This window comes from Halorubrum sp. Atlit-8R (assembly GCF_003666025.1).
Classification (GTDB): domain Archaea; phylum Halobacteriota; class Halobacteria; order Halobacteriales; family Haloferacaceae; genus Halorubrum; species Halorubrum salinarum.
On record NZ_QPLV01000002.1, the window covers coordinates 1 to 111,039 of the forward strand.

Here is a 111,039-nt window from a genome sequence, read left to right on the forward strand (position 1 = left end):
TTAGAGAAGTAAAACGCAGAACCTCTTCGTTTTCAAATACGTTTAGAAACGCGGAGCCGACAGCGGCAGAATCATGGCTTCGAGCCTTCGCCGTCTGCTGGAACCGATGCTTAAGTTAACACGACCGGTGCGTACATCATCGGCCATTTCACACTAGAGTATGACCCAATCACGAAAGAAGAGTACCACACCCTTCCTCAGGAAGTCAAAGAGCGACTCGGGTATAATGCGCACGTCCGTCGTGAGGAGTTTGATGCGGAGTACCTCGTTCTCGGAAACCGTGACTACTCGCAGCTTTACGATACCCCCATCCCCCTGAGCGGGACCTCCGGCACTGAAGCGAATCAGTTCGTTACAACATACTCCAAAGACTCGGGAGACGGTCCGTGGTACCGTCGCCCGTTACGCTATGACCGTGAAGGTACGAGGTCCCTGCTTCAGGTCCAGCGGTCTACCCAAAGCGAACTCGGTCAGGAACCGAGCGTCGTGAATCGAACAAAAATCGACCCAGATTCGCTCGGGACGAGAGGACAGCTCCAGTTTTTCTTCCATGCTCCTGAGTCCCCACTTCCTGTTCGAGACATAGTGGGGAAATCCAAGACAGAGCCGCATCTTGAAAAGCGAGCAGAAAACTACTGTAACGAGTGCTATCAACGTAATATCTCCGGGTTTCTGAACGACAGCAGCCGTCGGTACCTTTTCCTCTTCACCAAGTGCCGGAACGAGGACTTAGTCGATTCTTATGGGACCCGATACGTTGTCGGTTACATCGAGAAAGAAAATCGGCTTGATATGGGCGACCACGTTGCCGCGCAGGGACCCACAAGAGTTGTGGACTTCGAAGATGCTGTCCCGCTCTCGAAAGTAGTTGACTCGTACCAGTACGTCCGAAGCAAGGTGCTAGACGAATCAACAACATCTGAGCTTGTCAAGCGACTTGCTGCGGGCGATAACGTGTTGGAAGAGTGTCTCAGCGAAGTGGAGCGATTAAAAGAACAGAGCTGGAATTCGAACTCTCCATCCCGCTCTGACGGTTGCTAGGCAAGCCAACAACAGACGGAGTATTTTTTCGGCGCGTCGGTCAAGAGCAAGGCAATAGGCCTATGAATTTTCCAAAACGCAGAGGTCAACTCCCCTCAGTTCAACATGCTAAATGTACGCAGTATACCGTTCTTTACTAGGAGAATTCGCCTTCGTTTCAGTCTACGCCCTGTAATGAACGTCTGGAACTTCACGTTCTTCCGAGAGGTGGGAATATCTAAAATCAACTTGAGTTTATACATACCGGGAGATACAGGAACGTCTATTAGCCAAATAGTTGATAGTAACAAACTGGCATACTAATGACAGCGGAGTTGACCCTGCTGTAATTCTGTCTGAACAAATTCACATAGATTCATTATGGTGTCATTCTATAACAATTTGAGCATAAGTGTCAATCGCACTCCCAAACTAAATGAGCTCAGATACCACTACTGGCCAGCAGCAAGCAGCGCATCAGTCGTATACCCGACGTGAGTTCACAAATAACAGCCTCGCACTAATTCCCATAGCCACTTTACTCCAGACAAAAGGGTCTACTCAGTCTGACCAACAAGTTTTGTGGAGAGAGCGCACGGGTATAATCACAAACCCTGTAGTTCACAAGCAACTGGTTTTTGGCTCTAACAACGGTACTCTGCGGGCTTTGGACATCCAGACGGGAAGTACAGCATGGCAGGCATCGGTAGGTGCTAACCCTTTTCCCAGTAGCGTAGCCGTAATTAATGATATCCTATTTACAGGCGGTTCAAACGGTCAAGTATTTGCATTTAATCCTGAGACGGGAGAGCAACTGTGGAAGCGCACAGTATCTGGCAGCATTCTGGGATTTGATTCCCACGAAGACAATGTCATTATCGCCAGTAGCTCAACGGTCCAGTCGGTGTCTTCCGAATCTGGGCTTGTTAACTGGTCAACCGAGTTGGGGGTATATATACGGGGAAGACAGAGGTATGTTGGTGCAAGACAGGGAGGAAGCCCTCTCACTTACGGGAACGTCGTCTTAATACGCCTAAATAAATCCGTGGCGGCACTCTCTGCTGCGGACGGCCGAGTTGTATGGGAGACTGAGTTGGACACCAGTGGACTAAATGTTGAGCAACCCGGTGGAGGCATGGCAATTGCAGATAACAAAGTATTCGCGGCAAGTAGCGTTCTCACTGCGATAGACATAGAAACAGGAGACGTTGCTTGGAAAGTAGACTCGGACGGTGGTGTTGGTTTCTATGGTAATGCCATGGTGAGCCCAGTCACGAATGGAGAACTAGTGTTTACTGGGACAGACAGTCTGAAAGCAGTTGACGCGCAGGATGGGTCAGTGGTGTGGGTTGGTGGGGGGAACCCATACCCGGGCGACTCAATTGCGTATGACCAATCAGCCGACGCTATATATCTCTCAGCTATGCGCAGAGATAATAACAGTAGGACACTAATTTCTCTTTCTCCCTCATCAGGTACAGAAAATTGGAGTGTACAGCTCGGCACTGCGGGAAGGTTTAGTCGAGACTACTACGAGGACTACGTTTCAAAACCGGTAGCTTCGGATTCAGGGGTCCACGTGGCATGTATGGGTGAGCTTGTTACTGTTCGAACCAGCCGGTTTGAACTTACAACCCCAACGTCTCCGAGCGACCCAGTTTCAGCCGGTGATGCTACCGAAGAGAGCCCTACATCTGAACAATCAACCGTTCAAGCCCCAGAAGAGGACGCAAACGAAATATCCTCAGAAGAAGACTCAAGCGAGTACCGTGGATTAATTTCAAATAATCCTGACACTGATATCGGTAATCAACTTGGGGACATGTACGTACTCACACTGGTGAGTACGGCTCTCTCGATTTTTGTGATGCTCGGTCAAGCGTTCCGACGACGAGGTGAATAAATGAGCGTTAATAAATTCAGTCAAGTCGAAACGAACTCTGGCCCACGACGTGAACTACTGGGCGTTCCGATAATCGGAGTGATACTGGCGGCATTCGCTTGGTGGGTATCACAAGAGTCGGGGGTTCCCACGGTATTGACCGACCTCATATACGGTCTTTCAATATTCGTGTTCATCGGAGGCGTTGTGCTGTATTTCAGAGCTCCATCAAGATTCCATATAAGAGATGAGGAGAGTATTATTGAAGCGTACCACCCTCGCCTTGTCCTCGCCTACGTATTGATGACGGCAAGTATTCCGATGTTGGCGGGCTCTATCTACGTGTTTGAGTACACAACTTACCCATACGTGTTCGTCTTTATTCCATTAGTGGTAGGGCTCTACCTGCTCATTTCAGGTATCCTTCGATACTGGAAAAACACGCTTACAACGTACTACATCACAACTGAACGTATCGTACGAGCGACTCGATTCCTCTCCGTTAATAATGCCCATCTAAATATTGAAAAGATATCTTCATGGAATGACGGCCACGCGTGGTACTCGGGTCTGCTTGGGATTGAACAAGCGTCATTTGCAACCGCCAGCGGGTCTATTCGCTTACGTGACTCACCAAAAGACAAGAACGTCGTTGGAATGTCTAGGACGCTTCAGAATGAGCTTAGTAGTCAGAAGATGCAACAGAAGGCACGTTTGGATGCAGAAGCCCTGCGCGACGCGCTAAATGACATTACACCTAATTCCGAGAGGGGCAGCAGTCCCGGAGACTCACAAGTTCGTGACGACAGGTCTAACGAGGATAGTGATAATTCGAAACTGCGCCAAACGGCTAATGAACGTTCCTTCGACAGCGAAGAAACACCGGAGGATTCCAAACAACCAAACGCAGAGGAAGACGACGTAGGTGACCGTTCTATACCTGAAAGCAGTAAAGAGGTCAAATCAGATGATTTCGGGTCGGAGAGTAATACCGATACAGAGGAGGTCGAAGAGGCGGTCGAATTGCTGGACCGCTACGTATCTGGCTGGTTCCAAGATGATTGCCAGAATGAATACCTACGGACGTTTGTCAATGACCAAGTAGAACTTTTAGAAGACCTCGAAGTGGATGTGATACTCCCAGAGATAGGGACTGAGGCTGACCCCCATTATCATAATACGGTAGCTACCATGTCCAGCTCTCAACCACCGAAGACCATCCTGCTTGTAATGAAGGCAGGACTACGTGGTAATGGTGTCAAGCGAAGAGATGCTCAAGTAGTAACTAGCTCTGGTCCAGAGTAACAGAAGACGCTCTTCGGGATACCTTATTCATTTTTGTTCTAGCTATGAACAGATGAGTCTGTAGCTCCGTTCTCCCCGTCGGTCTCAGATTAGTAAGTATCAGAATCCCCTATTAGCGTAGATAGCGCACAAAATGAGATGGAATGTATGAAACGACCGGACTAGGACTCAAACTTGCCATCCCATTCTAATGAGTGTTCTCTACACACCAGAGTTCGTGCGCATGTTTATTACATAGCATGATGTAGTAACACGGTGTAATTCAACCGCCTCAGAAGGCGTATGAGGGCGTGGCATCGGTACCCGACGAAAACTGTGTGAACAAAATGGGGAATAAACGGGCATGAGTGGAAAAAAATCAACGAAGCGGATGAAGCAGCGGCTTAAACACAAAAAGGGTATTCCGGAGCACAGAGTGGGCTCTTGGACCACCTTCAAGCCATCCCGGCATCGAAAGAATTCGAGACCCGCAAAACAGAAGAAAAAGAAGAAGACTACAGCTAGCGAGTCTCTTCAGAAGATTGGGGAACGTCTTGGAGGAGTTTCAGTAGCTAGTCAGGATGAGTCCGATGGCCCCCGAGACTGTGATACGGATGACCCATCTGAAGCTGCTAGTGAAATTCGTAAACAAGCAGGAAAGTACCAATAGTGCCAGCAAATGTGACTTCGAAGATGCTGTATCCCTCTTAGAGGTAGTTGACTCGTATCAGCACGTCCGAAGCAAAGTGCTAAATGAACCAGCAACAGCTGAGTTTGTCGAGCGACTTGATGCGGGCAATAACGTGTTAGAAGAGTGTCTCAGCGAAGTGGAACGCCCGAAGCGGAGGGCTGGAATTCTAACCTTCCATCTCGCTCTGACGGCTGCTAGCGACGCGCCCAACAGACAGAGAGTAGAAGCATTATTACTCGGGTTTCCAGTCCAATAGTACGGCAATCTTCACTATGATTCTCATCGTAGAATATCCACGCTAAGGTTCGTGTTGAATGGACGGTTGTAATTAGGGTATTGAGGGGGTATCCTCATAGGGGATAGTCGATAATCGAATTCTACGCTGTTTTACCCTGTGTCTCCACGCTGTGTGAACAGCGTCTCACCGATACTACACACTATATTCCGCACAATATCTTTGCAATCGAAGAGAGTCAGACAGTCTATGAAGTCGAACAGGACAAGGACTCCTCACAACCCAGAGGACCTCCAAGCAGCAGACTACGATGATGCCAGCCTGATAATTCTGAAATGCCTCGATAGGCATCCAAAATGCCAAGCAAATTCGGTGGTTATCCGACGTGAAACAGGCTTGCCCAAGCACAAAGTCGAGCAACGAATCAGAGCTGACGGTATTCTTGTACGGGCAGGTCTCGTCGAAAAGATTGGATACGACTCAGACACGAACTACGCTCATCCCCCGAAGGTAATGGCCCTCACTCAGTATGCGCTGGATGCGATTTACTACGGATTCTTCGAGGACGACGTAGACGAGACTGCTCAGGTCGTCCTTGACGAAGAGCAATTCATCACATTCGAGCAGTCGCTTAGTGGACTTGAAGCACGGTTCGACCGTCTACGGAGTGAGATACAAGAGTCCGCACAGTCCACAGAGCAGTGGCGTCATTTCGTCCTGATACAGATTCACTACGAAGTCGCGATGCTTAGAGACGCAATCGCCGAACTCGGGGTTTCAAAAGAGACGATGGAGCAAAAGGCGCACATATACCGTGAGAAGTATCGAGATGGAGTTAATCTCCGACACGACTTCTATTCCGATAGCGGGTCAAGTCGTGACCCGGAGTAGGCGTGAGGATTATCACAGGGTTGCCGATAGCAGCCCGCCATGTCTCACTCTCTTATTCTAGAATCTTGGCGTTATGCGCGAGTGAGATTAACTTGCCACTCGCCGTAGGACTCAATAGCCACGTAAGGAACGTTACTACTGAACGCAACAGAGCCCTCAACAATTTCTCCCTTTATGTCGTTATGGAGGTAATTGGTTTCGAACAATTCACTCTCCCTCTCTCCGTCTTCGTTTACAGTGTTGACCTCAAACCACGTTTCTCCATAGTATTGGTACTCAAGCGATAGAAACCCATCCTCTTCGAACGGCCCAAAGACCTCGAAATCACGGCCAACCATCGAGAGCGGGACTTCCTCTGCTTTGGGGACGCCCTGTGAAATGAGAAGATTCCATTCGCCGTCGGCAGTCACATTAATCATGTATTCATCTTTTTGTGCTTCTTCCCAGACGAATCTGCCATCGAACGGACTGCTATCGTAAAATGCGTTTCTCGGCAATTCATCGCTGTCTCTGGTCTCACTTGACATAAATCGCAGTTTCAGTGGCTCGACACCATTGTGCTTCGCAGATACGAACACCGGGGCGGCATCCAACTTGAACCCATCAGTATATCCATTCCCCTTCCCCCGTGATGACACAACAACTGTCTGCTGGCTACTGCTACCGAAGTGTTCGGTTGCAATCCGACGAAGAGATGGTGGAAGAGTTTGACCCGTGGACTGTGACAAGGAATCTCCATTGAGGAGTTCAATTATCTCGTTTACCTCTTCTATTTCTCCCGCTTCAAGCAGTCTTTCCAATTCTCGTTTTTTGTCGATAGATAGATTGGTATATTGGTCAAGATAGTCAATAAGCTTCTCTCGCCCGTTATCACTTAGCTCAGCAATTTTTCCACTGATACTATCAGTCAGGTCTCCTTCTTCGACACCTTCTCCGTTTGTGTAGATGTGACCAATCGCGCGCAGCGGTTGAATGACCTCCCATGGAACATTATCACCATCTCCGTATCCGAGGTCAGAGAAGAACGACCGGGCACTATTGTGAACCTGATACGTGATAGGTGTATTCAGGCCGGATGGTTTGGCGCGGACATAGTAGCCGGACCCATCCTGATATTGATGAAGGACTGGCATACTTGAGGAGAAGCAACTCACTGCGATAACGATAGCGATTATGTAAGTGATATATTTCCCAAAGTCTAATTTTAGGCCGCTTAGTGCTCAACCAGCACTATTCGAAAATAGATACTATGGATAAAAACGACGACACTTCCAGTCCGTCCCGGTCACGGGGGTTAGGTAAGGCAAGCAGAACAGCGACACCTGACTCGAAGTACACTTCGGTTGCCGATGTTGAGTTAACCACCGACCACCTCACGTTCTTCAAAGAAGCAGGGGCATCAGAAATTTTTCTCAAACTTGTTCAAGTCAACCCCATGGATGCCGGAGTACACAGGAACTCCACACAAGAGGAAGCAAAAAAATATGTATATCTTGGGTATCTGGAAGGGGACCCCGGAGAGTTCAGTCATGAAGGTGGCTTCTTTTTTACTGAAATGTGGGCTGGCAACCTGTACGAGGCCTTCTGTAAAGCGGATATCAACAACTCTATTCTCTTGAAAGAGGTGTTTGGAGAGAATAGTATCAACAACGACCGCGAATCTCCTGACTCTCCGAAGATTTCGGAACTCAGCTCTGACCGATTCTTTTTGTGACCTCTATCAGTAGTATCTAAACAATCACGGCTATGTGGATTATGGAGAATCTTTCGGGACTTTGAGAATCACTTGCTCAGAAACATTAGTTCTGAGTAGGTTACCCAAAAGCAGATATACCTATATACGGATACATCTTACTCAAAGTATGCCTACAACCGCCGTCTATCTCCGCATCTCTACACGTACACAGTCCACCGACCGACAACGAAGTGAAATTGAGGACTTTCTCGATGGTGACGTGTTCGCTGAGGCTGAGGTCTACGTCGACATAGCAAGCGGAGCAGACGACTCACGGCCGGAGTTCGAGCGTCTGAAAGAAGATATCGAGTCAAGTGAGATTGACCACGTAGTGACCTATGAGATGAGCCGTCTCTCTCGACGACTCACTACGACTGCGGACTTCATCGACCTCTGCGTAGAGAACGAGGTTGCGCTGACGACGACAAATGACGGATTCCCTAATCTAAGTGGTGAGGGCAACGTGGGCGACGCCCTCATTGGCAAGCTATTCGGCTGGCTGATGGAGTTCGAGCTTCAGATGATTCGCGAGCGAGTTCAGTCCGGTGTCAATCGTGCTATTGAGGCCGGGAAGTGGGTGGGTCGTCCTCCCTATGGCTTCACGACTGATGACCAAGGGTATCTTGTAATCGAGATGGAGGACTACCTTGCGATGCAAATGGCTGTAGAGACCGCACTACTCAGCCCAGAGCAATCAGTGAACAGCATCGCCCGTACGTATGGGGTACCTCAGTCGAGTCTCGACCGTATCTACAAGGATGAAGAACGTCGCGAACTTTACCTCTCGGGAGAGACCGATGATGAGCGGCTTTCTACCGCCCTCGGCGAACGAACCCCTCCTTCGAGCGAGCTGACCGACCTTGAGGCGCGGCTCGCGGAGCTCGAATCCAAGGTGACTGCTGAGGAGTAACTCGTACCTTGTTGTGCAACTCGTTAGGTTAGCCGTGAGTAGCCGCGGTCTCATTTGGTGAAGATGAGATTCGATATACGTGGCCTCACTCGTAGTTGCTCGTGAGCCGGAACGCTATGCGTGGTGTCTCAAACACTCTCCGGATACAGAAGACGAAGAACAAAATCTGTGGGAACGATTCAAGCAAAGAGAGTTGTTGGAACAGGCAAGGTCGCGGGAAGAGAATAACTAACAACGAAGTTGAACGTTTTTAGAAGATACTGTATGAGGTGAAGTCGACTACTCTCGTTGCCGTGTTTGATTCACAATCTCATGCTTTTCCAACGCCTCGCGGTGTTCAATCTCTCTCTCAACGTTTACAGATAGATGGGCAAGAGGGTCTGCTAGAGGACGAAGGCCCGAATCGAGGTGAGTGTGGTACTCTTTCGATACCGAAGCCAAATCATCTTGTAGTTCAACGATGTGTCGATAAAGGTCGGACACCAGACTGTCGGGGCAATCTGCCAAGTCGTATCTTGCGAGAGCTTTCAAATCGGTTGTCTGTACTGCTTCGTCGTTTCGGGTTTCTGTACTCATATTGTATCACAACTCCTTGTCAGCTGAACCGTCAGTAACTCCGTACGTCGGCTGAAACTGGCAAGCTGGATATCTCAGTGAACTATCCTGATAACAAGTATGTTGGCCACAAATATAAAAATATCTATAATAACAATAAAATTACTGTATTGCTGGACTACTACCCAGAACTATTGACTCAAGCGGCTCTGTTGAAATTTACAGTAAGTGATAGTTTTTGGCCCTGTTGTGGTCGGTACAGGAGACTCATGAATCGCTCAGTATTGGTAGTTCATCAACGATTAACGTGTTCGATGATGGTGGTGCCGACGACATAAAACAGGAATAAGAAAAGAATCATCATAACGAGAATTACGATGGATTCAGGCATATGTCCGTCTCGTATACCTGTGCGGCTAACAGGAATACGATTAGGGCGAGATACAGTTCTGTTCGGTCCATACGTTCGCAAAAGAGGCAGGATTTTCGACCTCGGCTTCTCGGCCGCACTCTTCGCAGTACATCATCAGACACCGGGTAACATTTGGACGCACTCATCACAGAGCCAGAGGGTGCCGTAGTCAGTGACACCCGCTTCTGTGCAATATTGCCACCTGATGTCGTAGAGCGGCTCGTCGTCGGAGACGAACCCACCGCATTCGGCGCATTGGATTTCACGGTCCTCCTCAACGGAAGCGATATCTTCGGCTCGATGTTCACGTAGGAATTCGGAGTCGGGGCGGTAATCCTCTATTTCGGCGTTTGAGAGGGCATCTTGCCAATCGTCTTGGTCCATGCTTGTGGTGTGGTTGGTGGTTTGGGTATCTCCGACCCGTCCGAGGTGAAGGTGGAGTATTATGATACTACTAGTCGTTTAGCGGTGTTCGGCGAAGGTATCCACACGTTCTTTGTCTCGGAGCCAACGCCACTCCTGATGGGCTGCGTTGACTACGTCTTGTAGGTCGTCGTCGAGCCCTCCGGTGACGAGAACGGTGCTACCATGCTGTTGGAGGAGACACTGTCGTTCCATACGGTCGAGAGGGGTTGTGTGAGTGATAACTTCGGAGGTTTATTCTATTACTTGTGGATAGGATATAAGCTTCTCGTGGAGCGAGGCCGAAATTCGAGGAAGTCGCCGAATTCAGACGACGCACAGAAGCGTCGGAGGATTCATCATAGGTGTATCACTCAAGTCACTCTTTACCGGCGTACTCCCAAATGAGACGGCTACCCTGTCTGCTGACGTGGTAGACGTATGGGCCGTGTGGACACCCGTTACATTTCTTTCCGCATGGGACACGCTTCACGACACGAGTGTAACTGCTCCCTGTGGCAATCTCGATTTCTTCTTCATCCTCATCGAACTCAATATCCTCAGGCGGTGCCGTCTGCCAGCGCAACAACTCATCCACGTATGCTTGGATATCGAGGAGCGTGTCACGGTTTTGTTTCTTCAACCCGTCTCCGAGGTACTGTGGGATACTCGCTGGATACGATGGCGAGGACATACAATTTGGTCATCTACATCCGGCTATATCCGTTCTGTCCAGAGGTGTATTCTTACCTAACAGAGCATCCACCCGTTAGGTAAGATTCAATTCAACTCCACAGTCTTGGGGCTATCGCGGCAGCTGTTAGTTGGTAGCTGCGTTATGATGGCCCCCTACTGTCGGTGGCTTACGCTTCATCCGCCACCGATAGGCTCCGTCCGCGAGACGCTCCGTGTCGAGCGGTGCCAGTTCAACGGTGTTCTCCCGCAACGCCCTCGGTACGTCGCCATTTCGATAGCAGCCCGCAAACCGGACGAGTACGTCCACTGTCTCCGTCTCTTGCTCTTCTTCCACTTCGGTCTCATTATCAGGTTGACTGGATTCTCGAAGCTCCTCTGAGCAAGACCATACCTGTCTGCCAGTCACCCAGTACAGAGCCAACTTGGATAGCTCAAGACCGGATTCGCTCACGTTGCTGGATTCAAGTTGGTCCGCTTTGTCAGCAAGTCCGACTAATTGCCCAAGGTACTTTGAGAGATAGCCTCGGACCGTCACCTGTTCATCGGACTCCTCTCTGTCGTCGCCTTCGGAACCAGACCAGTAGACAAACTCCCCTGAACCATCCTCCTGCTGCTCACGCTCGAAAGCCCTGAGATTGACAATCCGTCCTTGACCGAGGTCATCCCACTTCTGACTGAGCTCTTCCTTGTCAATGAGATACGGCATTCCATCCTCTCGACGGTCAACACCGAAGTAAACGACATGGAGGTGTGGCAGTCCCGGTCGTGTTGAGTCGCTTGACCCGCCAGTGAACTCGAAGACCTTGATATACTGTAACCGCTCCCCGGGGCGACTCGTCTCCACCGTCGTTGGATTGTATGCCATCCACGAGTTCAACCGATTGAAATTGTCCATCAGTGCTTCTATCGACTCCCCTAGTGAATCGAACTTTGATGGGTCGGTTGTGAGCGTTACCATGACCGCCGTCTCGTACACCTCTGCCGCGCGAGTGAGTGTTTCATGATACCGGGCGAGGCCCTTTGCTGCCCGTTCACGTGAGTTGAATCGTGTGCGATACGGGACCTTATAGTAGAGTGATTGGTCTTGACCTCCCAGCAGTTCAAACATGATACAGTAGTCTCGGGTCCGCTCCACGTACCGAACCAGCGCATCAGCGAGGAACTCTTGTATGTCTGGGGTCAATCGGTCGACATCGTTCAGGAGGTCTCGACAGAACTCCTTGTCACCGCGAAGACCACTCTCCTCGATGTTTTGACGAACGCCTTGTAGAATCAAGTCCAGCAAATCCCGTGTCGGTTCGACTCCCGTATGTCGATTTTGCTCTTTTTCGCCTCCACCGAATTGGAAGTACCCCCGGTGGTTCGTCAAAAATCGAGTCAGGAACTGATAGTCTGTATTCGCCTCTTTGCCCTCTGTCGACGTGTGGCCGAATGCCCTCCTAAGCAACAAGGGCCGCTGAATCCCCTCTGGGTAGCGGAGGACCTCTTCGACAATCCTGACTCGCTTGGTGTCATGCTCACTCCGGCCGGTGAGCAGACCTCCACGTGTTAATACTGCTTTTTGACGGTCGAGCGGAAGTGCCGAAAACTTGGCTTGTAGGCTCATATACGCCCACCTACAGATTCTCGACAACATTCACTGATTTCCAGATGAGACGTTTCATCAGTCCCGTTTTGTGACATATATGTACTCAGTCTACATCCGGCTCTATACTTAGCGCAAAACCAACCAACTCTCTCAGGACACAAACATCGATACGAGGGGACGAACAGCTACTCAACCGGTCCCGGTGTCACTATGGCCAGAACCGATTTCGACGGTTGTTAACTACTGGAACAGAATCGCCGGTGGTGAAACTGTAGACCGACAACACATCGAACTCCCACGCACGTCTCGTCTGGTCGCTCGTAGGAAATGGAATAGAAATTAACTCGCTGATTGGCTGGACCTCTCCATCAGGCGGGTAGCGGTTCATCACTTGAGAGACGCTGCTGCCTCGAAGCGTGATATCGAGGCCGAGGCTCTGGTAGACTCTGGAGATGTCCTCGACTTGCCCGACTTCGATATACCGTCCAGTCGAAGTAGACACTACATCGGCGACGCGGAACTTAGCTGGGTATCGTTGTTCATACGTGATATCTGTAGCATCTTGTTGCCGAAGATACCATGTCGCGACTGCCTTAAGGTCCGCGTGAAGAACTGAGAGCGTCGTCGACCGGGCGACAGCACGTCGTGCCTGTGCGAATTCCGGGGTTGGGATTTCCCCGAGGTCTATTGGCGTCGATTCGAGGTCCAGATACCCGTTCTCAACGAGATACTGGAGACGCCGGTGCTCGCGTCCTCCCGGCGGTGGGATGCGCAACGCCGCCTCTGCGTCGCTCCCAACCACCCTTGTCATTCCTCTGCGAGCCGGAGCTTCTCCTCAGAGAGATTCATCAGCATCTTCGCCTTTGGCCCTGCACGCCAGATAGCCGAGTGCTCAGAAGTACGCTCAAGCCAACCAAACTCCTCGGCTTGTCTCAGGCACCGTCGGACAGTATGGCGTTCCGACTCTTTGAACGGTAAGTCAACTATTTTAAACTTTGAAGTCATCACAGTCTGTTCCAAGAGTGCGTTCCATGCTTCGTCTCTGAGAGTCATCGACTTCTGTAGGCTGTCACCGTATTTGAACCGTGAACTAAATTCCAACCTCAAATATGGCGAGAATAGACCAAAGCAATCCTATCCTGTCTTTCTATACGATGACAGGATACAAAGAGGAGGTGACAGACGGGTATCTAACTTACAGGCACGTGACTGGGCAATACTACAAATGTGAGTGTGGGGTCAAAACCTCATTACGTGCGATTCAGGAAGGACTCCACCGACGCCGCTGTAAGCAGATGAAATAAAACTACAGCAGACCGCGGGGGTGCCGTCGTCAGTGATACCAGAAAGAGATAAACGGCAGATGGCACATGATGACAGTATGGCTTCTAAAGACGAGAGTCTCCTCCAGTACACCGAAGATGGGGATACTCTCGAACTCGACACGCTGGAATCTCATCTCTGGGAGGCAGCAGACATTCTACGTGGAAGTATTGACGCGGCAGACTACAAGAACTACATCTTCGGGCTGCTCTTCCTGAAGCGAATCAACGACCGGTTCGAAGAAGAGACGTTGGAAATCGCCGAGGAACTCACCGGCGACGACGAGGAACCGGACGAAGACCTTCTCGAACAGATTAGAGGCGACCGAGACCTACATGAGGAGTTCTGGGTCCCGGAGCGCGCTCGGTGGGACCACATCGCCGCCCAGAGCAGCGACATCGGGGCGACTCTGAACAAGGCTCTCGAAGCAGTCGAAGACGAGAACGACGCCATCGCAGACCGTGTCCTCACCTCCGTCGACTTCAACGACAAGGACCGTCTCTCGGACGCGACGCTGGAGGAACTCGTCACGCACTTCTCGAAGCACCGCTACCGGAACGCGGACCTCGAAGACCCCGACATCTTTGGGCGGGCGTATGAGTACCTAATTCGCCAGTTCGCCGACGACGCCGGGAAGAAGGGCGGGGAGTTCTACACACCACGCGAAGTCGTCCAGCTGCTCGTCGAGTGCGTCGACCCCGAGCCCGGTGACCGCGTGTACGACCCTGCCTGTGGGTCCGGAGGGATGCTCATCTACTCCGCGCAGCACGTCGAGGACGAAGGTGGCGACCGAGACGACATCTCGCTCTACGGGCAGGAGAAGAATCTGAACACGTGGGCCATCGGTCAGATGAACGTCCTTCTACACGAGCTACAGGACGCCACCATCGCAAAGGGAGACACAATCACGGAGCTGAAATTTGTCACCGAACACGGTGAGTTGGAAGTCTTCGACAGAGTAGTCGCAAATCCCCCGTGGAATCAGAAGAAATGGAATGCAGAATGGGTGGAAGATAATGAACCCTACAACCGCTTCACATACGGGCTGCCTCCGAAAAACCGGGGAGACTGGACATGGGTCCAACTTATGCTTGCCTCTCTTTCAGAGACGGGCAAAGCCGGCATCGTTATGGATAACGGCTTGCTCTTCCGGTCTCGTTCTGAGAAGAAAATTAGGAGGCCGATTATTGAAGATGACCTGATTGAATCGGTTATAGCACTCCCTGAGAATCTCTTTTATAATACTTCGTCGCCGGGATGTATTGTCATCCTCAACAAGGACAAGCCCGAGGAAAGAGAGGGTAAGATTCAATTCATATACGCAGAGGATGAAGAGCTCAGAGAGTCCGGAGTACACGTCTTTGAAGAGTTGTCGAGCCAGAACCGGCTAACTTCCGAAGGTGTCGATTATATCGCTGAGACCTACCTCACAGGACGGGAGGAGGACCATCACAGCCGTCTCGTTGATATCCAAGAAATCGAGGAAAACGACTGGAATCTGAGTGTACCACGCTACGTGGACACGACAGCACCTGAGGAGTCCATAGACGTGAGCCGGAAATTGGATGAGATTGATAAGCTGAAAACGGAGCGGCAGCGGACGGATGAACAATTGGATGAGTACATGGAGGAGTTAGATTACCGATGAGTGAAGCAGTCGGGCAATCAGAAATTCCGGAGGGCTACGAAGAGGTTGAATTCGGACCGAAGACTATCGTCGTCCCGTCCGACTGGTCGACTGTGCGATTCGGAGAGGTATTCAACCACCGTCGCGAGTCTATCGACACCGATGAAAGAGATACGGTTCGATACGTCGGCCTGAAGCATCTCGATAGTGGAGAACTCGATATTAATGGCTATGATGAGGATGGTGCTGAACGTAGCAGTTCCCGCGCGTTCTGTGAGGGCGATGTGCTTTTCGGAAAACTCCGGCCAAATCTTAATAAAGCAGCCATCGCGCCGTTTGATGGCATTTGCTCCTCAGATATTATTCCCATCTACAGTGAGGACCCGACCCTCCAGCGATATTTGCCGTATCTAATGCATTCGACCCTCATTCGCGACCGTGTCGTATCAACAATGGAGGGAACGAATCTCCCCAGAACGTCGTGGACAGACCTAGGCAAGACTCTCATTCCTCTTCCCCCAGAATCCGAACGCCGCCGCATCGCGGAGATACTCGCTACAGTCAACAACGAGATTCAACAAACAAACCGGAGTTTAGAGGAGGCCCGTTCCTTGGAAAAAGGCTTGACACAGGACCTACTTCAAAATGGAATTGGACACACCTCGTTGACTACCGTGTCTATTGGCCCTCGCGAGTATCAGCTACCAGTCTCTTGGGAGGTAGAGCAGGTCGAAGATATCCTTGACCAAGAAACCGACAAGAAGCCGATTCGTGGGGGACCACCGGGTGGCAGAATCAGTAAAAAGGACAGGGTAGAGGAAGGGCCGAAAGTGTACGTTCAGGAGAATATAATCTATAGAGATTACTCGATGGGGACCGAGTATCTTACCGAAGAGAAGTTTGAAGAATTGAAGAGCGCAGCACTTGAGCCGGGAGATGTTGTTATTACACGTGCGGGTACAGTTGGCCGTACCGACGTGTTCCCCGAAACGGCTCGAAAGGGGATAATGGACTCCAGTCTAATCCGGTTGAAGGTCAATCAGCAGCGGGTCCGCCCTGAGTACCTTGCTGCGTATATCTCTGACTCCCCGATTTCACAGTTCCAAATCGAGTCAATGAGTCATGGGGGGACGCGCACTAATATCAATAACCAGATAATCAAGTCACTCAAAATGCCTCTTCCTCCCCTTGACGAGCAAGACCGAATAATCGAGATTCATAATTTAGCACAAAAGAAGGTCGAGCAAGAACGTGAAACGAAACAACGATTCCGGGAACTCAGACAGGGACTGATGCAGGACCTTCTTACTGGGAAAGTACGCGTCAGTACGGGGAATTAGGATGTCTGATGAGTACGCCGACGCAGAACGCCCTGCTTTACAAAGCCTCCAGACTCTTGGCTGGGATATCCACGACCAGCAGCAACAGGTGTGGAGGGACCCTCGCGAAACGAAATCCTCGGCTGTACTCGAACCTCGACTCCGTAACGCTGTCCGGGACTTGAACCCGTGGCTTTTAGATAACAACCTGAACGCAGTCGTCCGTGAGATTCAGCAGGTTACAGGAACGAGTCCGATAGACGAGAACGAGCAGATACACGAGAAGCTCGTTCGACACACATCAGTCAAGCAGGACCGGGGCCACGGAACGAAGCACCAGACAGTCAAGTACATTGACTTTGAGAACCCTGACAACAACGACTTCTTCGCGCTCAGTCAGTTCGACGTAGAGGGCGACATCGAGACAATCGAGCCCGACATCACGCTCTTCGTCAATGGTATTCCTCTCGGAGTCATCGAGTGTAAGGCTCCGACCATCGCGGAACCGAAGAGTGAGGCACTCGAACAGCTCCAACGGTATCAGAACGAACGCACTGAGACCGGGAGCGAGGGGGCGACCGAGCTCTTCCGGTACAACCAGTTCTCGGTCGGGATGTGGTACGAAGGCGCGGTGATGGGAACGTACAGGACGCCCAAGAGCCAGTACAAGCCGTGGCGCGACACGTACCCGATGGATGACGACGACCTCGCCGACCTCTTCGATATCGACTACGTGTCCCCGCAGCATCGGATGCTCTACGCGCTCTTCGAACCCGAGCGTCTCCTCGACCAACTCCGCCACTTCACGGTGTTCGAGACCAAGCAGAGCGGTACCGTGAAGATGGTTGCTCGGTATCAGCAATACCGTGCGGTCCAGAAAGCCTTAGAGCGAATTAAACATCGAAGCCGTCGGGAAGCACCGGGAGGTGTCGTCTGGCACACGCAGGGGTCCGGCAAGTCACTCACGATGCTCTTCCTTGGGCTGAAACTCCGCCGTGAGAAGCCCGACCCAACGCTACTGCTCGTCACCGACCGGACGGCACTAGACAGCCAGATACATGCCACGTTCCAGCGGTGCGGCTTCCCTAACCCAAAGCGGGCGCAGGACAAGGAGGACCTCCGCGAGAAGCTGAGCAGCCACGCCGGTGAGACCATCACGACCCTTATTCAGAAGTTCCAGTTGGACGACGACGAGGAGGGTGACTTTCCGGTCCTCTCCAGTGATGACGACATCTTCGTGATGGTTGACGAGGCCCACCGGACGCAGTACGCGACGCTGGCGAATAATATGCGGACGGCACTCCCAAACGCCTACTACATCGGGTTCACCGGGACACCTATCGAGAAAGAGGAGCGCGACACCCGCCGGGCGTTCGGAAACTACATCGACACGTACACCATCGACCAGTCGCTCGACGACGACACCACAGTCGAAATCCTCTATCAGGGCCGCCTCGCTGACATCCACCTCGAAGGTGCGAATCTCGACCGCATCTTTGACCGCGTTTTCGCCGACTACTCCGATGAGGAGAAGGCGGAAATCAAGAAGCGGTACGCCCGCGAGCAGGACCTCGCTGAAGCCGAGACACGTGTCGAGGAAGTCGCGCTGGACATCATCGAGCACTACGAGGGCGAAATTGCGGACCAGTTCAAGGGGATGGTCGTCACGACTAGCAAGGAGGCCGCCGTCCGCTACAAGAAGAAGCTCGATGAATTGAACGGCCCCGAGTCGCGGGTAATCATTTCGAAGGGCCACAACGACCCCGAGCACATCAAGCAGTGGACCCCCACCGACAGCGAGATTTCGGAATACAAGGACTCGTTCGTCGACCCAGAAGGCGAGGTCGAACTGCTCGTTGTCTGTGATATGCTCCTAACGGGGTTCGACGCACCGGTGGCGCAGGTGATGTACCTCGATAAGCCGCTGAAAGAGCATACTCTTCTACAAGCTATCGCCCGTGTCAACCGACCGTTCCCCGAGAAGAACCACGGGCTCATCGTCGACTACTATGGAGTCTCAGACGACCTCCGAGAGGCGTTGGCAATGTTCAGCGAAGACGACGTGAAGCAAGCGATGGTCCCGCTGAAGGACAAGGAGCCCGAACTCGAAGCCGCCCATCGGAAGACAAAGTCGTTCTTCGACGACATCGACGATATGGAGGCGTGTCTACAGACGCTCGAAGACGAGGACACGCGTATCGAGTTCAAGAACGCCTACAAGCGTTTCTCCAAGCTGATGGACATCGTGCTGCCTAATCCGATGGCGAATCCGTACAAGGGCGACCTCGACCGCCTGAGCGAGATTTACGCGAGGGCGAAGCAACGCTATCGTGACGACTCGATGAATCTGGAGGGCACCGGTGAGAAGGTGCGCGAACTCATCCAGAAGCACATCCGCTCGAAGGGCATCGACGTACTCAACGACGACCCGGTCTCGATAATGGAGGGCGACGAGTTCGATGCTGAAATTGAAGGCCTAGAGAGCGACGAAGCCCGTGCGAGCGAGATGCAACACGCCATCAAGCACGAGATATCCGTCCGGTACGACGAGGACCCGGTCCAGTACGAGTCGTTACAGGAGCGCGTTGAGGAGCTCATCGAAAAGTACAAACAGAAGCGGCTGAACGACCGCGAAATCATCGAAGAACTCCGTGAGGTGCTCGATGAGATGCGAACGCGTGACCAGCAGGCCAAAGCGAAGGGGTTGGAGGACGCCACCGAACTGTCGTTCTACCACGCTCTCGAAGGGGTCCTTCTTACTGAGGACCACGACACCGACCAGCAGGAACTCGTCGAGTTGACGGGCGATATCATCGCCGAGGTGGAGGAAGTCGCCGATGTCGTCGAGTGGCAGGAGAAGGTCACAGTCCAACAGAAGCTCCGGAAACAGGTGAAGCTGCGACTGATGAAGGCTGACATCCAGATGTCGGGGGAAGAGCGGACTGAGCTCACGAACCGCATCGTCGAACTGGCGCGTGCACACTACCAGCCATGAGAGAGTATCATATCGGGCAGACAGTCGTCCCGTATGAAGTCGAATGGAGCCCAGACCGCTCGACTATCGGCCTCTTGATGGACTCCTCGATGGAGCTCGTAGTCCGTGCGCCCGTGGAGGCTTCCTTGGAAGACGTGGAAGAGGTATTGGAGGAGAAGAAGCAGTGGATACTGGAGACCCTCTACGGTCTCGCCGAACAGGAAGACCCCCCTCTCGACAAGGAGTATCTGAGTGGTGAGAAACTCCTCTACAACGGGCGGCGGTATCGGCTCAGGGTGTACGAAGACGACGTGCGAGAGCCGAAACTTGACTTCGACGGAAACGGGTTTAAGCTCCGGATTCCGAACAATTCGCCCGTCAGTATCAAGCGCAAACGCCAAGCGGTGACTGACTGGTACATACAGAGAGCGGCGGAAAAGCTTCCCACACGTGCCGACCGGTATATCGACAAGTTGGGGCTGACGGACGTAGACATCAAGGTCCAGTCGCTACAGCGACGGTGGGGTGAGTACCGACCGGGCGAGGTAGTGCTTCACTGGCGTCTCATACTGGCTCCTCGAAAAATACAGGACTACGTTGTCGCCCACGAGCTCGCTCATTTTAGACATGACAAGCACTCCGACGCATTCTGGAACACGGTTGGTACACTCGTCCCAGACTATCGAGATAGACGTGAGTGGCTCAGAGTCAAGGGTGGCAGTCTGACTGTATAGGTGAAAGTCTTGAGCCGCAGGTCGACTTACTGGAGCGCGCTGCAGAGCTTTGCGAATGGATTCGTCTTGGTGAAGCTGACGCGCTTCGTATCGATATTTTCGACGGCATCGTTGGTCACGTCATATGAGACCTCGCCCATCGATTTGAGGAGTTGGAGCGTAGAGGCATTTGCGCTCTCAACAGTATACTCTCCCCCCGCCCTGTCTGAGACAATGGTTTCGAGGAATGTCTCTACAAGCTGAGTAGCAAGCTTTTGCCGACGGAACTGTGGGAGGACGAATATCTGGCGGAGGATAGCTGGGTTCGACCCGTCGTCGGGTTGTTCGCCGACGTTCCACGTCAAGTAGCCTGTAACGTCTCCGTTGTACTCCACGAGTAACGCGTTCGTCGAGTTCGGATTGTAGAGTCGAAATGACCTGTCCTCCTCCTTCGCTTCGAGATTCAGTATCTGGACAGCAGCTTGCTCACGAGCTGTCTCGACAGGAGTCACGTTGGCTCCAGTTGGAGAAGACTTCGTACTGCGTACCCATGAGACGGTTAGCAGTTCGCTGTAAGGCTGGAACGCCGCTTGGTTGTAGCTCGCCGCGACCGTTTTGCCACAGTTATCTCCTGAACAGTTTACCACTTCTACATTACCAACACTCCCGGTGGTTTCGTACATTGGCGCAGTCGTGGTGCCACACGCCCCACACGTGAATCCGGGAAGAGTTTCGTCTCTGGTGTCGACTGTTGCCCCAAGCAGTTCCTCACAGCTGACACAGTAGTTGCTTCCACCGACAACGTCAGCAATCTGTGTCTTCACATCGCACTCTGGGCAATTGACGACGGTCTGGGTTGTAGTAGTCTCGACACTGCTGCCCAACCTCGTACATCCACTAGTAATCGCCATGTCGGTTCTGAGACACCACGGTGTGATGAGTGTTAATGACGTGGTGAACGAGACGTGAGTTGGGGCTTCGGGAGTTCTTGCTTGGAGCCGGGAGTAGAATTTCGCTGCGGGGGCCTCTGTGCTCCATAGGACATAGCCACTAGCCTTCGCCAGATGTGGTTAGCACAATCTACAGTAGTTATTGTGGGATATGCCGGTTTGCCAACATAGGTCGTACGAGGTGCGAGCACGCATCTAACGTCTCAGCCTTAGGAGGATGAGACGTTCGCTCAGATGCCTGAATTCGGAGGAGGTCCGGGTGCGAGAATCGAACCCGCGTCTCAGCCTCCACAAGGCTGAAGGATAGTCCACTACCCTAACCCGGACACGCGTCGAAACGTACCCCGCTTCGGTAAATAACGGTTACGACTCCCGGACGGGCGTGGCATCGAGTGGCGCCCCGAGCGGAACGGCCGATCGGGCCGCCACCCGCTCCCGGGCACCGCGTCGCTTTTGAGGCGTGCCGGCGTATCGACCGGTACCCGTGGCCTTCACCGACAAGATCTACGTGAAAAACCACCGGCAGCTCGCCTCCCAGCTGGAGGCGAACATCCCGAAGGGGGCGTTCGCCGGCGCCACCCTCGACCTGCTGTTCACCGGCGACGGGCTCTCGAAGCTCGACGAGACGACCCGCGACCGCGTGCTCGACTTCGCCGAGGACTTCCTCGACTGCGACTGCGATTCGAACCCCTACTGCGGCTGTCCCGAGGAGAAGTTCATGCGCTACGTCCTCGAACTGCGCGCCGAGGGGCTCGGGCCGCAGGCCATCGTCGACGTGATGACCGACGACTACATGGTGTACGCCTACACCGGCGACGTGCTCTCCTTCCTCGACGACTCCGTCCGCAAGCTGGAAGCGATCGAGACGCTCGCGGACGTCGACGGCAACGGCGAGATGTCCGAGCGGGCCCGGGAGGCGAAGCGGGAGCTGTCCGGATAGCGGTCGAGCCGGCGACCGCGGGGATCGCGGTTAGTCGCCGTCGGCGGACGGGATGTCGGACCCGATCTCCTCCGCCGGCGACTCGCCCTCGGTGAGGTTCCCGTCGCGCCACGTGTCGCGTTCGAACCAGAGGTACGCGACGACGCCGCCGACGACGTTCGAGACCGGGAACGCGATCCAGAGGCCCATCGCCCCGAGCGAGCCGGCCGCGACCCACGCGACCGGGAGCCGGACGAAACCGAGCGTGATCAGCGAGATGACGGCCGCGATCATCGTGTGACCGGCGCCGCGGAAGCCCCCGGTGTACGCGCGCATGGCGCCGATGAACCCGAACGAGAGGCCGCTCACGCGGAGGAACGTCGTCGCGTGGTCGACGACCGCCGGGTCCGGGGAGAAGACGCCCGCGATCGGCCGCGCGGCGAGGACGATGACCCCGCCGCCGACCGTGAGCAGCCCGAGCATGGCGCGGGCGCCGAAGTGGTTCGTCTCGGCGGCGCGGTCCAGCTCCCCGGCACCGATGTTCTGCCCCGTCATCGTCTCGATCCCCTGCGAGACGGCGAGCGCCGGCAGGAAGATGACCGAGAAGATCCGCGTCCCGATGCCGTACGCCCCGCTCACCGCGTTCGGGAAGTTGGCGACGACGAGGAGGAGCGCGGTGATCGAGACCGAGCGGGCGGCGCCCTCCGCCGAGGCCGGCAGCCCGATGCCGAGGATCGTCTTCCCGAACTCCGGGTCGGGGAGCATCTCCGAGAGCCGGATCTGAACCCCGCGGTCCCCGCGGAACATGATCCGGAGTCCGACGAGGAGCGCGAGCGCCCGGGACCCGACCGTCGCGATCGCGGCGCCGCCGATGCCCCACCCGGTGAACCCGGTCGCGTCGAGGGCGGCGGCCTCGACGCCGCCGAGGCCGAGCGCGCCGAACAGCGGGTTGGCGTCGAACCCGAAGATGAAGATCGGGTCCAGGAGGATGTTGAGGACGACCGAGCCGGCCATGACGTACATCGGCGTCACGGTGTCGCCGTAGCCGCGCATCAGCGACATGAACACCGCGAAGCCGAACACGGCGAAGAGGCCCACGGCGTACACGCGCATGTACTCGACGACGAGCGGCGCGACGGTCTCGTTCACGCCGAGGAGCGCCGTGATGTCGTCGACGAGGACGTAGCCCAGCACGCCGAAGACGACGGAGATGACGGCGGCGTACGCCATCGTCTGCGAGGCGGCGTAGGCGGCGCGCTCCTCGTTGCCGGCGCCGGTGTGTTGGGCGACGAGGACGCTCCCGGCGACGGAGACGCCGAGCGCCAGCGAGATCATCAGGAAGACGATCGGGAACGCGAACGTGATCGCGGACAGCGCCTCGGTGCTGTAGCGCCCGAGCCAGAAGGTGTCGGCCAGGTTGTACAGCACCTGAAAGAGGTTCTGGACGACGATCGGGAGGGAGAGGAAGAACAGCGGCCACCCGATGTCGCCGGAGGTGAGGTCGAGCTCGTCGGCGCCCTTGAACAGCGAGCCGACGGCGTCGCGGAGGCCCATCAGGCGATCGCCTCCGGGGGAGTCGAGCCGTCGCGTTCGGGGAGGGGACTGTGCGGGGGATCGGGGCTCCGGCGGTCCGTGTCTGCCATTCGGTGTACACCGATACTGACTGACTGGTCAGTCAAAAGGGTTCGGAAGCCGGCGGCCCGCGGCGAGCGCTTCCCGGCGACGAGGAGCGGCCGAACGGTCTAAGTGCGCGCACGCCCGAAATCCGCCAATGAGTCTTCGGCCCGCGTGGCTAACGTTCAGGCGATACGCGGCGACGACGACGGGGATGACGCTCGTCCTCTTCTCGCTCGGCGTCTACACCGCGGCGACCGGTTCCGGGCTCGCGTGTCAGGCCCAGTGGCCGCTGTGCTCCGACCAGCTCATCCCGGCGCTGACCATCAACCCCGACTTCATCGAGTGGTTCCACCGCGCGTGGGCGATGGTGACCGGCTTCCTCATCATCGGGGTCGCCGGGTGGACGTGGCTCGGATCCGGGTTCGACCGGCGCACCAGGCTGGCGGCGACGCTCGCGGTCGTAATCTTACCCCTCCAGATCACCGTCGGCGCGATCACGGTCACCCTCAGCGGGCTCGTCCCCGGCGGGTACACGGTGTCGACGCACGCCGCGCACCTGGTCGTCGCGCTGACCATCTTCACGCTGCTCGGACTGGCGACCATCTGGGGCGGCGGGCGCGGGACCGCGCGGCTCCTCCGAGCGGCGGCCGGGATCGCGGTCGCCGGCGTCGTCGCCAGCGCGGTCTTCTCGCGCGCGGTGCCGTTCCTCACCTACGCGCCGCCCGCGCAGGCGGCGTTCTACATCACGGGCCTCGCCGGCCACCTCGGGCTCGTCGCGACGGTCGCGTACGCCACGGAGGCCGTCCGCGGCGGGTACGACGGGCTCGACGCCGGCACCGCCGGGACCGTCCGCGCGCTCGCCCTCGGCTCGATGGGCGCGCTCGTCGGCACGCTGCTGCTCGGCCGCGACCTGGTCCTGTACACCGCCGTCTGGCAGCAGGTCAACCTCGTCGCGCTCGGCGTCGCGATCGCGCTCGCCGCGGGCGCGGCGTGGACCCTCCGCGGGGCCGACGGGATGCGCGACGGCGCCGCGCCGATCGGCGGCGACTGAGCCGCCCCGGGGTCGAGCGCCCTCGGTCGCTCCGAACCGGCGGCGTCGGACCGGCAGATGCGCGTCTGGGCCGCCCGAGGGAGGAAAGGTTGAAATCGCTCCCCGTACTCGCACAGGTATGACACGCCGCACCCACACCGACGTGAGCCGTCGGACGTACCTGAAGCTGACCGGCGGATCGGCCGCCGTCGGACTGACCGGCGTCGCCGGCTGCCTCGGCGACAGCGGGAGCGCCACGACGATCACCCCCGGGACCGCACCCGGATTCCCGCCGTTCGAGATGCGCCAGGACGGCGAGCTGGTCGGGTACGACATCGACCTGCTCGAGGCGGTCGTCGCCGAGACCGACTACGAGATCGGCGAGTGGGCGACCTTCGAGTTCGAGGGGCTCATCCCGGCGCTCACGCAGAACGAGGAGATCGACGTCATCGCCGCCGCGATGACGATCAACGAGGAGCGCCGGCAGACGATCGCCTTCTCTGACCCCTACTGGGAGTCCGACCAGGCGATCCTCGTGCGCGAGGGCGGCGACTTCCAGCCGTCCGGGTGGAGCGACTTCGAGGGCACCCGGGTCGGCGCGCAGTCCGGCACCACCGGCGCGAACCAGGTGGAGACGAACCTCGTCGACGAGGGGATCATCTCGTCGGACAACTTCTCGACGTACGGCAGCTACGTCCTCGCCGTCGAGGACCTCGCGAACGGCAACATCGACGCGGTCGTCGTCGACAACCCCGTCGCCGAGACCTTCGCCGCGAACCGCGACGTGACGATCGCGTTCGTCGAGGAGACGGGCGAGCAGTTCGGCTTCGGCATCCGGCAGAACGAGTCGGAGCTCCAGTCCGCGCTCAACGACGGCCTCCAGACCGTCCGCGACGACGGCACGTACCAGGAGATCACCAACACCTGGTTCGGGCAGGAGTAGGATGTCGGTCCCGGGGTCGCTCGCGCTCGCCGCGTCCGCCAGCCTCGCCAGCCTCGGGGCCCCGGACCCGACCGCGAGCGGCGCCCTCCTGTCGGCCGTCGAGTCGATCGACTGGTGGCTCGTCGGCGACCCCGCTGACTGGTGGTTCGTCGTCCGGAACGCCGACTACCTCGGCGGCGGGCTCCTGTTGACCGTCGGGCTCACCGTCGCGTCGATCCTGCTCGGCTTCCTCGTCGGCTTCCCGGCCGGCGCGGTGGAGGTGTACGGGGACGGGCTCTCGAAGCGGCTCGTGGAGACGGCCGGCGTCGTCCTCCGCGGGACCCCCATCGTGGTCATCCTCCTCGTCATGTACTTCGTCCTCGGCGTCCCGCAGGTGAACCTCGGCGTCGGGTCGATCTCGCCGGCGATCTCGGCCGGGATCTTGGGGCTCGGGCTGCGGAGCGCGGCGTACCAGTCGCAGATCTTCCGCGCGTCCCTGTCGAGCGTCGACGACGGGCAGCTGGAGGCGGGCCGGGCCGTCGGGCTCTCCCGGTTCGAGGCGATCCGGTACGTCGTCGTCCCGCAGGCGCTCCGCCGGTCGATCCCGGGGTTCCAAAACGAGTTCACCATCGTGTTGAAGGACACGAGCATCGTCTTCGCGATCGGCCTCGCGGAGCTTCTGACCCGCGGCTACGACCTGTTCACGGAGCAGACGACCGCGGTCCTCGAAGTCATCCTGTTCATCAGTGCCATCTACTTCGTCCTCACGTTCACGACGAACCGCGCGCTCGATTACCTCGGCACCCGCTACGCGATCCCGGAGGGGGAGTCGGCGTGACTGACGACGACTTCCTCCGCGTGAGCGAGGTCTCGAAGTGGTACGGCGACGAGCAGGTGCTCGACGAGGTCTCCTTCGAGATGGACCGCGGCGACGTGACCGTCCTGATCGGGCCGTCCGGCTCCGGGAAGTCGACGATGCTCCGCTGCGTCAACCGGCTCGCGGAGGCCCAAGAGGGCTCGATCACGCTCGACGGCGAGGAGGTGCTCTCGCCCGACACCGACGTTGACGAGCTCCGGCGCGAGGTGGGGATGGTGTTCCAGAGCTTCAACCTGTTCGCGCACCTCACCGCGGTCGGCAACGTCGCGCTCGGGCCCCGGCGCGTGCTCGGGCTCTCCGAGGACGCGGCTCGGGACCGCGCGGCGGACCAGCTGGAGCGCGTCGGGCTCGCCGACCAGCTCGACTCGTACCCCGCGGAGCTGTCGGGCGGCCAACAGCAGCGCGTCGGGATCGCCCGCGCGCTGGCGATGGAGCCGAAGCTCATGCTGTTCGACGAGCCGACGAGCGCGCTCGACCCGGAGCTCATCGGCGAGGTGCTGGAGGTGATGCGCGGGCTGGTCGACGACGGGATGACGATGCTCGTCGTCACCCACGAGATGAGCTTCGCGCGGGCGGTCGCCGACGAGGTCGTCTTCCTGGACGACGGCCGGGTCGTCGAGCGCGGACCGCCCGAGCAGCTGTTCGAACGCCCCGAGAAGGACCGGACCGCCCGCTTCCTCGACCGCATCGCGAGCCACGAGTGATGGCGGGGGCGACGCGACCGCGGACGGTCGGCGAGCGCGTGGCCGACGCCGACGAGTCCGCCGGCCGGATACTGCTGGTCGCCGCCGGCGCGCTGTTCTGGGGCTGGCTCGTCGTCAGCTGGGGCAACCGGTGGCTCGGCGGCGTGATCGCCCCGGTCGGCGAGCCGCTCGTCTCGCCGGACGCCGTCGAGGGCGCGCTCGCCGGCGTGCCGGGGCTCGCCGGGCTGGCGGCCGACGCCGCGTTCGTGGTCGAGCTCACGCCGGTCCTCGCGCAGGGGACGTGGCTCACCGTGGTCATCACCGGCGTGAGCCTCGTCTGCGGTTTCTTCATCGCCGTGCCGCTGGCGGTCGCGCGGGTGTACGGTCGGTTCTCCGCGTGGCTCTCCTTGGGCTACACCGAGCTGTTGCGCGGCACGCCGCTCCTCGCGCAGCTGTTCGTGCTCTACTACGGGCTGAACCTGGCGGCGTCGGTCCCGGCGGTGCTGTCCGGCGTCTTCCCGCGCGAGGTGGTCTGGGTGGCGATCCTCGGGTTCACGCTCAACGGGGCGGCCTACCAGGCCGAGTACATCCGCGGCGCGGTCGAGAGCGTCGACGACGGGCAGATCACCGCGGGGCGGGCGATCGGGCTCTCGAAGCTGGAGTCGATATACCACGTGGTCCTCCCGCAGGCGCTCCGCTACGCGATCCCCTCGTGGACGAACGAGTTCGTCTACCTGATCAAGTACTCGTCGCTGGCGGGCTTCATCACGGTCCCGGAGCTGTACTACCTGGCCAACCAGGTCGCGAGCGACACCTTCCGGTACACCACCGTCTTCCTCGTGCTCGGCGCGATGTACCTCGCGCTCGTGTTGACGGCGTCGAAGGTCATGGAGCGCGTCGACGAGCGCGTCGCGATCCCCGGGCTCGGGGCGGACCGCGAGCGGTGACGCTCACCCCTCGAAGTCGGTGACGACCTCGACGCCCCGCACGTCGTAGTCGTCCATGGCGGCGAGCCGGTCCGACACGTCCGACAGCGACAGCTCGCGGGCGACCAGCGCGCCGGGGTCGATCCCGGTCGCCTCGATCAGCGCGAACAGGTCCGGGTAGCTCGTCGGCGGCATCCCGCGCGAGCCGAGGAAGGATACCTCCCAGCGCGTCATCCAGTCGGTCGGCAGCGACACCTCGCCGCGCTCCGCGTCCGTGGTGAGCCCGACCTGGACGTGCGTTCCGCGCGGGCGCAGCGACCGGACCGAGTTGCGGCAGGTCTCCGCGATCCCCAGGGCGTCGAGCGAGACGTCGGCGCCGCCGTCGGTGAGGGCGCGGACCCGCTCGGGGACGGACTCGTCTCCTTGGAGCGACTCCGGGTTCACGGTCTCGGCCGCGCCGAACTCGGCCGCGAGCGCGAGGGCGTCGGGGTCGAGGTCGACCGCGATCACGCGGGCGCCCAGCGCGGCCGCGATCTGGACCGCGGAGAGCCCGACGCCCCCGCAGCCGTGGACCGCGACGGCGTCGCCCCCGCCGACGGTCGTCCGCTCGGCGAGGGCGTGGTACGCGGTCATGTAGCGGCAGCCGAGCGCCGCGGCCGCGGTCGCGTCGAGCCACTCGGGGCGCTCGACGAGGTTGTAGTCGGCCGCCGGGACGGCCACGCGCTCCGCGAACGCGCCCGGCGCGGCGGCCTCGAACCCCAGCGCCCGGCCGTCAGCGCAGACGTTGCCGGCCCCGCGGCGGCAGTGCGGGCAGGTGCCGTCGCCGAGCGAGAAAGGGACGACGACGCGGTCGCCGGGTTCGAACCGGTCGACCTCGCCGCCGACGGCGACCACCTCGCCGGCCGGCTCGTGGCCGAGGACCTGGCCGCGCGGGACGCGGTCGTCCGCCCACTCGCCGTGGCCGGCCCAGGCGTGCCAGTCGCTGCGGCAGACGCCGCAGGCGTCGACGCTGACGACGGCGCCGTCCGGGTCCGGGTCGGGCTCGGGGAGGTCGCGGACCGCGAGCGGCTCGCCGTACTCTCGCAGGATCGCTGCGCGCATACGGCGATCCATCGGGGGCCGCGACAAAGGTCTCTCGGCGTCGCGGGGGCCTTCTTCGTTATTTTCGCACTTTTCAGACTTGATCTCAGCGTATGACAAGTGATAGGCGAGTAAGGTTTATACTGGCCGAGTAGTCTCGTTGACACGTGTCTCCAGCGATGGAACGACGCCCCGGGATCGCTTACCGCCGGCCTGGGGGGGATCCGTCGCGGTTCGTGATCGAGGCGTCCGGGGAGTCCCGGATCGAGGTCCCGGAGCGCGCGGAGGGCGGCTGGCTCGACTGCGTGGTCGACGAGGACCGCGAGCGGCTCCGCGAGGCGCTCGACGCCGCCCCGGTCGACGTGGTGTACCGCGTCGTCTCCGACGGGGAACCGCAGTGGGTCCACGAGCGCGGCCGGGCGACGGACGGCGGCGACGTGGTCGGGTACCTGTTCCCCGCGGACGAGCGCGTCGAGCGCCGGAAGCGGCTGGAACGCCAGCGCGAGCGGCTCGACGAGTTCGCGAGCGTCGTGTCGCACGACCTCCGGAACCCGCTCTCGGTCGCGTTCGGGAACGTCGAACTGGCCGCCGAGCTCGACGGGGACGCGTCGAGCGAGCGGCTGGAGCGCGCCCTCGACGCGCTCGACCGCATGGACGACCTCATCTCGGACCTCCTGACGCTGGCCAAGGAGGGAAAGATGGCCCGGAGCGCCGAGCCGACCGACCTGCGGTCGGTCGTGGACCGCGCGTGGCGGACCGTCGGCGAGCCGGCCGACGCCGCGCTCGTCGTGGACGGACCGCTCCCGACCGTGACGTGCGACTCGGAGCGGCTCCGGCAGTGCCTCGAGAACCTCTTCCGGAACGCGATCGAACACGGCGCCCCCGACGAGGCCGGCGCGGGCGACCCCGCCTCCGCGGACGACGAAGCGGGCTCGGCCGGTCGGGTCGCGCCGGGCACGTTCGCACCGGGTTCGGCGGCGGGCGCCGACCCGAGCGACCCCGACGCCGCCGCGGTCCGGGTCCGCGTCGGGCGGACGGACGAGGGGTTCTACGTCGCGGACGACGGCCCGGGGATCGACCCCGACCAGCGGGACGCCGTCTTCGAGCCGGGCCACACGACCGCCCCCGACGGCACCGGCTTCGGGCTGGCCATCGTCGAGCGGATCGCGGCGGCGCACGACTGGACCGTCTCGGTGACCGAGAGCCGCGAGGGCGGCGCGCGGTTCGAGTTCCGCTGCGCTGACGCGGTCGACTCGCCGACGCCGAGCGGAAGCGACACGGATCCGAACTCGCCCCGGCTCAGCGGCGGCGGGAGTCGGTGAGCGCCCGCCGCCGGCTCACATGAAGTCGGTCAGGCCCGCCTGATCGTCGTCGTCGCTCTCGTTCGAGGAGCCGTCGTCGGCCGGCTCCTCCCCCGAGTCGGCTGTGTCGCTCTCGGGGTCAGTCGATCCGGAACCGTCGCCGTCGCGGTCCGCGGTCTCCGCGGCCGCGTCGCCCTCGTCGCCGCGGCGGGCGCCGTCGAGCGCGAAGGCGCCGTCGGCGTGTTCCTCGATCAGCTCCTCGCGGCGGGCCTGCGCGTCCTCGACGATCGATTCAACCTTGTTCGTCGACTCGCCGGATCCGGTGACGAAGGCGACGCCCGCCTCGTCGAGGTCGTAGGCCGCCGCCATCGCGACGGTCAGCTCGCGGGGCTTACAGTGGTGGGTGACGGCCTCGAGGAACGGCAGCACCTCGCGGCGGGCGGTCGCGACGCTACACCCGCTCGCGGCCGCGATCTTGCCGACGACCTCGTCCGCGGTCGCGTCCGACGACGACCAGAACTGGGGGCGGCCGTAGCGCGTCCACCCGCCCTTCTCGCCGTCGCGGGCGGCCGCGACGCCCGCGGCCGCGTTGTCGGTCGCGTACCGCCAGTAGGAGTAGTTCTGCGTGGCGCGCACGCGACCGAGCCACACGTCCGCGTTCGCGAGGAAGTCGTACGCGCGGACCGCCTCCGCGGGCTCGTACACGTCGAGGACGTTGTTCTCGATCCAGCGCGAGAGGTCGTCCGGCGTCTCGTCGACGGCGTACGCGGACTGGAGCGCCTCCTCCGCGGACTCCTCCTTGAGGACCGCGTCGAGGAACGGGAAGAGGCCCAGCGCCTTGTCCCGGTCGCCGGTGACGACGTCCTCGACCGTGATCGAGTCGCGCCCCTGCGTCGCGGCCTGGAGGTCGTTTATCGCGCCGCGGAGGTCGCCGCGGTTCCCCTCCGCGATCCGCTGGAGGGCGTCGGACTCGAACTCGATCCCCTCCTTGCGGCAGACGTCGCGCAGGACGGGGACGATGGAGCGCGCGGAGACGTCGCGGAACTCGATCTCCTGGGTCGCGTTCCGGAGCCCCCGGGACATGTCGTAGTAGTCGTTGGCGATGAGCACGATGGGCTGGCTCGACTCCTTGACCAGCTTCGTGATCGCCGAGGCGCCGCCGCGGTCGTAGTTGCCGTGGATGTTGTCCGCCTCGTCGAGGACGACGAGCTGGCGCGAGGCGGTGTCGCCGCCGGCCGCGCCGCCCCCGGCCGCGCTCCCGCCGAGGGTGGCGTTGCGCGCGGCCCGCCCGGCGAACCGCTCGATGACGTCCGCGGTGCGCTGGTCGGAGGCGTTCAGCTCCACGGTCTCCCACCCCATGTCGTTCGCGAGCGCGTGGGCCGCGCTCGTCTTCCCGACGCCCGGGCTCCCGTGGAGGACGACCGCCTCGCGGTGGTCGTCCCACGACCGGGCCCACTCCGCGAACGCGTCGCGGGCCTTGTCGTTGCCGCGCACCTCCGAGAGCGTGCTCGGGCGGTACTTCTCCGTCCAGTCGGCCATTACCGGAGCAAGGAGCGAGCCGCGTTTAGTGGTTGCGGAGCGGGCGGGATCGCCAACCTCCAGAGCAAACTGACTCCTGAGTGAGCGGTAATCGGTACGGAGTACTCGAGCAGGCCCGCCTCCCGCTCCGCGGGTCCGCGATCCGGAACGCCGCCGGATACTTTGTCTCGGCACAACCGTCTCGTGTGCGTTCCCGTCGTTCGACGGACCCAGCCCTCGTCACCACTTCCACTTTCACCGCCCGTCCATGGCTCACCCCTTTTACCCAATTCCACGTCGGCCCTACCATGTCCACTCGTTCCCGACGACCGACCGCCGACCTCCCGGAGCTCGCGCCGGGCGTCACGCTCGTCGACGTCGACGACGAACTCGGTGTCACGCCCGTTCAGGCACTCCTGCTCGACCGCGTCCTCGGCGCCGACGGCCCCGCGTTCTGGGTCGACGGCGCGAACAGAGCCAACACGACTCGCCTCCGCGAACTCGCCCCGGCCGACCGCGTCCTCGACCGTATCGAGGTCGCCCGTGGGTTCACAGCTCACCAGCACACCTCGCTGCTCGACCGATTGGCCGGCCGGCTCGCCGCCCGCGAGTCGCCCTCGGTCGTCGCCGCGACCGGCCTCGACGGCATGTACCGCGCCGCCGACGTCGACGCCGACACCGCCGAGCGGCTGTTCATCCGCGCGATCGCGTCGGTCGCCCGCGTCGCTCGCGTCCACGACGTTCCGGTCCTCGTGACGCGGTGCCGCGACGACGCGTTCTCGACGCCGTTACGCCGCGCCGCGGCGACGCATCTCACCTGCCGGAAGACACCGTTCGGCCCGCGCTTCGAGGACGCTGCCGGCGACACGGAGACGCTCGTTTACCACACCGACGACGGCTGGCTCCAGACGACGCTCGCGTACTGGCAGGAGGTCCTCGAACACCGCGCCCGGATGTACGAGGGAGTGACCGTCGACCGCGCCGCGGCCGCGCCGAGCATCCAGTAATGGGCCGGACGAATCCGACGTACCGAGACCAGTTGAGCGCGATCGAAGACGACTGGCGCTCGTTCCGACGCGTCCTCCGCCGGCAGGACAAGCCCCGATTCGACCGGCTGTTCGTGTACGCTCGCGACCACGCCGACGCCGCGGGGAACCTCAACCCCGCCGACCCGCTGGCGCCGATGTGGATGGCGATCGCGCTCGAACAGGAGCGCCGAATCGCCGAACTGGAAGACCAGGTCGAGTCCCTCACCGAGGCGTAGCCCGTGACGCTCACGTTGGAGTACCTCGGTGACGGCCGCGTCGCCCGGTGGACGCTCACCCTGGACGGCGCCGCTCGCGAGGTTCACAAGGACCATCACCCGACGCTCTTCGTCGGGGACGCCGCAGGCGACCTTTACGGTCGATCGGGCGGCCCGGATCCGACTCCGCCGTCCCGCGATGGGCTCTCGGACGCACTCCGGGACCTCTGGGCCTTCCTTGACGGACAAGACGCGGTCGAGCGGCTCAGCGTCGAAGCACACCGGCAGACGTTCCGGACCGACGCCCGGCCGCTGCTCCGCGTCGACGCCGCCTCGATCGAGGCGGTCCGAAGGATCGCGAGCCGCGTCCAGGAGTTCGGCCAGCCCGACACCTACACCTGTTACAACGTCGATTTTACCCGCCAGCTTCGCTTCTGCCTCGAAACAGACACGCCCGCCGCTCCGGACCGCTCGGTGCGCGACCTGCGGACGCTCCACCTCGATTTACCCCGGCACGAGTCGGGCATCGAGTCGCTGCCGCAACTCGCCGTCGACGGTGACCGAGTCGGGTCGTCGCCCGCCGAGACCGTCGCCGGCGTTCAAGCGGCGCTCGACGAACGCGATCCCGATGTCCTGGTCGCGTCGACGGCGGACCTCGTACCGCTGCTGTTCGAGGCGGCCGACGCCTACGGCGTCGATCTCGAACTCGGTCGGCGGGACGGCTACACCAAACTCGCCGGCGAGTCGACGTACACCTCCTACGGCAACGTGGGGCACTCGCCGGCCCGATACGCGGTCCCCGGACGCGCCATCATCGACGAGTCCAACTCGTTCTTCTACCACGAGTCCGGGCTGGAGGGCTGTCTCGACCTCGTCGAGCGCTCCGGGCTCCCGCTACAGGAACTCGGGTGGGCGTCTATCGGGCGGGTGCTGACGGCGATGCAGATCCGCGAAGCGAGGGACCGAGACGTGCTCGTGCCGTGGCGGGCGTGGCGCCCCGAACTGTTCAAGCGGGCGTCGACGCTCGACGACGCCGACCGCGGCGGCACGACGTTCGCCCCCGACGTCGGCGTCCACGAGGACGTTCACGAACTCGACTTCGCATCCCTGTATCCCAACATCATCCGCACCCGGAACATCTCGCCTGAGACCGTCCGGTGCGGGTGTTGTGACACCGATGACGTGCCGGGGCTCGGCTACTCCGTCTGCGATCAAGAGGGCTACCTGGCGGAGGTCCTCGGCCCGCTGATCGACGCCCGGAGCGAGATCAAAGCACAGATCCCCGACGCTACCGACGACGAACGCGAACGCCTCGAAGCCGCCTCCTCTGCGATCAAGTGGATCCTCGTGTCCTGCTTCGGGTATCAGGGCTTCTCGAACGCCAAGTTCGGCCGCATCGAGTGCCACGAGGCGATCAACGCCTACGCTCGCGAGCTCCTCCTCGACGCGAAGAACGCACTGGAGGCAGCCGGCTGGCACGTGGTACACGGCATCGTCGACTCCATCTGGGTGGCTCCCGTCGACGGTCGCGAGCAGCGCTCCCTAGAGGAAGTCGCAGCCGAGATCAGCGAAGAAGCGGGCATCGAGTTGGAGTACGAATGCGCGTTTGAGTGGGTCGCGTTCTGTCCGATGCGAAACTCCGAGTCGGGAGCGCTCACTCGATACTTCGGCAAGCGTCGCGGTGAGGACTACCCTGAGACGGGACTCGGCGACGCGGTCAAGACGCGAGGCATCGAGAGCCGACAGCGCTCGACGCCGGAATGGGTCGAAGAGGTCCAAAGCGAGGCGCTCCGCGTGTTCGACGAGACGCGCTCTCCGGAGGCGGTGTGCGGCGTACTCCGGCGGCACCTCGACGAGCTACGACAGGGGACGGTCGACCCGAACGCGCTCGTCGTCGACAATCGCGTGTCGAAGGACGTCGACGAGTACTCGATGGAGACGCTCACCGTTGCGGCCCTGAAGCGGGCACAAATCAAGGGGGCGGGACTGTCCCCGGGTCAGGCCGTCCGGTACGTGGTCGTTGATGCGGACGCACGAGGCGCGTCGCGGGTCAGATTGGAGTTCGAAGACGTACCACGGTACGACGCCGAGTGGTACGAAGACGCCGCTGTGCGCGCCGTCGAAAGCGTGCTGTCGGCGGTTGGTTGGGACGAAGGAGCGATTCGGCAGTATCTCAGTGAGACGAGAGACGAAACGCTGGCGAGCTTTTGAGAACGGGCATCTGATTCTCCGGTCCCTCTGACCCTAATCAGAACTGATCTTGTGTCGCCTCGGTCAGCAGGGATTTCGACTCCATCCCCCGCAGGGGTGGGGGGCTGGCGCACACGCGGGCGCGAAATCGCGCCGGAGAGACGTTCAGTCCCGATTGGCGTGAAATCGCCATGTGCCGCAGTTCCTCTCGGCACGTGGTGATTTGGCTGCTAATCAGGTATCGATATCTGCTGCTGTACGCGTTATCGCCCCGGCTTCGTGAGATCGCTCGTCAGATGAGGACCGGTGCGACGCCGAGGGCGGCGGTCACGAGAAGGACCGCGACGTATCCGGTAGTGACGAGGTAGACCACGCGTCGCGGATAGTCGACGAGGCCTCGACGGTGTCCAACTGCCGCGAGGTAGCCGGTCAGCGGCAGCAACTGAAGGGCGTGGAGGCCGACGAAGTGCGCTAAGCGGAAGTCGCCGACGAGCTGCCAGCCGACGACTGGGACCGTCGGATCCGTCGTTTCGACGACCCGAGACTGGATCGCGATCATCGCCGCCCCCTCGAACGCGCCGACGACGAACCACCCGATTCCGAGGAGGATGCCCGCGGCGAACGCCGGATGAACGTCGAACTCGTTGCCGCGCGCGCGGACCGCCAGCGCGGCGATCGCGACGGTGACGATGACGATTGTAACGCCCATGACGCCCCCGATCGCCCCGTCGAGGATCGTTGCTCGATTGAAGTGGGAACCGACGCCGCGCGCGGCCTGTCCGCCGATAAGGACGATTTCGATGAGGAGACCGACGCCGACGATCCGGGAGACACGGCGGCGAAAGTCCGGGTCGACCGGGAGGTGAATACCGAGCCAGCCGAGCGTCGCGCACACGAGCGCGATCGAACCGGCGAACTTCGTCGGCTTGAGCCACGCCGGCTCCCCGTTGACGACCGTCGGGTCCAAGACGGTGCCGACGGCGAAGGCACCGAACAGGACGGCGTTGATGGCGGCCACGGCGGACAAAACCGGATCGCGGCGCCACAGCTCTCCGATCGGTCCGGTGATCGTCCGCGCCATGGTCCGCAGCGTCGCCCGTCCGCTCGTGGCCGCAGCGGCCGACTCGGAGTTCATACATTAGTGTTGCCGGGCGATTGATGTGTGAATGACCCCAACATGTTGGTAGCTGTCCGAAGCGGCAGTACCCAGCATGATCGACGCCCGATTCCGCATTCGCCTCCCGCCGGACCTATACATCGCCGACCTGTCGGAGGCGTTCCCCGATGCGACCTTTCGCCTGCTCTCCGGCGTCCGCAGCGGCGCCACCGCGACGGAACTCGGAGAGGTGCTGACTCGGACTCCCGGGTCGATCGCAGCAGCGTTTCGCGAACACGGGGCGGTCGACGCGTACGAGGTGTTGGAACGCACCGACGACCGGCTCCTCGCGACGTACGAGACGACCGACGTCGACCTCTACGCCTTCGTCGAGTCCGGAGGGTTCCCGCCTGAGTTTCCGATCGAAGTTCGGAACGGATTCTATGAGTTCGACATAACCGGTACTCGCGAGGAGTTCGACCAGCTCCGGAACGCGCTGGAATCGAGCGGGACCGAGTACGAACTCCTCTCGAAGGTGGACAAGAAGCGGTCGGACCGACTCCTCACACGACGACAGGAGGAACTCCTCGCCGCCGGCCTCAGAGAGGGCTACTTCGAGGTCCCGAGAGAGTGTACCCTGGCGGACCTCGCCGACGTGGTCGGCGTGGACAAGTCGACCGCGTCGGGCATCGTCCGCCGGGCACAGGCGCGGCTTATTGCGTGGTACCTGACCGACGTGGCCGCCAACAGCTGACGATAGCCCCCCGAAGGACCACTCGATCGAGGTGGTCGTAGACGCCCTCGGTCGTCTGACTGCTCGCGTGTCTGACCCGACTCCGAACATCGTCTCCCGTCTCCTCGACGGACGTAACTGACGGGTGAACCGGGCAGGTCACTGTCACACCAGATCATCGTAGTAGCGGCCAATCTAGCCGGTTTCGGACGGTTCGTGTAAAATTTCTGATGGGACCGCTGAGGACACAAACACGGTTTTTGCTGCGCTTCATCCGAATCGAGAGTTTCGTTTGAGTGTATCATTGTTCGTACAATTTGTCGAGGTTCTCGCGGCGGATCGCCATCCGCTTCAGTTGCTCCGGTTGATCGTAGACGCTGTTCACCAGCTCCACGGAGGTCGCCATCTTCGTCGCAATCTCGTCCGGCGGCCATCCCCGGTCGCGATGCCACGTCACCGAGCCCGTCCGCCACTTGTGCGGTGACCGGACCGACGGGCAACGCGACTTCTGACCCGGCTCTCGGGCCTCGCACTCCTCAGGGTCGCGATCGTGAGGGCACTCCTTCCCGACCTGACACGGCTGCGTAATCTCGTACGACCGAATCCGGATTCCAGAGACGGTGATCCGGCCCGGTGCCTTCTTCGAAGAGAGTAACGGCTTCCGTCCGTGCTCGTCGGTCCCCGCCGCCCGGCGGACCCGGATATACGCGCCGAGCACGTCACCGAGCTCCTCGGAGATGTTCACCGGCCGCGCGCCGCTGTCCTTCTTTTTCAGCGGCGTGCCGGTCTCCGGCCGGTGCCGGAAGTAGATGAACGGGAGCTCGACGCCGGCGAGGATATCTTCCAAGACGGACTCCCCGACATCGAGATCTTCCTGGTACCGCAGCCGGTCGAGGTCGTCCTCTTCGAGGTAGACGTCCTCCAGGTCGAGCGCTCGGAGCGACCCCGCGCGGGCACCGGTCTCCCACAGCAGGAACGCGATGACGTGGTCGCGGCTCGCGTACTCGTAGCGGTCGAGGAACGCGAGGATGTCCTTCGCGCGCTGTGTCGGCAGCTTCTCGCGGTTGATCCGCTCGTCCTTCGATACGTGCGGGATGTCGACCTGACTAGCGACCGTAGGCTTGACCGCGTTCGCCTTGATGCCGAACTCAAGGAACTGTCGGATCGTCCCGAGTTGGTTGTTCAGCGTGTTCTTCTGGATGTCGCCGCTCGACCGGCGCATCGAATCGAACCGGAGTAAGTGGCGGCCGTTCAGGTCGTTCAGGTTCTCGATACCCTCCTCTTCCTCGAGGTACTCGACGAACGGCTTGACTCGGTAGCGATAGCTCTGGACCGTGCTCTCCGCCTTATCCATCTCTTGGCGTTCGAGCCAGATGTCGAGCGCCTCCTGGGGCGCCATCGGGATCAGCTCCTCACCGCCCGCCGGCGCCTCGTACGAGTCGTCTCTCACCGCTCACCTCCGAGCGCGCGGATCGCGTCTTTCAGCATCTCCTCGTCGGCGCCGTTCGCGAGTTCGACAAGCCGCTTCACCAGCAGCTCCCGCTCAGTGGACGTCGGCGGGTCCGGCCACGGCGTGCCCTTGACCTCAGTCCAGAGCAGGTACATCGCCTCCTCGTCGAACTCGACTTCGAGCGGACCGTTCGCCGTGATCAGCGTGAGAACGAAGCCGTCGTCGTCGACCGTCGGCCCGTACGTTACCCCCGTAAGTGGGCGCTTGGCATCGACGACGCGGCGTTCGACGTTACTCCCACTCATCGGTCGCCCTCGTCGATCATGATGTCTGAGAGGTCGCCGGCGTCGGCGCCGTCGCTCTCGGCTTCCATCTCCTCGGTGAACGTCTCTACCTCGTCGCGGAACAGCCGGAAGAACTCCCGCGTCGAGTCCTCCGAGCGCACCTGCGAGTGCTGCTTCGTGATCGCGTTCACCATCGACTCGAAGACCTGCCCCTCGTCCTCGAGGACGTTGATGCCGTCCGAGAGGCGGCGGTAGGCGAGCGCCTTCTGGAACATCTTCGTGTTCACGACCGCCTCGATCTCCTCGTCGCTCAGCTCGTCGAGGTCGATCACGCCGTGACACCTCCCGAAGACTGATGCTGGTGATGGCGCAACTGCGAGCCACCATGACTGACGAAGTCCCCGACACCTGCGCCCGCTGCGGAGACACCATCCAGGGCCGCCCCTCCGTGTTCGACCTCAAGCCCGACTACCGGGAGTACCTCGAAGAGGAGCGGGACCTCGACTGGTTCCCGATGGGTCCGGTCGTCGTCTGCTGTTCCGACTGCTCGCACCGACTCGACCACCTCCACGAGGCGCTCTCGGAACACCGGGCCTACGGGACCGACGAGAAGACCGAGGAGATCGAGTCGATGCTCACCGACGAGCTCGACGGGCTCGACCTCGACGGCGTCGTCGATCACGGGCACTTCCTGTAGTCTACGCATCGCCCACCTCTTCCGGGAGCTTCGCCTCGATGCTGAAAGCGAGGTCACCCGTCGGATGGATGTGTGCCCACGTCGACCGGAGGTCGTGGGCCCGGTAGAGCTCGCTCAGGTCTGTCGTTGACGGCCTGTCACCGCCCATCCGCACGACGATGTGGGTCGTGAACTCGCGGTGATCCGGTTCCAGATTGTACTCCTCAACGTCGGGCACCTCGTCGAGCGCGTCGACGATCGCCTCCAGGTCCCGAACATCGTCGAGCCGCGGCGGCCACGGGTCCACGTCGTCTGTCTGGACAGGTAATTCGGCTTCGCTCACGCCGACTCCCCTCCGTCGTCCCGCGGGATCATCGCCCACTGGGCGCGCTGGTCCATCGACACCGTGACGCCGCCGAGGCGCTCGATGTCTGGGTAGTACTCCGCGACCGCGACCCGCGGCGCCTCGTCCGGCTTCCGGCACCACTCCGGCGTCAGGTTCTCCTCCGCGTTCTGGAGCAGCACCTCCGGGAAGCGGTTGAACAGCCGGCGCTCGATCTCCTCGATGTCGATCTCGTTCGCGACCTCGTCGCCGACCGCGCTCTCGTCGACCCACGCGTGAAGTCCCTGATCGTTCCGGTGGAGCGTGATCGGCACCTCGATGACGGTCGGTTCGTCGCCGTCGGCCTCCGCGATCGCCAGCTGCTCCGCGACGGTGCCGGCGTGCGAGTTCTCCGACATCACGCACCTCCGTCGATCGCTCGCGCGATGTGGTCGCGGCGCTCGTCGAGGACGCGGAACCCCTCCTCGGTGACGCGATAGAAGTTCGACCGATCGTCGATCTTCCCCTTCTCGATCAGCCCCTTCGCGGCGAGCTCGTCGAGGTTCGGGTAGAGGCGCCCGTGGTTCACCGGCTTCTCGATGACGTCTTCGAGGCCGTCCTTGATGGCGAGGCCCTTCACCTCGCCCAGCGAGGACTCCAGCCGCGCGCAGACGGCGAGGAGGTCGATCTGGAACATCGTGAGGTCGGTGTGGCGGATGCGGTGCGTCTCGGGGTCGGTCGTCGGCGTGGTGGAGTCGGAACTCATGAGTCTGAGAACTGCGAGGTGTCTCGGCCGATCGCGTCGAGCAGCTCCCGAAGGGGGACGCCGCTGACGTCGAGGCCGCACGGTGACAGCGTGGCGCGACCGCCGAAGCCCTCGAACGCGTAGCCGTGCGTCGAGAGCGGGCGACCGCACCCCGGACAAGCGTCGCTGTCGCCAGTGAGAACGATACCGCCGTGGTCTGTGCCGGGAGTTTGAAGGTTCCCGGACGGGTTTGCTGACATGGCTTTCGTGCCCTAGACACGGAAGCCCACGCGGACCCGAGCCCCAACTCGGGGTCCGCATTTGTGCTGCGATGGGACCCATCGACGAGCGACGGGTCCGCGAGAGTGCTTCCGTAGTTACACGTTCTGAAGGGGAGGGACTTAACTGTTAGGCTAATAGACCTAATCATTAGGTTATATGGTTCAATCAACGTCCGGAACCTCCCCTAATAAACGGTATGAGACGAGTTATCGGTCGAAATGCGTCCCCGACCGCCGTGGATGACTCTAAGCGATTCCATCGTGCTGGAGTTCCTGTCGAGTCATGATCTGGAACTTCCGCCGAAGGCGCTTCACGCCAATTTAGACCGCCACGGCCACGATATCGGGTACTCGACCGTTCAGCTACGCCTGTCGGAGCTCGAAGAACACGGGTTTGTCTCGAAAGCCGATTCTGGCTACTACCAAGTGACTGAGAAGGGTCAGCGCTGGCTAGACCACGAACTTTCCGAGGACGAGCTCGACCTCGGCGAGTAGTCGCGTTTGGTTTCACACGCGGCCCTCTGTCATCCGGTCGACGACCGCCGCGCCGACGCGCTTGACCCAGTTGGGAATCACGTCGTCGGGGACGCCGTCGCCGTCGTTGAACGCTCGGCTGATCTCCAGCGAACCGTTGGCAATTCGCGCGTCAAGCTCCCAGTTCAGTTCGTTCGCCGCCTCGATCTCGATGCGGAGCGTGGAGTTCGCGTCGACGCTGACGACGACGCTCGCGCTGTAGGGGCCGGTACCGGTCTCGATCCCCTCGGCGACGAGGTCGATGGTGAACTCTTTCGTGCGTGCGCTACTGCCGTGGACGGGTGGCTTCGAGGCCATACCCTGCGGTGGTCAGGTGACGTACTTCAGGGTCGCACAGAGTGTTCCAGATGGTTCCGGATGGGCCAATACCGATGACGTAACGCGATTAGACGAGTTCCGGATGCTGTTCCGGAGCCTGAAAGCGATTGGATTCTAGTCGTACGATCGCTGGACGACGACGTTCCCGTTGTCGTCGCGCACAGTCACGACATCTCCGCCGTTGTTCCACACCGGCGCGTCTTGCCCCCAGTACAACTCGGTATCTGAGTCCGACCCATCACCGGTGTAGATAGTTACAGAGTCACCGGCACCTAGCGTGAATGAGTCGAAAGTGTACACGTGATTCGCGTCGTCCTCAAGGGTATATCCGTCCATATTTACGCTGTTGCTGCCGGTGTTCTCAAGGACAATATACTCATCATCGAGGTTATCAAACTCATCTCCTGCCGCGTCTTCGTGAATTTCTGCGATTTCTATGGAAACCGACCCTGAACTGCTGTCTGAGTCGCTCGAACTGCCAGAGTCAGACTCGCTAGTATCGGTGTAATCCCACACGCCAACATCGTTGCTTCTCGCCTCCATCTCAGCCGCGTCGTACTCCGCCCGCTGCGTGAACTGGCTGTCGTACATCCGCGCGTAGCCGTTCTCAAGAAGCCGCATGTTGAACGATTTCGAGGTACTCTCGGACTGCGACGCGTACACTAACAACCGGTCGAACGAGCCGCGCCGGTCGGACTCCTCGTCGACCTCGATATGGATTTCCTGACCGCCTAAGCGTTCCTCAGCGTACGATGTTGCCTGTCCTCCCCAGTCAGCAAGGTGCTCCCGCCCGTGTTCGTTCTCCGATATACCTGGCCACTCTGCCGGGTCAGTCGAACCAGTAGATGTTTCGGGCGTGTCCACGCCGAGCAGCCGGATCGTGTCAGTGCTCCCATCCGGCATCCGTACGTCCATCGTATCACCGTCTACAACGTCGATCACCGTGACTGTCCATTCAGTCGGCGTCCCAGTATCGCTAGTCCCGTCTGTGTCACTCCCAGTATCTCCTCCAGCAGAACTACCCGTATCGTCTGTCCCACTCGTTCCGTCGGAACCAGTTGAATCGTCAGAACTACTCGACTCGTCGGTTGTTTCCGGTGATTCCGTCGTTTCGGGCGATTCTGTAGATTCAGGAGTGTCAGTGATTTCTGGAGATGGCGAACTGTCGGCAGGAGTGTCTGCCGGGGGGACAATGGCAGCCCCCGCGACGACCGTCATTAAAACGATCACAGCAACAGCAACCCCAGGTACCTTCTCGATATCGAACGGAGATTTCTCCACAAGCGTTGTAGCGACGATGTTACGGGTCGGTAACAGTAGTAACCCGGCTAAGATCCACAAAACACCACCAAGAACACCACGCAGGCCGTCGGCGAACGAGCTGAGTCCAGCAAGTATGAGGATAGCGCCGATCACCCACATGACCCACGCGCTTTTGCTAGCCATTACTCTCAGGAAATAAGTCAGCGGATTTGAATGTTTGTGAAATCACAGGAATGTCATGCTCTCTGTTATAATCTAATCAGCGACCAACGGATTAGACCGCACCAGTTATGGCTGCGTACAGGAGCACAGCGACCGCGACGACGACCACAATCTCTGTCAAGTTCTCCTTAACCAGTATTTTCAGGCCAGCTAGTCGCGGCGTATCGGTATCTCTCCGCTTCCCGCGGCGCCTGACTGCTTTCTCTGCCCCGACCGCAACACCGCCGACAGCTGCTCCGACATAGGAGATAGCGATCAGTTCCCAGAGAATCGAGATGATGGCTGCGCTGCCTGCTATCAAAATGAATCCAAGCGCGAGGATAGTCCCGATCGACGCGACGCCAATAATCGGGATACCGCGGGTGAAAGTATCGAGGAACGAGGAGCCCAGCCAAGCAGCGCCTGCGATCACAGCCCCGATAAGTAGCAACGAGGAGAGTTCTGGTTGAATGTCAGTGAGGACAATCGCCAGCAACGCTATTAGAAAGTACGCTGATCCGGCAGTAAGAGCGTTCGAAGCTGCGGTTTTGATGCTACGAGTGGATTTCTGATAACTCGTGTACGCACCCGCGATGACCGTTGCGAGGATCGGAATTGCTCTTACAAAACTAGGCTCTTCCGTCGCCAAGAGCGGGCTCGAAACACCGACTGAAGACTGGGTGTTGTACGCAGCTGAGAGCGGAATTCCGTGGTTGGTGAGGAAGTACCACAGCGTTGATTTCCACCGTGGAACGTTGTTAATCTCGCCTTCCTCGATGAGAATTATTGAAACTGCCCACCCGGCCGCAAATACAACTCCTGCGGAGAACAGGGCGTAGTACTCCGTTTTCGGTCCAGTGTTTTGTACTCGCATCGTACTGGTTATCGAAAGTAACTCTCCGGCCTGTGAAAAAATCTGTCAATCAACACTTTCCGCACAGGTGTTGAATTCGTTGAAGCGCCCCCTAAGACTGTGCTAAACGAGTGATTCCAGTGGGTTCTGAGAGACTGTAGAGTTTCTTTCCGCCCCGGCTCTCCGTCTCGACGAGGTCGTAGTGCTCCAGCTTCGCCAAGTGTGCGTCACGGAAGTACCGCAGACTAACCGGGTCGTCGTGGCGCTCGGAGTACTGCTCGTGAAGCTCCCGCTGGATCAGCGGTCCATCCTCCTGAAGTACGTCGACGACGACGCGCTGGTGATCGTTGAGCTTCGAGTACGTCTTCCTGGCGATTTCGCGTTCGGCCTCGGACATCGAGTCCTCGACGAGCCGCTTCGGGATGTTCGACAGACCCTCGCTGCTCGCCTTCCGCGCCGCGGCCCGGAGCGTCGTGATCCCCATGCGAGCGTCGCCGTCTGCGAGCCGCGCGATCCTCTGGAACACCTCCTCGCTCGCGGCGTTCGGTCCGAGTCCTTCACGAGCCCGTCGCTCCAGTATCTCCGCGATCGTGTCCTCACCGTACCGATCAAACCGAACCCGGTAGCCGACCGAGACGCGAGAGCGAACGCGCTCGTCGAGGTCGGCGAGCAGATCGACCTCGTCGTTCGCGATGCCGATCCACGAGAGCCCGCGGAACTCGTGGAGGTCGTAGAGCAACTCCGTCTCGCGCAGCTGGTCGACCTCGTCGAGGATGACGACACCGGGCCCGTTGAAGTCCCGGTGGACGCGGTCGAGGAGCGTCGACGTTGAGGCGGAGCGTGGGACTGCGGCACCGACAAGGTCGCGGGAGAGCCGTTCAAGCACCGCGTTTCTGGTGTAGTCTCGCCAGCAGTTCACGTAGGCGTGCGGGACGTCGAGGACCTCGCGGCGGAGCTCGCGAACGGCGGCCCTCGCGACGGTCGTCTTCCCGGCGCCGGAGGGGCCGAAGAGAAAACAATTCTCGGCGCGCTGGCCGTCCTCGATCGGCGCGAGAGCGTCGGTCACCTCGTTCATGTGGCGATTCCGACCGACGATCGGGTCTGGAAGGTGGTCGTCTTCGAAAACTGCTCCGTCGCTTATCACGTCTCACCCGGAGACAGTACCGGGATTTAAGCGAAACCCTCGGTGTTCCGGATGGTTCCGGATGGGTGCGACCAAAGTTGTCGACTGTAATATTTATTTAAATCGCGTACAAGTTTGGCCTATGCCGATTGAAAAAGACTCTGACGAGTGGGCAGAAGGGAATATTCCGGTGCGAAGAGAGCAATTGGTCATCGATTTCTTGAGTAGCCACCCAACTAAGGCCTTCACTCTACGTGAGCTCGCAAACGAACTTGGAATAGCAGACTGGGACGCAGCAGCACGATATGAGCGTGACCGGGAACAAATGGACCCTAAGAAGTTTGAGGACAAATACCCGCGTGATGAGTTCCACCCGACCGAGATAACGGAATCCGATCCGACTCGGGAAATGTACCATTCGCTTCGGAGGTTGGATGAGATGGATCTAGTAAAAATCCGAGAGGTGAGTCCTAAAGCGTTTGATGAGGGCATTTTCATCCCACAATCTCAGAATGATGAGGTTGTTACGGCTGTCGCATATTCCGCGGATCAGGAATAGACCATGACTGACGTCCCGGAACTGGCGGAGAGTCGGCCGACGGACTAAAGTGACGACAGATATTCCTATGCTTAATGACAGTTGGAGTTGCTGCGATAGCGGAATCAGAGAGCGAGACACCTCGGGTCGTTCTAGCCGCGGACCAACTGGTCACGACGAGACAGCAGTCTGCGATTGAACATGAACACCCTCAAACAAAGGTCGAAGAAGTCGCTCAACTTGCGCCAACCGTCAACGCGCTGGGAATCGTCTCTGGTTCGGTGAGTCTTGGCGAGGAGCTGTTAAATTCGATTGATGATGTCCTCTCGAACCACTTTCGTCAGGAGGAACCGAATCCAGTAGGTGCGGAATCGCTTGCGAAGGTAGCCGGCGAAGAGTACAGATACCTCGTTCAGCAGAAGGTCCAAAGCCACGTGCTATCGAAGTACGGTTTTGAGCTAGAGGATCTGAAGAAGCAGCACCAGTTTAAAGACGATTTCTTTGAGGGGATGATGGCGGAAGTGAATCAGGTTCAGCAAACGATCCACAGTAACCTGACTCTCCTACTAGGTGCCGCGGACCGCTCAGGAGCATATGTCTTTGAGGTATCCGGTGGCGACGTGACTGGCCATAACAAGCTGGGGTACGCATCGATTGGAAGCGGACAGCAGCCGGCGGAGTCTCAATTCATACAAAGTGGCATCACGCCGGAGGAAGATCTTCAAGACACACTTATCACGGTCACCGGAGCCATTTTGCGGGCAAAGCAGGCCAGTGGAGTCGGGGGAGATATGGATTTAGGTGTTGTTAGCAGTACTAGCGTTGATATTGCGCCCAACAATTTAATTAGTCAGCTACAAGATATACAGTCGCGGATAGAGCGAGAACAGAGAGAAGTCAAAGAGGAAGTCCTAGAAGAAAACGCGGTGACGTGGAACCCAGGGCAATGAAAAGACCAAACGACGCTGACGGTGGCGTGCTAAACAGCTACGGGAGAACTCAGCAGTGGCAGAAGGAGCCTTCCGACGAAGAGATGGAAGAGCTACTAGAGGAGCTGGTAGGCGACACCGAAATCGAGATCGAGGAGAGAGAGTCCCCGCTTGAAATCGAGGAAGGGAACAGAGAACTGGATCTGGAACCGGACTCGAAACGGGAGTCCGTTCTGGATTCTGCCTGAATTATTTCACAGACCTGTATTCCTTTCAGACGGTGCGGAGTGGCGAGAAACAGATCGTTCCCGACCAACTGGCAAGTAGACCGCTAGTTTTACACGGAGACTGTCCAGGAATCGGTGAAGTGTCGGACGCTCAGACAGGGCGAGAAACAGGTCGTTCTCGCTCAACTGGCGACTAGGTCTCTGTCTTATATACGACCAGATGTGATACTCCCAACTTGAATATCTCTCATTGATAAAATAAGATCATGCTCTGGAATGCGCTGACAATTACAGCAGCGCTGGTTGGTGGTGTTGGTGCGGTAATGTTCGGGCAGATACTTAGCCTGTACCGAAGGGACATGGACACAATTCGGCAGTTACGATCTCACATGATGTACATCCAGGTGATGAAGGATAGTAGCAGACCTGTTCCTGATGAAAAGAACGCATTAGAATCGTCTAGAAATGCTGTTGAGGACATATTCAGAGAGAATGCTTGGATTCTCGAAGAAGGAAATCCGCGGTCGATGAATCTCATCAACGCGATCGAAGCAACTCGAATCGGGTTCAGAGACGGATCTTCGAAAGATGAGTGGGAGGTGCTAGAGGAGGAGTGTAAGGAGATAGATGGTGAAATGGCTCATGTCACTCTACGAGGTGCTATCTACCGATACTTCGGTAGGAAGAGACCATACCCGAATCACGGTTCTGTAGAAGGGAATTAGACTAATGAATTGTGTCTAGGAAGTGATGGAGATCCGGACGGCCAGACATGGCGAGAAGCACATCCTTCTCGCCCAACTGGCGAAGAGGGTCTCAGTTTTAATATAGGTATACATGCGGGCAGTAACATGGCGAACGTAGTCGCCTAAATGAGGGCTTCCAGCCGCCAGTAGGAAAGGCGACACGGAGCGCGAGAGTCTACTTGACTGCGGTCTCATGACGGCGATAGGCACCAGCTTGGCGGCACTTTTATGTAGTACCGCACAAAGATTGCTACTGTACAGTAGCAAACTATGAAGACAAGACTACTTAACCGGGACACGCCGAGAAAACTGGCGAATAGAGTGCGTGATAACCTGGGCAAAAGGGTTAATACCCTGTCAGAGATACGAAGTCGACATGAGTTGCCATTCAACGGTGGCAAAGGTGGTCGTATGATCGACGGGACTGCTCTCGATGGGTTCCCGGAGTACATCGCAAAACAGGAGGCCGTCCTGATCGGGACCGTCGAGAACGGACAACTGGAGAGCGATGCTGCCTACTATGTCCACTCACGCGGTGAAATTGCTCTCGGAGAGTATGATCAGTCCGAGGACCGGTTTATCCCGAAACAGACTGTCGAGTTAGGTTCGAGTGTAATGAGTGACACCGTCCGAGCACTCCTCGAGTCGGGTGTGGAGGTCACCCTGTCTCCAATCGGAGAAGCACTCAGCGATGCCGTTCGACTCTCAGAAGATGATTTGCTTGGGAAAAAACAGGCTCACGTGTATGCGCTGCGTGAGATCCACGGGTACAGCCGTGGTGAAACAGCAACTATCCTCAACGTCAGCCCAAGTACTGTCGATACACAGTTGTACAATGCCCGCGACCGGAAGAACTCCGCCGAGTCGTTCGTTGATACGCTCGATCAGATCGTCTCCGACATGAATTGAACACACCCCACTGTCAATGTACACACTGGACCGCGACCTTGAGGAGCACATCACAGAACTGTCAGACGGGTTTCTCCGGCTTGGCGATCGGGATACCCCGTTCACGCTCCAAGGTGGTGGTGACAAGCGGATCGAAGCAGCACAGTTCCACCAGACGCGAGATGCGGACATCCAAGAACGAGACGAGCTCCGGAATGAGCCCGTAACACGCAACCTAGACAAGTGGAAAGACAATCCGCGGAAATACGACTTCCCACACGTTGACACGATCCGCCACGAGAAACTCAAGCAGCGTGCTACTGAAGCTGAAGAGCTTGTCAAAACCGTTGATCTGATCTCTAAGGTCCGAACTGGGGTCAAGTTCAACACTGACGGGTTGTACGGTCAATACCTCCCAGGGCCGGAAGTTATTGAGATTGGCCAGGACACGTTCGATTTCCTGGGCTATCGAACCGGTCCAGTACTTGCTCATGAGGTTGGGCACGTGCTCTACGACGCTGTTACACCTGACGCGGGTCACGAGGAGAACCCGCCAATATTCGAAACAGATCAACAGCAAGCCGAAGCAAGGCGTATTAGTGAGCGACTTCACGGACCAATTCCAGAATCAGACATCGACGGGATCTCCAGTTCCCGTATGAGCGAATCGGAGTTGTTCGCGGAGGTGTTCACCTCACTTGTTATTGAGGGTGAAGCCGCAGGTAGAGTTGCGCCGAATGCGAGCAAGCGCGTTCGTGACACTCTCGTCGATCACTTTGAGTTGCGCATCCGCTTGCTGTTCGACGGTTAGCAAAGGAAGTAAGCGCTTCCTGTAGCTCGTTACTCTTCTCGCAGCTCAGTCTCAGTCCGATCGTCCGTTTCCTCAACGTCTTCGTCGGGGACTGTCAAGTTAATATCCCCAGACCCATTATGAATGACAGACAAGCCTTCACTCGCACGAATAGACCTGGTTTCTGGTGCGTCGGTGAGTGCGTCATAAATCGCCTGCGCAACCACTTTGCTTGCTACACCGACAACGAATGAAATGACGACTGTCTCGGGCCCGGTCAGGGTGTGGATTTCTCTGTAGTCGATTTTCTCATCAGTTTCGGATGCTACCTGATCAGCGAGAGACTCAATAACCGACTCCGCCTCGTGCTTTGACAAGGAATTCGCTTTGACTTCCCAGATGAGATATTCCTCTTGATCCATTTGGTTGGTTTCTGTTAGCAAGGTTATTATTACTATCGGGGGATTTCTGGATTATACTGGCTTCTGTAGTGATCGATATACTCCATAGGCTCTGTCCGAGAAGTGATGGAGAGCCGGACAGACATGGTGAGAAGCAAATCCTTTTCGCCCGACTGGCGATTAGTCCCTCAGTTTAAATAAAAGACTGAGTCGGTCAAACTCCCAGAGTCTGACAGAAAGAGGGTGCTGAATATAGAGCATCTGTTCAGCAGCCATTTACATCAATCAGTTAACTATTTCACCTCATCGGACGAACTTGTAGGTGATGAACCAAGCCACCTCTCTCCAGTCTCGACTGAGACTCTCTAATCGGTCATTAGCGGGTCTCGGTCTCGCCGCGTCGGGCTTTATTGGTTTCATGGGGATCATCACGGCAGAAGTTCTCTATCCGAACTATACGACTCGACAAGATATCAGCGACCTAGGCTCGACACGCCCACCTAACCCAGTCATACACGAACCCTCGGCGACGATCTTCAATTCCACAATGCTCTTGACAGGGTTGATCGTAATCTTCTCGGCATATCTACTCTACCGCGCGATGGACCGTCGCGGTTTCCCGATTACATTGGCTATCTTCGGAGTGGGTGCCTTCGGTGTCGGGGTCTTTCCGGGAAACGTGGCTCCATGGCATGGCCTATTTGCCCTCCTTACGTTCTTTATGGGCGGTATTACGGTCGTCTTCTCCACGCGGGTCGTTTCCCGGCCGTTCTCGTTCCTCTGTGGGGTCTTCGGTGGAGTCTCGCTTCTTATGCTCATTAGTGTGTTTTTCTTTGGACTGATCGTCGCTGGTCCACATCCGCTCGAATTCCTCGGGGCCGGCGGAATCGAGCGCTGGGTCGTCTATCCTCTTATCCTCTGGCTGCTTGCTTTTGGAGGATATCTATTGGCGGATTCGGACGCGGCGGGGGACTCCGCAGAGTAGGTGAGTTGTAACGGTCCTCCCCATCGGAGTTCGAGTGGGGCGTTCACAGTCATGGAGACAGATACGCACCCTGTATTCAGCAGCACGGCCGCTAAAATCCATCAACAAAGGAGTACTTCGTAGGCGCCTGTCCGGGAAGTGATGGAGAGTCAGATACGAGCGGCTCTTCTGCGAACCGATTAGAACAGGATGATCCCGCCGTCGTGAGCGAACACTAGGGTTCCGAAGAAGATCACAAACAACGCCGCTCAAACAAAACCGGAAGACGTGAGCTCCGCACGACCGCTGCTCACAGAGCTACCCCGCTCATCGAGTCGATGATGTTCTCCTCTGTCGGCGCCGCGAGGTAGGGCTCAATTGCGTCATAGGAACTCCAGCCACCGAGCGCCATCACGGTCCGCGGAGAGACGTGCTCCTCGACGAGCAGGTGGTTCGCCCAACATCGGCGGAGGTCGTGCGTACTCACGCGCTCGTAGTCTGAATCGCCGCTCTCCTCGGCAACACCGACGGCAGCTTTCTCGACCCAATTTTGAACGGTGCGCTTGGTCACATCCACGAGTACCTCGTTCCGCGCGATCTCCTCGGTCTGGACATAGCGGTTGATCGTCGCCTCGACGTCGACGGGGAGCCACGTTTCGCGCTGCTTCCCGTCGACGAACTCGCCGGTCGTGTCTTTCCCGCCGACGACTTCGAGCTCGTAGTGCCGACCGTCGGTCATCCGCGAGATGTGGCGGGGCTCGACGTCGAGGACCTCGCCGACACGGAGTCCGCAGTCGCCCATCAACCGAATCGCGATCTCATGCTGGAAGGACTCGGCGGCTCGGGGTAGTGACTCGTACTCCTCGCGGGACATCCAGACGTTCCAGGAGCCGTCGCGGTTTCGCTCTGTTCTCATTTCGTGCTTCTCCGCATGTCCATGAAATATGAAGGTTGCGACGGACGGAGTTTCGGGAGTGATCGGGGCGGATTCGGCGGCTATTCTTCGCGTTTGTATAGAAACGCGAAAAGCAAACTTTCGAAAAAGAGTGGTGGCTCTGTTTACATCCTCGATCGCGGACACGTTTCTAGGACCGTGCTGAATACAGAGAGAATATCCACCACCCGCGAATGAGTGGCGGCACGAAGGGGTAAGCACAGACAAATAACCGAGAGAGTATAGCAAGTAGGATTGGAATAATAAAAACTATATTTCACAAACCCTGCCGCCAAGTGTGCAGAACTTGCGAGTGATTCTACTGGTGGTGGTTGTGGTGACAGCAATTGTTGGAGCCTCAGGAACTGCCGCTGGAGCACAATCGGTAGGAGCAGAGTTCGAATACTCAGAAGGAGAAAAACTGTCTCCTGATTTTAGCGGTCATGAACCACTACAGACAGCAAGTGGAAACACCTGTGAGTTTCCGCTCAACATCACGGATGCGACAGGGACAGAAATCACGCTGGATGAACAGCCGGATCGGATCACGACAACAAGCCCGTCGGCAGCCCAAACACTCTGGGAGATTGGTGCGCAAGATCGGGTTGTCGGTGTAACCGAATTTGCTGGGTATTTGAATGGAACTGGCAGCAAAGCGAATGTCTCCGCAGAGTTCGGTGTCAGCGTGGAAAAGGTCGTTGCGACTGATCCCGACCTTGTGTTAGCACCTAACGCATCAGCTGGCCAAGTCGCAGATCTTCGTACGCAGAATCTCACAGTCTACCACTTCCCGGCCGCCACCGATATCGATGATATTGCGGCAAAAACAGAACGTACAGGCCGTCTTGTCGGAAACTGTGAGGCAGCAGCGGAGGTGAATAATGAGATGAATCAGACCGTAGAGAATGTTGAAAATCAGACCTCTGACCTTGACCGTCTCGATGCACTGTATCCACTTGGGGGAGGCTATGTCGCTGGTGACAATACCTTCATCAACGAAATTATGCAGATTGGTGGGACCACTAATGTCGCGGCGTCAGAGGCAGATGGATATCCACAGCTCTCGGATGAAGTCATCCTTAAAACAGACCCTGAGATCATACTTGTGACTGATACAGAGGGCGCAATTCTTGATAAAGAACCCTACGCCAGCACAACTGCTGGGGCTGATGATAACTATGTAGTTATGAATAAGAGTTATCTAAACCAGCCCGCGCCCCGGAGCGTGATTGAGTCAACAAAATCTCTCGCGGCTGCTGTTAAGGACCTACAAGCCGACAAAACAGAAGATACGGCCGATAGCAATGGTACATGTGGGTTCCCGCTTACTATAACAGACACGACAGGGACAGAAATCACGCTGGATGAACAGCCGGATCGGATCACGACAACAAACCCGTCGGCAGCCCAAACCCTCTGGGAGATTGGTGCGCAAGATCGGGTTGTCGGTGTAACAGAATTTGCTGGGTATTTGAATGGAACTGGCAGCAAAACGAATGTCTCCGCAGAGTTCGGTGTCAGCGTGGAAAAGGTCGTTGCGACTGATCCCGACCTTGTGTTAGCACCTAACGCATCAGCTGGTCAAGTCGCAGATCTTCGTACACAGAATCTCACAGTCTACCATTTCCCGGCCGCTACCGATATTGATGATATTGCGGCAAAAACAGAACGCACAGGCCGTCTTGTCGGGAACTGTGAGGCAGCAACAAAAATAAACAACGAGATGAATCAGACCGTAGAGAATGTTGAAAATCAGACCTCGGACCTTGACCGTCCCGATGCACTGTATCCACTTGGGGGAGGCTATGTCGCTGGTAACAATACCTTCATCAACGAAATTATGCAGATTGGTGGGACCACTAATGTCGCAGCGTCAGAGGCAGATGGATATCCACAGCTCTCGGATGAGGTAATCCTCCAAACCAACCCTGAATTGATGCTTGTGACAGACTCTGAGGCGTCGATCCTTGAGCGGCAGCCATATGCCAGCACAAGTGCGGGTGAAAACAATAATTACGTAGTGTTGAACAATAATTATCTCAATCAGCCTGCGCCTCGTAGCGTTATCGAATCAACAAAAACGCTCGCAAACGGTGTTGAAGATCTTCAATCAGAGGATGACAGAGACGATACAAGTGGAACAGATGGGTCCGGTGGCTCAAGCAGTAGTGACGAGAATGACAGGAATGATGAAAATGAGCAGGACGAAACGGCAGTAGGTGAAAGCGAAACAGCCGTCGATGAGAATGAAACGGTTGTGAATACGAACGAAACAGCCGTCGATGAGAATGAAACGGTTGTGAATACGAACGAAACAGCCGTAGATACGAACGAAACGGCTGTGAATGAGAACGAAACAACCGTGGAGGAAAATCAGACGGCCACCGACACACCGAGTAAAGAGAATACTACCTCAACAGAGCTCAATAGTACCTCTAACGAAGAGGATGATAGGACTGGGACATCCAATGATGTTGCTAATCAAGAGACCGAGCAAGACGCTGGACTGTCCAATACAACTGATGAGGGGACAGAGTCTGAGGTTCCTGGATTCGGAATTGTCGTAACCGTATTAGTGATTCTTGGCTTCGCCTACCTGTCGCCACGGGAATAGTGCGTTAGTTACCCACGAGTAAATGTGGGGTAGAAAATAATACATTCAGTGTAACATAGGCACTCTGTATTGAGCAACCTATACCTGTCAGTCCCTGAGGATTCCAACAGGGTCGGTGATATCAGTCTGCCTGCGGCGTGCCCCGCCCGACACCGAGGTCGAGAGCTCGCTTCGCGGCAAGCCGCTCGACGACCTCGCACTGCGACAGCTCTGGGAGGTCGCCTCCCTCCTCGGGGATCCGAACCACGTAGGTCCGCCGTCCGAGCCGATCGACATCAAGGTGCTGTTCGTCCGGGAGCTCTCCCTGCTCCAGGAGGTCGTCCTTTTCGAGGTCGTCGCGCGGGAGCGTCACGACACCCGATCCACCGTGGTTCTGTAGCTTCTGCATAGCAGCGCCGTACTGTCTGGGTCTCTTAAAGGTACCTCTGACATGGACGAGAGGTTACTTTGCCCCATTTGAGACGAGGGTTCAACGGAGGGGGACATTACAGCCGGTCTATCGGCCGGAATTGGCCGATAGACAGCGATGGACGACACAACTGAGAGAAGCCGGGGTGGTCGGCGACCGTGAGCGACGGCACTCGCGGGCTGGCGGTTAGCGACCGGTTCGCTGAGTACCTCGAACGGTTCCGGGTACGGTACCCGTTCGATGTTGAATTGGCCGAGAAGTACGGTGTGTCCGCCGGAAATGGACATTTTCGAACTTCAATGACACAGACTCGCAGTAGCGGCGGCTACGGAGGTAGCGCATGAACATCAAGAAGACGGGACTCGCGGCGCTTCTGGCGTTCGCAGTCCTCACGTCGATGGCGGTACCCGCAGTCGCACAGTCGGGTGCGGAGCTCGCGGACAAGGAGGTGACCGTCGACGGTGACACCGAGAGCGTCTACCTCGAAGTCACGAACACCTCGGGAGACAACCTCAACTACACGGTCTATGGCATCTCGGACGGCCTCTCGACGGAGGTAGAGGCTGGGAGCATTTCGTCAGCGGACGAAAACGACACGGCACGGCAGACGTTCGCGGTCGACTCGGAGAAGTACGACTCGTACCGAGTCCTCGTCACCGAGGACGCGAGCGACTCCGACGAGGAGTCCGCGGACAGCATCGAGATCGGCACGACGGTTAACCAGGCGAGCGGGGGCGGCGTCTTCGCGGGCGTCGGTGGCGGCGGACTGTTCACGCCGCGGAACATCCTCATCGGCCTAGTCGTCATCGGTGGCGCCTACGTGGCCGGCTTCCTGGACCCGCTCAAGAACGCGCTGGAGGGATAACATGGCTACCCTCTCGCTTGGAGACGGTGGCGGCGTGGACACGCTGAACGGTATCGCGAACTACCTCTCTAACGGCGGGAAAGCAGCGACCGTCCTGAGTGCGTCAGTGATCGGCCTGATCACGTCGCCGTTCATCGCGATTGTCGACATCATCAACGCGATCACGCAGTTCGCGACGTCGCCGTTCGAAGGCGCCGGCGAGTCGATCTCGTCGCTGTTCGACGGACTCCTCACCGCGCCGGCAGCGCTGATCGAAGCGGGGTCGCGTATCTCGGAGGACGCGATCATAGCAGTGTTCGGCGAGACGATCGCCGGTATCCTCGCGCTACCGCTAACGGTAGGACTCGCTCTCTTGAGCTTGTATTTCCTTGCGACGTTCCTCGACGAAGAAGAGACTGGGAACCTGTTCCCGGGACTCCCGTTCGACGTCCCGGTGATCGGCACCGACGAGGAGGCGACCGACGACCAATGACCAACTCGTCGCCGAGGACTCGGGAGGTGAGCGCCGATGTCTAGCAGCGGCGACAGCGGCCTCCTAGAGTTCATCAACGGCGACACGTCTGGCACAAACCCGATTGTGGACGCCTCGAACCCCGTCAACTGGGGAAAGCTCGGCAAGGCCATCTTCACGTCAGTGATCGCAACCGTCGTTGCGGGGGTAACCGATTTCATTTCGGCGGGAGCGGACGCTTTCGTGTCGATTGTCGGCGGGTTCGCCGGCTTCATCGAGGGGTGGGAAGAGCCCCTCGGAGCAGGCGGCCGGCCGACCGTGGACTCGCCGGGCTTCATCGAGCTCACGATCGGCGCTATCGGGACAGCGTACTCGAACGCATTCACGTTCAGTACGTCGAACTTCGGTATCCTCTCGCTGCCGATCAACGTCGCGATTGTGCTCGGGTCGGTGTACGTCCTGAGCGTCGGCCTCCAAGCAGCTGCTGCCCGGCTCGTTGGAGGTGGGTGACGTGGCTGCGAGTGAGAGTAGCGCCACTGACGGAGGCGGTGGCGGTGACACGAGCATCCCTGGTGTGCTGTATCGGTTCGCGAGTGCTCCGCAGGGGTTCATCCTTGGGGCGTTGCTGGAGCCGCTGATAAGCGGCGTTGACAGCCTCGTCACACAGGTGCTCGACCTCATCGTCCTCGTCTTCCAAGGCGATGGGCCGGGACTCGTCGGTACACTCGGACTCGCCGACATCCCGCTGTTCATCGGTGACACGCTCATCGGCGTCGGCTCGGCGCTCGGTGGCTCCGCGATCGACGGGACCGGCATCCTCGGCATCGTCGACACCATAATCGATGCGCTCGTGTCCTTCGCGACCATCGGCGGGCCGCTCGCGCCGATCATCCTTGCCGGCGAGGTCGTCCTCGTCGTGTACACGGTCGCGTTCATCGGGCAGCGAATCATCCTGGTCATCGCGGACGCGGTGCCGGGACTCGCGGGGATACTCGGAACCTGATAATGGCACCAGACGCACTGAAAAGTCCAGCAGCGGTGGTAACTGGTTTGTTCGGCACTGTCGCGGCGGTATTCAACATCCCGCTCGTCGACCAGCTCGCGCTCTACGCGTGGACGAACATCAACCAGTTGTTCTACATCAGCTCGCTGTTCAGCACGCTCGGCGAATCGAGTCCGCTTCCGGAAGGCTGGGGGACGCAGGCGGTGGTCATCACCGGCGCCATCCTCCTCATCAAGCTGCTCTGGGACGCGAGCAACGACCTCGAAGATTCAATCGACGACTCATGAAACACGAAACCACGATTACAGGCAGTACAGCGCGGTCAACGGAGGCGATGTAGATGCCGGCGATGAGCATGGAAGCCATCCTCGGATGGGTTATCATCGCGGGCTTCGCGTACGTCATCGGCGAGTACACCGATGTGCTGGCGTATCTCGTCATGTACCCGAAGAAGGCGTTCAAGCGCATCTTCGGCGCCGCGAACGCCGAACGCGTGCTCGGCGCTGGCGGCCTCATCGGCGGGATGTACTTCGGCCCCGCGGTGTGGGAGATTGGCGCCGCCGCGGTCGGCGGCCTCGTCGGTGGCAGTGCCGGCGTAATCGCGCTCGAAGGGCTCGGCTTCGAACTCACCGGCGGCGAGCTCGCGGCGGTCGGTGTCGTCGCGATCCTCGCGTGGGTGTTCGCATCGGTCCTCTCGACGGAGGATGATGACTGATGCCGGCGAGCGAGCCTCCAGAAGTCCGAACCGTCTCGGTTACGCGTTCGGCACCGTTCATCGAAGTGGAGAAACGGTACGAGGAGAGGGGAGACCACGCGTTCATGGCGGTCATGATCGGCCTCGTCGTTGTCCTCGGAGTTACCGTGTCGAGCCTACCCGTCGCGTTTGTCGGCGTTCTCGGCTTTGTCGCCGGATACGCCTTCAACAACTGGCTCGTGTTCGAGGAACTCTACAAATCGGAGTCTGACGGTGAGGTGAACGCATGAAGCTTACCACTCGCCGGACGGTCCGACAATGGTTCCTCGACGCCCCGAGCGGGACGGCATACGCGCTCTACGCCGCTGCCGTAGGTGTCACGGCCCTCGGTGTTTTCGCGGACGCTGCGGTCGTGACGCTGGCAGGCTTCGGCGCTGGGATGGCTCTGTTCGTCCTGCGCGACCGCTGCCGATTCGACGCGTGTCCGAGGTGTAACTCCTCGGTGAACGCGATGAAGTCGCGTTTCTGTCCGACGTGCGGCGAGCGTCTCGACGAGATCGAGGCGGCGCCGCCGATCGACGAGCGCGTCGATGAGCGGTTCCGACCGGTCGGTCTCGAAGAGCTAGAGCGCCGAGAGTCGCCTGAACGCGCTCCGGCACCGGTGACGGACGGTGGTGAGAGCGACGAGCACGAGGAGGCCCGATGAAACGCGCGTGGGTCGTCGCGACCGCCGCGTTTCTCGTCGCGAGTGCGCTCGTGCCGGTGGCCGGAGCCGCCGTGGGTACTCAGACGGACGCCTCGGCGGCTGTGGAGGCCCACGGACTCTCTCAAACCGAGGGGAACGTGACGTGGGAATCCCCCGGACCGTTCTCTATCGAGGAGCTCCGGCGAAGCGGAAAGCAGCCGCCGAGCACGTCCGAGGCTGTGACGATCGAATCCGAGCGGAGCCTCGGCACCGGGGGTGCGTTCGTAAAGTACTCTTCTCTGTCGCTCATCAACTCGCAGAAGAAGCCGCTCACGTCGTCGACGCGTGTCGAGACGAACACGCTCACGTTTGAGACGAGCGCGTACGTCGACGCTGTGGGCGAGTACGAGGTTGTCCTCGTCTACTGGACGCCCGAGACGACGACCGGACCCAACGGCCAACAGCGGACGTACGCGGCCGGCCAAGAGGTCCAGCGCGTCGGCATCAACGTCGAGAAGGGCCGGGACGCGTCGCGCATCTCGCTTCAGCCGCACTTCGACGAGACGGTTCAGGTGTCGATGTGGCTAGAGCGCGACGGTCAGATCGTCGACGGCGCCCGCTGGCGGTTCGAGCACCAGAGCAACCCGCTCGCGCAGTCGCCGGCGTTCTCGGTCGACTCTGAAGGTGACCTTTTCCGCTGGGGCGGGATTTACATCCTGCTCCCGGCGCTCGCGTCGCTGTTCGTCTCCCGGAAGATCGCCGACCACGTATTCGACCGGATCGTGATCGGGGCGCAGAAGCCGCTCGGCTTCTGGCTCATCCTCTCCGGGGTGATCTTCATCGGAGCGGCCGGGTTCGCGACCTTCGCGACCGCTGCCGTGCTCGCGAACGCGCCCGCGGTTGTGGGTGTCGTAGTCGGCCTCATCGGGCTTATCCTGATGCTCGGCCTCCGAGACGCCGACGCGGAGAAGGCGGGTTTCTTCCAGCGGCGCCTCAACGACGACGCGGTCACGCCGACCGGCGACGAGGCAGCTTCGAGCCGCCTCGTTCCGAACCGCATCAAGACAGTCGTGAGCCGCGGTGGGACGCTCTACGCGCCCGCAAAGGGGCTCATGGCGATGATCGCCCGGTACTGGGCGGACCCGGCGGCCGTCCCCCGAGAGGACCTGACGACCGTCGACGAGGGCGACGCGGACTCTGACCTCGAACGGATGTACGAGGTCGACCCGACGAGCGATGAGGTCCTCACGCACTCGCCGGCGACACTCTCGTTTTCGCCGTCGATAACCGTCGACGTCGCGGACGAAGAGCTTGAGGAGCCGCCGGAGGGTGACGGAATCGCGGCGCTCCCGGCGGCGATCTCGACGAGCCTCTCGAACTTCTCGAAGAAGCTCAACTGGTCGTTCCTGGGGGTCGCGGTCGGCGGTGGGGCGCTCGCCTACTTCGCCGGCATGGCGGTCTTCGGCGCGCAGCTCGTCGCTGCGACGCTCGCACTGCTCCCGGTCCTCGTTGCCGGCACGGTCGCCGTCGACGGGCAGATGTCGGTCGAGCCGGCGCCGTACCACTACTCGGACGTTCGTGCGACCGTGGCGACTGAGCGGCAGGAGTACGTCGCCCGGCGGACGTTCGAGGACCTCCACAAGCAGATTCAGGACATGGATTGGCAGGCGCTCGACCGCGCTCAGTCCACGGTTCAGACGCTGCGAAAGGAGATGGCCGAGAAGATGGACGACATGTTCGGCACCGACATGGCCGACAACGTCGGCGCCTCTTCCGGCTCGGACTCGGACGACGGCGATGGCGACACACCGGCGCCGTGGGAAATCGACGCGGACACTGATTCGGGGGTGGCGGACGATTAGTTCTGCCACCTCGCCGGACCCGCTCGGGTCGATCATCTCGATGCAACGCGAGGACGACGAGCGGTCCGCGGAGAAGGCCCACGTCCCAGCTCTGCCGACACTCCGCGCTCAACAACGCGACATCCGGTCGCGACTCCGCTCCGGATTCAAGAGTCGGCACGAGCTGCTGGTGTGGTCCCACGTCGCGGCCGCGATTTCCGTTGGCCGCGTGCCGGACAAGTGGTTCAGCCGGCTCGTCAACGACCAGTGGACCGTTGCGGCGTGTCTCGACTCGCACGAGAAGCGAGAGCGGCTCTGTGGCGACACGGCGCCATCACCGTCGGAAGCGCGCACCGAGCGGACGCGCATCATTCAGGACGTGCTCTCTCCGGCGTTCCAGAAGGCTGTCGACGTCATCCGCGCTCAGTCTGGGGACTTCACCGACGAGCAGGACGGCGTTCGACACGTTGACCGCCAACGGTTCATCGCGATGCGCCCGCGACTCCACCAGCGCGTCGTCGACCAACACCGAGCGCTTCGAGAACCGTTCGGAGAGGCGGGAGTCCGGTCTCAGGCGGACGCGGTCGAGTGGGCGGATGAAGTCGCGTACGCGGCCTCGGGACACCTCCCGCGCGACTTCACCGCGAAGGTCTGTAACCCGATGAGCCAGTGGTGGACAGCGCTCGCGAACGAGCAGACGGCGGTCCTCGACTCAATGCTCGCGCAGGACGTTCTGCCCGCCTGGAACAGTGCGCTCCGGACGGCTGCCTCGAACGCCGAGGAGCTAGCGAGCGGAACTGTCGCGTCCTCTTCTGGAGGCAATATATCATGAGTAACTCAGCGGACATCCCAGACGACATCCCGGTAGACTCGGCAGACTCGATGCTTGAGGTCGTACAGGACCCGGAGTACCTGTACGAGTGGCTTACAGGCCTTCAGGCGACAAACATCGAGGCTACTCGGGAGGTTCAAAACGACAAGCGGAGGCACAGCATCGGCGAGAATCTGGTTCGGCACATGGAGATGACGCCGTTCCCAAAGCTCCTCGACCGGCTAGAGCGGACTCCTGACCCAGTCGAAGGAACACCGCCACACAGCACGCTTCGTCATCCGCGAGCGATGCTCGACGCGATCGTCCACACCTCGGACATGGACGGGTTCCGCCTCGACTTCGAGGACTTCAGCGGCCTCTCGGACGCCCGGAAAGGCGTGTTCGAGTACCTGACCGACCCGGACACCACCGTCGACGATAGTGACCTCGAAACGACTGGGGGCTCCGACGCGTTGATCCACGGGCCGATGGGGCGCGGGAAGACCACCAGCGTGTCGACGTTCATCGCTCGCTGGATGGAGGTCAACGGGGAGGCCGTCGTCTGGCGCGGGACGCCGCAGCGGACCGAGTGGCTCCCGCTGGCCCCGTGGGCTGTGGTGTGCCTGCCGGAGGGCATCGAGTACAAAGTCCAACTCGCGCCGCCAGAGGACGACTCTGGCTTCGCCGAGACGGACTTCGAGCCGATCGAGGTCGGCCTCGAAGACATCGTCTGGCGCGTCGAGCGGTACAGCGACCTCGACGACCTGAACAACAACGTCCTCATGTCGGGTGCGTTCCACGTCGTCTATCCCGACCCGAGGTTCCGAGGTGCCGAGGAGATCACCCGGAAGGCGTCCGAGTGTCCGCCGCTGGAGTACACCAGCGTCTGGGAAGCGGAGCGCGCGAAGCACGACCCCGAGCTCGACGACAAGCAGGTGACACCGACGAGTCACTGGTGGTTCAGCTGGCTCGTCCACCACAACGTCAACGAGAAGCGCTCGATGCGGACGACGTGGGTCTGCGACGAGGCGAGCAACCTGTTCAAACACCACGCCTCGAACGACAACGGCGGCCTCTCGACGAAGATCGACGCCGTCAGCCAGCAGTACGTCGACTTCCGCCGGAACGGCCTGTCGTTCGTGCTGCTCACACAGAAGCCGAGAGAGATCTCGTGGATGATCCGAAAGAAAATGCGCTGGGGAGTTACCCTCTCCGGCACCGACAACCCCACCGGTAGTGACGAGATCATCGGTGTTCGGCCGCCGATGAGCAGCGAGATGACGTCGACATGGAAGCTCGGCCGCGGTCTGTTCTGGACCAGCGGTCAGTACACTGAGTTCGGCTGGGACGATCTTCCTCGCCGCTACAAGGTTCCAGGAAAGCTCCGCATCATCTCGCCGGAAGTTCGGAGAGTGAGCGCCAAATGAAACTGGTCTCAACCAATCGCCAAAATCGAGTCGAACCGCGCCGAGCAGACGGTTACGCGCACGCGCGTGCGCCAACCCCCCATATCCCCCCGCGATGGAGGTCGGCATGAATATCGACGATTACCTCGACGACGAGCAGCTGAAAGTTGTCGGGTTGATCGGCGTCGTCATCGTCGCGATGGCCGCCGGTCCGATGCTGCTGATGCCGTCGGACGACACCGAGATCGAGCCGAACAACGGCACGGTCGTCACGCCCGACGGCACGGAGCTCCAGGAGGTCGACGGCGGCGTCGACCGCGGCCCGCTCGGTGGACTGAACGCGATTCCGGCGTCACACCTCCGAGACGACGAGAGTCCGACCGTTCACGCCTCTGCCGGCGCACAGACGATGCGCGTCGAGACGACGACCGTCAACGGCGAGCCCGCGCTCAACCTGACCGACGAGCGGACGCACGACGGCCGCTGGGTCTCGGTCCCAACTGAGTGGTTCAACCGGACTCAGGGCGGTGTTCCGAGCGTCGCGCGTATCGCTCACGAGGAGAACGGGACGTACACCGAGGCCATTCAGGTCCGCGGCGACTCCGCCGCGTTCTACGTCCGCGGGTTCTCGACGAACACGGTCACCTTCGGCGGCGAGCTCGTCATCCGCGACCGGCCGGCCGTCGACGGCACGCGGCACACGTATCAGCTCGACTCGCGTGACTCCGTCGACAACCTCGTGCTCAATGCGACGGGCCTGGAGAACACCGCTTCGGCGTCAACGTCGACAACCGTCTCCGGTTCGGGCTCGATCCCGATCAATGTCGGCGGGACGGCGTCGCCGCGAGACGAGAGCGTGACTCTCACCGGCAAGGAGTCAACCACGGCAGAGTCGGTGAGTAAGACCAGTCAGACGGATGGAAATAGCTTTAGCGTCGACGTGGGGGGCAACGCCCCCGCGAGAGACGCAACGCTCACACTATCGAGTGACGGCGGCTCGTCGACGCAAACGCGGACCGGGACCGCGAGCGCGACAGGGACGACCGAGTCACTCTCAATCGACGGCGATCGCGCTCCAACAGGCGGATCAGTCAGCTTGAGCAACCCTCGGAGCGCGTCGAGCAAATGGGTCAGTCAAAGCAAAAATGGCCTCAAAAGTTCCATGACCGTCACCGTCCCTACCGATAACGTCCAAACGATCTCCTCGTTAGAGGTCAACGCCGCAATGAACGATGCTCCCGTTAACGGCTATCATGATATATCAGTTTGGATAGATGGGACAAAACAAGATACCATCGAATATCAACAAGAAAGCACTTGGAATAAAGTCTTTGACATTAATAACGTCGACGTGTCTGGACGTTCGTCGGTGGACGTGACTTTCAAGACAGATCCAAACCCGCAATACAAACATCGCTGGCTTGGGGACCAGTTCGGCGTCTCGGAGCCTTACGTGAAAATATCAGGTCCGAGCCCGTCGTCGGTGACGGTTGATCATCCCGGCGGGTCGGAGTCCGTCTCGCTCACCGGCTCGACTCCGATCGACGTGAGTCGCGGGTCGCAAAGCGTCGACGTGGCGACCGACGCCGGTCTTGTCGACTATGAGATCAGCTATACTGAGCAATACGGCGCGTCGGACCCATCGGTGACGGTCGACGGCAACACGGTATCCCACAATGGCGTCCTCGACGGCTCGACGAGCGAGACAATCGACCTCTCTCCGGGGTCTCACACAGCCGACATATCGACGACCGGGCCGGTCGACGTGTCGGTGTCATGGACGGCGGTTACTGCGACTCAAGATCCCTCGGTTAGCGTCGGCGGATCGACCGTGTCTCACTCGGGAGTCCTCGGGCCGGGCGAGACGGTCACAGACTCGGTCGACCTCTCGACAGGCTCGCAGTCGGCAGACGTGTCGGTCAACGGTCCCGTCGACGTGTCCGCGTCGTGGACGGAGGTGAGTCAAACAAGAGATTCCGTCGTGGAATTGAACGGCCACACCGCCTCCTACAACGGCACGCTCGCCGAAGGCGAGACCGTCGACCTCGGGGGCAGCGTCTCGTGGCTCGAAGACGGCCAGAACAACGTCACCGTCCACGTCGGCGACGGCTCGTACTCTGGCGACGGCCCCGAGCCGCAGGTCGAACTGGAGTTCCGCCACGACCTCGAATCGCCGCGCACTGTCGACTACGAGAGCGAAGCGCTCTCCGAGCGGTACAACATCTCGAAGACGTACACAACTTCGCGAGCGAACGCCACGCTCACCATCCCGCACGCTCGCACCGTCCTCTCGATGCGAGCGCTCGACTACCGGCTGAACGAAACCGGGAGTTGGTCGAGCGTCCCGCAGTCGGCCGCGAACCTCTCGGGAACCACGCTCGACGTCGACGTGTCTGCGCTCGCTGGCGACCCGGTGCCGGAGGGAACGACCGTCGAGGTCCGTTCCACCGGCTCCCGCGTCGACGCGCACGACTCCGAGATCTCCGTTGTCCGCGCGACGCCGGTCGGCTTCGACATGGACTCCCGCATCCAGCTCGATTCGTGGAACTCCGGGAGCTACCTCGAAGTCGGCGAGACGCCACAGGGCGGGCTCGTCTACTACGCTGAGAACGAGACGTACAGCGCCGAGAGCGACTACGTCGAACTCTACAGCGACGGCGACCAGCGCTTCTACGCGCCGAACGCGAGCAGCGGTTCGAGGGTCACCCTGAACACGCTCTCGGCGCGCGTCTCGCCCGAGCGGAACTCCATGCGCGTCCGCGTCCCGGAGAGCGTCAACGCGACCAACACCGAGTTCGTCGTCGAGCCCGCCAGCGTCGTCGGCGACTCGTGGACCGCGGAGTACGTCGCCGGCACTGACGGCCAGTGGTACGCTATCGTCGACGGCTCCGACAACGAGCTCGGTGCCGCCGAGAAACCGGACGCGATCACTGTCGACCGCGACGACGTCGGCCTCGTCTCGATCGAACCGACCGACCCGCCAAGTCCGGGGACCGACTCCGTCGGCGGCGGTGTCTTCGCCACGTTCACCACCGGCAACCTGCCGAGCCTCTCCGTGCTGTTCGGCAGTGTCGCGATGCTGTTCGTCGCCGGGACCCGACCGGCAGCCTCTCGGGACGCCATCGACGGCTTCGCCTCCGGCGCCGACAGCGCCGTCTCCCGCATCCCGCGAGTCGGTCCCACGCTCGGGAACGGCGTCAAGGCGGCCGTCTCCAGCGTCGGCAGCGGTCTCGTGAGTATCGGCGAGAACAGGCTGCTCACCGGCGCCATCGGCGCCGCCGTCGTCGTTGCGGCCGGGCAGGCCGGGCTCTTCTCGCTCGGCTCCGAGGCCGGCGCCATCCTCGCCGTCGGCGGCATCGCCATCGGCTCGCTGTTCCTCCTCCGAGAGGTCGACGAGTTCACTACTGCGCGGTGGATCGCCATCGTCGCCGTCGCCGGCGTGGTCGCGCTCCAAGGCCTCGGTGAGGGCGACCTTCTCGCCGAGTTCGTCAACTCCGACGCGTTCCTCATCGCCGTCCTCATCGGCGGCTACGCGCTCATTCAGCTCGTCCGCGAGTACCGCGCGAACAACTCACCCGACGACGACCGGCCGCAGGTCGTTATCGGCGGGCGGTTCTCGAACGACGACGAGGGGTCGGACTGATGAGCTGGCTCCTCGACGCGCTTGAAGCGCTGGGCGCCGGCCAGCAGTTGCTGATGGGCGCGATGCTGCTGATGGGCGCGCTCTACATCCTGAAAGTCGTCAAAATCGGGAAGATCATCGGTGACACGGTCTCGTCGGGGGCAGCCTACGGGATCGCGATCCTCGTCGTTGGCGGGGTCGCGATCGCACTCGGTTGGGTCGACCCGAACGTGAGTGCGATGACCTCGCAACTCGGAACGTTCGCTGACACCGTCTGGTCGGCTATCGGCGACTGGGTCATCGAACAGACGCTCGGCCGGCTTGAGACGACCGTGTGATGCTGAAGAAGGCGAAAGCGTACGCGCTGTTAGCCTTCCTCGGCATCCCGCTCGCTCTTCACGTGATGTTCCGAACGTGTGGTCGGACAGCCTACAGCTGTAGGCGGTCACTGCTCGGCCAACTGTTCGTGGCGCAGGGCGGAGCGTTGGCCGAGATAGTTCGCTCGACAGAGTTCCTGCTCACTGGGGCTCTAGCGGTACTATTTGTAATTGCTTTCCTCGGTTCTGCTCGCGACCGACTAACCTCGTAGAAGACTCGCGAGCAGACCTGTTTTCTCGGCGCGTGCTGCGCCGCTGTAAGCGTTCGAAGAGATACGCGCCGGTTGGGTTCCTGAAGCTCCTTCGAAGTGGTTAGGACTAAAATTTTCCGCGCGGGACGAACCCCTGTTTCGAGTGCTTCAGGTGGAACTTCCGAAAGCGGTTGCTGTGTATTTTCCCCCGAAGGGGGTGCCCTTAGGCACACTCCCTAAGGGGTCCGTCCCAGCCCGTGGGATCGAACCCTGATCAGCCGCAGCGCTCGCGACGACGTCGAGGTTGATCGCGACCGCGATTGAGAGCAAAATCGGCTCAGATCCCGCTCAAAACGTAACGATGTCAACAAGAAACAGGGGGCAGAATAGTGTTGCCACTCAACTGTCGGTGGTCAGCGGGGGAGCTTCGACGAGAAGAGAACGTCCCCGTTGCGGTTGATCGGGCGCTGACCCGTTCGGCGTCCCTTCTCCTTCTCCGTCCAGGAGAACTCACCGCTGATGAACTTCCGGTACGCCATCGAGCCCGTATCTTCCGCGGCGTCGACGCCGGCGCGGATGAGCTTCACGAGCTCGACCCGGGAAAGCGGCTGGCCGCCGAGATCGACGACCATCCCGTCGACGGACTCGGTGATCGAGATGCCGTGACGCCGAGCCCAGCGTGCGAGCGCGGAGTCCTGGTCGATCATCTCCGTCTCCGCCGACGCGAGCTGACGCACACCGCCGACGACCCAGTCCGTGACATCTTCAAAAGTGTTCAGCAGGTCCTGGAACTTCTCGCGGATCAGGCTGTCCTCGAACGACATCTTCGCGTTCGCAACCTCGACGAGGTCATCGAACTTCTCGGCGGCACGGTAGACGGTCGACCGAGACGTGTCCGACAGCTCGGCGAGCTCGTCGACGCCGGCTCCGTCGCCGCCGTCGGTCAGCGCAGCCAGCACGGAGCGCTCAGACTCGGTCGCATCGCCGCGAGCGAAGTGCGCGACCGCCTGCTGCTCTTCACCCTCCCGGACGCTGGGCATCTTGTTGTCCACGAGGTCGAGATTCCGCTCTGACTCGGTCGCCTCGAAGTAGTGATCCGCCGTGTAGACGCGGGGGTCGGCACGCGTCGGGAGCCCTGCCCAGACGAGGACGTTCACGAGCGACTCGTCGAGCTCCGTCCGGAGCGCCTCGACGTCGAACGCGCCGTCCTCGCTCCAGGGCACCGAGGCTCGGTCGGAGTAGTCCTTCGACCACTGGATCTCAAGCTTCGGGTCCGAGAGCGGATCGTCATCTGACGATGTCTCCTCAGACCGGGCGAACTCGGGATGGTAGTACTTCACCAGCTTCCCGACGCCGCTCGGCTTCTCCGTGAGCTTCTTCCAGGTCGACTCGTCGAGCGCGACTGCGTTCCGGTGGCCGACGACCTTCTCGTTGTCCCACTTGTACTCGCCCTTCCCGCGGTTGTTCGAACCGAAGAGCGCGAGCTGGTCGAGGACGGCTCCCTGCCCGGCGACGTGTTGCTCGCCGGCGCCGCGGTCCAGGCGGAGGTACATCTCCATCTGGTAGGCGTTCGAGTGTTCGTGAACGCACTCGTCGCGGAAGTAGTGCGTACTGATGTCGAGTTCCTCCGCGAGTCGACGGAGCAACGGGATCACCTCGTCCGGCTCTAAGTTGCTGGAGTTCGCCTGAACGCGTAGGCCGTACGGGAGATATTCCGGCATCGACCCAATCCGTTCGCCGTCAGCCGTTCGCGCGTCCGGCACCGACGGCCGGAACTGGAACGAGGCCTTCCGCTCACCGAGGCCGTCTTGCGCTCGGACGGCGATCTGGTACTCGTTGAACGTCTCGTAGGGGCGCGACGGCGCCGCGATACCGCCGGACCAGTAGTTGGTCTTGTCCGGATTGATCTCCCAGAGCTCGTCGTCGAAGGCGAACGACCCGATGTCGTCGGCGATGCTGGGTTCGTACTGCGAGACAATCGCGTCGTACGGGGACAGCGAGCCGGGGTGACCGTTCTGACTAGTATCGGGCTGCGAGAACAGGAGGTGAGCGCCGAACGCGTGAACACGCGGCTCGACGCACTCAATCGGCCCCTCGACGTCGAACGTCCGGTACTCGGTCGACTCCGGGCTGCTGGGATGGACCTGCCGAGTCCCTTCGCCGGCGGCGTCGCGAAGCTCGCGCGCCTCGTCGGAATCGACGACGCCCTCGATCGAATCCTCTTCGTCACCGGTGACGGGCTCGGCGTCGCCCAGCAGCTCGTCAAGGTCGCCCTGCGGCCCGGGTTCGAGGTAGTCGTCGCTCAAAACTCCACCTCCTTCCGGGGGACGACCACGGCACCGCGCTCGCCGGCGGTGAACACCGCGACGAGCGGAACCCACGACTCGGTGACGTCGAGCGGGGGCTCGCCCGGGTCGCGATCGCTCGGATCGAACACATCGATAGAGGCGTGTTCCGGCGCGATCGCGAGGACGTAGCGACCGTCGCGATACCCACGGACCGGGACCATCTCCGAGCTGACGCGTCCGATGTGGACGCCGGCTATCCGCCGCCGTGGGATTCGTGGCGTGTCGACCGGGTCGTGGACGATCTCCTGCGTGACGGGATTCGCCGCGACCTTCTGGTCATCAACCCACCGGGCGATTGGTCGCCGAAGGACGAGGTGATCGAGTCCCTCTGTTTCTTGAGTGCGATCGTCACTCATCGCGATGATCACCCCCGTAGAGCGCGCGGCGAGCGTCCGGGTCGAGGTCGTGAACGCCCTCGTGTTCGCGGAACCAGTTGAGGAACTCGCCAGCGGACGACCGGCTGATCTCCACCGACTCTCGGGGTTCGAGGTTCCGATCGATGGTTACGAACCGAACTTCACCGTCCTCATCGGGCTCTGCGCTGTCGAACAGGGCCCAACCGTCGACACCGAGTGCGACGCGACGCATCCTCTCGCCGTCGACGGAAATCTCTTCGGGGACCTCCTCAAGCGTGAGGAATCGATCGCCGACGACGGCGTAGACATCGGGATCCTCAAGTTCGTCGAGGCTTCTGATGCGCTCCCAGATCTCTCGGTTGTGATGTCGGTACCGCGCGACGTGATACTCGCAGTACGCGACATCGCCTCCGATCTCAGGCCAGGGGAGACGGTAGCTCTGTTCACGATCGCAGTGACCACACTCACAGAGGCCGTGTTTGTCGACGGGGCCGACCTCAGGAACGAGCGCTCGATGGGCGCCCGAGTACCACGGCTCGCTGCGTGTACGGCTCATCGGCTACCTCCGTCGGCGCGTAAGGCGGCGCCAACACGCTGTCCACGGTTACGGTTCGGGTCCTCGGCGGGATCGACGAGGTCAATGTCGACTCCGGCGGCGCTGCCGCGGCTGATGCGACGGAAGCAGTCACACCCGAGGCACCGGTGCGCGACGTCGTCTTCATCACCGAAGACAGCCCGGAACCTATCAGAGACGTGACCGTCACAATACCGGCACTGCGCGGTTTCGTCGGAACCGCCGGGTTGGCGGTTCATAGCGCACCCCCCGAATCCGGTTTTCGGGTGTTAGACAGTGCTAAGACTGCTGATAATGAGAATAGGTAAAATTTCTGATGGGACCGCTGAGAGTCGAACTCAGGTCATACGGACCCCATCCGCATAGGATACCACTACCCCACGGTCCCTGACTACACGCAGACGAACGGCGGTCCGGTAATTAAGGACTTCGCTTCACTCGTCGGCGGCGTCCCGCGACGCCACGAGGTCGCCGTCGTCCCGGACTGCGAGGCTCCCGATCGGGTCGCCCTCGTAGACGGCCAACCCCTCGCACCGGCCGAGGACGTAGCCGTCGCGGTCGGCGCGGACCGTCGCGCGTGCCGTTCCCGTTGCGCCGACCACGTCGGCGAGCGCGTCGCCCTCGCCGAACGCGTCGCCGGCGTCGACGCGGTGGCGGACGAGTCCGGCCGCGTCCATCGCCGGTCCGCGGAATCGTCGCACGGGGAAATCGACCGGCGCGGGGTCGACGCCGACGCCGGGGTCGCCGACCGACTCGGGCGCGTCGCCGGGGGCCAGCAGCCCCATCTCGACCGCGACGCCGACCACGCCCGCGACGCCCGCGTCGAGGAGCGCGTCGTCGACGACGCTGTGCGCGCCGATTTCGGCCGTGAACGCCGGGATACCGGCCTCGTTGAGCACGGCCCCCGCGGTCGAGCGCTGGAGGTTCTCCTCGACGTACTCGGCCGCGGGGTACTCGCGCACGACCGGGAGGCCGAACGCCTCGACGAGCCGACCGAGTTCGGCGGAGAGCGCGGCCGCCTCCTCCTCGCTCCGCCGGTCGCCGTACAGGACACGGTCGCGGATGACGAAGGGTTCGCTGCCGACGCCGGCGGTGTGGCAGTCGATCAGCGCATCCGCGGCCGCGTTCGTCCCGACGGAGTCAACGGGGTCCGCGGTCGCGTCGCCCGCGAATGCGTCGGTGCCGGCCGGGAATTCGTCGTTGCCGTCGACTGCTCGGCCGGTGATCGCGGCGTACAGCCGGGCGTCGATCCGCTCCTGGAGCTTCGGCGGGCGGGCCGACTCGGCGTCCGCGTCCGGGAAGTGGCGGTTCGGATCCTCGTCGGCGTAGTAGGTCTCTCGCGCGTTCCGTCGCAGTCCGGCCGGCGAGACCACGGGCACCGCGACCACCGCGCCGGCGAGGTCGGCGAGACGGTCGCCGAGGACCGCGACCGCGTCCTGAACGACCGCGACGCCCGTCGCCTCGTCGCCGTGGACGCCGCCGGTGAGCCACAGCGTGGGCCCGTCGGCGGCGCCGTTCGCGACCGCGACCGGGAGCCGTTCCGAGCCGCCGGTCGGCAGGTCCGCGACCGGGAGCCGTCCCCGGTCGAGCGTCCCCGGCGCGGCGCTCGCGCTCCCGAGCGTTATCCGTCCGTCCGCCTCCCCGTCCGCGTCCGGCTCGTCCATACCCGAACCCGGCGTGGCCGACCTATAAAAGAACGCGCTCCAAGTCGACGACCTTCCCGCGGTCCGCGCTCGGGTCGCCGACGACGCGCCCGAGGCAGACCGCGGTGCCGTCCGGGGTGAAACACGCGACGAGCGGCGGATCGCCCCCGTCGGCGTCGATCTCGCGACCGGTGACCGTGTCGGGGACCGCCGCGTCGTCCGCGTCGATCACGCCGGGCGCGTACACCGGCGCGCCGGTCGCGACGCTGCGCGCGGCCGACCGCGCGACCGTCACCGCGGGGAGGTGCGTCAGGGCGTCCTCGGCCGGACGGACCACCTCGCGGAGGAGCGCGTCGTCGCCCTCCTCGGCCCAGGCGAGCGCGTCCACGAGGTCCTGGAGCGGGCGGAGGTCGCGGTCGTCGAACGGGTCGGTGGCGGTGCGGCGGAGGTGGCCCATGTGCGCGCCGACCCCCGTCGCGAGCCCGAGGTCGTGACAGAGCTTCCGGACGTACGTCCCCGACTCACAGCGGATCCGGAGGAGCGCCCGGCGGTCGGCGACCTCCAGCACGTCGAGGTCGTGGACCGTTCGCGTGCGGAGGCGACGGCTCACGGCGCTCTTCCGGGGCGGCTTCTGGTACACTTCACTCTCGAACTCCGCGATCACCTCGCGGAAGTCCGCCGGCGGGGGCCCGTGGAGCTCCAGCACCGCGACGTATTCCTTCGCGCCTTCGAGGAACACCTGCGCCATGCGCGTCGCGTCGCCGGTCAGCGTTGGCAGGCAGCCGGTGACCTTCGGGTCGAGCGTGCCGGAGTGGGCGACGCCGCCGGTGGGGGGACCGGCCGGATCGAGCGCGGCGAGCGTCTCGTCTATCGCGTCGCGCACCCACGCCGACACCTGATGCGATGAGGGGCTGGCGGGCTTGTCGAGGTTGACGACGCCGAACCGCAGCAGTTCCGGCACCGAGCGCTCGCCGGGCGGCGCGCGAAGCGGGTCCTTCCCGTCGGCGGGAGCGTCGGCGTCGGGGTCTGTGGCGTCTGTCATGCGGAGGCGGGGTGGAGACTCAGAAGTCGTACACGACGCCCTCGACGGGCGATTTCCCCTCGTCGTCCTCGGGGTCGTACGCCTCGACGGTCGCGACGAGGACGTCGAGGAACCGTTCGGGGCCCCAGCGGGCGGTGTTGTACGCGGCGTCGTAGATCGAGAGGTCCTCGATGTCGATGTTGTAGTACTCCCGGTACCGCTTGCGCTCGGAGGCCTCGCGGCGCTCCGTCTCCGTCCGCGCGCGGTCGACCGGCTTCGCCTCCCGCTCCGCGATCCGCTCGGCGCGGACCGACAGCGGCGCGTCGAACCAGAACCGGAAGTCGGCGTGGTCGGCCGCGAGCCACCCGGCGAGCCGCGATTCGAGGACCACGTCGTCGCGCTCGACGGCGATCTCGCGGAGCCGGCGGTCGAGGTCGCGATCGATCTGGGGGTCCTCCTCGGCGAACTCGTTGAACTCGACGGGCGTCATGTCGCGTTCGGCCGCCATCTCGCGGAAGATGTCGCCGCCGGAGACGTGTCCGAGGCCGAGCGCGTCCGCCAGTTGGACGGCGTTAGTGCTCTTCCCGCTGCCGGGCGGGCCGGAGACGGTGATCAACATATCACCACTGCGCGGGTGTCGTTCAAAACGGTTGTCGTTCGGCCGCGGCGGGGCCGTCCGTTCGCGGGCAATCCGGCCCCGCTCGGTCAGGGCTCGTCGTCGGCCGTCGCGGCCGTCATCGACCAGACCGCGACGAGGCCGAGGAGGAGCGCGGGGACGAGCGGGAGCGCGAGGTACGTCGCGAAGAAGGGGAGACCGAACCAGCCCGCGGCGTACGGGTAGACGTAGATGATCCCGGGGATGACGAGCGCGCAGGTGAATATCGCCGCCGTCAGCGCCCACCCCTTGCGGCCGAAGCCGTCGGCGGCGGGCTCGTCGGCGGCGGTCGGGCCGCCGGCGCCGTCGTTGTCGGTCGCGTCGGCGCCGTCGTCGGTGCCCGGGACGTGGACGTAGCCGCCGTCGGTGGTGCCGTCGGCGGTCGCGTCCGCGTCGTCGTCGGTCTCAGAGCTCACTGTCCGGCTTTACCACCACTTTGCCAAAGCCCTCACGGTTTTCGATCATCTCGTGTGCGCGCGCGGCCTCGCTCATCGGGAGGACCTCGCGGACGCGTGGCTCGAAGGTGCCGTCCCAGACGAGCTCCAGCACGTCGTCGACCTCGCCGGGGGTCGCCATCGTGGAGCCGATGACGGACAGTTGGTTCCAGAAGATGCGGTTGAGCCCGGCGCCCGGGTTCGGGCCGGTCGTGGCCCCACAGGTGACGAGCCGGCCGCCCTTCGCCATCGACTTCAGCGAGTCGGGGTAGGTGGCCTCGCCGACGTGGTCGACGACCACGTCGACGCCGCGCTTGCCGGTGAGCGCGGCGACCTCCTCGGCGAAGTCGTTCGCCTCGTAGTCGATGACGTGGTCGGCGCCGCACGCCTCGGCGTGCGAGAGCTTCTCCTCGGTGGAGGCGGTCGCGAACACCTCACAGCCCGCGTGGTCGGCGATCTGGACCGCCGCGTGGCCGACGCCGCCGGAGGCGCCCAAGACGAGCACCTTCTCGCCGGCCTCGATGTCGGCGCGCGTCTGGAGCATGCGCCACGCGGTCTGGAAGACGAGCGACGCGGAGCCGGCGACCTCCCAGTCGACGCCGGACGGGACCGGGACGAGGTTCGCGGCTGGCACCGTCGCCTTCTCCGCGTGGACGCCGCGGACGTGCTCGCCGATGATGTGGAAGGAGACGCACAGCGACTCCTCGCCGTTGCGACAGAACTCGCAGTCCCCGCAGGAGACGCCGGCGCTCACGGCGACGCGGTCGCCCGGCTCGAAGCGCGTCACGCCCTCGCCGACGGCCTCGACGACGCCCGCCGCGTCGCTGCCGGGGACGTGCGGCATCTCCAGGTCGATGCCGGGCATCCCGCGTCGCGTCCAGATGTCGAGGTGGTTCAACGCGCCGGCCTTCACGTCGACGAGGACCTCGCCGCGGTCCGGCTCCGGGTCGGGGAACTCGCCGTACTCGATCACGTCGCGGTCGCCGTGGTCGTCGAACTGAACGGCCTTCATGCTCGGACCCTCCCGCGGGACCCACTAAACAGTACGCTTCACGGAAGCGGGCGGTCACCCTCTCGCCGCACCCGGCGAACCCGCGGGACTGCGCGCGCACCGACCGTGCGAGTGGCCCACAGCGACCCGACCGTTTCGTGATGTTTAAGTACCGAAGGCGGGAGCATACGAACGCACGAACTGCAGGGGCGTCGGGCCCCGAGTCCGCAAGGGCGATGATACAACGCGGGTTGCGGTAGCCAAGCCTGGCCCAAGGCGCAGGGTTGCTAACTCTGTGGCGTCACTGCCTCCGGGGTTCGAATCCCCGCCGCAACGCTCGAACGGACGAGTACCGCCGATTCGCGTCGGTAGGGCTCACCACAACCAACACATGAGCACGGAAGAATCACAGGACGACTCGCCGGAGGAGGAGGAAGACCTCCAGTACTTCGTTCGGATCGGGGGCGCGGACCTCGACGGGACGAAGACGGTCGAGCGAAGCCTGTCCGAACTCGACGGCATCGGCACGCGCACGGCGCGGCTGGTCGCCGAGAAGGCCGACGTGGACCGCAACGCCACGTTCGGGCTCCTCGACGAGGAGGACATCGACGCGGTGGTCGACATCGCCGAGAACCTCGAAGACCACGTCCCGTCGTGGATGACGAACCGACAGAACGACTTCTTCACCGGAGAGACGACGCACCTCGTCGGCACCGACGTCAGCGAGAAGCGCCGTCACGACATCAACCGGATGAAGGTCATCGAATCGTACAAGGGCGTGCGCCACAAGCGCGGGCAGAAGGTCCGCGGCCAGCGCACCAAGTCCACGGGTCGCTCGGAGGGGACCATCGGGGTCAACGTCGAGGAGATCCGCGAGGAGATGGCGGACGACGAAGGCGGTGACGACGAATGAGCACCGGAAAGAACACCAAGGGCTACGAGACGCCGAACCACCCGTACCAGGGCGAGCGCATCGCCGAGGAGTCCGACCTCCTCTCGCGGTACGGCCTGAAGAACAAAGAGGAGTTCTGGCGCGCCCAGTCCGAGCTGCGTAACATGCGTCGGGAGGCCCGACGGCTGCTCGGCGAGGCGCAGGGCGACGTCGAGGCCGCCCAGGACGCCGGCGCGGAGTTCGTCACCCGGCTCCGCCGCATCGGTATCCTCGGCGACAACGACGACATCTCGACGGTCCTGTCGCTCGACGTGACCGACCTCCTGGAGCGTCGCCTCCAGACGGTCGTCTACCGACAGGGCTTCGCCTCCTCGACCCAGCAGGCCCGCCAGTTCATCGTCCACGGCCACATCACCGTCAACGGCGCCCGCGTCACGCGCCCGTCGGTGAAGGTGGACGTCGACGACGAAGGCGCCATCGCCTTCGACGAGACGAGCCCGCTCGCGGACGATCTCCACCCCGAGCGCGCGGAGTCACAGGAGTAACCAACCATGAGTGAATCCGAGGACGGAAAGTGGGGCATCGCCCACGTGTACGCGTCGTTCAACAACACGCTCATCACGGTCACCGACGAGACGGGCGCCGAGACGATCGCCAAGTCGTCCGGCGGCACCGTGGTGAAGCAGAACCGCGACGAGGCGTCGCCGTACGCCGCCATGCAGATGGCGGAGGTCGTCGCCGAGCGTGTCAAGGACGCCGGTCTGGAGGGCGTGCACGTTCGCGTGCGCGGCCCCGGCGGCAACCTAAACAAGTCCACCGGTCCCGGTGCGCAGGCGACGATCCGCGCGCTCTCGCGTGCGGGCGTCGAGATCGGTCGCATCGAGGACGTCACGCCGATCCCGCACGACGGGACGAAGGCGCCGAAGAACAAGCGAGTCTGACATGACCGAAGACGAATTCGACGTCCAGTACGTCGAACGGGACGAACGCAGCGCGCGGGTGCTGATCCGCGGGCTCACGCCGGCGTTCGCCAACGGCATCCGCCGCGCGATGATCGCCGACGTCCCGACGTTCTCGATCGACACCGTTCGGTTCGTCGAGAACTCCTCGGTCATGTTCGACGAGATGATCGGCCTGCGTCTGGGGCTCGTGCCCCTGACGACGCCGCTCGACGACTTCGAACTCGGCGACGAGGTCACCCTCGCGCTCGACGTCGAAGGCCCGGCGACGGCGTACTCCGGCGACATCGAGAGCAGCGATCCGCTCGTCGAGGTCGCCGACGAGAACGTCCCGATCATCGAGCTGAAGGAGGGACAGCGGTTGGAGTTCGAGGCCGACGCGGTCCTCGACACCGGCAAGGAGCACGCCAAACACCAGGGCGGCGTCTCCGTCGGCTACCGCCACCTCCAGCGCGTCACGGTCGAGGGCGACCGGGGCGAGTTCGACGACGACGAGCCGAACATCCTCCGCGGCGTCATCGAGACGCCCGAGGGCGACATCGAGCTCACGGACGAGTTCGACAACGACCTCTCGGAACGGTTCCCCGGGAAGGAGGTCGCGGTCGAGGACGTGCCGGGCGCGTTCGTCTTCCACATCGAGACGGACGGCTCGTTCGACGTCGAGGAACTGCTGCTCCGCGCCATCGACTCCATCGAGGAGCGCGCGGACGAACTACAGACGAAAGTCGCAGTCTAAGGAAATGACGGCCCTTCGAACCAACACCCTGACCGTCGCCCCCGCCGACAGCCGCGGCGCCGCTCCGACCGCCGGAGCGCCCGCGGCCGACGCGGCGGACGGCGGGACCGAAAGTGGTTTGAAGGGAGCCGGAATACGGTGGAGTGCACGCAGGGATAGCCAAGTCAGGCCAACGGCGCAGCGTTCAGGGCGCTGTCCTGTAGAGGTCCGCAGGTTCAAATCCTGCTCCCTGCACTCCGTTTTCCACGAACTCTCCGTTCAGGAGGGACAGCTATGAGTAGCAAGACGAACCCGAAACTACAGAACCTCATCGCCGATCTGAAGTCGGTCTCGCGTGACTCCGGTGCCAACGTGTGGCAGGACGTCGCCGACCGACTGGAGAAGCCACGGCGCACGCACGCTGAGGTCAACCTGGGCCGCATCGAGCGGTACGCTCAGGAAGACGAGACGGTCGTCGTCCCCGGCAAGGTGCTGGGCAGCGGTGTGCTCGAAACGAACGTCACCGTCGCCGCCGTCGACTTCTCCGGGACCGCCCGGACGAAGATCGACCAGGCCGGCGAAGCGGTGACGCTGGAACAGTTCATCGAACAGAACCCCGAAGGAAGCGACGTGCGGGTGATCCGATGAGTCTCGCGAAGATCGACGCGGACGTCGTGGTCGACGCCCGCGACTGTATCCTCGGTCGCGTCTCCTCCGAGGTCGCGCAGCGCGCCCTCGCCGGGGAGACCGTCGCCGTCGTCAACGCCGAGCGCGCCGTCATCACCGGCAACGAGGAGGCGACGATGGAGACGTACCACAAGCGCGCGGAGCTCGGCTCGGACAGCGGGCCGTACTACCCCAAGCGCCCGGATCGGATCTTCAAGCGCGCCATCCGCGGCATGCTGCCGTACAAGTCGGAGGACGGCCGCGAGGCGTTCTCGAACGTGCGCGTGTACGTCGGGAACCCCTACGAGCGCGACGAGGACGTCGAGAGCGTCGTCCTCGACGGCACCTCGCTCGACCGCCTCTCGAACATCAAATTCACGACGCTCGGGGACATCTCCGAGTCTCTGGGAGCCAACGTCACATGGTAACGAACACCTCAGGCAAGAAGAAGACGGCCGTCGCCCGCGCCACCGTGCGCGAGGGCGAGGGCCGCGTGCGTATCAACTCCCAGCCAGTCGAGCTGGTCGAACCGGAACAGGCGCGGCTCAAGATGCTGGAGCCGTTCCGCATCGCGGGCGAGGAGCTCCGCGAGGGCGTCGACATCGACATCGACGTCGAGGGCGGCGGCTTCAGCGGGCAGGCGGACGCGGCGCGGACCGCGATCGCCCGCGGCCTCGTCCAGCACCTCGGCGACGCCGAGCTGCGCGACGCGTACATGAACTTCGACCGCACCCTGCTGGTCAACGACGTGCGCCAGTCCGAACCCAAGAAGTGGGGCGGACCCGGCGCGCGCGCTCGCTACCAGAAGTCCTACCGCTGAGGTGATCCAGTCATGATGATCCCGGTCCGGTGTTTCACGTGCGGCAACGTCGTGGGTGAACACTGGGAAGAGTTCAAAGAGCGGGCTCGCGAGGGCGACGAGGACCCCGGCGAGGTGCTCGACGACCTCGGGGTCGACCGGCACTGCTGCCGGCGCATGCTGGTCAGCCACCGCGACCTGGTCGACGTCGTCTCGCCGTACCAGTAACCATGTCAGGACAGCGATACAATCGATACGAGAAGGCACGCATCCTCGGCGCGCGAGCGCTACAGGTGTCCTACGGGGCGCCCGTGCTGATCGACACGGACCAGACGGAGCCCATCCTCGTCGCCGCGGAGGAGTACGACGCGGGCGCGCTCCCGTTCACGGTCCGGAGGGAGAGCTGATGACGCGGATCACCAGCGTCTCGCTCCGCCGCGTCCTCGACTCGCGCGGGAACCCGACGGTCGAGGCCGACGTGCTCACCGAGTCCGGCGGCTTCGGCCGCGGCGCGGCCCCCAGCGGGGCCTCGACGGGCGAGTACGAGGCGATCGAACTGCCCGCGAGCGAGTCCATCGCGAAGGCCCGCGAGCACGCGGTGCCGCGCCTCGAAGGCGTCTTCGCGGGCGACCAGCGCGCGGTCGACAACGCCTTGCGCGCCGCCGACGGGACGGACGACTTCTCCGCCATCGGCGCCAACAGCGCGGTCGCCATCTCGATGGCGGCGGCGAAGGCGGCCGCCGACGTGCTGGGCGCGCCGCTGTACCAGCACCTCGGCGGCGCGTTCCGCGGCGAGAACTTCCCCGTTCCGCTCGGCAACGTCGTCGGCGGCGGGGAACACGCCAAGGAGGCGACCCACATCCAGGAGTTCCTCGCGGCCCCTGTCGGGGCGCCGAGCGTCTCGGAGGCCGTCTTCGCGAACGCCGCGGTCCACGCGGCGGTCGCGGACGTGCTCGACGAGCGCGGCGTGCCCGCGGCGAAGGGCGACGAAGGCGCGTGGGCGCCGCCGATCTCGGACGCCGACGCGTTCGAGGTCGTCGACGAGGCGGTCGACCGGGTCGAGGAGGAGGTCGGCTTCGAGATCCGCTTCGGGCTCGACATGGCCGCCGCGGAGCTGTACGACGACGACCGAGAGGCGTACGTCTACGGCGACGAGACGAAGTCGGCCGACGAGCAGATCGAGTACGTCGCCGGCCTCGTCGACGAGTACGACCTCGCGTACGTCGAGGACCCGCTCGACGAGAACGACTACGAGGCGTTCGCGGAGCTGACCGACCGGGTCGGCGACCGGACGCTGATCTGCGGCGACGACCTGTTCGTCACCAACGTCGAGCGGCTCCAAGACGGGATCGACGCGGGCGCGGCCAACAGCATCCTGATCAAACCGAACCAGATCGGGACGCTGTCGGACGCGTTCGACGCCGTCGAACTCGCCGCCCGCAACGGGTACGAGACGGTCATCTCCCACCGTTCGGGCGAGACCGAGGACGCCACCATCGCACACCTCGCCGTGGCGACCGACGCCGGCTACATCAAGACCGGCACGGTCGGCGGCGAGCGCACCGCCAAGCTGAACGAACTGGTCCGCATCGCGGACGACGCGGTATGACGGGCCCACACCACGCATGAGCGAAGACAACGACGCGGTCGAACTCGACGACGACGCGGAGACCGAGGCGGTCGACGCGGCGGTCGAGGAGGAGGCCGACACGACCGAGGAACCGACCGCCGACGCGGGCGCCGAGGAGGCGTCCGCTGACGCCGAAACTGGGGCGACCGCCGACGCCGAGAGCGAGGCCGCCGAGGAGGACGAAGAGGAGGCCTCCCCGTTCGACGACGACGTCATGCCCGACGACGACGTCGACCTGCTGATCCCCGTCGAGGACTACCTCTCCGCCGGTGTCCACATCGGGACCCAGCAGAAGACGAAGGACATGGAGCGGTTCATCCACCGCGTCCGCGACGACGGGCTGTACGTCCTCGACGTGAGCCTGACCGACGAGCGGATCCGCACGGCCGCGGACTTCCTCGAGAACTACGATCCGGAGCAGATCCTCGTCACGTCCTCGCGGCAGTACGGCCGGTTCCCGGCCGAGAAGTTCGCGGACGCCATCGGCGCCCGCGCCCGCACGGGGCGCTTCATCCCGGGCACGCTGACGAACCCCGACTACGCCGGCTACATCGAGCCGGACGTCGTCGTCGTCACCGACCCGATCGGTGACGCGCAGGCCGTCAAGGAGGCCATCACCGTCGGCATCCCGGTCATCGCGATGTGCGACTCCAACAACCAGCTGTCGAACGTCGACCTCGTCATCCCGACGAACAACAAGGGTCGCCGCGCGCTGTCGGTCGTCTACTGGCTCCTCGCCAACGAGACGCTCGACCGCCGCGGGGCCGACACCGTGTTCGCCCTCGAAGACTTCGAGGACGAACTCTAACGCGGTCGGTTTTCGAGTCCACTTCCGTTTCGTTCCGTCACCGTCCGCCAGCCGCCGGCAAAGCGACCCGACGCACGGCGCGTTCAGGTGATATCAGGGACGGACGCGGGTGGTCGGACTCACCACACCGCAGAGACACCTAACAGTCCGAGCCCACCGGTCAGTAGACCAACCGCGATGAACGCGACGCCGAGTACGCGGACTAATCCCTTGACCACGGCCTGCGCTATCGGGCCGGCGCTCTCGACTTGTTCTTTCGTCTTGTATCCGCGAGAGAACGATCCGTCCGGACGCAACACTGCCACGGATCCGAAATACACCAGAAACGCGCCGAATAGCAAGAGCCCGATCGAGAGCGACAGTTCACCGACGGTCATCGGATAGGAGGACACTTGCGTCCGACAAAGCGTTACGGGGTCGTCAGTTCGGTCCCGTAACGCCTCACGCAGTTGTCGCGGCACCGACCGAACTGCGTGGCGAACATGACGGTTGTATAAATGACACATTTGAAAAATTACTCGTTTTTGACTAATACTTTTTGTTCGGCGGTCCGTTAGGCGATCCACGGGCAGATCTGTATGAAACGACGGCAACTGCTGGGCGCTGTCGGTGTGTCGGTGACGGCGTCCCTCGCCGGCTGTTCCACCGAGTGGATCGACGCGGTAGACGATCAGGGGGGCGCGAGCGGCGACGACTCCGCTTCGGAGACACGTTCACGGCTCTCGACGGGCCTCGCGCGGATCGACATCGACGAGTACGACGCCGAGGTGCTCGTGGTCCGGACGTTCTCGCTGAACGACCTCAGCGGAGTCAAGGAGTCGATGGCGTATCTCAGGCGCCTGGACGCGGCGATCCCGATGTCGCTCGATATCGACCTCGGGTCGCTCGCCGACGCGGTGGTAGTATCGGAGGGGACGTTGGTCGAGCTGACGGCCCCCGGTGACGGCTCGTTCGAATCGGCCGTCTCGGGGCTCGAAGGCAGCAGTGAGCAGATCGGCGCGTTCGACCTCTACTCGGTCGACGACGGCGTCGTTGCGATCGACGGTCGTCGGCTGCTACTGGCTCGGGCGGACGACTCGCTCTCGCTTTCGCCGCGGGAATTGGTGCGCCGCGTGATCGAGGGCGAGTCGACTGAGGGTTCGACCGCGACGACGACCGAACGGGCCGCGGTCGAATCGGTCGTCGACGCCGTAGAGGCCGACGCGCTGCGGTCGGTCGCCGTCCCGTTGAACGGAGACGCGTTCGGGCCCGAAACGCGGTTCGTGCCCGGCGCCCGAGCGGCCGCCTGGGGAGTTGCCGTCGGCGATTCGATCGGTGGGCCGAGCGTCGAAACAAAACTGGCCGTCGGATTCCCGGAGGGGGAAGCGTCGACTCGGCCGGTCGTCGACGCGCTCCCCGAAGAGTGGGGAGAACACTATACCGGCGGAGACGACGGAGTGGCCGGTCCCCGCGTTGTCGGGGCTATCGACGAGTCGGAGTTCGTTCACGTGGACGCGGACACGGCGTCGGTCGAGGGGAACACGGTGACCGTGACCGCATCGGGTGACGGAGAGCCCCACGACGGACGCAACCCGTACCTGCGGCCGCGCGGGGTGGACGACCTGCTGATCGTCGAAGTGACGGCGAGGCAGTACGAATTCCGGTTCAGTTACCCGCAGTACGGTGTGACGGGCCGAGAGGAACTCGTCGTCCCCGTTGATCGGCCGGTGGCGTTCGGCCTCAAAAGCGAAGACGTTCACCACAGACTACACGTCCCGGACTCTGACCCCGAACTCGTGTACGACATCTATCCAGGGATCGAGCGGTTCACCGACGTGGTGACACTGAGTGGTTCCGGCGAGTACGCCGGAGTCTGTCGCGAGTACTGCGGTGCGGGCCACACGAACATGGTTACGAGCGTGCGGGTGACGGGATCGTCTGCGTTCGACGACTGGATCGGTGCGGCGTAACGCCGTCGGGGAAATACGCCGCCGCTACGAGCCTCCTGATCGGAGGCGGTCGTTCTCAATCGGCTTCTTGCTCGAACGCCCCGACTCCGGCGAGAAGACGTGCCGGACGACGACCTCAGACGATGTCCGGCGTGAACGGGTACGAGTAGACCTGGCCGTCGTTCGCTTTCACCGTCGCGACGAGGACCAAGACCAGGTCGACGATTGCGATGATCGGGAACAGCAGGAGCCCGACGAACACGAAGCTCAGCACGGCGGCGAGCATGAGGGCAGCGAAGACGACGATCTGGAAGTTCAGCGAGTTCTTCGCGTTCTGTTTAACGAGTTCGTCGTCGTCGTCCGCGAGGATCAGGAACAGGATCGGCCCGAGGAAGGAGGCGAACAGCGCCGACGCGTGAGAGAGCGCCGCCAGCGTCGTGTCGCCGTCGACGCGACCGTCCGCGGTGTCAGTGGCTGGTGTCGACATAGCGGGAGTTTGGTTTCGTAGCTGAGAGATAAGCTTTGGGAGAGAACAGGCCGCTCGGCGGGACCCCGTCGACCGCCGCCCGCGTCAGTCGGCCGTCGACGCGGCGTCGTCGCCCGTCGCGCCGTCTCCGGCCTCCGCCGGCACGTCGTGGGTCCACCGCGGCTCTATCTCGCGGTTCGCCACCACGATCCGGTCGCCGGCGTCGGTGTCGATCCGCGTCTTCCGGAGTTCGATGGCGGCGACGGTGCCGGTGACGCCCTTCGCCTCGACGCGGTAGCCGACGTTGAAGTCGGGGTCACGCAGGAGGTAGACGCCCGCGACCGTGTCCTCGATCATCTCGGAGAGGGCGTACGAGACCCCCAGGGCGATGAAGCCGACGGCGGTACCCAGACTCGCCGCGATGTCGCCCATGCCGAGCACCTTGAGGAACGTGAGCGCGACGCCGAACCAGAGGAAAATGGAGACGAGCGTGACGATCAGGTCGCCGACCAGTTCGCGGTCGCCGACGTACAGCCGTCCGATCGACCGCCGGACGAGCGCGAGGACGACCCTGACCGTGGCGTACGCCAGCGCGAGGAAGATCAGTCCAGAGAGCAGTCGGGGGACCGCGACGACCAGCCCCTCGACGAAGTTCGCGAGCGAGCGGGCGGCGAGCGACGAGATCCGTGTCATTACCGACCGAACGGAGCGTCGGTCCGAAAAGGTAGGGGACGAAGCGGCCGACCGCGTCAGCTCGCGTCGGTGTCGGAGGTGAAGACGGCGTCGAGGTCGACACTCGGATCCCGCCGGGGCTCGCTCTCGCGTCCCGACCGCTCGTCGGGGGCTCGCTCGCTCGCGCGTCGCATCAGGACCTCGTGGGTGTCCCGAGACGGTTCGTCCGGTCCCGGCCTCGCCTGAACGTAGCTTCCGTCCGGGCGCATCTCCCAGCGGCGGCGGTTGTCGTCGAGCATCGTCGAGAGTACCTCGTCGAGGGTCTGGCGCAGCGACGGGTCCTCGACGGGCGCCACGGCCTCGACGCGCCGGTCCAAGTTCCGCGTCATCCAATCCGCGGAGCCGATGTAGTAGTCCGGGTCGCCGGCGTTGTCGAACCGGAAGACGCGGGAGTGTTCGAGAAACCGACCGACGACGCTGTGGACACGGACCGATCCGGTGACGCTCTCGACTCCCGGTCGGAGCCGACAGATCCCGCGCACGATCAGGTCGATCTCGGCGCCCGCCTCCGCCGCCTCGTACAGCCGCTCGACGACGCCCGGGTCCTCGAGGGCGTTCATCTTCGCGACGATACGCCCGCCGCGTCCAGCGAGCGCGTGGTCGCGCTCCCGGTCGATCAGGTCGTAGAGCCGCTCCCGGAGCGTCTCCGGAGCGACGAGCAGCTTCCGATAGCTCCGGTTTCGTGAGTGGCCGGTGAAGGAGTTGAACAGCCGGACGAGGTCCTGGCCGACGTCGTGGTCGGCGGTGAACAGCCCGAGGTCGACGTACCCCTTCGCGGTCTCCGAGTGGTAGTTGCCCGTCGCGACGTGCGAGTAGAGCCGCACGTCGTCGTCCTCCTCGCGCACCGCGAGCGCGACCTTGCTGTGTGTTTTGAGGTCGACGGTGCCGTACGCGACGTGGATCCCCTCCTCCTCTAAGCGTTTCACCCATCGGAGGTTGTTCTCCTCGTCGAACCGCGCTTTGAGCTCGACCATCACCGCGACCTGCTTCCCGTTCTTCGCGGCGTCGATGAGGCTTGCGAGCACGCGGGAGTCGGGTGCCGTCCGGTAGATCGCCGCCTTGATCGCGAGCGTGTCGGGATCGTGGGCGGCAGCGTCGAGGAACGTCTGAACGGTGTCGGTAAACGAGTGGTACGGGTGGTGGACGAGGGCGTCGCCCGACCGGATCTCCTCGAACAGCTCCTCGGGCTGTTTCGCGTCGAGCCCGACGAACCGCGGGTGCTGTTGCGGCGTCCACGCCGGGCGCTTCAGGTCGGGCGCGTCGAGCTCGTAGAGGCTTCCGAAGTCGGAGAGCGCCAGCGGAGCACGCCGCTCGAACACCTCCCGTTCGTCGACGTCTAAGTGCTCGACGAGGAGGTCACGGACCGCTGGCGAGGTGTCCTCGTCGACCTCGATGCGGACGAGCGTCGCGAAGCGCCGCTGCCGGAGCACGTCCTCGATCCGTTCTATCAGCCCCTCCGCGACGTCCTCGTTGCGCCTGACCTCAGCGTTGCGGGCCACGCGGAACGTCGAGTGGTCGACGATCTCGACGTCCGGGAACACCAGATCGAGGTTGGCGGCGATGACGCGCTCGACGGGCACGACTCGCGTCTCGCCGTCCTCCGGAAGCTGCGGATCGGCGGGGACCAGCCGTGGGAGGTTCTCCGGGACCTTGATCCGCGAGAATCGGACCGTACCGTCGGGCTTGCGGGTCCGAACCGCGAGCGACAGCGAGAGGTTCGAGAGGAACGGGAACGGGTGGGCGGGGTCGAAGGTCAGCGGGGTGAGCGTCGGGAGCACGGAGGACTCGAACCGCTCTCGGAGGTGATCGACCTCTTCGGGCCGGAGGTCGTCGTAATCGAGCACCTCCACGCCGGCCTCTCGGAGGGCGGGCTTCACCGCCTCGTGGTAACAGCGCGACTGCGTCTCGAACAGGTCCGCGGCCATCGAGAGCGCGTCCGACCACTGCTCGCGCGGGGTCGCACCGTCCACGGTCGGCTCCGTCGTCCCGGCGTCGATCTGCTGTTTGAGCCCGCCGATCCGCTTCATGAAGAACTCGTCGAGGTTCCGCGTCAGGATCGAGAGGAACCGGAGCCGTTCAAGCGGTGGCTGCCGGTCGTCCGTCGCCTCGTGGAGCACGCGCCACTGGAAGCCGATCTCGGAAAGCTCGCGGTTGAGGTACCACCGCTCGTCGTCGAACGCCTCGCCCGTCGGCGGCGGGTCGGTCGCGATCGGCGGGGTGCGGGGCGGCGCGGCACGCTGCCACGTCTCCGGCGAGAGGACGACGGCGTCGCCGTCCGCCGCCTCGCCTTCAACCGATTCCTTTGCGGCCTCGTCGTCTCCTCCCTCTCCCTCGGCGTCGTCTCCGCCGGCCCCGCGGTCGGAGTCGGTCATCTCAGCCCAGCTCGGCCACGTCGACGATCTTGGCGTCGCTCCGTTCGACGCCGCCGCGGAGCGCCGGGACCGCGGTGACCGTGCCCTCGCGGAGGTCGTACGCGGTGAGCGAACCGCCGTAGACGCAGCCGGTGTCGAGTCCGACCGCCCACTCGGTGACGACCGGGTCGTCGAGCACTGTGTGGCCGAAGAACACCCGCGGCGGCCCGGCGTACTCCTCGTACCAGTACGGCGGGTCGTAGCTGCCGCCCGGCACCAGCGAACGGGTGTTCTGGAGGTCGTCGATGGTGTGTTCCGCGAGCGGTTTCCGCGGGTCGACCCCGCCGTGGACGATCAGATTCTCGCCGACCGTTATCGCGACCGGCAGCGACTCGATCCACGCGAGGTCGTCGTCGGACAACCGCTCCAAGGACTTTTCGCCCCGAAGCAGCTTCTCCTCGTTGTTACCCCGGACCGTGAACATGTTGTCCGCGCGCCGCACGCGCTCGACGACCGCCGCGCTGTCCGGCCCCTTGCGGACCAAGTCGCCGACGAACACCACGAGGTCGTCGTCGGTGACGCCGAGCGTCGACAGCAGCCGGTCGAGCGGTTCGGGACAGCCGTGTACGTCCCCGACGACGTACGCGTCCTCGTACTCGTCGAGATCGATGTCGAGATGGTGCGGTTCGACGTCCGGGTGAAAGCGACCCATTGCGTCCGGGTAGGGAGATTCGACTAATAAACGCCGCTAAGAGCGGTACATACCGATATATAACTCTCCGGCTCGCTCGTTTCGGTGAGCCGTCACCCGGACGCGACGTGTTGACAGCCCGCCTCCATCCGGACCGTCGGATCGCCGTCCCGGTCGTTCTCGACCCAGAGCTCGACGCCGCTTCGGTTCGGCTCCTCACAGGGGAGTTCCGCCCGCTCGAATCCCGGCCAGTCCCGCTCGAAGCGGGTTCCGTCGATGGTCACGACGACGGTCTCGGGCGCGGACGATCCGGAGAACGTCGCGTCCTCGTCCGCCTCGTTGCCGTCCGAGATCCGGTACGTCTCCTCGAACAGCGTCGCGCCGCTCCCGTCGAGGACCGCGACGGTCACGTCGTGGGTCTCCTCGCGCTCACCGAGGTAGACGCTCACCCAGTGGGCAGAGACGGGGGCGGATCCGGAGCTACCGCACCCGGCGACGGCGGCGACGGCGGTCGACAGTCCAGCGGCGAACGCGCGGCGAGTCGTGGAGGGCATCGGTCTCGACTGGTCCACAAATCCACTTAAACCGGTCGCTCGCGCTCCGTCGCGGCGGCTCGGTCACGAACAGGTCGATCGGTACCCGTTCTCCGGGCCGTCCGAAAACACGAAGGAGTGGCTCAGCGAGTTCCTCGGACAGTCGGCGAACTCGGTCCGTACCACTCGCCCGTCGGGCGCCTCAAACACGTACAGAACGGCCGTTCCGGGCTCCCAAGCGCCGAACGACGCCGTGGCCGTCTCCCCGGCTGGAACGGACAGCCGGCGCACCGTGGCGTTCCGCGCCGCACCGAGCGACAGGTTGTAGTACGGTCCCGCGGCGTCCAGCCGGACGAGTTCGATCGTCTCCCACATCCCGGCGTCGTTCGTCGCGCGGACGGTGAGCTCACCGGCTGCGACCGGGCCGTCGATCAGGTAGGCGGTCATCCGATACGACGTTGACTCGGCGTTCTCGACCGTCACGTCGGCCGAGGAGCCACCGGGCGCGGTACAGCCGGCGGTCGCGATCAAGAGGACACAACAGAGGGCGAGGGTGCGGCGGGGCACGGTTCCTCGGTCTCGTTGCGGAGTTATCAACGCTTTCCCGCCGCCTAGGCGTCTGCTCGCGCCGCGGGGAGCCACGCGGGCGGCGTGACCTCGCTGTCGGCGGAGCGGGGAGCGACCACGTACTCGAACCGCTTGGACTCGCCCGCCCGGTCGTACGCGAGGGCGGCCTCTCGGACGACGCCGTTCCGGTCGACGGTCAGGTAGCCCCGGATGTCGGTCGCGTTTCGGACCGCGACGCCCGTCGGCGCATAGCGGATCAACCGCTCGCCGTCCTCGTCGACGGTCCGAACCGCGCGGAAGTCCGCGACCGTCAGGACCCGGGAGGCGACCGCCCACATCGAGTCGGCCGCGCGGTACCGCGTCTCCGCCAGCGACCCGTTGGACGCCTCGAAGGAGACGTCCCTGTTCCGGGCGCTCCGGCTGTACCGGACGCCCCCGTCGACGTACACCTCGCTGCGCGTGACGTCGACGTACCCGTTGTGAACGTCGAGTCGGAACCGGGTCCGCTCCGAGGTCGCGTCGTACTCGTAGTCGGCGTACGCCCCGGCGCGGAAGCGCTCGACCGCGATTCCCGTCACCGGCTCCGTTCGGAGGAAGGTCACGGACCGCTCGCGCGCCGTCGCGATGTCGATCCCCGTCCGGGAGAACCCCGCCGGAAACGAGACGTCTGCGAGCCGCTCGTCTGCGGTCTCGTTCACCTCGGAGTCGGACGGTCGGGAATCGGTCGGCGCCGACTCCGGCGACGAGGCATCGGGCGGTGCCGGTCCGCCCGGAGCGACCCCGCCGCAGCCGGCGAGCAGGAGGAGAAGGGCGACCGCGGCCGCGGCGCGAGCCCGCTTCGGCGCGTCGATTCCTCGCGGCATCGCGGTGGCCAAACTACTGGCGAGCCCGATCGGCGGGCGCTCCGCCGTCGCCTGACAGCGCAGACCGAGCCTCCGCGACCGTCTCGTCCACCCGCGCCCACGCGACGGGCGGCTCGACCGCCGCGAGCTCCGTGTCGAGCGCGTCGAGCCGCTCGGCGAACCGGTCGTCCCAGTCCGTGCCGTCGGCGAGCGCCTCGGCGCTCGCGGTCACCTCGGCCGCGAGGTCGTCGAGTCGCGCGTCGACGCCGTCGGGGAAGGCGACGCCGTCGCGTTCGGCCCACGCGCGGAGGTCCTCGGCCTCGGCGCGGAGGTCGGCGACGACGAGGTCGAGGACGCGCGCCTGAACGCTCGCGTCGAACCGTCGCTCCGGGTCGGGCGCCTCGGCGGCCCGGAGCCCGTCGACGGTCTCCGCGAGGGACTCGGCGGACTCCTCGGCAGCCTCGATCTCGTCGACGAGCCCGTCGTGGCGGCGGTTCGCCGAAGAGAGCCACGCCTCGAACGCCTCGAGTTCGGTTTCGAGGTCGTGGGCGACCCGGACCACGTCCTGCGCGCCGGTCGTCACCTCGTGGAGGTCGACCGCGGCGCGGTACACGTCCATCGGCGACTCGGGGTCCGCCCTGGCCGCCGCGAGGTCGTCGCCGAGCGCCTCGACCTCCGCCCGGAGGTCGTCGAGCCGCGCCCCGAACGCCCGCCTGCGGACCTCGACGACGTCGAGGTCGGGCGCGTCGGCGGCGGCCGCGGTCGCGTCCTCGTGGGCGCGCGTCGCGAGGTCGACGCGGGTCTCGGCGGTGGCGAGGATCTGCGACACGTCGGTGACGGTCGACTCGAACGCCGCGGCCGTCACGGTCCCGTCGTCGGTGACGGGGTCGAGCGACCGACGGACCGAGTCCCGGTCCTCGCCGGTCCGCTCGGTAACGACTTCGACAAGTCTGTCTACTGAAACGTCTCTCGCCGCGGGGTCGATCATGTGCGTCCGTACTCGACACGCCGGTGTTATACCTTCCGTCAGAACTGAAAATAATCCGATAGAGGCCGTCAGAGCGGTATGTTCTTCTATATAGTCTATGTACGCTGTTATGATCGATACTGGTACTATTGCGTGCTCCCACCGGATACGAGTGCGGACATATCAGAAATATAAACCAGTTTAATACACTACTGCCTGTCTCCACTCGATGTCAGACCGGAACTGGGTTGACGGAGGCGTGTCGCGGCGGAAAGTTCTCATCACGTCCGGGGCGCTCGGGTCCGCCGGATTGGCGGGCTGCGGGGGCAGCAGCGACGGCGGTGACGGCGGTTCGGGCGGTTCGGGCGGTTCCAGCGGCGACGGAAGCGACGGAAGCGACGGAAGCGACGGCGGCTCCGGCGGCGACGACGGCTCCGGTCCCAACACGGCGCTGCTCAACGCCGAGGGGTCCTCGACGGTGTACCCCATCTCGAACACGGGGAGCTCCTACTGGAACTCCAACGCGCCGCCGAGCGACGGCGAGTACTGGGGGTCGAACGACGAGGGGTCGGTCCCGGGCTGGAACCAGCTCTCGGCCGACGGCGCGGACGACATGCTCATCGCCGACTACTTCGCGTCGAAGTTCGGCTTCGAGCCGAGCGAGCAGCGCTCCTCGCCGCCGTTCCCGACGACCGTCGGCCTGAGCCACTCGGGCACCGGCTGCGAGGCCGTCACCGAGGGGCTCGTCGACATCGGTAACTCCTCGGGTCCGATCACGGCCGAGCTCGACTGGAGCGAGGAGCAGGCCCAGAGCACGGTCGTCGACAACGTCGTCGGGCGCGACGGACAGCCGGTCGTTATCAGCTCCGACGTCGCCGACGCCGGCGTCAGTCAGCTGACGGGCGAGGAGATCCGCGCGATCTACCAGGACGAGATCACCAACTGGAGCGAGATCGACGGCGTCGACTACGACCAGGAGATCTACGTCATCGGCCGCGCCGAGGGCTCCGGGACGGACACCTCGTTCCGCCTGAACATGCTCGGTGAGGCCGACGCCTCGATGTCCGGCGTCGACACGCGCTTCGGGCAGAACCAGCAGGTCGCGCAGGCCGTCGCCCAGAACGAGGGCGCCATCGCGTACATGGCGCTCGCGTTCACGGGACCGGAAGTGACGCCCATCGCGATCGAGTTCGACGGCACGCTGTACGAGACCAGCCGGGACGCGGAGAACACGATCTTCGACAGCGAGTACCCGCTCAACCGCGACCTCCACATGTACACGCTCATCGAGGAGGACAACCCCGACGGCGGCGGGTACGACCCGCGCGAGGCGGCGTTCGTCAACATGTTCCTCAACGAGTTCGGGCAGAGCGTCTTCGTCGAGGGGAACAACTACATCCCGCTCCCGACCAGCGACCTCGAAGCGATGAAAGAGAAGGTCTCGGCGGTCGCCACCGAGGACCTCATCTCGCCGTAACGGACCGGAGTCCGGTCCTCGATCGCGCCACGGGTCGCCGGTTCACCGGCTGACCCCGCCGTTACACCCTGAAACACACGTTCACAATGGATTCCACTTCTGCGAGAGACGCCACGCACAGATGACACCGCTAACAGACCCATGTCGTCGGTAGGCCGACTCCGCGGGCGCGCGAGTCGGGCGCTCGGCGAGCAGCTGCGACGGCTCAGCGAGTTCGTCGACGACACCGAACCCCCGGCGCTGGCGATCGTCGCGACGATGACGCTGTCGCTTTTCGCCACGCTCGTCGGGTTCCTCGCCGTCTCCGACCTGACGATCGTGCCCTTCGTCGTCTTCCTCGGCGCCGCGGGGATCGGCTGGTTCCGCTATCAGGAGGAGACGGCGTACACCGTCGCGCTGATGATGACGGCCTCGACGATCCTCGTCCTCGGCCTGATCATCGTGTTCATCTTCCGGGAGTCGATCCCGGTGATCCGGTACGAGAGTGCGACGGTGTTCGGCGTCACCGTCCCCGGGATCCGGATGTTCATCCAGCCGAACTGGGACGCCGTCTCGCCGCCGATCCGGTACTCGATGGTCCCGATGATCCACGGGACGGTGATGGTGACGCTCATCGCGTCGGCCGTCGCCGCGCCGCTCGGGGTCTCGGCGGCGCTGTTCCTCTCCGAGATCGCCCCGCCGACCGTCCGCGAGGTCGTCAAGCCCGGCGTCGAGATCCTCGCCGGGGTCCCCTCGATCGTCTACGGGTTCATCGGGTTCACCGTGCTCGGCCCGTGGGCCTCGGACCAGTTCCAGACCACCGGGCAGGGGTCGTACCTGTTCGTCGGAATCGTCGTCGGCCTGATGGCGCTGCCGACGGTCGTCTCCGTGGCGGAGGACGCGCTGAGCAGCGTCCCCGAGTCGATGAAGAGCGGCTCGCTGGCGATGGGCACGACCGACTGGCAGACGATGACCTCGATCACGCTCCCGGCGGCGTTCTCCGGCGTGTCGGCCGCGGTCCTGCTCGGCGTCGGCCGCGCCATCGGCGAGACGATGGCCGCCACGGTGATGCTCCGCGGCGTGCCGCGGCTCACTGACCCGCTCGTCAACGTCTTCTACGGGCAGGAGACGCTGACCTCGATCATCGCGCGGAACTACGGGGAGGCGGACGGGCTCCAGATGGACGCCCTGTTCGTCGCCGGCGTCATCCTGTTCGTCACCGTCCTCGTCATCTCGATCGGCGCGCAGTACATCGAGTGGCGGATGCACAAGCGGCTCGGGGGTGAGGTCTGATGGCCGGTGCCAACGAGACCGACGCGAAGCTCGTCGAGTCCGAGACCACCGAGACGGACGCGGTCGCCGGGGTGGCGGTCGGCCTCTCGGCGGTCCTGTTCGCCCTCGCGGTCGCGGCGCTGTTCGAGCGCGTCAGCCTCACCGGCTCGCTGTTCGGCGTCCGGACCGTGACGCTGCTCGGCGGCCTCCTGACCGCCCTGGGCGTCGCGGTGGTCGCTTTCGGCGCCGGCTCGCGGCTCGGCTACGTTGAGACCGATCCCGACCCGAGCGCCGGGCTCGTCGCCGGCTTCGGCGCCGCCGTCCCGTGGGTCGCCGTCGGCGGGGGCGTCGCGAGTCAGACGCTCGGCCTCGGCACCGCCGGCGGCGCAGTCGCCGGGATCGCCGCCGGCGGCGTCGCGTTCGCGCTCACCGTCCTCCCGCGGGAGGACCTCGGGTCGACGCTCCCGCTCGGGAGCCTCCTCGCGCTGACCGGGCTCGTGTTCCTGACCGGCGTCATCGGTCCGGAGTGGGTGTGGGAGCTCGCGTGGGAACAGCGCGCCGCGATCACCGCCGAGTTCCTCATCCCCGCCTCGACGCTGTTCGCCGCCCTGTACGGCGGGTGGGCGTCGGCGAAGGCGTACGGCGGCTTCGGCGCTCGCGGGCGACACATGGGCGCGTACGTGCTCGTCTACCTGAACGCGCTCTCCATCGTCGCCTTCCTCTTCATCCTCGTCGCCTTCGTGGTCGTTCAGGGGCTCCCCGGCCTGCTGAACGGCGCCGAGTTCGGCTTCGGGACCGGACCGGAGACGACGATCCTCGGGGCGTCGGTCACCCTCCCGGCGTCGGTCCCGTTCGTGATGAACGGCGTCGCGCTGTTCAACGACTTCCAGGGCGTGTTGCCGGCCATCGTCGGCACGCTGTGGCTCGTCGGCGGGGCCGTCGTGCTCGCCGTCCCGCTCGGCGTCGGCGCGGCCGTCTTCCTCACCGAGTACGCCGACCGCGGCCGGTTCACGCAGGTCGTCGAGATCGCCACCAACGGGCTGTGGAGCACCCCGAGCATCGTCTTCGGCCTGTTCGGGTTCGCGTTCCTCGTCCCGCGGTTCGGCAACGGGAAGTCGCTGCTCTCGGGGATGATCACGCTCGGGTTCATGCTGCTCCCGCTCGTCGTCATCACCTCCCGCGAGGCGATGCTCTCGGTCCCCGACGAGTACCGCGACGCGAGCGCCGCCCTCGGCGTGTCGAAGTGGCAGACGATCCGCAGCGTCGTCCTCCCAGCGGCGCTCCCGGGCGTCGTCACCGGCGTCATCCTCGGCGTCGGCCGCATCGCCGGCGAGACGGCGCCGATCCTGTTGACGATGGCCGGCGGGACGTTCCTCCCGGGCTCGCAGACCGCCGACGTCCTCGGTAGCTTCCAGTTCACGACGGCGCCGCCGTTCGTGGCGAACCCGGCGCTGATGGAGGCCACGTCTGCGCTCCCGTACCAGCTGTACGCCCTCATCGCAGCCGGCGTCGGCGCGAGCAGCAACGTCGGCAACGCGGACGAGTTCCGGTGGGCGACGGCGCTGGTCCTGCTCGTCGTCGTCCTCTCCTTCTACGCGATCGGCATCGCGACGCGCTACTACTTCCGGCGGCGGCTCAAGCACACCTGATCACCGATGAGCGAGAACACGACACCACAGACCCAGACCACGACCGCGGCGGCGGAGAGCGACCAACCACTCACGACGACCGCCGGCGAGACCGCCGAGCAGACGCGGTCGGAGTGGACCGACTACGAGTTCCCGGGCGACGCGAAGATGGCCGTCGAGGACCTCCACGTCCACTACGGCGACGACCACGCGCTGAAGGGCGTCTCGATGGAGATCCCCGAGAAGAGCGTCACCGCGCTGATCGGCCCCTCCGGCTGCGGGAAGTCGACGTTCCTCCGGTGTCTCAACCGGATGAACGACCGCGTCAGCTCCGCCCGGATCGACGGGTCGGTGAAGCTGGACGGACAGGAGATATACCAGGACGGCGTCAACCTCGTCGAGCTCCGGAAGCGGGTCGGGATGGTGTTCCAGTCCCCGAACCCGTTCCCGAAGTCGATCCGCGAGAACATCGCCTACGGGCCGAAGAAGCACGGCGACCTCGACACGGGCCTCCTCGCGCGGCTGCTGAACCGGAGCGACGCCGAGGAGCGCGACGAGCTGGTCGAGCGCTGTCTCCGCGACGCGGCGCTGTGGGACGAGGTGAGCGACCGGCTCGACGACAACGCGCTCGGCCTCTCCGGCGGTCAGCAACAGCGGCTCTGTATCGGCCGGTGCCTCTCCGTCGACCCCGAGGTCATCCTGATGGACGAGCCGGCCTCCGCGCTCGACCCGATCGCCACCGCGAAGATCGAGGACCTGATCGACGACCTCGCGGAGGAGTACACCGTCGTCATCGTCACGCACAACATGCAACAGGCCGCGCGCATCTCCGACCAGACGGCGGTGTTCCTCACGGGCGGCGAACTGGTCGAGTACGGCGACACCGACCAGGTGTTCGAGGACCCCCACAGCGAGCGCGTGGAGGACTACATCACCGGCAAGTTCGGGTGATTCCGTGCCCCGAGAACGGTACCAGGACTCGCTCGACGGTCTCCGATCGGAGGTGCTCGCGATGGGCGAACTCGTGACGGAGCGGCTCGGAGACAGCCTGGAGGCCGTCGAGAACCGGGACGAGTCGCTGGCGCGGGCCGTCGCCGCCGGCGACGACGAGGTCAACGAGACGTACCTCGAGTTGGAGGACCGCTGCGTCGACCTCTTCGCGCTCCAGCAGCCGGTCGCCGGCGACCTCCGGTTCGTCACGGCCTCGTTCAAGATCATCACCGACTTAGAGCGGATCGGCGACCTCGCGGTGAACCTCGCGAACTACTCGCTGGCGGCGCGGGAGACGGTCGCCCCCGAGGTGGCGATCGACGCGATCGGCGCGGCGTCGCTCGACCTCCTCGAACGGAGCCTCGCGGCGTACGAGAGCGGGGACCCCGCGGCGTGCCGGGCCGTAGCCGCCGGCGACGACGAGGTGGACGCGCTCTGCCAGCGGGCGAGCGAGAGCGTCACCCGCGAGCTGATCGCCGAGACCGACGACGGCGGGTGGGCCGCCGAGCGACTGTTGGACGACGTGTCGCGGGTGCTGTTGACCGTGCGAGACCTGGAGCGGGTCGGCGACCACGCGGTGAACATCGCGGCGCGAACCCTGTACATGGTCGAGAGCGAGCCGGAGCTACTCTACTGAGCATGGAAACCCGCAAGATCCAGACCGTCGGAAACGGAACGTACACCGTCTCGCTGCCGAAGGAGTGGGCCGAGTCGCAGGGCGTCACCGCCGGCGACACCGTGAGCCTCCACGACCACATCGACGGCGTGCTGGCGGTCCAGGCGCCGGAGGGCCGCGACGCCGACGCGCCGGCCGCCGGCCGGATCGAGTCGACCGAGCCCGAGGTGATCGCGCGGGCGCTGCGAGCGGCCTACGCCGCCGGCCTCCGGGAGGTCACGGTCGAGCGCGACGGGGCGCTCACCCCGGCGCAGCGGCGGGCCGTCGAGCGGACGGCTCGGGGTCGGATCGGGATGTCCGTGGCCGCGGAGTCAGAGACGGAGACGACGGTGCGGATCATGCTGGACTCGGAGGAGGTCTCCGTGAGCCAGTCGCTCCGCCAGCTGTCGTTCACCGCGCGCTCGATCCACGCGGACGCCGTCGAGGCGCTCGCGGCGGCGCCCGACGAGTCGCCGGTCGGCTCCCGAGACGACCAGGTCGAGCGCCTCGCGGCGATGGTCGAGCGGTCCGTCTCGCGGGGGGCGGCGGACCTGAGCGAGGTCGACGCGCTCGGCGCGACGCGGCCGGAGCTGTTCGAGTCGTGGACCGCGATGCGCGAGCTCCGCCGGTTCGGGGACGCCGCGTCGGAGATCGGCGCCGCCGCCGCCGCGCTCGACGAGCCGCCGGACGGGCCGCCGCTGGAGGCGTTCCGCGAGGTCGGCCGAGCGGTCCGCGAGGTCGTCGTCGACGGGGTGGGCGTGGCCCTCGGCGACGAGCCCGTCGCCGCCGCCCGGGACGCGGTCGTCGCCGCCCGCGAGGCGCGCGAGCGGATCGACTCCTTCGACCGGCAGTTGGACGAGGCGGGGCCGGGCGCCGCGGAGCTGCGCTGGGCCTCGCGCGCGCTCCGGCGGACCGCGGAGCGCGCCGGCGACGTCGCCGAGGTCGGGCTCCGGCGGGCGGTCCGGTGCGGCGAGCCGGTGCGCGACGCGGAGTAGCGGCGCGACCGCGGAACGCGCCGCTCCGGCAAGCGCAACGACTGTAAGCCCGCGGAGCGACCGTCGTCGTATGACCGTTTGCGAGGCGCCGGGGAAGGTGTACCTCTTCGGCGAACACGCCGTCGTCTACGGCGAGCCGGCCGTGCCGGCGGCCATCGAGCGACGCGCCGCGGTGACCGCCGAGCCGCGCGCGGACGACCACGTGCGCGTCGAGGCCGAGGACCTCTCCTTGGACGGGTTCACCGTGGAGTACTCCGGGGGGACGAGCGACCGCCCAGACGTGGACGTGCCGACGCCGCTCGTCGAGGCCGCGATGGGGTACGTCGACGCCGCCGTCGAGCAGGCGCGGGACGCGGCCGACGCCCCCGACGCCGGCTTCGACATCACCGTGGAGAGCGACATCCCGCTGGGCGCGGGGCTGGGGTCGTCCGCGGCGGTGGTCGTGGCCGGCATCGACGCCGCGACGCGCGCGCTCGGCGAGCCGCTCGACCGCCGCGAACTCGCCGAGCGGGCGTACCAGGCCGAGTTCGAGGTCCAGGAGGGGCAGGCCTCCAGGGCGGACACCTTCTGTTCGACGATGGGCGGCGCGGTCCGTGTCGAGGGCGACGACTGCGAGCCGATCGACGCCCCGAACCTCCCGTTCGTCGTCGGCTTCGACGGCGGCGCGGGCGACACGGGCGAGCTGGTCGCCGGCGTCCGCGCGCTCCGCGCGGAACACGAGTTCGCGGCGGACACCGTCGAGTCCGTCGGCGACCTCGTCCGGGAGGGCGAGCGGCTCCTCGCCGACGCCGACCCCGAGAGCGAGCCCGACCCGGAGCTGCTCGCGGCGCTGGGCGAGCTGATGGACTTCAACCACGGGCTGCTCGCGGCGCTGGGGGTCTCCGCACGGTCGCTCGACGCGATGGTGTGGGCCGCGCGGGACGCGGGCGCGCACGGCGCGAAGCTCACCGGCGCGGGCGGCGGCGGCTGTATCGTCGCGCTCGACGAGAGCGACGCGACGGAGACCGCGCTCTCGTTCACCCAGGGCTGCGAGGAGGCGTTCCGCGCCGAGCTGGCGACCGAGGGCGTCCGGGTGGTGGAGCCGTGACGGGCCCCGGTGCGGCGAGAGGCGGCGCGGACGACGCGGACGGCACAGACGACACCGCCGACTCCGAGGCCGGCGCGCCGCCGGTCGTCCTCAAGCTCGGCGGCAGCCTGATCACCGAGAAGGACCGGCCCGAGACCCTCGACGGCGACGCGCTCGACGCCGCCTGCGACGCGGTGGCCGACGCGCTCGCGGCGGGCGACGTCGACCGGCTCGTCGTCGTCCACGGCGGCGGGAGCTTCGGGCACCACCACGCCAGCGAACACGGCGTGTCGACGACGGCCGGCACGCGCGACGCGGACGCGGTGGCGGCGGTCCACGGCGCGATGAAGCGGCTGAACGCGCACGTGTTGGACCGGCTCCGCGAGCGGGGCGTGCCCGCGGTGCCGGTCCACCCGCTGTCGCTCGCGGCGCGGTCCGACGGCGCGGACGGTAACCTCGACCTCCCGCTCGGGTCGACGGCGACGCTCCTCGGCGAGGGGTTCGTCCCGGTCCTCCACGGCGACGGCGTGGCGACGGCGGGCGACGGGGTGACGGTCGTCTCGGGCGACGAGCTGGTCGTCGAGCTCGCCGCGGGGCTCGGCGCGCGCCGGGTCGGCGTCTGCTCGACGGTGCCCGGCGTCCTCGACGGCGACGGCGACGTGATCGACGCGATCGACGAGTTCGAGGCGGTCGCGGACGCGCTCGGCGCGAGCGACGCCACCGACGTGTCGGGCGGGATGGCCGCGAAGGTGCGCGAGCTGCTCGCGCTCGACGCGCCGGCGCACGTGTTCGGCGCGGAGGGGCTGGCGCCGTTCCTGTGCGGCGAGGACGCCGGGACCCGGATCGACTGACCGGTCGACCGCGGTCGCGCCGGGAACGGCGGCGCGCCCGGGTACAGAACCCTTATTCGACCCACGGCCCTCCCCTCGGGCATGAACGAATCGGACGTGCGGGAGCGGCTCGCGGACGTGCGCGACCCGGACCTCGGCGGCGACATCGTCTCGCTCGGGCTGGTGAACGACGTCGCGGTCGCGGACGGGACCGCCCGGATCTCGCTCGCGCTCGGCGCCCCCTTCTCGCCGACCGAGTCGGCCATCGCCGACGACGTGCGCGACGCGCTCGCGGACACCGGCCTCGACGTGGAGCTGTCGGCGTCGATCCCCGACGACCTCTCGGCCGACGAGCAGGTCCTGCCGGGCGTCCAGAACGTGATCGCGGTCGCCTCGGGGAAGGGCGGCGTCGGGAAGTCGACCGTCGCGGTGAACCTCGCGGCCGGGCTCTCGGCGCTCGGCGCCCGCGTCGGCCTGTTCGACGCCGACGTGTACGGGCCGAACGTGCCCCGGATGGTGTCGGCGGAACAGCGGCCGGAGACGGACGGCGAGACGATCGTCCCCCCCGAGCGGTTCGGGGTGAAGCTGATGAGCATGGACTTCCTCACGGGCGAGGACGACCCCGTGATCTGGCGCGGCCCGATGGTCCACAAGATCATCACCCAGCTCGTCGAGGACGTGGAGTGGGGCGACCTCGACTACCTCGTGATGGACCTCCCGCCGGGCACCGGCGACACGCAGCTCACCATCCTCCAGACGCTGCCGCTGACGGGGGCGGTGATCGTCACGACGCCGCAGGACGTGGCCCTCGACGACGCGGTGAAGGGGCTCCGGATGTTCGGCAAACACGACACGAACGTCCTCGGCATCGCGGAGAACATGGCCGGCTTCCGCTGTCCCGACTGCGGCGGCTTCCACGAGATATTCGGCTCCGGGGGCGGGAAGGGGCTCGCGCAGGAGCACGACCTCCCGTTCCTCGGCGGCATCCCGCTCGACCCCGACGTGCGCACCGGCGGCGACGACGGCGAGCCGGTCGTCTTGGAGGACGGCGAGACCGCGGACGCGTTCAAGGTGCTCGTCGAGAACGTCGCGAACAACGCCGGCGTCGTGCGCCGCCGCGGGGTGAGCGAGGACCGATGACCGACGCGGCGGACGACGAGACGACCGACGCGGTGGACGACGAGACGACCGACGCGGCGGACGACGAGACGACCGACGCGGCGGACGGCGACGCGAGCGGCGACGAGCGCGAGGACCCCCTCGCGGCCGCCGGCGTCGACCCGGTCGTGCCGGAGGACGCGGGGGGCGGCGAGTTCGCTGCGGACGAGGAGGTCCGCGAGTTCCTCCGCGAGGTCGCCGAGGACGTGCGCGGGGACAGCTCCGAGAGCAAGCAGCTCTCGGCGATCCTCTACCGCGTGTCGGACCTGTACGACTCGGACGAGGAGACCTCGCCCGAGGAGATCTACCTCAACGTCCGGCACATCATGCGGATCAAGTCGGAAGGCGGGCTGCGTCGCTGAGCCGCCCCGGCCCGCGGTCGGCGGTCGGTGCCCGCTCTCCTCCGCCCGTTAGTCGTCCGAACGGGCCGCCGCGGGGTCGATCGGCCGCTCGTCGAGCGGAGTCGCGTCGTCGGCGACCCCCGCGAGGCCGAGGCGGTCGAGCGTCTCGGGCGTCGGGAGGCCGCGCTCGCCCCAGCCCCGCGCGGCGTAGTAGCGGTCCAGCAGGCGGTCGAAGGCGTCGGCGTCGACCCCGGGCGTCCCGTCCGCGGCGGGCGTGCGGAGCGGCTCGGGGAGCGCGTCGTCCGCGCGGTCGAACCCCTCACGAGCGTTGAACAGCCGCGCGAGCGTCCAGATCCGCTCGCCGGTCCTCGCGAGCGCGTCGACCGGGTCGTCCGCGGCGTCGTCGCCGCGCCCGGCGGTGTCGACAGCGGGGTGGTCGACCGCCGAGAGCCACTCCGCGCCGAGGTCGGCCCCGACCGCCTCGCCGACGAAGTCGTCGACGACGAGGCTCCACAGCGCGGAGCGGGCGTTCTGCTCGCCAACCACGTCCCGCACCTGATCGGCGGGAGAGCGGTCGGGGCGGGCGAGGGGCTCGGTGTCCTGCGGCCGCGCGCGGCGGTGGCACGCGCCGCGGTCGCTCGTCGCGTACGCGAGCGCGACCCCGACGGCGGCGCGGGGGTCGAACCCCGGCAGCGCCATCGACTTCACCGTGGGCACGAGGGCCGCGCCGCCGAACCGGTCGACGGCGGCGTCGATCCCGTCGGCGAGTGCGTCCGGCAGGTCCGGGTCGACGGCGAGTCCGGGCACCGGATCGCGGGCCGCGATCGAGTCCAGCAGCCGCTCCGCGCCGTCGGCGTCGCCGAACGAGACGGGGCAGTCGACGACCCCCGCCTCGCCCGCGCGGACCGCCCACGCGACCGCGTTGCCCGCGCCGATCACGTCGAGGCCGAGCCGGTCGCAGACCCCGCAGAGCTCCACGACGCGGTCGAAGTCGTCGATCCCGAGCCCCGCGCCGAGCGTGATCGGCGCCGCGCCGCGCGGGACCACCTCGCCGTCCGGAGTGTCGATTCGGAAGCCGCCTGAGACGGGCTGATCCTCGCCCTCGCGTCCCGTCGCGCGCTCCAGCGCGGCCTCGACGCCGATGTCGTCGGCGCCGTCGAAGCCGGTCGCCGTCCACCCCTCCGCCGCGAGGATCCCGACCTCGTCGGCGTAGTCGACCGTCTCGACCGTCTCCCCGGCCGCCTGCCACTCGCCGGTCGGATCGCGGCCGTACGCCGCGGCGTCGCGGTCGCGGAGCGCGGCGAGGTCGTCCGGCACCGCGGGCGGCGGGTCGCGGGCGACGACCGCCTTCAGCCGCTTCGATCCCATCACCGCGCCGGCGCCGCCGCGGCCGGCGTGGTGGTCGCCGCCGTCGCTCGCGACCGTCGCGTAGGCCGCCTCGCGCTCCCCCGCCGGGCCGACGCAGGCGACGCCGGCGTCCGGGAACCGCGCGGCCGTCTCGGCGGCGTCGTCGCCCCACGCGTCGCTCGGCTCGATCCGGGCGCGACCCCCCTCGACCTCGATTCGTACCGGGCGGTCCGCGGCCCCCGTCACGAGCAGGCCGAGGCAGTCGCCGAGCGAGCCCGCGAGCCGGTCGGCGAAGTCGCCGCCGGCGTACGAGTCGAGGAAGCCGCCGGTGAGCGGGGACTTCGTCACGGCGGCGTAGCGCGTCTCGCCCGGGAGGTAGCCCGCGAGCGGCCCGACGAGGAGCGCGAGGACGTTCCCCGGGCCGGTCGGGTCGGTCCCCGGCGACAGCTCCTCGTAGAGATAGCGCGCGCCAAGCCCCTTCCCGCCGACGTAGTCGCGCCGCCACCCCTCAGGGACGCGCTCGCGGGCGGTCTCGCCCGCCGAGAGGTCGACCCGGAGGACGCGGGTGCGGCTCCGACTCATTCAGGCGCTCTGCGCGGCGGAGACGTATCAATCTGTTCGCCGTGCGGGCTGAGACCCGCCCGACCGCCTCCCGCTCGACCCACCGTTAGAGTGACCCCGGCGGCGGGCGAACGGCCGGGCATGGACCTGACGACCGCGCTCGACGCCCGCGACGCGACCCTCTGCGTCGTCGGCGCGGGCGGCAAGAAGTCGACGCTGTTCGCGCTCGCCGACCGGCTCGACCGGGCGGTCGTGACCGCGAGCGTCCGGATACCGATCTTCGACGACCGCGTCGCCGCGGTGCGGGTGACCGAGGACCCCGTGGCCGCGCTCGACGAGGTCGGGGAGGACGACTGGCCGCTGGGGCTGGTCCCCGAGCGCGACCGGTCGGACCGATACCTCGGGTACGACACCGCGACCGTCGCGGAGGTCGCAGACGCCGCGCCCGGCGCGACGCTCGTGAAGGCCGACGGGGCGCGCCTCCGCGAGTTCAAGGCCCCCGGCGAGCGCGAGCCGCAGATCCCGTCGAACGCGGACGTCGTCGTCCCGATCGCGAGCGCGCACGTCGTCGGCGAGCCCCTCACCGACGACCTCGTCCACCGGCCGGAGGAGGTCGCCGCGATCACCGGTCGCGAGGTGGGGTCGGAGATCCGCCCCGCCGACGTGGCGACCGTCCTCGCGAGCCCGGCTGGCGGGCTGAAGGGCGTGCCCAGCGGCGCGACCGCGATTCCGGTCGTGAACAAGGTCGACGACGACGCGGACGCCGCCGCGGCGCAGGCGGTCGCCGGAGAGATCCTCCACCGCGCCGACGTGCCGCGCGTCCTCCTCACGCGCCTGATCGCGGACGACCCGGTCGTCGAAGTCGTCGAGTAACGCTACGGACCCCCTCCGGAGACCTCCTCGAACGACCGCCACAGCGCCCGGTACAGCGTCCACGCGTCGACGCCGGTCCGGTTCATCACGGCTCGGCAGGCGTCGTCGAACCGCCGGTAGTCGGCCGCCGCCGGCGAGTCCGGATAGTCGCCGTCGAGCTCGCCGGCCGCGGCCAGCACCGCCCAGGTCCGGCGGTCGATCGCGACGAACCGCGAGGGGGCGAGGAACTGACAGAAGGCGGACGCGACCGCGACGTCGACGCCGTCGAGCGCGGTGAGCGCCGAGAGGGCGGCGTCGATGTCGCGCTCCCCGTCGGCGGGGGCGTCCTTGTCGCGGCACTCGTCGGCGCGAGCGTCCCCATCGGGGTCCTCGTCGGCCGGGGCGTCCCCATCGGGATCCCCGGCGCCGAGCGCGTCGACAGCGGCGTCGAGCGCGTCGATCACGTCGCCGAAGTCGTTGTCGCGGAAGGCGTCCTCGCGCTCCCGCCGCTCCCGGTCCGGGTACTCGCCGAGGTACCGCCGGAAGTACCACCGGACGATCCACTGGGCGTCGCGGCGCCCGTACTCGTCGCCCGCGAACGTCTTCGGGACCGTCTCGACGTGCTGGCGCTCCACGTCGTACAGCGGCTCCGTCTCCGCGTACGCCCGGGCGCGGTCCCGGACGGTCGACTCGCTCAGGTCCATCGCCTCGCGGTACGGCGGTGAGACGGATGAACGTTCGTCTCGGCCGCACGGGCCGGGCCGCGACGCCGGATCGGTCGGTGCGCCCCGAGCGTCCGCGTCGTCCGGACCGGGGGACCACCGATACACTGATGAGACGAACGGCGAATCGTGTGGTATGTGCTCACAGACGGGCGGTGAGACGGATGTCCAGTGAACCGGACGACGCGACGAAGACGATCTGCCCGTACTGCGGCGTGGGGTGTGGGATCCGCGTGCTCGAAGGCGACGAGCCGGGCGAGATGCGCTTCATGCCGTGGGGCGACGCGCCGGTGAACGAGGGGAGCGTCTGTATCAAGGGCGGCGCGGCGACGCAGGTCGTCGACCACGAGGACCGACTGACGGAGCCGCTGATCAAGGAAAACGGCGAGTTCCGCGAGGCGACCTGGGAGGAGGCGCTCGGCCGCGTCGTCGACGAGATGAGGTCGATCCGCGAGGAGCACGGTCCGGACGGGATGGGATTCTTCGGCTCCTCGAAGACGTTCAACGAGGAGAACTACCTCATCCAGAAGCTGGCGCGGCGGTACGGAACGAATCAGGTGGACAACTGCACGCGGATGTGCCACGCCTCCACCGTCTGGGCGCTGCGCACCAGCCTCGGCATGGGCGCGATGACGAACAGCATGGCCGACTTGGAGGACTCGGCGGACGTGCTGTGGATCCAGGGCGCGAACCCCGGCGAGCAGCACCCGATCGCCAACAGCCAGTACTTCCGGCAGGCCGTCCTGGAGGGCGCGACCGTCATCCAGGTCGACCCGCACGCGAACAAGACCACCCGGTCGTTCGAGATCGACGAGACCGACCGGCACATGCACCTCCAGCTGAAGCCCGGCACCGACATCCCGCTCCTGAACGTCGTCCTCAAGACGATCTTAGAGCGCCACGAGGAGGAGCCCGACGCGGGCTGGATCGACGAGGCGTTCGTCGAAGAGCGCACGAAGGGGTTCGACCACCTGAAGGAGACGCTGGCGGACTTCGACGTGGAGGCGGCCGCCGAGGAGTGCGGCGTCCCGCTGGAGGACATCGAGCTCGCCGCCGAGAAGTACGCGATGGCGAACGACGCCGCCATCTTCACCGGGATGGGGATGAGCCAGCACACCTGCGGCGTCGACAACGTCCAGAACGAGATCAACCTCGCGCTCGTGACGGGGAACCTCGGCCGGCCCGGTACCGGCGTCAACCCCCTGCGCGGGCAGAACAACGTCCAGGGCACCTGCGACGTGGGCGCGATGCCGAACGTCCTGCCGGGGTACCAGCTCGTCGACGACGACGAGGCGCGCGAGAGCGTCGAGGAGGTGTGGGGCTTCGAGGTCCCGGAAGAGCCCGAGCTGACGAATGTCGAGATCTCCCACGCGATCGGCGACACCGTCCACGGGCTCTACGTCATGGGCGAGAACCCGATCATGAGCGAGCCCGACGGCAACGAGACGGAGCGCCGGTTCCGCGAGGAGCTCGACTTCATGGTGGTCCAGGACATCTTCATGACCGAGACCGCAGAGCTCGCGGACGTGGTCCTCCCGGCGACGACGTGGGCCGAGCGCGACGGCACCGTCACCAACACCGACCGCCGCGTCCAGCGCATGCGCGGCGTCCACAAGGTCCACGAGAACACGCGCCACGACCTCGACATCCTCTGTGAGGTCGGGACGCGATTGTTCGACGGCGACGAGTTCGACTTCGACGGGCCCGAGGAGGTGTTCGAGGAGCTGCGCGAGGTGTGCCCGATCATGCACGGGATGACCTACGACGCGCTCGGCGAGACCGGGATCCACTGGCCCTGCTACGAGGAGGGCGACGAGGGCGACTCGTTCCTCTACGAGGACTCCTTCGAGACCGACGACGGCCTCGGCCGCATCGAGGGCGTCGTCCACCAGGAGCCGAAGGAGACCCCAGACGAGGAGTACCCGCTCGTGTTGACCACGGCGCGGCTCGAGGAGCACTACAACACCGGGACGATGAGCCGCCGCTCGCCGACGCTCTCGAAGCAGCGCCCGGAGAACTTCGTCGACGTCCATCCGAACGACGCCGAGCGGTACGGGATCGAGGACGGCGACCACGTGACGCTGAAGTCCCGGCGCGGCGAGATCACCGTCCGCGCCGACGTGACCGAGGACATCAAGGAGGGCGTCGTCTGGACCACGCCGCACTTCGCGGCCGCCTCCGCGAACCGACTCACCAACGACGTGCTCGACGAGCGCGCCAAGATTCCGGAGTACAAGGCCGCGGCCGCGGAGATAGAGGTCGGGATCGAGGCCGCGGGCGACGACGCGGCGTCCGCCGACGACTGAGCGACGGCCGCTTTTTATACGGTCTCTTCCAGCACCGCCTCGTCGCCGTGTCGGACGACGACGCGCTCCGGAACGGGTGTCTCGGGGAACGCGACGGCGACCGAGTACGGGTGGGGTTCGGCGACGTCCGAACAGCGGTCGACGTCCGAATCGGGGTCGTCCTCGGCGACGATCCGGAGGCGGAGCGTCCCCTCGTCGAGCGCGGCCTCGAACAGCGTGACGCGGTAGCAGCTCCGGGGGCCGTCGAGGAGCGAGCCCGCCACGACCAGCCGCGGCGGGTCCTCGTTGAGGCGGCGGCGGACCTCGGCGACGTCGTTCCCGCCGCCGGGAGCGTCGATCTCGCCGTCGTGCTCGCGCCGGAACGTCACGTCGGCGCCGTCGATTTCGGTGGGGTCGTCGGTCCACGGCGGGGTCGGACAGCCCGCGACGGAGGCGGTCGAAGCGGCGGCCGCGGACGCGAGGAGGGCTCTGCGGCGCATGCCGAGGGCGACGCGGAGCGGCGTGAAGTGTCTTGTGCGCCGGTCGGGGTGTGGAGCCGCGCGGAGTGCGGCCGGCCGCCACCGCCGCATCCGAAACCACTATCCCCGATCCGGCGAACTTCCCCACATGGACTGGCCACACGACCCCGACGGCGAGCAGGGGAGCGAGGGCATGCGGCAGTACGGCCACGCCGTGCTCGCGAAGAAGATCGACGAGGAGGAGGACTTCCCGCTCACGGCCGCTGAGTACGTCGAGCAGTACGGCGACCACCCGATCCGGATCGACTTCGAGACGGTCGTCTCCGTCGAGGAGATCTTCGAGCACGTCGAGAAGGAGGAGTTCGCGGACTTCGTCGAGTTCCACCAGGAACTCGGCCGGGCGATGCGCGAGAACGGCTACTGGTTCTACGAGGGCGCCGACCAGTTCGTCGACGGCAGCGCTTGAGACGGGTTTTTCGAGTCCGCTGTCGTTCCTTTTGAGTAGTCGCCAGTCGGTCGTTTATAGATAGCTGCTGACGGAGCGACGGGAAACACCTCCAAAGCCCCAGTCGCGAGGGCTTGCGCGGCTCGCTGTCGTTCGAGACGCCGGAGGCGTCTCGTGATGACGAAACGGCGAAGCCGTTTCGAACCACGCGCTTCACTCGGTCGCTGACGCTCCCTCGTTCCAGTGCTTGCGTCGCCGGGCTTCGCCCTCGCGACTGCCCCTTTGAGTCCCGCCCCGCTCCGCACCGCAACCGCAGCCTCACACCTCCCCAGCCTCGCGGTTCGCGCTCTTCGAGCGCTCACCGCGTCCCTCGCGCGTGCTCCTCGCGGCCTTTCGGCCGCTCGTCGGCACGCGCCACCGCAGTTCGGTTGTAAGTGTCGCAGCTGTCGTTCGGATCTCGTCGGACGGAATCGGCGCGGTCGAGTCGATCGCCCGGTCAACCCTCGACTCTTTTAAGAACTCCCGGGGCGAGCGACCCATCATGGACAACGAGCGGATCGCCGTCCTCGCCCACGAGAAGTTCCCCGACCGCGCGAAGACCGCACTCGGCGTGCTGCGCTACGGCGACCAGGAGGTGTGCGCCGTCCTCGACCGCGACCGCGCCGGCGACCGCGTGGCGGACCACGTCGCCGACGTCTCCGACGCGCCGATCGTCTCGTCGTTCGCGGACGCGCACGCCGCGGCCGACGGCGACCTCGACGCCTTATACATCGGCATCGCGCCGATCGGCGGCGGCTTCGACGAGTCGTGGCGCGCGGACGTCGAGGCCGCGATCGAGGCCGGCTGCGACGTGGTGAGCGGCCTCCACTACTTCCTGAACGAGGACGAGGACCTGGCCGCGCTGGCCGCCGAGCAAGGCGTCGACCTGATCGACGTGCGGAAGCCCGACGACGACCTCAGCGTGGCGACCGGGGCGTCCGGCGACGTGGACGCCGACGTGGTGCTCACGGTCGGGACCGACTGCTCGGTCGGGAAGATGACCGCCTCGCTGGAGATCGTCGCCGCCGCCCGCGAGCGCGGCATCGACGCCGCGTTCGTCCCTACCGGACAGACCGGGATCATGATCGCGGGCTGGGGGAACCCGATCGACCGCGTCGTCTCCGACTTCACCGCGGGCGCCGTCGAGGAGATGCTCGTCGAGGTCGGCGACGACCACGACCTGCTCGTCGTCGAGGGACAGGGGAGCATCGTCCACCCCGCCTACTCGGCCGTCACCTGCGGCATCCTCCACGGGTCGATGGCGGACGGCCTCGTCCTCTGTCACGCCGCGGGCCGCGAGGTCGTCCACGGCTACGAGTCGTTCGACCTCCCGCCGCTGGCCGACTACGTCGACCTCTACGAGGACCTCGCGGCGCCGGTCCGCGAGACCGCGGTCGTCGCCGGCGCGCTCAACACGAAGGACGTGAGCGACGACGCGGCCGCCGCCGAGGCCGTGACCGAGTTCGGCGACGCGGTCGGCGTCCCGGCCGCCGACCCCGTCCGCGACGGCGCGGAGCGGATCGTGGACGGAATCGTCGACGCGGGGCTCGGCGGCCGATGAGCCTCGACGCCGAGTTCGAGCGGGTCTCGCTGCCGCTCGACGACCCGTTCACCATCTCGCGGGGGACGCAGACCGAGGCGGAGAACGTGGTCGTTCGGATCACGGACGACGCGGGAATGACCGGGGTCGGCGGGGCTGCGCCGTCGGCCCACTACGGAGAGACGGCCGACACCGTGACCGCGGTGCTGCCGGCGCTCCTCGACGCGGTCGAGCGCGTCGGCGACCCCCACGCGATCCGCGAGATCGAGTCCGAGCTCCGGGAGGTGGTGAACGGCAACCCCGCCGCCCGCTGCGCCGTCTCGATCGCCGTCCACGACCTCGCGGCGAAGCGGCTCGGCGTGCCGCTCTACCGCCTGTGGGGCCTCGACCCGAGCGACGCGCCGAAGACCTCGTTCACGGTCGGGCTCGACGAGACCGACCGCGTGCGCGAGAAGGCGGCCGACGCCGTCGCGGCCGGGTACGACGTGTTGAAGATCAAGCTCGGCACGGACCGCGACCGCGAGCTGATCGACGCGGTCCGCGACGCCGCGCCCGACGCCCGGCTCCGCGTCGACGCCAACGAGGCGTGGACGCCGAAGGAGGCGGTCGCGAAGAGCGCGTGGCTCGCCGACCGCGACGTGGAGTTCGTCGAGCAGCCGGTCCCCGCCGAGAACCCCGAGGGGCTCCGCTACGTCTACGAGCGGTCCGAGCTCCCGATCGCCGCCGACGAGTCCTGCGTCACCGCGGCGGACGTGCCCACGATCGCCGACCGCTGCGACATCGCGAACCTGAAGCTGATGAAGGCCGGCGGCCTCCCGGAGGCGCGGCGATTGATCGCCGCCGCGCGGGCCCACGGCTTAGAGGTGATGTGCGGCTGTATGATCGAGTCGAACGCCTCCATCGCGGCCGCCGCGCAGCTCGCGCCGCTCCTCGATTACGCCGACCTCGACGGCTCGCTGCTGCTCGCCGAGGACCCGTACGCGGGCGTCGACCTGACCGACGGGGAGATCCGACTCGCCGACCAGGACCGCGCGGGGACCGGCGCGCGCCTGGCCTCGGACTGAACGGCTCGGAAACGGGAATCGGGAGGCGGGGACCGCGGGGACCGACCGCGGGCGGGACGGGACCTCAGTTCCGCTGCTCGTCCGCGTCGGACTCCGACTCCTCTAACTCGACGTCGAGCTCCTCGTCGAGGTCGGCGCTCGAATCACCGTCGAGGTCGGCTTCGAGGTCGTCCGCGTCGATCTCCGACTCGATGTCCGCCAGCTCGGCGTCGACGTCCTCGTCGCTGACGGCGGCGTCGCCGTCGTCGGCCGATTCGCCCTTCCCGAGCTCGCCCTTGAGCGTCTCCAGCTCGGCGTCGACCTCGCTGTCCGTCGAGAGGCTCTCCAGCTCGCGGTCGATGCTGTCCTTGTCGGAGAGCGCGTCCTCGAAGGCGCCGGAGTCCTCCAGCTCGTCCATCGCCTCCGCGCGCGCCTCCATCTCCTCGGTGCGCTCCTCGGCGCGCTCGATGGAGCGGCTCACGTCCTCCATCTCGTCGCCGACGCCGGTCATGGCCTCGGAGACGCGGGAGGAGGCCTCGGCCGCCTCGTAGCGCGCCTTCATCGTCTCCTTCTTCGTGCGGAACTCCTCGATGCGGTTCTGGAGCTTGTTCTTCTTCTCGACGAGCTGCTCCTGGGTGTTGTTCAGCTCGGCGATCTGGCCCTCCAGCTCCTCGATCTGGTTCATCTTCGACTTCTTCTTCTCGAGGGCCTTCCGCGCGAGGTCGTCGCGGTCCTGCTGGACCGCCTCGCGGGCCTGGCGGTTGTGCTTCTCGACGTTCTCTTCGAGCTTGCGCTTTTGGATCTCCAGGCGCTTCTTCTGGGTCGTCAGGTCGGCGATCCCCTGTTTTACGTCCTGGAGCTCGTCGCGCATCTGTTCGTACGAGTAGTCGAGCGACTCCGTCGGGTCTTCGGCCCGGTTGAGGAGGGCGTTCACCTTCGAGCGGACGACGTAGGAGGCGCGCGAGAGGATTCCCATATCCCGTCATACG

The 111,039-nt window shown here is 63.8% G+C and carries 118 protein-coding genes, 4 tRNA genes and 1 pseudogene; 74 read left to right on the forward strand and 49 right to left on the reverse strand.

Going from position 1 to position 111,039, the window contains the following annotated elements; genetic code table 11:
• The 5 genes and pseudogenes from DVK05_RS17535 to DVK05_RS16790 all read left to right on the forward strand — a co-directional run.
• Positions 1-119 (forward strand): annotated as a pseudogene (locus DVK05_RS17535) (IS6 family transposase); the annotation flags it as partial.
• Between the two features lie 466 nt (positions 120-585).
• Positions 586-1,041 carry a hypothetical protein gene (locus DVK05_RS17540; RefSeq protein ID WP_233559392.1) on the forward strand — a complete coding sequence of 152 codons (456 nt, stop codon included), beginning with the start codon at positions 586-588 and terminating at the stop codon, positions 1,039-1,041.
• Between the two features lie 415 nt (positions 1,042-1,456).
• Positions 1,457-2,923: a PQQ-binding-like beta-propeller repeat protein gene (locus tag DVK05_RS05755; RefSeq protein ID WP_121562951.1), complete on the forward strand. Its 1,467-nt coding sequence runs from the start codon at positions 1,457-1,459 to the stop codon at positions 2,921-2,923.
• Complete coding sequence (locus DVK05_RS16785; RefSeq protein ID WP_147437715.1) at positions 2,924-4,207, forward strand: hypothetical protein; 1,284 nt, start codon at positions 2,924-2,926, stop codon at positions 4,205-4,207.
• Positions 4,208-5,361: 1,154 nt separating this feature from the next.
• On the forward strand, positions 5,362-6,003 hold the full coding sequence (locus tag DVK05_RS16790; RefSeq protein ID WP_147437718.1) for a hypothetical protein: 642 nt from the start codon (positions 5,362-5,364) through the stop codon (positions 6,001-6,003).
• Between the two features lie 71 nt (positions 6,004-6,074).
• Here the strand turns inward: DVK05_RS16790 and DVK05_RS16795 are convergent, their stop codons facing one another.
• The gene (locus DVK05_RS16795; RefSeq protein ID WP_147437720.1) at positions 6,075-7,136 is read right to left on the reverse strand and encodes a hypothetical protein; all 1,062 of its coding nucleotides are present in this window, start codon (positions 7,134-7,136) and stop codon (positions 6,075-6,077) included.
• A gap of 83 nt (positions 7,137-7,219) precedes the next feature.
• Here DVK05_RS16795 and DVK05_RS16800 point away from each other — a divergent pair, with 83 nt between their 5' ends.
• Positions 7,220-7,717, forward strand: coding sequence for a hypothetical protein (locus DVK05_RS16800; protein ID WP_147437722.1), 498 nt, complete (start codon positions 7,220-7,222; stop codon positions 7,715-7,717).
• A 148-nt stretch (positions 7,718-7,865) separates the two neighbouring features.
• Complete coding sequence (locus DVK05_RS05765) at positions 7,866-8,648, forward strand: recombinase family protein (protein ID WP_121562466.1); 783 nt, start codon at positions 7,866-7,868, stop codon at positions 8,646-8,648.
• A gap of 279 nt (positions 8,649-8,927) precedes the next feature.
• Here the strand turns inward: DVK05_RS05765 and DVK05_RS16805 are convergent, their stop codons facing one another.
• The 6 genes from DVK05_RS16805 to DVK05_RS05785 all read right to left on the reverse strand — a co-directional run bounded on the left by DVK05_RS16805 (position 8,928) and on the right by DVK05_RS05785 (position 13,354).
• A complete protein-coding gene (locus DVK05_RS16805) occupies positions 8,928-9,224 on the reverse strand; it encodes a hypothetical protein (RefSeq protein ID WP_147437724.1) in 297 nt (98 codons plus the stop codon).
• Between the two features lie 505 nt (positions 9,225-9,729).
• On the reverse strand, positions 9,730-9,999 hold the full coding sequence (locus DVK05_RS05770) for a hypothetical protein (protein WP_121562467.1): 270 nt from the start codon (positions 9,997-9,999) through the stop codon (positions 9,730-9,732).
• Positions 10,000-10,396: 397 nt separating this feature from the next.
• On the reverse strand, positions 10,397-10,711 hold the full coding sequence (locus DVK05_RS16810) for a hypothetical protein (RefSeq protein ID WP_147437726.1): 315 nt from the start codon (positions 10,709-10,711) through the stop codon (positions 10,397-10,399).
• Between the two features lie 126 nt (positions 10,712-10,837).
• Complete coding sequence (locus DVK05_RS16815; protein WP_147437728.1) at positions 10,838-12,319, reverse strand: hypothetical protein; 1,482 nt, start codon at positions 12,317-12,319, stop codon at positions 10,838-10,840.
• 190 nt (positions 12,320-12,509) lie between these two features.
• On the reverse strand, positions 12,510-13,103 hold the full coding sequence (locus DVK05_RS16820) for a hypothetical protein (protein ID WP_147437730.1): 594 nt from the start codon (positions 13,101-13,103) through the stop codon (positions 12,510-12,512).
• Positions 13,104-13,108: 5 nt separating this feature from the next.
• Entirely contained in the window at positions 13,109-13,354 is a 246-nt protein-coding gene (locus DVK05_RS05785; protein WP_121562470.1) for a hypothetical protein, read from the reverse strand.
• A gap of 328 nt (positions 13,355-13,682) precedes the next feature.
• On the opposite strand from DVK05_RS05785, the gene DVK05_RS05790 reads away from it, so the two are divergent.
• Genes DVK05_RS05790 through DVK05_RS05805 form a run of 4 tightly spaced genes read left to right on the forward strand, consistent with a single transcriptional unit; the run spans position 13,683 to position 20,278 of the window.
• Positions 13,683-15,272, forward strand: coding sequence for a class I SAM-dependent DNA methyltransferase (locus DVK05_RS05790; RefSeq protein ID WP_121562471.1), 1,590 nt, complete (start codon positions 13,683-13,685; stop codon positions 15,270-15,272).
• Positions 15,269-16,591 carry a restriction endonuclease subunit S gene (locus tag DVK05_RS05795; RefSeq protein WP_121562472.1) on the forward strand — a complete coding sequence of 441 codons (1,323 nt, stop codon included), beginning with the start codon at positions 15,269-15,271 and terminating at the stop codon, positions 16,589-16,591. Before DVK05_RS05790 ends, DVK05_RS05795 begins: the two co-directional genes overlap by 4 nt.
• A gap of 1 nt (position 16,592) precedes the next feature.
• Positions 16,593-19,565 carry a type I restriction endonuclease subunit R gene (locus tag DVK05_RS05800; protein ID WP_121562473.1) on the forward strand — a complete coding sequence of 991 codons (2,973 nt, stop codon included), beginning with the start codon at positions 16,593-16,595 and terminating at the stop codon, positions 19,563-19,565.
• Positions 19,562-20,278, forward strand: coding sequence for a M48 family metallopeptidase (locus tag DVK05_RS05805; RefSeq protein WP_121562474.1), 717 nt, complete (start codon positions 19,562-19,564; stop codon positions 20,276-20,278). The genes DVK05_RS05800 and DVK05_RS05805 overlap by 4 nt, the downstream gene beginning before the upstream one ends.
• 26 nt (positions 20,279-20,304) lie before the next feature.
• Here DVK05_RS05805 and DVK05_RS05810 read toward each other — a convergent pair whose 3' ends face one another.
• Both DVK05_RS05810 and DVK05_RS05815 read right to left on the reverse strand, forming a co-directional pair.
• Complete coding sequence (locus DVK05_RS05810) at positions 20,305-21,168, reverse strand: GNAT family N-acetyltransferase (protein ID WP_121562475.1); 864 nt, start codon at positions 21,166-21,168, stop codon at positions 20,305-20,307.
• Between the two features lie 292 nt (positions 21,169-21,460).
• A tRNA-His gene (locus DVK05_RS05815) sits at positions 21,461-21,533 on the reverse strand.
• A gap of 158 nt (positions 21,534-21,691) precedes the next feature.
• Here DVK05_RS05815 and DVK05_RS05820 point away from each other — a divergent pair.
• A complete protein-coding gene (locus DVK05_RS05820) occupies positions 21,692-22,147 on the forward strand; it encodes a DUF5814 domain-containing protein (protein WP_121562476.1) in 456 nt (151 codons plus the stop codon).
• Between the two features lie 30 nt (positions 22,148-22,177).
• On the opposite strand, the gene DVK05_RS05825 is transcribed toward DVK05_RS05820, so the two are convergent.
• Positions 22,178-23,680: an MATE family efflux transporter gene (locus DVK05_RS05825; RefSeq protein ID WP_121562477.1), complete on the reverse strand. Its 1,503-nt coding sequence runs from the start codon at positions 23,678-23,680 to the stop codon at positions 22,178-22,180.
• Positions 23,681-23,897: 217 nt separating this feature from the next.
• Between DVK05_RS05825 and DVK05_RS05830 the strand changes: the two genes are divergently transcribed.
• The 5 genes from DVK05_RS05830 to DVK05_RS05850 all read left to right on the forward strand — a co-directional run bounded on the left by DVK05_RS05830 (position 23,898) and on the right by DVK05_RS05850 (position 28,202).
• Positions 23,898-24,794, forward strand: a complete 897-nt coding sequence (locus tag DVK05_RS05830) for a COX15/CtaA family protein (RefSeq protein WP_121562478.1) — start codon at positions 23,898-23,900, stop codon at positions 24,792-24,794.
• A gap of 118 nt (positions 24,795-24,912) precedes the next feature.
• Positions 24,913-25,716, forward strand: a complete 804-nt coding sequence (locus tag DVK05_RS05835; protein ID WP_121562479.1) for a basic amino acid ABC transporter substrate-binding protein — start codon at positions 24,913-24,915, stop codon at positions 25,714-25,716.
• A 1-nt stretch (position 25,717) separates the two neighbouring features.
• The gene (locus tag DVK05_RS05840; protein WP_121562480.1) at positions 25,718-26,533 is read left to right on the forward strand and encodes an amino acid ABC transporter permease; all 816 of its coding nucleotides are present in this window, start codon (positions 25,718-25,720) and stop codon (positions 26,531-26,533) included.
• Complete coding sequence (locus DVK05_RS05845) at positions 26,530-27,276, forward strand: amino acid ABC transporter ATP-binding protein (RefSeq protein ID WP_121562481.1); 747 nt, start codon at positions 26,530-26,532, stop codon at positions 27,274-27,276. Before DVK05_RS05840 ends, DVK05_RS05845 begins: the two co-directional genes overlap by 4 nt.
• Positions 27,276-28,202: an amino acid ABC transporter permease gene (locus DVK05_RS05850; RefSeq protein ID WP_121562482.1), complete on the forward strand. Its 927-nt coding sequence runs from the start codon at positions 27,276-27,278 to the stop codon at positions 28,200-28,202. Before DVK05_RS05845 ends, DVK05_RS05850 begins: the two co-directional genes overlap by 1 nt.
• Positions 28,203-28,205: 3 nt before the next feature.
• On the opposite strand, the gene DVK05_RS05855 is transcribed toward DVK05_RS05850, so the two are convergent.
• Positions 28,206-29,282: a zinc-dependent alcohol dehydrogenase family protein gene (locus tag DVK05_RS05855; RefSeq protein ID WP_121562483.1), complete on the reverse strand. Its 1,077-nt coding sequence runs from the start codon at positions 29,280-29,282 to the stop codon at positions 28,206-28,208.
• A 158-nt stretch (positions 29,283-29,440) separates the two neighbouring features.
• Here DVK05_RS05855 and DVK05_RS05860 point away from each other — a divergent pair, with 158 nt between their 5' ends.
• Positions 29,441-30,583 (forward strand): HAMP domain-containing sensor histidine kinase, encoded by a 1,143-nt coding sequence (locus DVK05_RS05860; protein WP_233559393.1) that lies wholly within the window; start codon positions 29,441-29,443, stop codon positions 30,581-30,583.
• A gap of 15 nt (positions 30,584-30,598) precedes the next feature.
• Here DVK05_RS05860 and DVK05_RS05865 read toward each other — a convergent pair whose 3' ends face one another.
• Positions 30,599-32,101 carry a replication factor C large subunit gene (locus DVK05_RS05865; protein WP_121562485.1) on the reverse strand — a complete coding sequence of 501 codons (1,503 nt, stop codon included), beginning with the start codon at positions 32,099-32,101 and terminating at the stop codon, positions 30,599-30,601.
• Between the two features lie 287 nt (positions 32,102-32,388).
• On the opposite strand from DVK05_RS05865, the gene DVK05_RS05870 reads away from it, so the two are divergent.
• The 3 genes from DVK05_RS05870 to DVK05_RS05880 are packed head-to-tail and all read left to right on the forward strand — an operon-like array spanning position 32,389 to position 35,534.
• The gene (locus DVK05_RS05870) at positions 32,389-33,087 is read left to right on the forward strand and encodes a hypothetical protein (protein ID WP_121562486.1); all 699 of its coding nucleotides are present in this window, start codon (positions 32,389-32,391) and stop codon (positions 33,085-33,087) included.
• Complete coding sequence (locus DVK05_RS05875) at positions 33,087-33,344, forward strand: hypothetical protein (protein ID WP_121562487.1); 258 nt, start codon at positions 33,087-33,089, stop codon at positions 33,342-33,344. The genes DVK05_RS05870 and DVK05_RS05875 overlap by 1 nt, the downstream gene beginning before the upstream one ends.
• 3 nt (positions 33,345-33,347) lie before the next feature.
• Positions 33,348-35,534: a type B DNA-directed DNA polymerase gene (locus DVK05_RS05880; protein ID WP_121562488.1), complete on the forward strand. Its 2,187-nt coding sequence runs from the start codon at positions 33,348-33,350 to the stop codon at positions 35,532-35,534.
• A 271-nt stretch (positions 35,535-35,805) separates the two neighbouring features.
• Here DVK05_RS05880 and DVK05_RS05885 read toward each other — a convergent pair whose 3' ends face one another.
• The gene (locus DVK05_RS05885; protein WP_233559394.1) at positions 35,806-36,648 is read right to left on the reverse strand and encodes a hypothetical protein; all 843 of its coding nucleotides are present in this window, start codon (positions 36,646-36,648) and stop codon (positions 35,806-35,808) included.
• A gap of 76 nt (positions 36,649-36,724) precedes the next feature.
• On the opposite strand from DVK05_RS05885, the gene DVK05_RS05890 reads away from it, so the two are divergent.
• Positions 36,725-37,363: a helix-turn-helix domain-containing protein gene (locus DVK05_RS05890; protein ID WP_121562489.1), complete on the forward strand. Its 639-nt coding sequence runs from the start codon at positions 36,725-36,727 to the stop codon at positions 37,361-37,363.
• Between the two features lie 280 nt (positions 37,364-37,643).
• Here DVK05_RS05890 and DVK05_RS05900 read toward each other — a convergent pair whose 3' ends face one another.
• From DVK05_RS05900 to DVK05_RS05910, 3 genes are read right to left on the reverse strand one after another with little or no spacing between them, the layout of a single operon-like run.
• Positions 37,644-38,792, reverse strand: coding sequence for a site-specific integrase (locus DVK05_RS05900; protein ID WP_121562491.1), 1,149 nt, complete (start codon positions 38,790-38,792; stop codon positions 37,644-37,646).
• Positions 38,789-39,097: a hypothetical protein gene (locus DVK05_RS05905; RefSeq protein WP_121562492.1), complete on the reverse strand. Its 309-nt coding sequence runs from the start codon at positions 39,095-39,097 to the stop codon at positions 38,789-38,791. The genes DVK05_RS05900 and DVK05_RS05905 overlap by 4 nt, the downstream gene beginning before the upstream one ends.
• Entirely contained in the window at positions 39,094-39,408 is a 315-nt protein-coding gene (locus tag DVK05_RS05910) for a hypothetical protein (RefSeq protein WP_121562493.1), read from the reverse strand. The genes DVK05_RS05905 and DVK05_RS05910 overlap by 4 nt, the downstream gene beginning before the upstream one ends.
• A 53-nt stretch (positions 39,409-39,461) precedes the next feature.
• Here DVK05_RS05910 and DVK05_RS05915 point away from each other — a divergent pair, with 53 nt between their 5' ends.
• Positions 39,462-39,773: a hypothetical protein gene (locus tag DVK05_RS05915; RefSeq protein WP_121562494.1), complete on the forward strand. Its 312-nt coding sequence runs from the start codon at positions 39,462-39,464 to the stop codon at positions 39,771-39,773.
• Position 39,774: 1 nt separating this feature from the next.
• Here the strand turns inward: DVK05_RS05915 and DVK05_RS05920 are convergent, their stop codons facing one another.
• From DVK05_RS05920 to DVK05_RS05935, 4 genes are read right to left on the reverse strand one after another with little or no spacing between them, the layout of a single operon-like run.
• On the reverse strand, positions 39,775-40,095 hold the full coding sequence (locus DVK05_RS05920; protein ID WP_121562495.1) for a hypothetical protein: 321 nt from the start codon (positions 40,093-40,095) through the stop codon (positions 39,775-39,777).
• Positions 40,092-40,493, reverse strand: coding sequence for a hypothetical protein (locus DVK05_RS05925; RefSeq protein WP_121562496.1), 402 nt, complete (start codon positions 40,491-40,493; stop codon positions 40,092-40,094). Before DVK05_RS05925 ends, DVK05_RS05920 begins: the two co-directional genes overlap by 4 nt.
• Positions 40,493-40,840, reverse strand: coding sequence for a PadR family transcriptional regulator (locus DVK05_RS05930; protein WP_121562497.1), 348 nt, complete (start codon positions 40,838-40,840; stop codon positions 40,493-40,495). The genes DVK05_RS05925 and DVK05_RS05930 overlap by 1 nt, the downstream gene beginning before the upstream one ends.
• Positions 40,837-41,079, reverse strand: a complete 243-nt coding sequence (locus DVK05_RS05935) for a hypothetical protein (protein ID WP_121562498.1) — start codon at positions 41,077-41,079, stop codon at positions 40,837-40,839. Before DVK05_RS05935 ends, DVK05_RS05930 begins: the two co-directional genes overlap by 4 nt.
• 261 nt (positions 41,080-41,340) lie before the next feature.
• Here DVK05_RS05935 and DVK05_RS05940 point away from each other — a divergent pair, with 261 nt between their 5' ends.
• The gene (locus DVK05_RS05940; protein ID WP_121562499.1) at positions 41,341-41,595 is read left to right on the forward strand and encodes a winged-helix domain-containing protein; all 255 of its coding nucleotides are present in this window, start codon (positions 41,341-41,343) and stop codon (positions 41,593-41,595) included.
• Positions 41,596-41,607: 12 nt separating this feature from the next.
• On the opposite strand, the gene DVK05_RS05945 is transcribed toward DVK05_RS05940, so the two are convergent.
• The 4 genes from DVK05_RS05945 to DVK05_RS05960 all read right to left on the reverse strand — a co-directional run bounded on the left by DVK05_RS05945 (position 41,608) and on the right by DVK05_RS05960 (position 45,365).
• Positions 41,608-41,931: a hypothetical protein gene (locus DVK05_RS05945; RefSeq protein ID WP_121562500.1), complete on the reverse strand. Its 324-nt coding sequence runs from the start codon at positions 41,929-41,931 to the stop codon at positions 41,608-41,610.
• Between the two features lie 135 nt (positions 41,932-42,066).
• Positions 42,067-43,398, reverse strand: coding sequence for a lamin tail domain-containing protein (locus DVK05_RS05950; RefSeq protein ID WP_121562501.1), 1,332 nt, complete (start codon positions 43,396-43,398; stop codon positions 42,067-42,069).
• A 91-nt stretch (positions 43,399-43,489) separates the two neighbouring features.
• Positions 43,490-44,290, reverse strand: coding sequence for a hypothetical protein (locus DVK05_RS16825; RefSeq protein WP_147437732.1), 801 nt, complete (start codon positions 44,288-44,290; stop codon positions 43,490-43,492).
• Positions 44,291-44,381: 91 nt separating this feature from the next.
• Complete coding sequence (locus DVK05_RS05960; protein WP_255409703.1) at positions 44,382-45,365, reverse strand: Cdc6/Cdc18 family protein; 984 nt, start codon at positions 45,363-45,365, stop codon at positions 44,382-44,384.
• A gap of 169 nt (positions 45,366-45,534) precedes the next feature.
• On the opposite strand from DVK05_RS05960, the gene DVK05_RS16830 reads away from it, so the two are divergent.
• The 6 genes from DVK05_RS16830 (at position 45,535) to DVK05_RS16845 (ending at position 49,531) form a co-directional block, all read left to right on the forward strand.
• Positions 45,535-45,951, forward strand: coding sequence for a hypothetical protein (locus DVK05_RS16830; protein ID WP_147437733.1), 417 nt, complete (start codon positions 45,535-45,537; stop codon positions 45,949-45,951).
• Between the two features lie 74 nt (positions 45,952-46,025).
• Positions 46,026-46,880: a hypothetical protein gene (locus DVK05_RS16835; RefSeq protein ID WP_147437735.1), complete on the forward strand. Its 855-nt coding sequence runs from the start codon at positions 46,026-46,028 to the stop codon at positions 46,878-46,880.
• Entirely contained in the window at positions 46,877-47,107 is a 231-nt protein-coding gene (locus tag DVK05_RS05965) for a hypothetical protein (RefSeq protein ID WP_147437737.1), read from the forward strand. Before DVK05_RS16835 ends, DVK05_RS05965 begins: the two co-directional genes overlap by 4 nt.
• 245 nt (positions 47,108-47,352) lie before the next feature.
• A complete protein-coding gene (locus tag DVK05_RS16840; RefSeq protein ID WP_121571330.1) occupies positions 47,353-47,811 on the forward strand; it encodes a hypothetical protein in 459 nt (152 codons plus the stop codon).
• A 432-nt stretch (positions 47,812-48,243) separates the two neighbouring features.
• Entirely contained in the window at positions 48,244-48,741 is a 498-nt protein-coding gene (locus DVK05_RS05970; RefSeq protein WP_158598851.1) for a sigma factor-like helix-turn-helix DNA-binding protein, read from the forward strand.
• Between the two features lie 16 nt (positions 48,742-48,757).
• Positions 48,758-49,531, forward strand: a complete 774-nt coding sequence (locus DVK05_RS16845; protein ID WP_147437738.1) for a hypothetical protein — start codon at positions 48,758-48,760, stop codon at positions 49,529-49,531.
• 29 nt (positions 49,532-49,560) lie between these two features.
• Here DVK05_RS16845 and DVK05_RS16850 read toward each other — a convergent pair whose 3' ends face one another.
• Positions 49,561-49,932: a hypothetical protein gene (locus tag DVK05_RS16850; protein WP_147435697.1), complete on the reverse strand. Its 372-nt coding sequence runs from the start codon at positions 49,930-49,932 to the stop codon at positions 49,561-49,563.
• A 304-nt stretch (positions 49,933-50,236) separates the two neighbouring features.
• On the opposite strand from DVK05_RS16850, the gene DVK05_RS05980 reads away from it, so the two are divergent.
• Positions 50,237-50,896: a DUF998 domain-containing protein gene (locus DVK05_RS05980; RefSeq protein ID WP_121562507.1), complete on the forward strand. Its 660-nt coding sequence runs from the start codon at positions 50,237-50,239 to the stop codon at positions 50,894-50,896.
• Positions 50,897-51,185: 289 nt separating this feature from the next.
• On the opposite strand, the gene DVK05_RS05985 is transcribed toward DVK05_RS05980, so the two are convergent.
• Positions 51,186-51,956, reverse strand: coding sequence for a site-specific integrase (locus DVK05_RS05985; RefSeq protein WP_233562163.1), 771 nt, complete (start codon positions 51,954-51,956; stop codon positions 51,186-51,188).
• A gap of 151 nt (positions 51,957-52,107) precedes the next feature.
• On the opposite strand from DVK05_RS05985, the gene DVK05_RS17780 reads away from it, so the two are divergent.
• Positions 52,108-54,423, forward strand: coding sequence for a PGF-CTERM-anchored ABC transporter substrate-binding protein (locus tag DVK05_RS17780; RefSeq protein ID WP_121562953.1), 2,316 nt, complete (start codon positions 52,108-52,110; stop codon positions 54,421-54,423).
• Positions 54,424-54,544: 121 nt separating this feature from the next.
• Here DVK05_RS17780 and DVK05_RS05995 read toward each other — a convergent pair whose 3' ends face one another.
• On the reverse strand, positions 54,545-54,811 hold the full coding sequence (locus tag DVK05_RS05995) for a hypothetical protein (protein ID WP_121562509.1): 267 nt from the start codon (positions 54,809-54,811) through the stop codon (positions 54,545-54,547).
• Between the two features lie 361 nt (positions 54,812-55,172).
• Between DVK05_RS05995 and DVK05_RS06000 the strand changes: the two genes are divergently transcribed.
• The 13 genes from DVK05_RS06000 to DVK05_RS06065 all read left to right on the forward strand — a co-directional run bounded on the left by DVK05_RS06000 (position 55,173) and on the right by DVK05_RS06065 (position 66,548).
• Positions 55,173-55,697 carry a hypothetical protein gene (locus DVK05_RS06000; RefSeq protein ID WP_199712292.1) on the forward strand — a complete coding sequence of 175 codons (525 nt, stop codon included), beginning with the start codon at positions 55,173-55,175 and terminating at the stop codon, positions 55,695-55,697.
• A gap of 1 nt (position 55,698) precedes the next feature.
• Positions 55,699-56,169: a hypothetical protein gene (locus DVK05_RS06005; protein ID WP_121562510.1), complete on the forward strand. Its 471-nt coding sequence runs from the start codon at positions 55,699-55,701 to the stop codon at positions 56,167-56,169.
• A 36-nt stretch (positions 56,170-56,205) separates the two neighbouring features.
• Positions 56,206-56,658 carry a hypothetical protein gene (locus DVK05_RS06010; protein WP_121562511.1) on the forward strand — a complete coding sequence of 151 codons (453 nt, stop codon included), beginning with the start codon at positions 56,206-56,208 and terminating at the stop codon, positions 56,656-56,658.
• Position 56,659: 1 nt separating this feature from the next.
• A complete protein-coding gene (locus tag DVK05_RS06015) occupies positions 56,660-57,151 on the forward strand; it encodes a hypothetical protein (RefSeq protein ID WP_121562954.1) in 492 nt (163 codons plus the stop codon).
• A gap of 47 nt (positions 57,152-57,198) precedes the next feature.
• Positions 57,199-57,438 (forward strand): hypothetical protein, encoded by a 240-nt coding sequence (locus tag DVK05_RS06020; RefSeq protein WP_233559401.1) that lies wholly within the window; start codon positions 57,199-57,201, stop codon positions 57,436-57,438.
• 53 nt (positions 57,439-57,491) lie between these two features.
• Entirely contained in the window at positions 57,492-57,866 is a 375-nt protein-coding gene (locus tag DVK05_RS06025) for a hypothetical protein (RefSeq protein WP_233562166.1), read from the forward strand.
• Positions 57,866-58,135 carry a hypothetical protein gene (locus tag DVK05_RS06030; RefSeq protein WP_121598746.1) on the forward strand — a complete coding sequence of 90 codons (270 nt, stop codon included), beginning with the start codon at positions 57,866-57,868 and terminating at the stop codon, positions 58,133-58,135. The genes DVK05_RS06025 and DVK05_RS06030 overlap by 1 nt, the downstream gene beginning before the upstream one ends.
• Positions 58,132-58,551 (forward strand): zinc ribbon domain-containing protein, encoded by a 420-nt coding sequence (locus tag DVK05_RS17270; RefSeq protein ID WP_199712293.1) that lies wholly within the window; start codon positions 58,132-58,134, stop codon positions 58,549-58,551. Before DVK05_RS06030 ends, DVK05_RS17270 begins: the two co-directional genes overlap by 4 nt.
• Positions 58,548-60,392 carry a hypothetical protein gene (locus DVK05_RS06040; RefSeq protein ID WP_121562514.1) on the forward strand — a complete coding sequence of 615 codons (1,845 nt, stop codon included), beginning with the start codon at positions 58,548-58,550 and terminating at the stop codon, positions 60,390-60,392. The genes DVK05_RS17270 and DVK05_RS06040 overlap by 4 nt, the downstream gene beginning before the upstream one ends.
• A 40-nt stretch (positions 60,393-60,432) precedes the next feature.
• Entirely contained in the window at positions 60,433-61,203 is a 771-nt protein-coding gene (locus tag DVK05_RS06045) for a hypothetical protein (RefSeq protein WP_233559406.1), read from the forward strand.
• Positions 61,200-62,609: a hypothetical protein gene (locus DVK05_RS06050; RefSeq protein WP_121562515.1), complete on the forward strand. Its 1,410-nt coding sequence runs from the start codon at positions 61,200-61,202 to the stop codon at positions 62,607-62,609. Before DVK05_RS06045 ends, DVK05_RS06050 begins: the two co-directional genes overlap by 4 nt.
• 106 nt (positions 62,610-62,715) lie before the next feature.
• Positions 62,716-66,231, forward strand: a complete 3,516-nt coding sequence (locus DVK05_RS17555; RefSeq protein ID WP_233562169.1) for a hypothetical protein — start codon at positions 62,716-62,718, stop codon at positions 66,229-66,231.
• A complete protein-coding gene (locus DVK05_RS06065) occupies positions 66,231-66,548 on the forward strand; it encodes a hypothetical protein (protein WP_121562518.1) in 318 nt (105 codons plus the stop codon). Before DVK05_RS17555 ends, DVK05_RS06065 begins: the two co-directional genes overlap by 1 nt.
• Before the next feature lie 643 nt (positions 66,549-67,191).
• On the opposite strand, the gene DVK05_RS06075 is transcribed toward DVK05_RS06065, so the two are convergent.
• The 9 genes from DVK05_RS06075 to DVK05_RS06120 form a co-directional block, all read right to left on the reverse strand.
• Positions 67,192-69,084, reverse strand: a complete 1,893-nt coding sequence (locus DVK05_RS06075; RefSeq protein ID WP_121562519.1) for a hypothetical protein — start codon at positions 69,082-69,084, stop codon at positions 67,192-67,194.
• Complete coding sequence (locus DVK05_RS06080) at positions 69,081-69,482, reverse strand: hypothetical protein (protein WP_121562958.1); 402 nt, start codon at positions 69,480-69,482, stop codon at positions 69,081-69,083. The genes DVK05_RS06075 and DVK05_RS06080 overlap by 4 nt, the downstream gene beginning before the upstream one ends.
• Entirely contained in the window at positions 69,475-70,038 is a 564-nt protein-coding gene (locus tag DVK05_RS06085; RefSeq protein WP_121562520.1) for a hypothetical protein, read from the reverse strand. The genes DVK05_RS06080 and DVK05_RS06085 overlap by 8 nt, the downstream gene beginning before the upstream one ends.
• A gap of 335 nt (positions 70,039-70,373) precedes the next feature.
• A tRNA-Pro gene (locus tag DVK05_RS06095) sits at positions 70,374-70,444 on the reverse strand.
• Positions 70,445-70,490: 46 nt separating this feature from the next.
• Entirely contained in the window at positions 70,491-71,720 is a 1,230-nt protein-coding gene (locus DVK05_RS06100) for a succinylglutamate desuccinylase/aspartoacylase family protein (RefSeq protein ID WP_121562522.1), read from the reverse strand.
• 22 nt (positions 71,721-71,742) lie between these two features.
• Positions 71,743-72,741, reverse strand: a complete 999-nt coding sequence (locus DVK05_RS06105) for an RNA-guided pseudouridylation complex pseudouridine synthase subunit Cbf5 (protein WP_121562523.1) — start codon at positions 72,739-72,741, stop codon at positions 71,743-71,745.
• A 19-nt stretch (positions 72,742-72,760) separates the two neighbouring features.
• A complete protein-coding gene (cmk, locus tag DVK05_RS06110; RefSeq protein ID WP_121562524.1) occupies positions 72,761-73,339 on the reverse strand; it encodes a (d)CMP kinase in 579 nt (192 codons plus the stop codon).
• 86 nt (positions 73,340-73,425) lie between these two features.
• Positions 73,426-73,791: a hypothetical protein gene (locus tag DVK05_RS06115; RefSeq protein ID WP_121562525.1), complete on the reverse strand. Its 366-nt coding sequence runs from the start codon at positions 73,789-73,791 to the stop codon at positions 73,426-73,428.
• Positions 73,781-74,821, reverse strand: a complete 1,041-nt coding sequence (locus DVK05_RS06120; protein WP_121562526.1) for a zinc-binding dehydrogenase — start codon at positions 74,819-74,821, stop codon at positions 73,781-73,783. The genes DVK05_RS06115 and DVK05_RS06120 overlap by 11 nt, the downstream gene beginning before the upstream one ends.
• A 229-nt stretch (positions 74,822-75,050) precedes the next feature.
• On the opposite strand from DVK05_RS06120, the gene DVK05_RS06125 reads away from it, so the two are divergent.
• From DVK05_RS06125 to rpsB, 13 genes are all read left to right on the forward strand, one after another.
• A tRNA-Ser gene (locus tag DVK05_RS06125) sits at positions 75,051-75,136 on the forward strand.
• A 55-nt stretch (positions 75,137-75,191) separates the two neighbouring features.
• Positions 75,192-75,713 (forward strand): 30S ribosomal protein S13, encoded by a 522-nt coding sequence (locus DVK05_RS06130; protein WP_053771106.1) that lies wholly within the window; start codon positions 75,192-75,194, stop codon positions 75,711-75,713.
• Positions 75,710-76,237: a 30S ribosomal protein S4 gene (locus DVK05_RS06135; RefSeq protein WP_121562527.1), complete on the forward strand. Its 528-nt coding sequence runs from the start codon at positions 75,710-75,712 to the stop codon at positions 76,235-76,237. Before DVK05_RS06130 ends, DVK05_RS06135 begins: the two co-directional genes overlap by 4 nt.
• Positions 76,238-76,243: 6 nt before the next feature.
• Positions 76,244-76,633, forward strand: coding sequence for a 30S ribosomal protein S11 (locus DVK05_RS06140; protein WP_004046448.1), 390 nt, complete (start codon positions 76,244-76,246; stop codon positions 76,631-76,633).
• 1 nt (position 76,634) lies between these two features.
• Positions 76,635-77,387: a DNA-directed RNA polymerase subunit D gene (locus DVK05_RS06145; RefSeq protein ID WP_053771104.1), complete on the forward strand. Its 753-nt coding sequence runs from the start codon at positions 76,635-76,637 to the stop codon at positions 77,385-77,387.
• A gap of 149 nt (positions 77,388-77,536) precedes the next feature.
• A tRNA-Leu gene (locus DVK05_RS06150) sits at positions 77,537-77,621 on the forward strand.
• A 39-nt stretch (positions 77,622-77,660) separates the two neighbouring features.
• Complete coding sequence (locus tag DVK05_RS06155; protein ID WP_006112315.1) at positions 77,661-78,014, forward strand: 50S ribosomal protein L18e; 354 nt, start codon at positions 77,661-77,663, stop codon at positions 78,012-78,014.
• On the forward strand, positions 78,011-78,460 hold the full coding sequence (locus tag DVK05_RS06160; protein WP_121562528.1) for a 50S ribosomal protein L13: 450 nt from the start codon (positions 78,011-78,013) through the stop codon (positions 78,458-78,460). Before DVK05_RS06155 ends, DVK05_RS06160 begins: the two co-directional genes overlap by 4 nt.
• A complete protein-coding gene (locus tag DVK05_RS06165) occupies positions 78,454-78,852 on the forward strand; it encodes a 30S ribosomal protein S9 (RefSeq protein ID WP_053771101.1) in 399 nt (132 codons plus the stop codon). Before DVK05_RS06160 ends, DVK05_RS06165 begins: the two co-directional genes overlap by 7 nt.
• A 12-nt stretch (positions 78,853-78,864) precedes the next feature.
• Positions 78,865-79,059, forward strand: coding sequence for a DNA-directed RNA polymerase subunit N (locus DVK05_RS06170; RefSeq protein WP_006628058.1), 195 nt, complete (start codon positions 78,865-78,867; stop codon positions 79,057-79,059).
• A gap of 2 nt (positions 79,060-79,061) precedes the next feature.
• Complete coding sequence (locus DVK05_RS06175; protein ID WP_006628057.1) at positions 79,062-79,238, forward strand: DNA-directed RNA polymerase subunit K; 177 nt, start codon at positions 79,062-79,064, stop codon at positions 79,236-79,238.
• Positions 79,238-80,440, forward strand: coding sequence for a phosphopyruvate hydratase (eno, locus tag DVK05_RS06180; RefSeq protein WP_121562529.1), 1,203 nt, complete (start codon positions 79,238-79,240; stop codon positions 80,438-80,440). Before DVK05_RS06175 ends, eno begins: the two co-directional genes overlap by 1 nt.
• 16 nt (positions 80,441-80,456) lie before the next feature.
• Positions 80,457-81,269, forward strand: coding sequence for a 30S ribosomal protein S2 (gene rpsB, locus DVK05_RS06185; protein WP_121562530.1), 813 nt, complete (start codon positions 80,457-80,459; stop codon positions 81,267-81,269).
• Positions 81,270-81,388: 119 nt separating this feature from the next.
• Here the strand turns inward: rpsB and DVK05_RS06190 are convergent, their stop codons facing one another.
• A complete protein-coding gene (locus tag DVK05_RS06190) occupies positions 81,389-81,646 on the reverse strand; it encodes a hypothetical protein (RefSeq protein WP_121562531.1) in 258 nt (85 codons plus the stop codon).
• A 396-nt stretch (positions 81,647-82,042) separates the two neighbouring features.
• Between DVK05_RS06190 and DVK05_RS06195 the strand changes: the two genes are divergently transcribed.
• Entirely contained in the window at positions 82,043-83,218 is a 1,176-nt protein-coding gene (locus DVK05_RS06195) for a hypothetical protein (protein ID WP_158598852.1), read from the forward strand.
• Between the two features lie 115 nt (positions 83,219-83,333).
• On the opposite strand, the gene DVK05_RS06200 is transcribed toward DVK05_RS06195, so the two are convergent.
• The 8 genes from DVK05_RS06200 to DVK05_RS06235 all read right to left on the reverse strand — a co-directional run bounded on the left by DVK05_RS06200 (position 83,334) and on the right by DVK05_RS06235 (position 90,367).
• Positions 83,334-83,684, reverse strand: a complete 351-nt coding sequence (locus DVK05_RS06200; protein WP_121562533.1) for a DUF4870 domain-containing protein — start codon at positions 83,682-83,684, stop codon at positions 83,334-83,336.
• Between the two features lie 84 nt (positions 83,685-83,768).
• The gene (locus DVK05_RS06205) at positions 83,769-84,356 is read right to left on the reverse strand and encodes a mechanosensitive ion channel domain-containing protein (RefSeq protein ID WP_121562534.1); all 588 of its coding nucleotides are present in this window, start codon (positions 84,354-84,356) and stop codon (positions 83,769-83,771) included.
• 56 nt (positions 84,357-84,412) lie between these two features.
• Positions 84,413-86,767: a polyphosphate kinase 1 gene (ppk1, locus tag DVK05_RS06210; RefSeq protein ID WP_121562535.1), complete on the reverse strand. Its 2,355-nt coding sequence runs from the start codon at positions 86,765-86,767 to the stop codon at positions 84,413-84,415.
• Position 86,768: 1 nt separating this feature from the next.
• A complete protein-coding gene (locus tag DVK05_RS06215; protein WP_121562536.1) occupies positions 86,769-87,458 on the reverse strand; it encodes a metallophosphoesterase family protein in 690 nt (229 codons plus the stop codon).
• Positions 87,459-87,550: 92 nt separating this feature from the next.
• Complete coding sequence (locus DVK05_RS06220) at positions 87,551-87,991, reverse strand: hypothetical protein (RefSeq protein WP_121562537.1); 441 nt, start codon at positions 87,989-87,991, stop codon at positions 87,551-87,553.
• 63 nt (positions 87,992-88,054) lie between these two features.
• On the reverse strand, positions 88,055-88,537 hold the full coding sequence (locus tag DVK05_RS06225; protein ID WP_121562538.1) for a hypothetical protein: 483 nt from the start codon (positions 88,535-88,537) through the stop codon (positions 88,055-88,057).
• A gap of 44 nt (positions 88,538-88,581) precedes the next feature.
• Entirely contained in the window at positions 88,582-89,235 is a 654-nt protein-coding gene (locus DVK05_RS06230; RefSeq protein ID WP_233562171.1) for a hypothetical protein, read from the reverse strand.
• 178 nt (positions 89,236-89,413) lie between these two features.
• On the reverse strand, positions 89,414-90,367 hold the full coding sequence (locus tag DVK05_RS06235) for a halo transducer protein (RefSeq protein WP_121562540.1): 954 nt from the start codon (positions 90,365-90,367) through the stop codon (positions 89,414-89,416).
• A 208-nt stretch (positions 90,368-90,575) separates the two neighbouring features.
• Between DVK05_RS06235 and DVK05_RS06240 the strand changes: the two genes are divergently transcribed.
• From DVK05_RS06240 to DVK05_RS06285, 10 genes are all read left to right on the forward strand, one after another.
• Positions 90,576-91,823: a PstS family phosphate ABC transporter substrate-binding protein gene (locus DVK05_RS06240; protein WP_121562541.1), complete on the forward strand. Its 1,248-nt coding sequence runs from the start codon at positions 90,576-90,578 to the stop codon at positions 91,821-91,823.
• 141 nt (positions 91,824-91,964) lie between these two features.
• Positions 91,965-93,095 carry a phosphate ABC transporter permease subunit PstC gene (gene pstC, locus DVK05_RS06245; protein WP_121562542.1) on the forward strand — a complete coding sequence of 377 codons (1,131 nt, stop codon included), beginning with the start codon at positions 91,965-91,967 and terminating at the stop codon, positions 93,093-93,095.
• Positions 93,095-94,723, forward strand: a complete 1,629-nt coding sequence (gene pstA, locus DVK05_RS06250; RefSeq protein WP_121562543.1) for a phosphate ABC transporter permease PstA — start codon at positions 93,095-93,097, stop codon at positions 94,721-94,723. The genes pstC and pstA overlap by 1 nt, the downstream gene beginning before the upstream one ends.
• A gap of 6 nt (positions 94,724-94,729) precedes the next feature.
• A complete protein-coding gene (gene pstB, locus DVK05_RS06255) occupies positions 94,730-95,653 on the forward strand; it encodes a phosphate ABC transporter ATP-binding protein PstB (RefSeq protein WP_121562544.1) in 924 nt (307 codons plus the stop codon).
• Between the two features lie 4 nt (positions 95,654-95,657).
• Entirely contained in the window at positions 95,658-96,329 is a 672-nt protein-coding gene (gene phoU / locus DVK05_RS06260) for a phosphate signaling complex protein PhoU (protein WP_121562545.1), read from the forward strand.
• A 2-nt stretch (positions 96,330-96,331) separates the two neighbouring features.
• Positions 96,332-97,342: an AbrB/MazE/SpoVT family DNA-binding domain-containing protein gene (locus DVK05_RS06265; protein ID WP_121562546.1), complete on the forward strand. Its 1,011-nt coding sequence runs from the start codon at positions 96,332-96,334 to the stop codon at positions 97,340-97,342.
• A gap of 70 nt (positions 97,343-97,412) precedes the next feature.
• Positions 97,413-98,429, forward strand: a complete 1,017-nt coding sequence (mvk, locus tag DVK05_RS06270) for a mevalonate kinase (RefSeq protein WP_121562547.1) — start codon at positions 97,413-97,415, stop codon at positions 98,427-98,429.
• Complete coding sequence (locus tag DVK05_RS06275) at positions 98,426-99,259, forward strand: isopentenyl phosphate kinase (protein WP_121562548.1); 834 nt, start codon at positions 98,426-98,428, stop codon at positions 99,257-99,259. Before mvk ends, DVK05_RS06275 begins: the two co-directional genes overlap by 4 nt.
• Positions 99,260-99,340: 81 nt before the next feature.
• Entirely contained in the window at positions 99,341-100,378 is a 1,038-nt protein-coding gene (locus DVK05_RS06280) for an Mrp/NBP35 family ATP-binding protein (RefSeq protein ID WP_121562549.1), read from the forward strand.
• A complete protein-coding gene (locus DVK05_RS06285) occupies positions 100,375-100,758 on the forward strand; it encodes a hypothetical protein (RefSeq protein ID WP_121562550.1) in 384 nt (127 codons plus the stop codon). Before DVK05_RS06280 ends, DVK05_RS06285 begins: the two co-directional genes overlap by 4 nt.
• Positions 100,759-100,806: 48 nt before the next feature.
• Here the strand turns inward: DVK05_RS06285 and DVK05_RS06290 are convergent, their stop codons facing one another.
• Complete coding sequence (locus tag DVK05_RS06290) at positions 100,807-102,666, reverse strand: aldehyde ferredoxin oxidoreductase family protein (protein ID WP_121562551.1); 1,860 nt, start codon at positions 102,664-102,666, stop codon at positions 100,807-100,809.
• A 120-nt stretch (positions 102,667-102,786) separates the two neighbouring features.
• Here DVK05_RS06290 and yqeC point away from each other — a divergent pair, with 120 nt between their 5' ends.
• Complete coding sequence (gene yqeC, locus DVK05_RS06295) at positions 102,787-103,518, forward strand: selenium cofactor biosynthesis protein YqeC (RefSeq protein WP_121562552.1); 732 nt, start codon at positions 102,787-102,789, stop codon at positions 103,516-103,518.
• 2 nt (positions 103,519-103,520) lie between these two features.
• On the opposite strand, the gene DVK05_RS06300 is transcribed toward yqeC, so the two are convergent.
• On the reverse strand, positions 103,521-104,201 hold the full coding sequence (locus tag DVK05_RS06300) for a hypothetical protein (protein WP_121562553.1): 681 nt from the start codon (positions 104,199-104,201) through the stop codon (positions 103,521-103,523).
• A gap of 182 nt (positions 104,202-104,383) precedes the next feature.
• On the opposite strand from DVK05_RS06300, the gene fdhF reads away from it, so the two are divergent.
• Complete coding sequence (gene fdhF, locus DVK05_RS06305; RefSeq protein WP_121562554.1) at positions 104,384-106,525, forward strand: formate dehydrogenase subunit alpha; 2,142 nt, start codon at positions 104,384-104,386, stop codon at positions 106,523-106,525.
• A 14-nt stretch (positions 106,526-106,539) separates the two neighbouring features.
• Here the strand turns inward: fdhF and DVK05_RS06310 are convergent, their stop codons facing one another.
• On the reverse strand, positions 106,540-107,004 hold the full coding sequence (locus DVK05_RS06310) for a hypothetical protein (RefSeq protein WP_121562555.1): 465 nt from the start codon (positions 107,002-107,004) through the stop codon (positions 106,540-106,542).
• Positions 107,005-107,131: 127 nt separating this feature from the next.
• Here DVK05_RS06310 and DVK05_RS06315 point away from each other — a divergent pair, with 127 nt between their 5' ends.
• From DVK05_RS06315 to DVK05_RS06325, 3 genes are all read left to right on the forward strand, one after another.
• On the forward strand, positions 107,132-107,449 hold the full coding sequence (locus DVK05_RS06315) for a DUF5785 family protein (protein WP_121562556.1): 318 nt from the start codon (positions 107,132-107,134) through the stop codon (positions 107,447-107,449).
• A gap of 520 nt (positions 107,450-107,969) precedes the next feature.
• Complete coding sequence (locus DVK05_RS06320; RefSeq protein ID WP_121562557.1) at positions 107,970-109,028, forward strand: DUF1611 domain-containing protein; 1,059 nt, start codon at positions 107,970-107,972, stop codon at positions 109,026-109,028.
• On the forward strand, positions 109,025-110,071 hold the full coding sequence (locus tag DVK05_RS06325) for a dipeptide epimerase (RefSeq protein ID WP_121562558.1): 1,047 nt from the start codon (positions 109,025-109,027) through the stop codon (positions 110,069-110,071). The genes DVK05_RS06320 and DVK05_RS06325 overlap by 4 nt, the downstream gene beginning before the upstream one ends.
• A gap of 64 nt (positions 110,072-110,135) precedes the next feature.
• On the opposite strand, the gene DVK05_RS06330 is transcribed toward DVK05_RS06325, so the two are convergent.
• Complete coding sequence (locus DVK05_RS06330) at positions 110,136-111,026, reverse strand: PspA/IM30 family protein (RefSeq protein ID WP_121562559.1); 891 nt, start codon at positions 111,024-111,026, stop codon at positions 110,136-110,138.
• Positions 111,027-111,039 lie beyond the last annotated feature (13 nt).

What these genes read in the sequence shown, in the direction of transcription:
- DVK05_RS05755 (WP_121562951.1), top strand. Translation starts at nt 1,457, where the DNA reads ATGAGCTCAGATACCACTACTGGCCAGCAGCAAGCAGCGCATCAGTCG.
- DVK05_RS16785 (WP_147437715.1), top strand. Translation starts at nt 2,924, where the DNA reads ATGAGCGTTAATAAATTCAGTCAAGTCGAAACGAACTCTGGCCCACGA.
- DVK05_RS16790 (WP_147437718.1), top strand. Translation starts at nt 5,362, where the DNA reads ATGAAGTCGAACAGGACAAGGACTCCTCACAACCCAGAGGACCTCCAA.
- DVK05_RS16795 (WP_147437720.1), bottom strand. Translation starts at nt 7,136, where the DNA reads ATGCCAGTCCTTCATCAATATCAGGATGGGTCCGGCTACTATGTCCGC.
- DVK05_RS05765 (WP_121562466.1), top strand. Translation starts at nt 7,866, where the DNA reads ATGCCTACAACCGCCGTCTATCTCCGCATCTCTACACGTACACAGTCC.
- DVK05_RS16805 (WP_147437724.1), bottom strand. Translation starts at nt 9,224, where the DNA reads ATGAGTACAGAAACCCGAAACGACGAAGCAGTACAGACAACCGATTTG.
- DVK05_RS05770 (WP_121562467.1), bottom strand. Translation starts at nt 9,999, where the DNA reads ATGGACCAAGACGATTGGCAAGATGCCCTCTCAAACGCCGAAATAGAG.
- DVK05_RS16810 (WP_147437726.1), bottom strand. Translation starts at nt 10,711, where the DNA reads ATGTCCTCGCCATCGTATCCAGCGAGTATCCCACAGTACCTCGGAGAC.
- DVK05_RS16815 (WP_147437728.1), bottom strand. Translation starts at nt 12,319, where the DNA reads ATGAGCCTACAAGCCAAGTTTTCGGCACTTCCGCTCGACCGTCAAAAA.
- DVK05_RS05785 (WP_121562470.1), bottom strand. Translation starts at nt 13,354, where the DNA reads ATGACTCTCAGAGACGAAGCATGGAACGCACTCTTGGAACAGACTGTG.
- DVK05_RS05790 (WP_121562471.1), top strand. Translation starts at nt 13,683, where the DNA reads ATGGCTTCTAAAGACGAGAGTCTCCTCCAGTACACCGAAGATGGGGAT.
- DVK05_RS05795 (WP_121562472.1), top strand. Translation starts at nt 15,269, where the DNA reads ATGAGTGAAGCAGTCGGGCAATCAGAAATTCCGGAGGGCTACGAAGAG.
- DVK05_RS05800 (WP_121562473.1), top strand. Translation starts at nt 16,593, where the DNA reads ATGTCTGATGAGTACGCCGACGCAGAACGCCCTGCTTTACAAAGCCTC.
- DVK05_RS05805 (WP_121562474.1), top strand. Translation starts at nt 19,562, where the DNA reads ATGAGAGAGTATCATATCGGGCAGACAGTCGTCCCGTATGAAGTCGAA.
- DVK05_RS05810 (WP_121562475.1), bottom strand. Translation starts at nt 21,168, where the DNA reads ATGGCGATTACTAGTGGATGTACGAGGTTGGGCAGCAGTGTCGAGACT.
- DVK05_RS05825 (WP_121562477.1), bottom strand. Translation starts at nt 23,680, where the DNA reads ATGGGCCTCCGCGACGCCGTCGGCTCGCTGTTCAAGGGCGCCGACGAG.
- DVK05_RS05830 (WP_121562478.1), top strand. Translation starts at nt 23,898, where the DNA reads ATGAGTCTTCGGCCCGCGTGGCTAACGTTCAGGCGATACGCGGCGACG.
- DVK05_RS05835 (WP_121562479.1), top strand. Translation starts at nt 24,913, where the DNA reads ATGACACGCCGCACCCACACCGACGTGAGCCGTCGGACGTACCTGAAG.
- DVK05_RS05840 (WP_121562480.1), top strand. Translation starts at nt 25,718, where the DNA reads ATGTCGGTCCCGGGGTCGCTCGCGCTCGCCGCGTCCGCCAGCCTCGCC.
- DVK05_RS05850 (WP_121562482.1), top strand. Translation starts at nt 27,276, where the DNA reads ATGGCGGGGGCGACGCGACCGCGGACGGTCGGCGAGCGCGTGGCCGAC.
- DVK05_RS05855 (WP_121562483.1), bottom strand. Translation starts at nt 29,282, where the DNA reads ATGCGCGCAGCGATCCTGCGAGAGTACGGCGAGCCGCTCGCGGTCCGC.
- DVK05_RS05860 (WP_233559393.1), top strand. Translation starts at nt 29,441, where the DNA reads ATGGAACGACGCCCCGGGATCGCTTACCGCCGGCCTGGGGGGGATCCG.
- DVK05_RS05865 (WP_121562485.1), bottom strand. Translation starts at nt 32,101, where the DNA reads ATGGCCGACTGGACGGAGAAGTACCGCCCGAGCACGCTCTCGGAGGTG.
- DVK05_RS05870 (WP_121562486.1), top strand. Translation starts at nt 32,389, where the DNA reads ATGTCCACTCGTTCCCGACGACCGACCGCCGACCTCCCGGAGCTCGCG.
- DVK05_RS05875 (WP_121562487.1), top strand. Translation starts at nt 33,087, where the DNA reads ATGGGCCGGACGAATCCGACGTACCGAGACCAGTTGAGCGCGATCGAA.
- DVK05_RS05885 (WP_233559394.1), bottom strand. Translation starts at nt 36,648, where the DNA reads ATGAACTCCGAGTCGGCCGCTGCGGCCACGAGCGGACGGGCGACGCTG.
- DVK05_RS05890 (WP_121562489.1), top strand. Translation starts at nt 36,725, where the DNA reads ATGATCGACGCCCGATTCCGCATTCGCCTCCCGCCGGACCTATACATC.
- DVK05_RS05905 (WP_121562492.1), bottom strand. Translation starts at nt 39,097, where the DNA reads ATGAGTGGGAGTAACGTCGAACGCCGCGTCGTCGATGCCAAGCGCCCA.
- DVK05_RS05915 (WP_121562494.1), top strand. Translation starts at nt 39,462, where the DNA reads ATGACTGACGAAGTCCCCGACACCTGCGCCCGCTGCGGAGACACCATC.
- DVK05_RS05925 (WP_121562496.1), bottom strand. Translation starts at nt 40,493, where the DNA reads ATGTCGGAGAACTCGCACGCCGGCACCGTCGCGGAGCAGCTGGCGATC.
- DVK05_RS05930 (WP_121562497.1), bottom strand. Translation starts at nt 40,840, where the DNA reads ATGAGTTCCGACTCCACCACGCCGACGACCGACCCCGAGACGCACCGC.
- DVK05_RS05935 (WP_121562498.1), bottom strand. Translation starts at nt 41,079, where the DNA reads ATGTCAGCAAACCCGTCCGGGAACCTTCAAACTCCCGGCACAGACCAC.
- DVK05_RS05940 (WP_121562499.1), top strand. Translation starts at nt 41,341, where the DNA reads ATGACTCTAAGCGATTCCATCGTGCTGGAGTTCCTGTCGAGTCATGAT.
- DVK05_RS05945 (WP_121562500.1), bottom strand. Translation starts at nt 41,931, where the DNA reads ATGGCCTCGAAGCCACCCGTCCACGGCAGTAGCGCACGCACGAAAGAG.
- DVK05_RS05950 (WP_121562501.1), bottom strand. Translation starts at nt 43,398, where the DNA reads ATGGCTAGCAAAAGCGCGTGGGTCATGTGGGTGATCGGCGCTATCCTC.
- DVK05_RS16825 (WP_147437732.1), bottom strand. Translation starts at nt 44,290, where the DNA reads ATGCGAGTACAAAACACTGGACCGAAAACGGAGTACTACGCCCTGTTC.
- DVK05_RS16830 (WP_147437733.1), top strand. Translation starts at nt 45,535, where the DNA reads ATGCCGATTGAAAAAGACTCTGACGAGTGGGCAGAAGGGAATATTCCG.
- DVK05_RS16835 (WP_147437735.1), top strand. Translation starts at nt 46,026, where the DNA reads ATGACAGTTGGAGTTGCTGCGATAGCGGAATCAGAGAGCGAGACACCT.
- DVK05_RS05965 (WP_147437737.1), top strand. Translation starts at nt 46,877, where the DNA reads ATGAAAAGACCAAACGACGCTGACGGTGGCGTGCTAAACAGCTACGGG.
- DVK05_RS16840 (WP_121571330.1), top strand. Translation starts at nt 47,353, where the DNA reads ATGCTCTGGAATGCGCTGACAATTACAGCAGCGCTGGTTGGTGGTGTT.
- DVK05_RS05970 (WP_158598851.1), top strand. Translation starts at nt 48,244, where the DNA reads ATGATCGACGGGACTGCTCTCGATGGGTTCCCGGAGTACATCGCAAAA.
- DVK05_RS16845 (WP_147437738.1), top strand. Translation starts at nt 48,758, where the DNA reads ATGTACACACTGGACCGCGACCTTGAGGAGCACATCACAGAACTGTCA.
- DVK05_RS16850 (WP_147435697.1), bottom strand. Translation starts at nt 49,932, where the DNA reads ATGGATCAAGAGGAATATCTCATCTGGGAAGTCAAAGCGAATTCCTTG.
- DVK05_RS05980 (WP_121562507.1), top strand. Translation starts at nt 50,237, where the DNA reads ATGAACCAAGCCACCTCTCTCCAGTCTCGACTGAGACTCTCTAATCGG.
- DVK05_RS05995 (WP_121562509.1), bottom strand. Translation starts at nt 54,811, where the DNA reads ATGCAGAAGCTACAGAACCACGGTGGATCGGGTGTCGTGACGCTCCCG.
- DVK05_RS06000 (WP_199712292.1), top strand. Translation starts at nt 55,173, where the DNA reads ATGAACATCAAGAAGACGGGACTCGCGGCGCTTCTGGCGTTCGCAGTC.
- DVK05_RS06005 (WP_121562510.1), top strand. Translation starts at nt 55,699, where the DNA reads ATGGCTACCCTCTCGCTTGGAGACGGTGGCGGCGTGGACACGCTGAAC.
- DVK05_RS06010 (WP_121562511.1), top strand. Translation starts at nt 56,206, where the DNA reads ATGTCTAGCAGCGGCGACAGCGGCCTCCTAGAGTTCATCAACGGCGAC.
- DVK05_RS06025 (WP_233562166.1), top strand. Translation starts at nt 57,492, where the DNA reads ATGCCGGCGATGAGCATGGAAGCCATCCTCGGATGGGTTATCATCGCG.
- DVK05_RS06030 (WP_121598746.1), top strand. Translation starts at nt 57,866, where the DNA reads ATGCCGGCGAGCGAGCCTCCAGAAGTCCGAACCGTCTCGGTTACGCGT.
- DVK05_RS17270 (WP_199712293.1), top strand. Translation starts at nt 58,132, where the DNA reads ATGAAGCTTACCACTCGCCGGACGGTCCGACAATGGTTCCTCGACGCC.
- DVK05_RS06040 (WP_121562514.1), top strand. Translation starts at nt 58,548, where the DNA reads ATGAAACGCGCGTGGGTCGTCGCGACCGCCGCGTTTCTCGTCGCGAGT.
- DVK05_RS06045 (WP_233559406.1), top strand. Translation starts at nt 60,433, where the DNA reads ATGCAACGCGAGGACGACGAGCGGTCCGCGGAGAAGGCCCACGTCCCA.
- DVK05_RS06050 (WP_121562515.1), top strand. Translation starts at nt 61,200, where the DNA reads ATGAGTAACTCAGCGGACATCCCAGACGACATCCCGGTAGACTCGGCA.
- DVK05_RS17555 (WP_233562169.1), top strand. Translation starts at nt 62,716, where the DNA reads ATGAATATCGACGATTACCTCGACGACGAGCAGCTGAAAGTTGTCGGG.
- DVK05_RS06065 (WP_121562518.1), top strand. Translation starts at nt 66,231, where the DNA reads ATGAGCTGGCTCCTCGACGCGCTTGAAGCGCTGGGCGCCGGCCAGCAG.
- DVK05_RS06080 (WP_121562958.1), bottom strand. Translation starts at nt 69,482, where the DNA reads ATGAGTGACGATCGCACTCAAGAAACAGAGGGACTCGATCACCTCGTC.
- DVK05_RS06085 (WP_121562520.1), bottom strand. Translation starts at nt 70,038, where the DNA reads ATGAGCCGTACACGCAGCGAGCCGTGGTACTCGGGCGCCCATCGAGCG.
- DVK05_RS06100 (WP_121562522.1), bottom strand. Translation starts at nt 71,720, where the DNA reads ATGGACGAGCCGGACGCGGACGGGGAGGCGGACGGACGGATAACGCTC.
- DVK05_RS06105 (WP_121562523.1), bottom strand. Translation starts at nt 72,741, where the DNA reads ATGACAGACGCCACAGACCCCGACGCCGACGCTCCCGCCGACGGGAAG.
- cmk (WP_121562524.1), bottom strand. Translation starts at nt 73,339, where the DNA reads ATGTTGATCACCGTCTCCGGCCCGCCCGGCAGCGGGAAGAGCACTAAC.
- DVK05_RS06120 (WP_121562526.1), bottom strand. Translation starts at nt 74,821, where the DNA reads ATGAAGGCCGTTCAGTTCGACGACCACGGCGACCGCGACGTGATCGAG.
- DVK05_RS06130 (WP_053771106.1), top strand. Translation starts at nt 75,192, where the DNA reads ATGAGCACGGAAGAATCACAGGACGACTCGCCGGAGGAGGAGGAAGAC.
- DVK05_RS06135 (WP_121562527.1), top strand. Translation starts at nt 75,710, where the DNA reads ATGAGCACCGGAAAGAACACCAAGGGCTACGAGACGCCGAACCACCCG.
- DVK05_RS06140 (WP_004046448.1), top strand. Translation starts at nt 76,244, where the DNA reads ATGAGTGAATCCGAGGACGGAAAGTGGGGCATCGCCCACGTGTACGCG.
- DVK05_RS06145 (WP_053771104.1), top strand. Translation starts at nt 76,635, where the DNA reads ATGACCGAAGACGAATTCGACGTCCAGTACGTCGAACGGGACGAACGC.
- DVK05_RS06155 (WP_006112315.1), top strand. Translation starts at nt 77,661, where the DNA reads ATGAGTAGCAAGACGAACCCGAAACTACAGAACCTCATCGCCGATCTG.
- DVK05_RS06160 (WP_121562528.1), top strand. Translation starts at nt 78,011, where the DNA reads ATGAGTCTCGCGAAGATCGACGCGGACGTCGTGGTCGACGCCCGCGAC.
- DVK05_RS06165 (WP_053771101.1), top strand. Translation starts at nt 78,454, where the DNA reads ATGGTAACGAACACCTCAGGCAAGAAGAAGACGGCCGTCGCCCGCGCC.
- DVK05_RS06170 (WP_006628058.1), top strand. Translation starts at nt 78,865, where the DNA reads ATGATGATCCCGGTCCGGTGTTTCACGTGCGGCAACGTCGTGGGTGAA.
- DVK05_RS06175 (WP_006628057.1), top strand. Translation starts at nt 79,062, where the DNA reads ATGTCAGGACAGCGATACAATCGATACGAGAAGGCACGCATCCTCGGC.
- eno (WP_121562529.1), top strand. Translation starts at nt 79,238, where the DNA reads ATGACGCGGATCACCAGCGTCTCGCTCCGCCGCGTCCTCGACTCGCGC.
- rpsB (WP_121562530.1), top strand. Translation starts at nt 80,457, where the DNA reads ATGAGCGAAGACAACGACGCGGTCGAACTCGACGACGACGCGGAGACC.
- DVK05_RS06190 (WP_121562531.1), bottom strand. Translation starts at nt 81,646, where the DNA reads ATGACCGTCGGTGAACTGTCGCTCTCGATCGGGCTCTTGCTATTCGGC.
- DVK05_RS06200 (WP_121562533.1), bottom strand. Translation starts at nt 83,684, where the DNA reads ATGTCGACACCAGCCACTGACACCGCGGACGGTCGCGTCGACGGCGAC.
- DVK05_RS06205 (WP_121562534.1), bottom strand. Translation starts at nt 84,356, where the DNA reads ATGACACGGATCTCGTCGCTCGCCGCCCGCTCGCTCGCGAACTTCGTC.
- ppk1 (WP_121562535.1), bottom strand. Translation starts at nt 86,767, where the DNA reads ATGACCGACTCCGACCGCGGGGCCGGCGGAGACGACGCCGAGGGAGAG.
- DVK05_RS06215 (WP_121562536.1), bottom strand. Translation starts at nt 87,458, where the DNA reads ATGGGTCGCTTTCACCCGGACGTCGAACCGCACCATCTCGACATCGAT.
- DVK05_RS06220 (WP_121562537.1), bottom strand. Translation starts at nt 87,991, where the DNA reads ATGCCCTCCACGACTCGCCGCGCGTTCGCCGCTGGACTGTCGACCGCC.
- DVK05_RS06235 (WP_121562540.1), bottom strand. Translation starts at nt 90,367, where the DNA reads ATGATCGACCCCGCGGCGAGAGACGTTTCAGTAGACAGACTTGTCGAA.
- DVK05_RS06240 (WP_121562541.1), top strand. Translation starts at nt 90,576, where the DNA reads ATGTCAGACCGGAACTGGGTTGACGGAGGCGTGTCGCGGCGGAAAGTT.
- pstC (WP_121562542.1), top strand. Translation starts at nt 91,965, where the DNA reads ATGTCGTCGGTAGGCCGACTCCGCGGGCGCGCGAGTCGGGCGCTCGGC.
- pstA (WP_121562543.1), top strand. Translation starts at nt 93,095, where the DNA reads ATGGCCGGTGCCAACGAGACCGACGCGAAGCTCGTCGAGTCCGAGACC.
- pstB (WP_121562544.1), top strand. Translation starts at nt 94,730, where the DNA reads ATGAGCGAGAACACGACACCACAGACCCAGACCACGACCGCGGCGGCG.
- DVK05_RS06265 (WP_121562546.1), top strand. Translation starts at nt 96,332, where the DNA reads ATGGAAACCCGCAAGATCCAGACCGTCGGAAACGGAACGTACACCGTC.
- mvk (WP_121562547.1), top strand. Translation starts at nt 97,413, where the DNA reads ATGACCGTTTGCGAGGCGCCGGGGAAGGTGTACCTCTTCGGCGAACAC.
- DVK05_RS06280 (WP_121562549.1), top strand. Translation starts at nt 99,341, where the DNA reads ATGAACGAATCGGACGTGCGGGAGCGGCTCGCGGACGTGCGCGACCCG.
- DVK05_RS06285 (WP_121562550.1), top strand. Translation starts at nt 100,375, where the DNA reads ATGACCGACGCGGCGGACGACGAGACGACCGACGCGGTGGACGACGAG.
- DVK05_RS06290 (WP_121562551.1), bottom strand. Translation starts at nt 102,666, where the DNA reads ATGAGTCGGAGCCGCACCCGCGTCCTCCGGGTCGACCTCTCGGCGGGC.
- yqeC (WP_121562552.1), top strand. Translation starts at nt 102,787, where the DNA reads ATGGACCTGACGACCGCGCTCGACGCCCGCGACGCGACCCTCTGCGTC.
- DVK05_RS06300 (WP_121562553.1), bottom strand. Translation starts at nt 104,201, where the DNA reads ATGGACCTGAGCGAGTCGACCGTCCGGGACCGCGCCCGGGCGTACGCG.
- fdhF (WP_121562554.1), top strand. Translation starts at nt 104,384, where the DNA reads ATGTCCAGTGAACCGGACGACGCGACGAAGACGATCTGCCCGTACTGC.
- DVK05_RS06310 (WP_121562555.1), bottom strand. Translation starts at nt 107,004, where the DNA reads ATGCGCCGCAGAGCCCTCCTCGCGTCCGCGGCCGCCGCTTCGACCGCC.
- DVK05_RS06315 (WP_121562556.1), top strand. Translation starts at nt 107,132, where the DNA reads ATGGACTGGCCACACGACCCCGACGGCGAGCAGGGGAGCGAGGGCATG.
- DVK05_RS06320 (WP_121562557.1), top strand. Translation starts at nt 107,970, where the DNA reads ATGGACAACGAGCGGATCGCCGTCCTCGCCCACGAGAAGTTCCCCGAC.
- DVK05_RS06325 (WP_121562558.1), top strand. Translation starts at nt 109,025, where the DNA reads ATGAGCCTCGACGCCGAGTTCGAGCGGGTCTCGCTGCCGCTCGACGAC.
- DVK05_RS06330 (WP_121562559.1), bottom strand. Translation starts at nt 111,026, where the DNA reads ATGGGAATCCTCTCGCGCGCCTCCTACGTCGTCCGCTCGAAGGTGAAC.